The organism is Maribacter sp. PR1, from assembly GCF_028464145.1.
Taxonomy (GTDB): domain Bacteria; phylum Bacteroidota; class Bacteroidia; order Flavobacteriales; family Flavobacteriaceae; genus Maribacter.
The window spans coordinates 461,373-576,715 of the sequence record NZ_JAQPCG010000001.1; the positions used below are offsets into that span (position 1 = coordinate 461,373).

Genomic DNA, 115,343 nt, shown 5'->3' on the forward strand with positions numbered 1-115,343 from the left:
GGTCTCTCGGTCGAATACGAAAACAAAACCGTGTTTGGTGGCTATGGCCACGGCGTCCACTTTTTTACCGTCTTTATCTACAGTCAATAATTGAGGCGCAGGTGAAAGATCATAATCCCAGAGGTCATGATGTACCGTTTGGTAGTGCCAAATTCTTTCCCCTGTTCTGGCATCTACGGCGACCAAGGAGTTGGCAAAAAGATTACTGCCTAAGCGATCTGCACCATAATAATCATAGGTGGGTGAACCGATGGGCAAATAGGCAATCCCGCGTTCGGAATCTACCGAAATCTCACTCCATACATTGGCCCCGCCCACATATTTATAAGCATCCTTAGGCCATGTTTCGTAACCGTATTCCCCGGGATGCGGAATGGTATGAAAAGTCCATTCCAATTTGCCTGTAACCACGTTATAGGCCCTGATATGACCTGGTGGGGAAAAATAGCCTTCCCCCGGTGCGGATCCCAAAATCAAGAGATTATCATAGATTACCCCCGGCATCATGGGTTGTATTCGGGTGATCGATGTTGGTTCACGGTCTAGGCCTTCTCGAAGATCTACATAGCCATTATCGCCAAAATCCAAAATGGATTTTCCTGTTTCGGCATCTATGGCCTGTATGGAATTGTTCAAGGTAAACAATAATCTTTTATCCTTTTTATCCTTGCTTTCATAGTAATTGATACCCCTACGGGTAATACCGGAAAGGTCTGTGTGTATCCAGAGTTCTTCACCCGTTTTGGCATGTATAGCGATTAGGGAGCTGTTTTTTCCCAGCACATACATGGTACTGTCCACAATAATGGGACTAAAAAAATAAAATCGGTCATCCCCAGAAGGATAGCTCCACAGCAGTTCCATTTCACCTACATTGGCCTTTGTAATACCCGGCGACTCAAAGAATTTGGATTGGTCGGGGCTTCCTCCATAATGGGACCATGTTGTATGATGCGAAATATTTGTTTCTTTTTGTTGGCAACCTACAGTTATAATAAAGATTATAATCAAAATTAGCTTACTTGGGGAAATGAGAAAAAATTTAGGCTTGAACATAAGTTTTATAAAGGGAAGATCCTTGCTATATTTAGATTTAATATTTAATTGACCCATATTCAAAATACACTCTACTTTGAAAAGTAACAGGTTACCTTGTAAGTGCAAATCTGAGATTGAATAATTATCGGGTTTGTTTAAATTCACTGTTGAAAATACTTTACTTTTCTTCTTTAATTGAACACCGCATAATTTTAAGAAAATTTCCGATTTATTTTTGTTATCCTTCATTTTGAAATTGCAAATTACAGCTACCTAACTCTAATCCAAAAAATCAATCCCACTGTGGCCTAATACCTGGTGCAAAAGGAAACTTCAAGGATTTAAAATAGTCAAGGCTCTGTGTTGGTTTTTCAACTCCGTCCGGTAAATCTCTATTGGAAAAGGTCTGAAAATAAAGTAAACACGCATCCCGCCACCAATTCGCTTCCTTTAATTGAATATTGAGCAGCATCTGGACCTCGCTGTGTCGCTCTTTGGATACATAGGGTTTCATTTTTTCCCAGGTGGAAATCATTTTCCCCACTTGGTCCACACCTTCTTGGTATTTCAGGGCGATACCATCCCAAAGTGTATCTCCATTCTCTAAGACATAATCCCATGGTAGATGGTGGAACCACAACAAATATTTTTCAGGGGTTGTTTTTGGTTTGTTCCATCGCGATTGTAGTGGTTCGGCATATTGTGCTACAGCGTTGCTGCCTTCGATGGTACGGTCAAAACCAATTCCATTTTCATCGGCATTGTGATAATAGGTGGGGTTCCATTCAGGTCGTCCTAATTCACTGACCCATGGCCCAGGGCCATAATGATGGTTTGTATCAAAAATATGGTGCAGGCCAAGGGGATTCATATAGTTGACAACAGCTTCCCGAGAATCGATCAGAAGTTGTTTCATCGGATTGACGAAGGCGTCCTCGTTGGAATAAGTCAGACGCAACCATTCATCTGCAATGGTTTCAGCATCTAAATAGGGGTTCCAGGCCAAACGTCCAAATCCGTACCAATTGGCTTGTGCAAAGGGGTGTCCGGTCCAGTTCAGGTCCGACCCGATATTGGCTACACCCACCATACCGGTCATTTTCTTGTCATACAGAGAACCATCCATGGCCTTCGCAACCGTAGAACCTTCGCCCTTTCTATACGTATCGGAATCCAGTACTTCCTCAAAAAGTTTTGGTAAAAACACTAAATGGGTACTGAACCCCAAATATTCTTGGGTAATCTGGAATTCGATGATTTGTGATGTTTTGGGCATGGCCCCGAACATGGGATGGAAAGGCTCCCTTGGCTGAAAATCAATGGCTCCGTTCTTGGTTTGCACCAAAACATTGTCCATGAATTGCCCGTCATACGGAATAAATTCGGAATAGGCCTGCTTGGCACGGTCATCGGCATCATGTTCAGAATACACAAAGGCCCGCCAAATTACATTGCCGTCATACGGCTTCAAAGCTTTTGCCATCATATTGGCACCGTCTACATGGTTTCGGTCGTAGTTCTGTGGCCCTGGTTGTCCTTCAGAATTGGCCTTAACCAGAAATCCTCCAAAATCGGGAATGAGCGCATAAATTTCAGTCGCTTTTTTATTCCACCATTGTTGTACATTTTGATTTAACGGGTCTGCAGTATCCAAACCACCAATTTCTATAGGTGCTGAAAAACGAGCAGTAAGATACACTTTGATGCCATATGGTCTGAAGACTTCAGCAAGAGCCTGTACTTTTTCCAAATACATGGTCGTTAAAATTAGGGCATTGGCATTGACATTCGTTAATGACACTGCATTTATACCTATCGAGGCATTTGCCCGGGCATAATCAATGTAGCGTTGGTCTATATATTCTGGGAGTTTTTGCCAGTTCCAAATAGAAGCCCCTGCATAACCGCGTTCTACGGTACGGTCCAAATTATCCCAATGATTGAGCATTCTTAAATCTATTTGGGGAGCATCGACCAGACTTATTTTGTCAAGTTCTTGGTGTTGTCCCATTAATGCAAGCAACCTGAAAACCCCGTACAAAATCCCCATATCCGTATTTGCCGAAATCACTAAAACGTTCTTGCCCTTTTGTTCCATGGTCCTTATAACAAAGCCTTCCCTTCCTACTTGTTCCAAATCTTGGATCAACCTATCTTTTATTGTTGCATGGAGCTGGTCCTTGGTACCGACAATAAGGGTAGCCCTATTGGGGTCCGCATCCATTTGAAATGATGCTTCGCCCAACATATTCCGCAACCCCAGGTGGAGTTCCTCTTGGGCTACGGTCAAGGTTTCAGAATTACCCAAAAAGGCAATGGAGCGAGTATGTGCCCGATATTCGTCCGATAACTTTTGGTCCGTTATTTCCGAATAAGAAAGCCACAAATCATAATCGGCTACGGATTGAGAAAATGCCGTACCCAAAGTAAACAAAAAGCAAAGCAGGGTAGTTTTTTTTAGGGTACTCTTCATAGTGTTTTTGTATTCTTTTTATCGTTCATTATGTTTTATGAAAGGATTAAATCGATTGACTAGGAATAGCCGATCCATAGAATCCCAAACTTTTTAATATGATATTGCTCAAATTTCGGTCAAATGCATTAGGTTAAATAGGAGTCATGTTGCTTGTCATATCAATTTTGAAGCATGAATGTAAATTTCGATGATGTTAATCCCACCTTCATTTATTTTTCATAATCATTTTAGGAATATAATTAGTTTTTGGAAAATATGCTATCACATCTTCTTTATTTCAATATAGAAATTGATGATATGATATTTTAACCCAAGTAAACCATGTAAAAAAATTATATTAGTACTTTATTATATGAACATGATGGGTATTGGAGACATATTTGGTCGGTATAACAGGGGCATACTATATGCTTTATGCCTGGTTCAGCCATTATCCGCACAGGAAAGCACCTATACTTTTGAAGATTTAGAAGAACCCATAACCCAGCGCGCCGTTTCTACCATAGTCCAAGATGAAAAAGGCCTTGTTTGGATGGGTACCTATGGCGTTGGACTTAACAAATACAACGGTATTGATCTAGTCCCCTACAAACAGGAGTTCGACAACCCTAATTCCTTGAACAGTTCCTTGGTGCATACGGCATACATTGATAGTGCAAATCAATTATGGGTAGGTACAGAGGTAGGTTTAAATATCTACCAAAGTAAATTTGATAACTTCAAACAAGTTTCTTTTTACAAAGAGGGAATACTACTAAATACCGTAGTGGTCAACGCTATAATTGAAGTTGCCGATGATAAACTATTAATAGGTTCCATTGCCAATGGGCTATTTGAAGTAGATGTAAATACTTTAAGAGGAAATCCGGTACCAATGGGGAATCACGTTTCCGTGCCAATAATGATCAATTGTATGGTCCGTTACGGTTCGGGAAAAATTTTTATTGGATCCAACAAGGGCCTTTTAGAATACGATAATGGGGAAGTTAGAAAAATCCTATTCGAGGACAAAGCTTTTAATTCGAGTTCAGAAGTTAATGTGGAATCATTGTTAATAGATATTGATGGCTCACTTTGGATGGGTACCCATTCAAAGGGGTTGATGAAAGTGGCAATAACACCAACGAATACTTACTTGCCCCATGTCTATGATATTACCACAGAGCGCATATTGACAATCGTACAAGCACCTGATGGCAATATACTCTGTGGAACTGAAAATGACGGTTTATTTGTGGTATCGAAAGAAGGTAAACTGGTCAAGAACTATCGCCATGATAAATTTGATTTGAACAGTATTAAATCAAATTCGGTCTGGTCACTCTTTGTAGATCGTCAAGAACGTATTTGGATTGGGTATTACAACAAAGGTGTCGGGGTTTACGATCGATATTATGATAAATTCAAGGATATACAGAGCCTTCCGAATGTTCAAAACTCCTTACAATCCTCCTCCGTAACAGGAATTATCAAGGATGCGAAAAATAGGCTCTGGATAGGCATGGACGGTGGTGGTATTGATGTTTATGATTTGGCTACCAAAAAAATTGTGCACTTATTGGAACCCGATAATGCCATCGCTAATGGATTAGGGGCAGATGATGTACAAACCCTGTTTTTGGATAGCCAGGATAACTTATGGGTAGGCACATGGAATTCGGGCATCTTCTTTTTACCAAAAAATAAAAAGGTTTTCCAGCATTTTCACATGAAGAACACCAATGGTGGCCTGAAATCAAACAGAGTCATGAGTTTTTCTGAAGATGTAACCGGGAAAATTTGGATCGGTACATTTTCCAACGGGCTTCATTTTTACGACCACAAAGAACGATCCTTTGGTTTTGTGGACGATACGTTATTTACCGATTTGAAGACCAACCGGGCAGAAATAAGAAAGATACTGGTGGATCACAAAAACGTGATTTGGGTCGCCACTACTAGTGGACTTTTCAAAAGACCTGCAAATTCTAACTCAGCTTTTAGCAAAGTTGCGCTAAAAACCACTTCGGATGAGCAAAACCCCGTTAAAACCAACATAGATGTAATCGTCTCACTTTACGAGGATAAAAACCAAAACGTATGGATCGGTACCGATGGGGCCGGTATTTGGCGTTATACAATTAAGGACGATTCCATTAAATGGTTCAACAAAGAACATGGTCTTGAACAGGAAACCATAGCAACCATAATAGAATCAAATGATGGCAGATTATGGATGGCCGGAAACAAGGGCTTATCATGTTTTGACAAAGAAAGAGACCATATTACCAACTATGATAATTATGATGGTCTACTCACGAATGATTTCAATTTCAATGCAGCCTACAAGGATGCCAATGGTACTTTATATTTTGGTAATTACAAAGGCGTAAATATTGTTGAACCAACCGCCATTCCAATAAACAAGAAAAAACCGGAAGTTTACTTCACCGATTTTAAAATTTACAACAAATCAGTGGATATTCACAAGAAGGATGCGCCACTTCAAAAAGTAATTTCTGAAACGTGTAAATTAACTTTAAACCATCGCCAGGCTGTTTTTACCATTGAATTTATGGGCATAAACTTCACTAGGCCTGAGAAAAACCAATATGCCTATTATTTGGAAGGCTTGGAAGACACATGGAATTATGTAGGCAATACCAGAAGCGCAACCTATACCAATCTTTCTCCCGGGGAATATGTTTTCAAGGTGAAAGCGGCCAATAATGATGGTATATGGAATGATCAGGTGAAAACCTTACAACTAAGCATTTTGGCTCCTTGGTGGAAAACCAATATGGCCATTGCCAGTTATTTGATTATGCTTATTATGTTTTCATCTTGGCTGTATCGACTACTAAGGGAACGTATTCGTGAGAAGCGCCTCGTGCAGCTTGAACGCGCCAAACGGATTCAAGAAGAGGAACTCAATGACCGAAAAATACAGTTCTTCACGAACATTTCGCATGAGTTCCGAACTCCTCTGACACTCATTTTGAATCCGTTGAACGATATAATGACAAATTCATCTTATGAACTTCCCAAGATAGTCCATGAAAAACACAACATTGTTTATAAAAATGCCACTCGGCTAAAAAGACTTATTGATGAGTTGATGGACTTTAGAAAACTTCAATTGAGAAAATTTTCTATCAAAGTTTCTGAAATAGATGCCCATACGTTTGTAAGGGAAATCACGAACCATTTTAAAGAGGAGGCCAAACTAAAGAATATCGCCATGCTTGTAGAATGGGATAAAATGCCCATAAGTCTTTGGAGTGATCCGGGGATGTTGGAAAAAGTGATTTTTAATATACTTTCCAATGCCTTCAAGGTAACACCTGAAAATGGTACTATTACTATAGGCATAACTCAATGCATCAACGACGTTGTTTTTACTTTGATCGATAAAAACCATTCATTACCCGCTGTTGAAATTTATATTGAAGATACGGGTAGTGGAATTGATCAAGAAGAGGTAAAAAAGATATTTGACCGATTTTATCAAGTAAAAAATATGAACAGCCAGTATTATGGCGGTACAGGTATTGGACTTGAGGTGGTAAAGAATTTTGTTGATTTACTAAAAGGTGAAATAACAGTGGAAAGTGAAGAGTCGGTGGGCACAAAATTCAGGATTTTTCTTCCATTGGGGAATGACCACTTCAACACTGATGAAATGTTTGTAAAACCAGATAATGAAAGTTTTTTGCCTGAACAAAATTCAATCCAAGTTGAAGTTTTACCGGAACTTGAAGAGGATTTAAAAAAGACCTTACTCATTGTTGAGGACAATACTGAATTACGCTCCTATTTAAAGTACGAGCTCTCGTTGGAATACAACATATTAGAAGCTTCCAATGGCCTACAAGGATTGGAAATAGCCAGTAAAAAATCACCTGATCTAATCATTACCGATGTGGTCATGCCTGAAATGGACGGAGTCGATTTTAGTCGGGCCCTAAAAAGTAATCTTGGCACAAGCCATATTCCCATTATCATGCTTACCGCTAAGACCATGGGAGACGATAAGATAAGGGGTGTAAATGCCGGTGCAGATGTTTATTTGACGAAACCCTTTGATATGGGACTCTTAAACTCTTATCTAAAAAGGTTAATTGAAAACCGTCAAATTTATATCAATAAAAATTTGAACGACCCCAATAAGTTAAGCCTTTTGGAAAAAACTACGGATATGGACAAATCTTTCATGCAGAAAGTATTGGACCATCTTAACAAAAACATTGAAAAGAGTGATTTGAACGTAGAGCACTTGGCAGACGACATGCACCTGAGTCGAAGCCAATTGTATAGAAAAATAAAGGCCATGACCGGTTTGACCCCTAATGAGTTGATACGCAAGGTGCGATTGGAAAAAGCCAAAAAAATGATTGAAAATGGTAGTGAGTCAATTGCCGAGGTTGGCTTCAAGGTCGGGTTTTCCTCCCCGTCTTATTTTAGTCGTTGTTTTAAATCCGAATTTGGCATTTTACCCACAGAACTCAAAACAAAGTAGTACCTAGAAATGATACTTCAGGAACATACTGGAAGAAAAATTATTTACCATACATACAACATCTGTAAGAGATAAGGCTACAAATGTAATATAGCATCATTTCAATTTCCATTAGTTTTATCCAAAAACAATAACAATGAAAGTCACAACAAAATATGGACTCCTTTTTATTTGGCCAGTAAAGTTTAATAGACTTCGTTTTAAAATTAATCCAATCACTGTCTCATTACTTATTATTTGCAACTTCATAATTTTTGGTTGCTCGGAAACTCCAAAAAAAAGCACTCCAGAGGTCAGATCATTGCAGGACGCTTTTAGCAAAGATTTTTACGTAGGTGTTGCAATAAATGGTCGTATAATAGACCAGACGGATAGCCTTTCGCTTAACGTTGTCAAAAAGGAATTCAATAGTATTACGGCCGAAAATATCATGAAATCTATGAACATTCACCCAAAACGTGACAGCTTTAACTTTGAGATGGCCGATAAATTCGTGTCATTAGGGGAAGAGTATGATATGTTCATCCATGGACATACATTAATTTGGCACAGCCAATTATCCCCATGGTTTAGCACTATCGAGGATAGCTTGGAGTTTGCTACTGCCACGAAAAAACATGTCAAGGATTTAGCCCAACATTTTAGGGGAAAGGTAGACTCCTGGGATGTCGTAAACGAGGCCCTGAATGAAGATGGTACGCTGAGGAATTCCATTTTCCTGAAAAAAATGGGAGAGGAATATTTACCTTCAGCCTTTAAATGGACTGCAGAAGTGGATCCAAACGCAGATCTCTATTATAATGATTACAATATGACCAACCCGGACAAAAGACAGGGTGCCATTAGCATGGTCAAAAAAATTAAAGAGCAAGGTGGAAAAGTGGATGGCATAGGTATGCAGGGCCACTGGCACTTGAACTCCCCTTCCTTGGAAGAAATTGAGCAAAGCATTTTGGATTATTCGGCGCTCGGAGTCAAGGTTGCCATTACGGAATTAGACGTAAGTGTTTTACCTAACCCTTGGGATTTGGAAGGCGCAGAAATCAGCCAAAACTTTGAAAACAACGAGCGTATGAATCCCTACACGAAAGGCCTTCCTGATTCAGTTCAAGTACAGTTGGCAAACAGATATAAGGATATTTTCAACATTTTTTTAAAGCATAGAGACAAAATAAGCAGGGTAACCTTTTGGGGCCTCGGGGATGGTCAATCTTGGTTGAATGGCTTTCCAATCAGGGGCAGGACCAACTACCCTTTGCTTTTTGACAGGGATTTGAGGCCAAAAGCAGCCTATGACAGTATAATGGCCTTAAAAGAAAGATTTGATCAACAACCATTAGCCAACCAATCAAAATAGAATGACCAAAGAATCACATCAATTATCCATAAGGGAAAAAATTGGATATAGCCTTGGGGACCTTTCCGCCAATCTGGTTTTCCAAACCTTAGTAACCTATCTGGCCTATTTCTATACCGACATTTATGGATTGGAAACGGAAGATGCATCGGTCATTATATTTGTGGTAGGTATCGTATCGGCCTTCGCCTTCAATCCGATTGTAGGGGCACTTGCTGATAGAACTAGAAGCAAATGGGGTAAATTCAGACCTTGGATCTTGTTCACATCCGTTCCATTGGGTATAGTCGCTCTTTTAGCATTCAGCACACCAAATTTTGATTATTCCGGAAAGGTAGTATACGCGGCCATTACCTATACCCTGTTGTTATTGTTGTACGCCGCCAATAATCTGCCTTATGCTGCATTGAGTGGTGTAATTACCGGCAGTATGAAAGAACGTAACAGTATTTCCTCATATAGGTTCGTTGCTGTTATGTTCGCACAATTTTTCGTCCAAGTTTTTATGCTTCCCATTATTATGTATGCAGGGGACGGAGACAAGGCGGAAGGCATTGAGACCGTAATGACCTATTTAGCTATAATAGGAACCGTTATGCTTTTGATCACCTTCTTTACTACCAAAGAAAGGGTTGTACCCACACCAGAACAAAAATCAAGTTTGAAGGAGGATTTAGGCGATTTGATTAAGAATAGGCCTTGGATTATCATGCTTGTTTTAACTACACTCGTTTTTATTACCCTTGCCATGAAGGGTGGTTCTTATGTATATTATTTTGAAAACTATGTAGATGCCGCAAGCCTGGCTCAATTTATTCGTCCGCTTTTGGATGGTCTGACTAGTATAGGTGTTGATTTTTTTGGCGATGACCCAACCTCGGCCGGTTTTGGTTTGTTTAACGCCGGAGGGATTATTTTTATGATTGTTGGGATATCACTTTCCAAGGGCCTGGCAGATAGATTTGGAAAGCGGGATGTATTCGGTTCAGCACTTTTTGTATCCACTCTATTTATAGCCATTTTCTATTTCTTCGCCCCTACATCGGTAGAATTAATGTTTCTTTCACAAATCTTACATGGATTCTTTTACGGAATTACCATACCCCTTTTATGGGCTATGATCGCGGATGTAGCCGATTATTCCGAATGGCGAAACAATAGAAGGGCTACCGCCATCATTTTTTCTGCTATGATGATTGGATTGAAATTAGGACTTACCATAGGTAGTTCGCTCGTCACATGGATATTGGGCCTTTATAATTACATACCCAAAAAATTTGCCGCGACCGATGTCGTCGTGCAACCAGACAGTGCAATCGAAGGTACAAGGATGCTCGTTAGTATATATCCCTCCATTGCATTTTTTACAGCCATAGCACTGTTGTTTCTTTACGAAATAAACAAAAAAATGGAAACACAAATTGAAAACGATTTAATTACAAGAAGAGAAAATAAATAGCATGCCAGAAGAAAGTATTGATCATATCGATTTTGATGAATTAAATAAAAAAGCGATTTCACAACCCTTGGTGAACCATATTTATACAGCCGATCCATCTGCACATTACTTTAACGGAAAAATATACATTTATCCTTCCCATGATGTGGATGCTGGCGAGGCGTTCGATGATCTGGGAAGCCATTTTGCAATGGAAGATTACCATGTAATCAGCATGGATACGGTAGATAGTGAAGCGATAGATCATGGAGTGGCCCTTCATGTAAAGGATGTTCCTTGGGCCGAGAAACAAATGTGGGCCCCTGATGCCGCGCATAAGAATGGAAAATATTATCTCTACTTTCCGGCCAAAGCATACGACGGTATATTTCGAATTGGGGTTGCCGTGAGCGATAACCCAACCGGACCTTTTGTTCCGGAAAAAGAAGCTATCAAAGAAAGTTTCTCCATAGATCCGGCAGTTTTTGAGGATGAAGACGGAAGCCATTACATGTACTTTGGAGGTTTATGGGGCGGACAATTGCAACGGTGGCACACTGGTTCGTTCAATGGTGATCAGCCCGAAAATCCCACCGCCCACATTCCTGCAGACCATGAACCGGCACTATTGCCTTGGGTTGCAAAAATGACCGATGACATGTTGCAGTTTGCCGAAAGACCCAAAGAAATTTCAATTGTTGATGAGCATGGCAATTTACTATTGGCAGGAGATAACGAACGTCGTTTCTTTGAAGCAGCATGGTTGCACAAATACAAAGAAACCTACTATTTTTCCTATTCAACCGGTGATACCCACTTTATCTGCTATGCTACAGGAGATTCACCGTATGGGCCTTTTACCTATCGCGGACATATTTTGGAACCTGTTGTGGGTTGGACCTCACACCATTCCGTTTGTGAAATAGAAGGAAAATGGTACTTATTCTACCACGATTCTTCTTTATCAAAAGGAGTGACACATTTAAGGTCGGTTAAAATGACTGAAATTGAACATCAAAGCGATGGAAGTATTAAGACCATAAAACCATATCAAGATTAGCTTCAACAAAATATAAATACAGAATGGATTGTTCAATATCTTGATATTTTATCCGGGATTGAACAGTATTTATTTTGAATGAAAACCTTCTATTCCAAAATATTTCAATATTGTGAAATTCAAACTACATCATTTCCTACTCCTTGGTTACTTTCTATTAGGCGTTAATTGTCATGCCCAGGTTTCCCTTCCTCAAATATTGAGCGACAGTATGGTGCTACAGCGCAACGCACCCATAAAAATCTGGGGTTGGGCAACAGAAGGAGAAAAGATAAAGGTATCCCTCAATGGAAAAAATCGGAATACAACCGCAGTTTCTGATGGGACTTGGGCGGTTGAATTCCCCAAAATGAAAGCCGGTGGCCCCTACGCTATTAAAATTAATGGGATAAACAAAATCGAGTTAAAGAACATTCTAATTGGAGATGTATGGTTATGCGCGGGACAATCGAATATGGTACATCAACTAAATATTCATGATGTCACCTATGCAGATGAAATAGCCAACGCCAACTATCCAAAAATTCGGCATTTTAAGATTCCTACCCAGACAAGTCTTACCGGTCCTACACAAGATTTTAAAGGAGGGGAATGGCAAGTTGCCGTATCGGATGAAATCAGACCCTTCTCTGCCGTGGCCTATTTTTTTGCCAAAAAAATCTATGAACGTTATGGCATACCTATCGGGTTGATAAACGCCAGCGTTGGTGGTACACCCATCGAGGCTTGGACCAGTGCTGAGGGGTTCAAGGATTTTCCAGAAATATTGGAGGTCATCCATAAAAATAAGGATACAGCCTATTTAAATAGCCGAAATATCAGAAATAATATTGCTAGAAAAGCAGATTCAGAACCTTCTGATAAGGGCTTGCAAGGTCCCGTTGAATGGTACAACCCTAATTTTGAGCCCAAAGATTGGCGAAAAATTAATATTCCAGGTTATTGGGAAGATCAGGGCATCCGAAATTTAAATGGAGTAGTATGGTATCGCAGGGAATTTGAGCTTCCTGAATCGATGGCCGGAAAAGTAGCTCGTGTTTTCTTAGGCAGAATCGTGGATGCCGACGAACTGTTTATCAATGGTCAAAAAATTGGTCATACCACCTATCAATATCCCCAACGGAGGTATCCGGTTCCCGAAAATGTTTTAAAAACGGGCAAAAATGTATTCGTTATAAAAGTGACCAATTTTAGCGGAAAGGGCGGGTTTGTTCCTGATAAGCCCTATTATCTTTTTAACGAAACGGACACCGTCGATTTAAAAGGCTATTGGGAGTATAAAGTAGGTGAAGTCTTTCCCTTGCAGGAATCTTCGGCTGTCGCAACCAGACCTATAAATGCCCAGAATGAACCTGCTGCACTTTTTAACGCCATGGTGGCACCTTATACCCAGCTTTCATTAAAAGGAATGCTTTGGTACCAAGGTGAGAGTAATTCCCGTAATCCCGAACAATACAATGACTTACTGCGCACTTTAATTTCAGATTGGCGTAACAAATTCAATGAACCCAATCTACCGTTTATCTATGCACAGCTGCCTAATTTCATGGAAGTAAACTATTTGCCCGAAGAAAGTAATTGGGCCGAACTAAGACAATCACAGTTGGCCGCATTGACTGTTCCCAATACGGCGATAACCGTAAATATAGATTTGGGGGAATGGAACGATATCCACCCAGATAATAAAAAAGATGTGGGCGAACGCATGGCCCTAGCCGCCTTGAAATTAGCCTATGATGAAAAAATCGTTCATTCGGGACCTATATATAAAGGCCATGAGATTTCCAACGGTGAAATTACCGTATCCTTTTCTCATGTTGGAGGTGGTTTGATTGCTAAAGACGGTGAACCACTTAGTGAATTTGCCATTGCGGGTGCCGATAAAAAGTTCGTTTGGGCCCAAGCAAGGATAATGGATGATAAAATCGTTGTATGGAACGACGAAATTAAAGACCCTAAGTACGTCCGATATGCGTGGGCGGATAATCCGGACAATCCAAATCTATATAACAAAGAAGGTTTGCCTGCCTCGCCCTTTCAAGCCAGTCATTAGGGTAATAGAGGTTTTTTAGCAAGTGACTCTCTTTTTGTGAAGACCCGAAGACTGTCATTTTGAAGGCCGATAACAAAAACTTCACTACCCGCTTTCGTCTTCAATCTTAAGATAGACCGTGCTTCTCCAGGAACTGCAAAACCGCTTTGACCGGTAGTTAGGCCATTAAAACTACCCTCACCCGTATTTAGTAGAACGTTGCCATTACCGGCATCATAGTGTCCGGTGAGAACTTCGGTATCGCTAAAATTACCGACCGCCAATACATCGGGTCTATTGTCTCCATTGAGTTCGGTTATCATAAAATCAAAAACGGGTGACCATTGCACCTCTTGTGGCAGAGGTTTGATTTTGAAACTTCCATTCCTCAGATTTTCTATATACACCGAAGCCAGTTCATACGCTTTGAATATACCTTTTTCGTCAATGTCTTTCTTGTCAAAGAGTTCGGAGAAAGTCTTTTTTCCATAATCCTCATAATTTTTGGTCATTTTTCGGATGACAGGAAGTTGCTTCATTAATGTACCCCTAGGCGGTACAATGTACTCTTTATTCTGAACGAAGTAAGTCATTATAGGCTCTATAGAGCCATTATTGTCAAAATCCTTGGCGTATAGCGCCATTGGTTCCTTAACACTAGCATGAAAGGGGTTGTTCAATCCCCAGTTTCCCGCTACAAAATCGGTATCCCCATCGCCGTCAAAATCGGCCGCTTTTATGCAATTCCACCAACCATTGGTATAGGTAAGACCATTGTTGCTAACGTCTAGCTCAAAATATCCTTTTTTATTGAGAAACAGTTGAATAGGGCTCCATTCCCCAACAACCACAAGATCCATCCACCCATCCTTATCGATATCATTTGCAACAGCATCCGTTATCATACCTGGAAAGCGTAGTTCGGGTGAAATTTTATCGGTGGCATCGTTAAAGGTTCCGTTGTTGTTCTCTAGAACATAAGATTTTGGTGAAAAAGGAAAGTTATTGGGATCTAGGCGTCCTCCCACAAACAGGTCCATATCACCATCATTATCAAAATCTAATGGAACCACGGTGTTGGTAGGATATGCTATTCTTGGTAGAGCATCCATACTTCTTTTAAAATTACCAAGACCATCGTTTATATAAAGTTGGTCTTGGTATAACTTTGGACGCGCATAATTTTCAGAACTCCCGTTAGCAATATACAAATCAAGGTCGCCATCGTTGTCCGCATCAAAAAGGCTTGCACCTGAATTCTCCGGAGCTATCTCTTCACTTGAATTTTGAAATTGGCGCGCAGTAAAACCATTAATGGGGTTTTGTACGTAAAGGATTGCTTCCTTATTCCCTGTGCCGCCCACAAAAAAATCTTCCAAACCGTCTCCATTTACATCTCCGGATGTGAGAATTGGCCCGGGTTTACTATAGCCCCGAAAATTCAAGGGCCATTTTTTAAAATCATCAAAAAGATTTTCCTGATGAAAATAGGTAATACCATTTAAGGTGCTTGGTCCTTTAAGAGGAGTATTCTTTGTATTTTTTGGAACATTTTTGGCTCCATTAGGTTGTTTTTCTGGTTGTATCATTTGGTTGATCTCCACATTTATATAATGAGATTCCATTTGGTCTGGCCATAGTATCCTTAGGGAATCTACCCTGGTGTCTCGACCCAAACCAAAATGGAGAGCTGCCTCAAATGAGGACAAATAACCCTTTTGAGGATAAAATTCCCCATATTTCAGCCCAGAACTAGAATACACCCATACTTTCGCACCCAAGTGTTCGGCATTTGGGGCCATGGCAATTCTTAAATAATTCCTTGTTTGTTCTCCTCGGTTGTTGAGTTGGTTTTCAATCAAAAAAGCCTTGTCGTTGATATTGTTGACCACTAGGTCCAGGTCCCCATCCTGATCAAAATCTGCGTAGGCGGCACCATTGGAATACGAAGGCCTTGAAAGCCCAAAATTCTCGGTTTCATCGGTAAATTCATTTGCACCGTTATTCCTAAAGAAAAAGTTGGATTTTTTCACCCCTTTCATGGTATTCAATTGCTCTTTGAGTCTGGCCTCACGGTCGGCAATGGAGCCAAAAGTGTTCATGGAATTGTAGAAATCCACAAAATCCATATCGGTAATATCTTTACGGTATCCGTTTGTTATATAAATATCGCGTAAGCCATCATTGTCAAAATCTGCAATCAGGGGGGACCAGCTCCAATCGGTTTCGGCCACCCCGGCAAAATAACCTATGTCGCTGAATCCTGTTGCACCCGTATTTATCTGAAGTACGTTTCTAACATATTGCGGTTGGTATCCGACATTTAAAGAGGTATTGAAGCGATCAGATGGAATGTCCGAAAACATTGTTTTTTTTCGCAGATTATCATCAGGAAGCATATCAAGGACCAAAACATCCTGTTCGCCGTCGTTATTGATATCGGCTACATCCATTCCCATACTGTTATGACTTTGATGCTTAAAAAAGGAATTGATTTTATTGGTAAATGTACCATCACCATTATTTACATAAAGGATATCGTTGGATAAGAAGTCGTTCGCCACATATATATCTGGAAGACCATCTTGATCAATATCGGTGACCGTGACCCCCAAAGACCATCCTTCTATGGTAATACCAGCTTCTTGGGAGATATCTTCAAAAATGGGAATACCATTTTCATCTGGACCGTTATTTCGAAACAAGCGATCCGTACTTTTTCCACGGCCATCCTTTTTTTGCCCAAAGGGATTGTTCTTTGGGTACTCTTCCTTGGAGTTATTGGCCAAGAACATATCAAGATCACCATCTTGATCATAGTCCAGCCAAACGGCCTGAACGGAATAGGATGTATCGGCCAAATTCATCTCTTTTGCCAGATTCCTAAATTTTACCTTCTCTTGGGTCTCGGTTTCATTAATGAAGAAATAATTTTCGGTATTGCCTAATGAAAGATCATGAGCGGTCGTAATATGAATGTCAGCCTTTCCATCATTATTAATATCCACTATGGAAACACCAGTACACCAGGCATTGGTTTTAATTCCGGAAGATTCCGTTACATCCTCGAATTGAAGGTCACCCAGATTAAGATAAATTCGACTAGTTACCATATTGCCCGTAAAAAAAATATCAGGAAGACCATCTGAATTGAAATCACCTATACCCACACCGCCCCCATTGTACAGATACTCGTAGTCGAGAATATTCAATGTTTCGTTTTCGGTAATCGTATTGCTGAAAGTAAGTCCGGAATGTTCACTGGAAACCATGTCAAACATGGTTGGAGCGGTTTCCTTGGTATCGCAGGCCACTAAGAATAAAAATGATATTATACCGATAATCTTTCGCATGCAGTAAAATACTAAATTATATGTTCAATGATAAAAAGAGAGGTGCCAAAACCCTTATAGGGCATTGGCACCAATACAAACTAACTCAATCTAACTCAAATCTTTATAACTTCTAATAACCAGGATTTTGATCGGCCTCTGATAAATTGGCATTATTATCAATCTCACCTTGTGGTATTGGAAGTAGTTCCAATTTTGGAGTAAAATGGGAAATGGGATCGGTAGCCAATTTACCTTCTTTTCTCCATCTTAATATATCCCTGTTCCTAATTTGTTCAGAACTTAATTCAACCCTTTTTTCATGGATTATGGCTTCCATAACCTCTGTAGGATTACTTACTGGAAAATTAGCTGTAGGGTAAGGAGGCATATCAACACTGGGCCTACTTCTCACCTGGTTCAATAGTGCTATGGCTCTTGAGGAGTTGCCTAATTCCAATTCACATTCCGCCAAATTGATAAGTACTTCCGCATAGCGAATCACTCTCATATTAATTCCGCCAGTAAGGAATCCTCCAGGATCTGTTTTGTACATAAGTGAATATTTTCTCCAGCTTATTTTAGTAGTAACACCCTCAAAAGTAGTTTCTTCGCCTTGAACATCGGTCAGAACGCTTTCACCATTATTAAAAGTGTCTCCTAAGGTATAAAAACTCTTTGCGAAACGAGGATCGTCTTTGGCATCGCCCTTGGTTGTGCGTTCAAACTCATTTAATAGTCCTTCTGAAGGTATTAAGTTTCTCCATCCTACAGCAGAATATTCTTGTGTTCTTACACTTTGCTCATTTCCTACACCGTCACCGGTACCATCCCAGTTAAATCCTCCAACATTGGCGTAACCAATTTCTGCAATGGACTCGCTATTATATTCGTTTTCTTCTTGAAAATTATCGTCGTACTCATCAACTAAAGCGTATTCTCCCGAATCCACAATGGCGTCAAAAGCATTTTTAGCACCTGCGTAATCCCCTGTAAACATTAAGGCACGTCCCAACATAGCTTGGGCCGAACCTTTTGAAAAACGTCCTTGTTGCTCTGTGTTGGATGCTAAGGGCAAACCGGCCGCCGCATCCCTAAGATCCTGAATAGCCTGCGCCAATACGTCTTCTTGGGAGGATTTTGGAGCGCTATCTTCAAAAGTAGATGCGTAAGTAGTATAAATAGGAGCTCCTCCCCACAAACTACCTAATTCGAAATAAGCCCATCCTCTTGTGAATTTTGCCTCTGCTATCAATGCAGTTCGCAAACTCTCACTGATGTCCTCTACCTCTGGTCCTTGCTCTATAACAATATTAGACCTTAAAATAACGGCATATAGTCCAGTCCATACATCTCTGGCAACTGAATTACCAGGATCATTTGTACCAATCAACAATTGGTTTCTAGGGGTTTCCAGCTGACCTCCTCCCGCTTTGTTATCATCTCCCCTTAAATCATGGAGAAAGAAATATTCTCTGGCATACAATTGAAGGCTCTGCAAAGATGCATAGATAGAATAGACGCCATTTCTTAATTCATTTCCGTTTTTGTAAAAGGTAGCAACTACCACTTCGTTCGGGTTAGTTACGTCCAAATCTTCCCTCCCGCATGACAGGGTAAAGAGAAATGCCGCAACCACAGCAATAATGAGTTTAAAATTTTTCATGTTTTTCATTTTACTTTCTTTTTTAACAATTTTTAGAATCCTAGTTCCAATCCTATCAGGATTGTTCGAGGTCTTGGATATTGACCATAATCTACACCCTGTATGTTGAGGTTGTTATTTCTGGCACCGATTTCAGGATCGTACCCTTGATATTTTGTGAAGGTAAGCAAGTTGTTTCCTGAAAGATAAATATTAAAATTACTGAGTCCTGCCAAACCTTTGTCCAACCAATCCTGTGGAAACCTATAACCAATTTTTAAGTTCTGCAATCTTAAGAAGGAAGCATCTTCAACGAAGCGATCAGAAGTTCGAGTATTCTGATTTGGATCTCCATTTACCATTCTTGGAATGTTGGTATTCGTGTTTGATGGAGTCCAGGCGTCAAGAACTTGTGTTCCGTGATTGAACAACCTCAAACCACCTTCTGTATAAACCCGAGTAGCATTATAGACATCGTTACCTTGGTTACCATACCAATACATGTTAAGATAAAAGTTTTTATACGAGGAATCAAAATTTAAACCATAGCTAAAATCAGGAATAAAGGTTCCAAGTACATCACGGTCTTCAGCAGTAATATCACCACTGTCATCCAAATCCTCAAAAATAAGATCTCCTGGGGCTGCATTGCTTTGGTAAGGCGTTGATGCGTCACCATCCAATGCATTGTACTGATCAATTTCAGCCTGGCTTTGAAAAATACCCTCAACTTTCCATCCGTAGAAAGATTGAATAGGATCCCCAACAGCCGTACGGGTTATGTCAAATCCTCCAGCATCTGCATTCTGACCTCCAAAAATACTACCAGAATCGGTAGCTAGAGCCACTACTTCGTTCCTGAATAGTCCAACATTTGCTGAAACGTTCCATTGAAAATCCGTTCCTGGTTTTGAGTAGTAAGAGGTGCTAAAGTCTAATCCCCAGTTTTCCATTCCCCCGACATTTGCAATGGTATTTCCAGCAAATCCAAGGGAAGCCGGAATAGGTACATTCAAAATCAGGTTGTCCGTTGTCCTTTTATACCACTCTGCAGATAATTGCACTCTGTTTTGATATAGTCCCAAATCCAGACCAATATTGGTCATGGTGGTAACCTCCCATTCCAATTCTGGGTTCGCCAAACGGTTAAAGAAGGCTCCTTGCACTTCTTCATTGTTTATTATCGCGTTGGTGTTGGTTGATATACCAGCCTGACTTTCATAATCGCCTATGCCTTCAAAACCAACTTGTCCCCAACTACCCCTAATTTTTAATTCGGATAAGTTTTCAACGCCTTCCATAAACGGCTCTTGTGCTATATTCCAACCAGCAGAAATACCAGGGAAAGTTTTCCACTTAAAACCATCAGAAAACTTAGACGAACCGTCCCTTCTTAAGGAGGCACTTAAAAGATAGCGTCCTCCAAAATCATAATTCAATCTTCCCAAAAAGGAATAAATCACGTTTGATCCTTCCGTTCCGGAAACTGTCTGGGCCTGGGTTCCTTGGAGAACACTCAAATCGTTGCTTAGACGGCGTCCATTTCCAGTTATAGTGTAGATATCAAAATCTTGACGTTCAGCTACCGCAATTGCATCTATGTTATGATTACCCCAGGTCTTTGCAAAGTTCAACTGATTGGAAAAGTAATTTCCCGTGGAGGTATTCTGTTGGTCGATAGTAATATTTTCCGTTCTACCTGCAAAACCATCAAAATAAATAGGTTGTAATTGCAAGTTTCTAAAATTGTTCCAGTCGATACCTGCTGTGAAACGATAATCCAAACCATCAAAAAGTTTAATATTCGCATAAGCCGTACCAAATATCCTGACATTGGAATTCGTGTTCCTATCTATAACTGCTGGCCTCAAAGGATTTTCAGGATCGGTACCATCGGCACCATCAGGAGCCCTAAGTCCTCCTTGCAATGTAGGATCCCTTAGTGGAATATAAGGTATACCCCTGATTATGTTCTGGATTTGAGTACGACCTCCCAACTCAGCTTCATTAAGTCTTTCTCCATTGGAAATGGTCAATGACTCCCCAACGGTCAACCACTTATTGACATCGTGATCTGAGTTCACCCTGAAATTGTATCTGGAAAATCCGGTTCCTAACATGATTCCGTCCTGCTTGAAGTAACCAAAAGAAGCATACACCCTAGACGTTTCCGAACCTCCACGCACACTTAGGTGATGCTGTGTGGTAATCCCTGTCGTAAAAACAGCATCCTGATAATCCGAATCCGTTTCTGCATAGGTTTGGGTTGCACCAGGATAAATAGGTGTGTTCAGCTCGCTCCAACGGGAAGGGTAAGTAGCACCGGCATTGTCCAATAATTCCCTACCAAACTCAAGATATTGCTCCCTATTCAATAAATCCAATTTATTGGAAGCCGTTGCAAATCCACTGAATGTTCTGTAATTAAGTTCTACCCCATTTGTTGGCCGCCCCTTTTTTGTAGAAACCAATATAACCCCATTGGCAGCTCTAGAACCGTAAATAGCAGAAGAACTGGCATCCTTTAAAACAGAAATTGAAGCTATATCATTATTGTCAAAATCACCTAAACCCCCTACAGGATAACCGTCCACAACATATAGGGGACTTGACGCAAAACTAATGGAACCAATTCCTCGAATACGTACAATCGGATCTACTCCGGGACCACCGGAATTGTTAATTTGTATTCCAGGTACACGTCCTTGTAGTGCCTCAGCAAAACTAACTACTGGCAAGGCTACAATATCTTTTGAAGAAACCGTGGAAACCGCTCCGGTTACCGACTCTTTTTTCTGCGTACCATATCCAATTAGGACCACTTCATCCAAGGCTTCTGCGTCTTCGACAAGAACCAAATTGATAGTGGACCTACCATCCACTTGAATATTTTGTGATTGAAACCCAATGTAACTAAAAGCCAAAGTTCCATTAAAAGGAACATTAGAAATAGCATAGTTACCATCAAAATCGGTTTGAGTTCCATTACTTGTACCTGCTACCAATATGGATGCACCGGGTAAAGGTGTTCCTGTATCGTCGGTTACTGTACCCGTAACGGTTAAAGTTTGGGCAAATGCAAATTGCACACCTAATAAGAGCGTTGCTATAAATGCCGTTTTAAGTTTGTTCATAATCATTATTAGTTTAAGTTAGCTTTAATCCCGTGCTAAAATTTGTTGTTGGAAATTGACTAAAAAATCCTTTTGTCAAATGTATTGGAATAGCCAAATAAACTATAAAACATATGATGCACTTACTAAAAATAATGTTGCAACCCCAATAGAAATAATGTTAAATTATTGGTTATATGATATATATGACTTAAAATAACAGCGAGTATTCGAATATTAATAATTAAATATTTTCATATTCTCAATCGTGTCAAAAAAATAATTTCTAGTAACAAGGATTCTGATTATAAAAAATTACAAAGGTTTCCAGGAAAAAGAATAACATTAATTTCCCATACACGTTTTAATATTCTTTCTTAAATATTCAAAGAATAACAGTATAAATATTATGCTTCCCTGTTTTAATTATTCTTAATAATGGTTTCCAAGAAAGGCAACAAGGTTTACATCTATTTTAAATGGACTCCAATCTTCTGTTTGCTAGGAATGGGCAAATGTACTTCCCCTATATTTTTAGGATAGGCAGATAAATGATTTTGTTTAGAAAAAAATTTGATTTGAAAATAAAAAATATGTGTATATTCAACACTTAAATTGAATCGTACTTCTTTATCTCCCACTTGACCATTATGAAAAGACTCTTTTATTTCGTCATCTTCTTCATTCCCTTCATGCTTTTAGGGCAAGAACCATCTAACTTGAAACTATGGTATGATGAACCATCCGGGGAAACATGGGAAAATGCCATACCTATTGGAAATGGCCGTATAGGCACCATGGTTTATGGCAATGTACCAAAAGAGATATTTCAGCTGAACGAACATACGGTGTGGAGTGGGAGCCCAAATAGAAACGATAACCCAAATGCCTTGGAAGCACTGCCAGAGGTTCGAAAATTCATTTTCGACGGAGAATATAAAGCCGCCGAGCAATTGGCGAACGAAAAAATAATGTCTAAAAAGTCCCAAGGACAAATGTTTCAGCCTGTTGGGAATCTAGAACTCCATTTTCCTGGTCATGAAAAATTCGAGAACTACTATAGAGATTTGGACATCAGTACTGCAACGAGTAAAACCACTTATAAAGTACATGGTATAAACTATACTCGAGAAGCCTTTGTCTCTTTGGCCGACAGGGTCTTGGTCATCAAACTTTCAGCAGACCAACCAGGCAAGATTTCTTTTACCTCGAACTTTACTTCACCTCATCTTGAACCACAAATAGAGCCCCAAGGAGACGATCAACTTTCACTTTGGGGTAAAACGAGCGACCATGAGGGCGTGGAAGGAAAAGTAGAATTTAATGCCTTGATGCGCTTAAAAACCGATAACGGATCAATTACTAAAAGCGATTCCTCCATCACTGTTAATAAGGCCGATTCGGCTATTCTGATGGTTTCCATTGCCACTAATTTTAATTTGTATAATGATTTGAGCGGTGATGAAAAGGAACGGGCAATAGTTTATTTGGACTATGCTTTTCAGAAAGATTATGAGCAATTAAAGTCGGACCATATTAAAAAATACCAAACTCTGTTCAATCGGGTCGTTTTGGATTTAGGTACTACGGACGCTTCAAAATTACCTACGGATGAGCGGTTGGCTAATTTCAGGAATACGAACGACCCTTCTTTTGTTGCCCTATACTTTCAATACGGTCGGTATCTTTTAATTTCCTCCTCACAACCGGGCGGACAGCCAGCCAACCTTCAGGGCATATGGAACCGAAGTATGAAACCGGCTTGGGACAGTAAGTATACCATCAACATTAATGCGGAAATGAACTATTGGCCTACGGAACGTACCAATCTCTCCGAACTGCATGAACCGTTTCTTAAAATGGTGCAAGAACTATCGGAAACGGGAAAAGAAACCGCCAAAGTTATGTACGGTGCTAAGGGATGGATGGCACACCACAATACGGACATTTGGCGAGCGACAGGACCCATTGATGGTGCTTTTTGGGGCATTTGGAACGGTGGTGGGGCATGGACGAGCCAGCACCTTTGGGAGCACTATCTATATACCGGGGATACCTCATTTTTAAAATCGATTTATCCCGCCTTAAAGGGTGCAGCAGAGTTTTACGCCGATTTTTTAGTACAACATCCCAACTATCCCTATTTGGTCATCGCTCCAGGGAATTCTCCCGAAAACGCCCCGGAAGCTCATCAAGGGTCATCGATTACGGCGGGCTCCACCATGGACAACCAATTGGTTTTCGATGTTTTTAGTACCGCGATTCAAGCTTCAAAAATCTTAGGTGTAGACTCTGATTTTTCAGATTCCCTTGTCAACATAAGAACTAAATTGCCTCCCATGCAAATTGGCAAATACAATCAATTGCAGGAATGGTTGGATGATGTGGATTCTCCGGAGGATAAACACAGACATATTTCCCATCTATATGGACTTTTTCCCTCCAATCAGATTTCACCGTACAGGACCCCCAAATTATTCGCTGCCTCCAGAAATACATTACTGCAACGTGGAGATGTATCTACGGGTTGGAGCATGGGCTGGAAAGTGAACTGGTGGGCCAAAATGCAGGATGGCAATCACGCCTATAAATTGATTAAAGACCAGTTGACCCCAGTTGGCATTAATCAAGGTGGCGGTGGTACGTATAACAACCTTTTTGATGCGCACCCTCCGTTTCAAATAGATGGAAATTTTGGCTGTACCTCCGGTATCTCGGAAATGTTGTTGCAAAGTTCGGACGGCACCGTTCATTTGCTTCCTGCGGTCCCGGATGCCCTTGCTTACGGTTATGTTGGCGGATTAAAAGCTAGGGGCGATTTTGAATTGGTCAGTTTAGAATGGAAAGATAAAAATTTGGTGGTCGCTTCGATTAAATCGAATTTAGGAGGAAACCTTCGACTTAGAGTACCAAATGCCATAGAATTGATTGGAACAGGAACATTAAAAAAAGCGGAAGGCGAAAATCCGAACCCTTTCTTTTATGTAGCCGAAACGGCAACACCAATCATTTCCAAGGAGGCCACCTTGGAAAACCTAAAATTGGAAAATACGTTGCTGTACGATTTGGAAACTGAAAAAGGAAGGACATACACCTTTATAATGAAGAAGTAAGCATGAACCGATTTTACTCCTATACTATTTTGCTCGTTTTACTGATGCTTCAGTGTTCTATTTATGCCCAAGATCAAAAAGCACAGAACCCCATTTTATTCGCGGATGTACCGGATGCATCCATGGTGCGTGTAGGAAACACGTACTATATGAGCAGTACCACCATGCATTTGAGTCCGGGGGTTCCTATCATGAAATCCAGAGACTTGGTCAATTGGGAATTGGTGAACTATGCCTATGACCGACTCGGTGAAGTGGACGACCTCAATTTAGAAAACGGGAAAAATGCCTATGGCAGGGGTTCGTGGGCCAGTTGTATACGATACCATAATGGAATATTTTACGTATTCACGTTTGCTGCTACTACTGGAAAAACCTATGTTTTTTCTACTGAGGATATAGAAAATGGTCCTTGGAAAGAAACGGCCTTTGAACCTTCGTATCATGACCTGACGGTCCATTTTGATGATGATGGCAAGGTGTATATGATTTGGGGCGCCGGAAAATTGATGATTGCCGAACTTGAAAACGATTTGTCCGGGGTAAAAAAAGGAACGGAAAGGGTATTAATTGAAAATGCCAGTGCCCCGGCAGGTGACAATATCATGTTGGGTGCGGAGGGTTCACAACTATTTAAAATCAACGGAAAGTACTATCTCTTCAACATTACTTGGCCAAGAGGCGGCATGCGCACCGTATTAATTCATCGGGCTGACGATATCAACGGTCCTTGGGAAGGTAGACTTGCGCTACAGGACAAAGGAGTTGCCCAAGGTGGACTGATAGACACTCCGGAGGGCAAATGGTTTTCTTACCTGTTTCGGGATTATGGCTCCATGGGGCGGATACCCTATTTAGTTCCCGTCAAATGGGAAGATGGCTGGCCTATATTGGGCTTAGATGGAAAAGTACCTGAAAAATTAGACTTACCTCCAAGCGAAGGATTGATTCCGAATATTGTGGCATCGGATGAATTCAAACGTAAAAAAAATGACCCTAAACTTCCATTGGTTTGGCAGTGGAACCATAATCCTGTGGACAGTTTGTGGTCACTTTCGGACCGTAAAGGTTTTTTACGATTGACCACAGGGCGAACGGACGAAACCTTGGTGGATACCAGAAATACGCTTACGCAACGAACGATTGGCCCAGTTTGTCAGGGCGTTACTTCCATAGACGTTTCCAGCATGAAGGATGGTGACAACGCCGGATTGGCGCTTCTTCAAAAAAACTACGGCTGGGTCGGTGTGACCCGTGAGATGGGCAAAAAGAAGATTGTCATGGTCTTGGGAAACGATAAAGGTGAAAAAATAGTAGAGGAACTTCCTCTCGACCAGAAAAAGCTGTATTTAAAAGCAAGCTGCGATTTTACGGACAAAAAGGACGTGGCTTGGTTTTACTATAGTTTGGATAACAAAAATTGGAAAAGAATAGGGTCGGAATTAAAAATGTCATATACCCTTCCCCACTTTATGGGATACCGTTTTGGACTCTTCAATTACGCTACCAATGAAGCTGAAGGGTTTGTAGACTTCGATTATTTTAGGATAAAAAACGAGTTAGATTGAAAATTCAATGCAAAACCAATTCAATAAGAAAATGAAAAATAAAATACGAATTTTAACATTGATTACCATAGTAGTAGGCACTCTGGCAATCGCCCAGGACAACAAAACTTTAGTTGAGGATTTCAAACCTTCTACAAAAAACCAACCGGGAAAGGAATATCCACAGGTAAACTCCCAAGGTTATGCCCGTTTTAAAATAGAGGCACCTGCTGCGGATAGCGTAAGGGTCAGTTTAGGCCTAGGTGGCAGAGGGGGCACCAAATTGAAAAAAGGCGAAGACAGTTTTTGGGTGGGCACTACCGAAGGACCTATGGATGAAGGTTTTCATTACTACCATGTGAACGTGGATGGTGGAACGTTCAACGACCCGGGAGCCAAGAACTATTACGGTTCTGTACGCTGGGAAAGCGGTATAGAAATTCCTGCCCATGACCAAGAGTTCTATGCGTTAAAAGATGTTCCTCATGGTAAGGTGGAACAAATCTTATTTCCATCACCCAGTACGAACACATCAAGAAGAGCATTTGTCTATACACCTCCCGGATATGCCGAAAATTCAAACAAAAAATATCCGGTATTATACCTGCAACATGGTTGGGGCGAGGATGAAACCGCATGGAGCAACCAAGGTCATGCCAATTTGATTATGGACAATCTTATTGCCGAGGGTAAAATCGAACCTTTTATCATTGTAATGACCTACGGAATGACGAACGAAATCAAGTTCGGGGGACTTCGGAATTTTGACATCACCCCGTTTCAAACCGTAATGGTGGATGAACTGATTCCTTATGTGGATAAAAATTTCCGTACCGTAGCCGATGCATCGCATAGGGCAATGGCGGGACTTTCCATGGGTGGTATGGAAACGAAGATGATTACCTTGAACAAGCCTGATGTATTCGAATATTACGGCTTATTAAGTGGTGGTACTTACGCTCCCGAGGATGTCGACAAAGAAGATGTGAAACTTATATTTTTAAGCTGTGGCAGTAAGGAACGTCCAGAGCGCATAAAGGAAGCTTCAGAAAAATTAAAAGAGGCCGGTTATCCAGTGGCATCCTATATTTCTGAAGGCACGGCCCACGAATTCCAGACATGGCGTCGCAGTTTGAAAGAAATGGCCCCTTTGTTGTTTACCAAGTAAAATGCTTAATTCCGAGAACACATGAAAAAATGCATTTTTACACTGGCGCTCATCACATTATTTGGATTTGGATACAGTTTTGCCCAATCCAAAATCAGTGATGGGTATCAACCATCGGTGACCAACCAACCCGGAAAAGAGTTTCCGCAGGTCAATTCCGAAGGAAAAGTGCGCACCCAGCTTTTGGCTCCCAATGCCACCGATGTCCGTTTGGATATCGGAGGGGTTAAGTATGAGATGGTCAAAAATGAAGACGGTCTATGGACCGGGGAATCCGAACCGCAAGATGAAGGCTTTCATTATTATCAACTGAATGTGGATGGGGCATCCGTTCCTGATCCCGGCACCAAATATTATTACGGCGCAGGCAGATGGGGAAGCGGTATTGAAATACCTGCAAGCGATAAAGAAATTTATGGCCTTAAAGACGTACCTCACGGCCTGGTTTCGGAAAAAATCTATTTCTCGGAAATTACTCAGTCATGGAGACGTTGTTTTGTTTATACTCCACCAGGGTATCTAACTGAAACTGACAAACACTATCCTGTGCTCTACTTACAACATGGTAGTTTTGAGGACGAAACGGGATGGGCCTCCCAAGGGCATACCAATCTGATTTTGGATAATCTGTTAGCCGAAAATAAAGCGGAACCGATGATTATCGTCATGGATAACGGCTATGCTTACGGACCGGAGGAATTGGAAAAAAGTCAGTCCGGTGGCAGACCCTCCTCCGCTTTTGAGGAAGTAATGATGACCGAAATCATTCCCATGATCGATGCTGAATTCAGGACCAAAACGGACCGTACACAAAGGGCTATTGCCGGACTTTCCATGGGAGCTAACCAAACTATGCGCATTTGCATGAACAACTTGGATACTTTCGCTTCTTACGGAGGTTTCAGCGGTACTTCCAACTACCCCAGTAGTGATGCCATTGATACTTCTACTTTCTTGAATGGGGTATTTGATGATGGTGCGTCGCTTGATGAAAAAATGCATGTTTTCTTTTTGAGCATGGGTACTAAAGAACCAAACCCTTTTCCCGGGTCTATTGGCGCCTTCAAGAACATGTTGGACAAACAAGGTATTGACTACACCTTTTACGAATCGCCCAAGACAGCCCACGAATGGTTGACTTGGCGTAGAAGCCTTTATGAATTTGCCCAGCTAATTTTTAAAAATTGAAGCAGGCGATGAAACTTTAATACACTACTATGAATTTTAAGAATTTTTATTTACAAATTTTCACCTCGGCTCTGCTGTTAACTGCAGCCCTTGGCTTTGGTCAGCAAGCGAATGTCAACTTGGACTATAACCCCCAGAAAGATAAGGAAGGGTTGATTCCTTTTAGCGCAGCGGTAAATTCTCCTGAAGTTCATGATGACCGCACCGTTACTTTTCGGGTAAAAGCTCCCGATGCCCAAAATGTGGTATTGAACCCAGGTGCCATCAACACTGCTTTGGGCAAGGGAAGAGAGCCTATCCCTTTTACCAAAGGTGATGATGGGGTATGGTCTTTGACCATTGGCCCACTTCCGGTAGATATGTATTCGTATCATTTTAGGATTGATGGTGCGCAAATAGCCGACCCCAACAATACCCAGGCAGCTTTTACGGCCATGCCACCATACAGTACTTTGGTTGTTCATGGTGACGAACCTTCGTATTATGACGCCAAGAACGTACCTCATGGAAATGTTACCCGTCATGTCTACCATTCCGATGTGACCAAAGGCGAACGCGAACTATATGTCTATACCCCTCCAGGCTATGATTCCAGTAAAGAATATCCAGTACTCTATCTTGTAGGAGGAAGTGGCGAACTACCATCCAATTGGATTTATGATGGAAGGGCAAATTTTATTATGGACAATCTTTTGGCAGAAGGTAAGGCAAAACCAATGATTATTGCCATACCCAACAATCAGGTCATTCATCGGAATCATCCTGAGCATGCTGAACTGACTTTTGATATTTTTGAAAAGGAGTTACGAAACCATGTGATTCCAATAGTAGATAAAAATTACAGTACGGTAGAATCTCCTCAAGGAAGGGCCATTTCCGGATTGTCCATGGGAGGTCGTCACAGCATGTTCATCGGTTTTAGGTCGCTCGATCTTTTTGCAAACTTTGGAATTCTTAGCGCTGGCGATACCGATGCAGAAAATTCGTTGGCAGCTTTTTTAAATGATCCAAAAGTCAATGACAAGGTCGATTATCTTTTTGTAGGTCAAGGAACCAAGGAAGCGGAAGGCTTTTTCAACGCAAGGGTGAAAGGACTCGTAGATGCACTAAACAACCACAACATAGAACACGAATACTATGATGGAGGAAATGGTGGACATGACTGGTCTACTTGGCGTCATCTCTTATATTATAGATTTCTACCTAATCTTTGGGAAGACCTAAACGACTAAATCGAATCGTCAGTTATGAAAAATAGTAGCCTATCACTCTTTCTAATATTACTAATTGCTTTTGCTTCCTGCAAAAAAGAACAAGAGACAATACCGGGTCAAGTCAAAATTGCAGATGGTATTGTTCAGGGAGTCGTAGAAGATAGCCTAACCATTTTCAAAGGAATTCCTTTTGCCGCACCTCCAGTAGGCGATTTACGATGGATAGCCCCACAACCTGTAAAACCTTGGGAAGGCGTTAAGCAAACAACCGAATTTGGCCCTGCTCCCATTCAAGGGAACGACCAAAATGGAAAAAGTGAGGACTGCCTGTATTTGAATATTTGGACCCCAGCAACTTCACCCGACGAAAAAATTCCGGTCTTGGTATGGATTTATGGCGGTGGTTTTAGCTTTGGCGCTACCTCAGAACCTGTATATGATGGGGCGGCCCTTGCCAAAAAAGGAGTGGTCTTGGTCAGTATTGCCTATCGCGTGGGGCAAATGGGCTTTTTGGCACATCCTGAACTCAGTGCTGAAAATCCAGATAAGGTTTCCGGCAATTATGGTATTCTAGATCAAATAGCAGGTTTACAGTGGGTCAAGGAAAACATCGCCGCCTTTGGAGGCGACCCCAATAAAGTGACCATTTTCGGGGAATCTGCTGGAGGTATTTCGGTGAGTATGTTGTGTGCCTCCCCTTTGGCAAAAGGATTGTTTCAAGGTGCCATTTCCCAGAGCGGTGGTTCTTTTGGTCCATCCAGACCTATAACATTCGCTGGGGAAAACATGAAAACTTTAGCCACTGCGGAACAAGAAGGTTTGGCTTATGCCGAAAAAGTAGGGGCAAATTCGATACAAGACCTGAGAAACACTCCAGTAGACAAACTCCCCATGGGCATGGGCATGGGAGGCGCTTGGCCCATTATTGACGGACATGTGATTCCCGATGATCAATTTAAACTTTACGAACAAGGAAAATTTAACGATGTGCCGGTACTAATCGGGTACAATTCCGATGAAGGTGCCAGCTTCTCCCGTGAAAAAACGCCCGAGGAATTTATAACAAACGTTGAAAACAGATATGGGCAGTTTTCCAAAGATTTGTTAGAGGCTTATCCCGTTGGTGAAAATTCGGTTCCCAAAACCGCCAGGGATTTGGCACGTGATGCCGCATTTGGCTGGCATACTTGGAGCTGGGCAAGGCTTCAATCAAAGAACGGAAATTCCAAAGTGTACTATTACTATTTTGACCAGCATCCGGAGTATCCTGGAGATTCACCAAAATTCGGGTATGGCTCCCCGCACGGTCAAGAAGTCGCCTATGTTTTTCAGAACTTAGACGAAAATAATCCAGATTTGTCCACATCTGACAAGGATATTTCCGAAGCTATGGGCTCCTATTGGACCAACTTTACAAAATACGGTAATCCAAACGGGGATAATCTTCCAAACTGGCCCGTATTTAGCGAGCATAACCCTAAGGTGATGTACTTTGAACAAGAACCACATGTAGGTCCTGTTCCTAGTGAGGCTTCCTTAAATGTGCTCGACAATTATTTTAGATGGCGAAGGAGTGACGAAGGAGAAAATTGGGTAAATCAGTAAACATGAAAAAACTACTATACTTCTTTATTTTTTTAAGCACTATCCTAGTAGGTGCCCAGAATAGTGATATGTCAAGGGATAGTATCGGCAAATATACCCAACAAGACTTTTCAAATATGAAGGAGCAATTGGGTATTACGATTCCAAATCGTCCAGGACCGTCGGGAAATCCCGCTGACCCCAATGCAGCCAATAGTGACGAAAATAAAGTTGTTGCATATGATCTTCCTGACCCTTTAACTACTTCAAAAGGAACTCAAGTATCAACAGAAGAGGCTTGGTGGAAGATTAGAAAACCAGAAATAGTAGCACAGTTTGAAACAGAGATGTACGGTCATGTCCCCGAAAACATTCCCGATATAAGCTGGACCGTCGTGTCGGAAAAAGACACTACCGCCGGTCCGTATCCGGTAACGGAAACGCTACTTATCGGCAAGGTTGACAATTCCAATCATCCCGATATCGAAGTCAATATAGAGTTGTTGATAGGCCTTCCCAAAGACACAGAAAACGCAGTACCTCTAGTCACCCGTTTTGGTTTTATCAGCTGGCCTTTTGGCCCACCTCCCAAAGAATCTAGCAGTTATTTGCTATCCTCGTACGAACCGTTATGGAAACAACAACTCATCTCACAGCACTGGGGCTATGCCATTTTGGTACCCACAAGTGTACAGGCTGATCATGGGGCCGGACTCACCTCGGGCATCATCGGCTTGACAAACAAAGGAAAACATAGAAGTCCGCAAGATTGGGGCGTGCTCCGTGCTTGGGCCTGGGGCGCAGAAAGAGCCATGGACTACTATGAAACTAATCCTAAAATCGATTCCTCAAAAATCGGTATTGAAGGAACATCGCGCTATGGTAAGGCGGCCTTGGTGACCATAGCCTTTGATCCACGGTTTTCTTTGGGCTTTATTGGTAGCTCTGGAGCTGGAGGAGCTTCCCTATTACGAAGGAATTTTGGTGAGATGGTAGAAAATTTAGCTTCTAGCGGCGAGTACCACTGGTTCGCAGGTAATTTTATTAAATATGGGAGCACGCTCACGGTAAATGACTTACCTGTTGACGCCCATGAACTCATCGCCCTATGTGCACCTAGGCCTGTTTTTATAAGTGTGGGTTCGCCCTTTATCGAAGGAAATTGGGTAGATGGAAAAGGCATGTTCCTGGCAGGACTTCATGCTTCCCCCGTATATACTTTGCTCAGCAAAAAAGGTATGGAAAGTGAAGAATATCCGGTAATTGGTCAAGCTTTAACTTCTGGCGAAGTTGCTTTTAGACAACATGCGGGCGGGCATAGCACGGGACCTAACTGGAGTACATGGATTGCTTGGGCACATAAATACTGGACCGATAAATAAGAATTAATACAACTTTTTGAATACTTTAAAAATGAGAAAAAGAAATACACTTTTAGCAATGGCCGTTTTATCGCTGTTTGCAATGGTAAGCTTTACCATTTCGGAATACAGTACGTATCCACCTAAAAAAAACGTCCCCATATTTACTAAAGTCATCTATGAGGGTAACGATCAGGTCTACAAAGATTATCCATTGGAAGAAGGGGAATTTTATAATCCCATTTTACAGGGTTGTTACCCAGATCCTGCCATTACTAGAAAGGGAGACGACTATTATATGGTTTGCTCCTCTTTTGCCATGTTTCCCGGCGTGCCCATTTTCCACTCAAAAGATTTAGTTAATTGGACTGATTTAGGAGGTGTTTTAGATGATATTACCGAGTTCAACCCCCATGATACCGGTATTAGTCAAGGTGTTTATGCCCCTGGTATAACATACAACCCTCATAATGATACATTTTATATGATTGTTACGGCTTTTTCTGGGGGACTAGGAAATATCATCGTAAAAACAAAAGATCCTATGAAAGGATGGGGCAGCCCAAAAAAGCTAGATTTTGGCGGAATTGACCCCTCCATTTTCTTTGATGATGACGGTAAGGCTTATGTTGTACATAATGATGCCCCAGATGAAGGAAAAGAGTTATACAATGGGCACAGGGTCATCAAAATATGGGAATATGATATTGAGAACGATCAAGTAATAGCCGGTACAGACGAAATCATTGTAGATGGTGGCGTAGATATTACCGAAAAACCCATTTGGATCGAGGCACCACATATCTATAAAAAAGACGGAAGTTATTACTTAATGTGCGCCGAAGGTGGTACGGGCGACTGGCATAGTGAAGTGATATTTAAAAGTGACGGTCCAAAAGGACCCTATATTCCCGCTCCAAGTAACCCAATTTTGACCCAACGTTACTTTCCAAAAGACAGAGAAAATATGGTGGACTGGGCCGGTCATGCCGATTTGGTTAAAGGTCCGGATGACCGATATTACGGCGTATTCCTTGCCATTAGGCCCAATGAAGAAAATCGCGTTAATACGGGTCGGGAGACCTTCATTCTACCCGTAGATTGGTCCGGTGAATATCCTGTCTTCGAAAATGGCTTAGTCCCTATGGAGCCAAAGCTTAAAATGCCGCAAGGGATAACCAATAAAACCGGTCAAGATGGTTTTATACCCAATGGAAACTTCACCTTTGAAGAAGATTTTTCTTCAGATAAGCTGGATTATAGATGGATTGGTTTAAGGGGTACACGGGAAGCGTTCATCAAACAAACAAAGAAAGGCTTGGAAATCACCCCGTTTAGTACCAACATCAAGGAACGGAAACCTACCTCAACGTTATTTCATCGGCAACAGCATAAGACCTTTTCCTTTACAACTACTTTGGAATATGAGCCGAAATCGGAAAAAGACATGGCCGGAGTTACGGCCTATCAGAATGAAAATTCCAATTATGTATTCGGTATCACAAAAAAAGGAAAGGAAAACTATTTAGTTCTTCAGAAAAACAGTAAACCAAATTGGCGTGGCGAAACAGTTTCTGAAATCATCGCAACGGAACCGATTGATTTGGATGGCCCAATTGACTTGAAAATATCAGCCGAAGGGGATGAATATCAATTCAGTTATGCGGTAAACGGTTCGGATTTCAAAACGGTTGGCGGAACAGTTTCTGGAGATATTCTCTCTACTGATATTGCCGGAGGTTTTACCGGTGCCCTGTTAGGATTGTATGCAACATCGGGTAACGACATAGTACTGGATTAGCACAATTAAATTTTTGAAAAGTACTTACCAAGTAACTTAAAATTGAACCATGAAAAAAATAGTTGGGCTACTGGTTTTAACCCTTTGCTTTTTTGCTTACAAAAAAGCATTTTCTCAAGACACGAATTTTCACATTTATCTCTGCTTTGGTCAATCGAACATGCAGGGAGCGACCCGGGCAGAAGCTAGGGATACTATTCCGGTTCCCGGGTTTCAGATGATGAGCCCGATGGACTGTCCCGATTTAAATCGGACCATGGGAGAATGGTATCCGGCCGTGCCCCCATTGGCGAGCTGCAATGCCGGACTCTCCCCTTCTGATTACTTTGGCCGTAAAATGGCAGAAAATGTACCTGTGGATGTAAAAATAGGCGTCATCAATGTAGCCGTTGGGGGTTGTAAGATTGAACTGTACGACAAGGATAATTATGAGAGTTACGTTGAAACCGCTCCAGATTGGATGCTCAACTGGATCAACGAATATGGAGGTAATCCTTATGGGCGATTAGTAGAACTGGCAAAAAAAGCCCAGAAAGATGGGGTAATAAAAGGAATTCTTTTGCATCAAGGGGAATCGAACACGGGAGATACCCTATGGCCTAAAAAAGTTAAAGGAGTATACGAGGATTTGTTGAAGGACCTCAACCTGGAAGGTGATAAAGTTCCGCTCTTGGCAGGTGAACTTCTAAGCGAGGACCAAAACGGAGCCTGCGCCAGCATGAATGAAATCATCAATACCTTGCCTGAGGTTATCCCCAATTCGTATGTAATTCCATCTGATGGTTGTGAAGGTATTCCAGATAGGTTACATTTTTCCGCCTCGGGATATCGTAAACTAGGGAAGCGTTATGCCGATCAGATGCTGAAGATTTTGGGCAACGGTCCAAAGAATCTTGAATTGAAGGCTACTAGTCCGGATGCTAAAATACAGTTGACGGTCAAAACAGAGAACGGAAGACCCAACTATAGTCTTACTTACGATAATAAAGCTTTTCTTGTGAATGCACCATTAGGGCTTGATACTAATCTAGGGAATTTTACAAGGAACCTCATTTTAAAGGATAGTTTGGTACAAACAACCATAAGTGATTCGTATTCCTTGGACAACATAAAGAAAAGTTCAGTTACCTATCAGGCCAACCAGGCGGTCTTTACATTTATGAAAGATGGTGTAAATGCCTTTGATTTAATCTTCAACATCAGTAATAACGATGTGGCTTTTCGGTATAAAATATATCCCCAGGAAGCCCATATTAGTGGTATCGTAAAAGCTGAGGCTACCGGTTTCAGATTTCCGGAAAACACAACAAGTTTCTTATCGAACATGATGACTCCTATGACGGGTTTTGCCCGCACGGCACCCAGTTACGAAAGTGGTTATGGAGCGGATATCCCTGTTGAGAAAACAAGATCCAGGGAAGGATTTGTATTCCCAGGACTTTTCCATACGGAAAGTGACTTGTGGGTATTGGTCAGCGAAACGGGGGTCCATAGTCAATATCCAGCATCCCACTTGAGTAATTTTAAAGAAGGGGTTTTTACGGTAGATTTTCCCAGCGAAAGACAAAATAACGGATTTGGAAGTTCCGGAGCGCAAATGGGCCTGCCCGGCTTTACCCCCTGGAGAACGATTACGGTGGGAGAAATCTTAAAGCCGATTGTAGAAACCACAATTCCCTTTGATGTGATAAAACCTTTGTACAAACCTAGCAAGGATTATCAATACGGGCGGGGAACTTGGAGCTGGATTATCTGGCAAGATGCCAGCATGAACTATGAAGATCAGGTTAAATATATTGACTTGGCTTCCGAAATAGGCTATGAGTACATCTTAATCGATGCATGGTGGGACAAAAACATAGGTTATGATAAAATGAAAACATTGATTTCTTATGCTAAAAGTAAAGGCGTAGACGTATTTCTATGGTACAATTCTAACGGTACCGTAAACGATGCGTTTCAAACCCCCAAAAACAAAATGAACACATCCATAGCCCGTAAAAAGGAGATGAAATGGTTGAAAGAAGTTGGGGTCAAAGGTATTAAGGCCGATTTTTTCGGAGGCGATAAACAAGAAACCATGCGTTTATATGTGGATATCTTATCCGATGCCAATGACTACGGACTGATGGTAGTTTTTCACGGGGCTACTTTACCTCGCGGATGGGAACGGATGTTCCCCAACTTTGCAGGAAGTGAAGCAGTTTTGGCTTCGGAAATGTTAGTATTTTCAGAAGATGTTCGCCAAAAGGAAGCGTTTTATGCGACGCTTCATCCTTTTATGAGAAACAGCGTGGGTAGTATGGAATTTGGCGGAACGGTACTCAACAAATTTTTTAACAAAGGAAATGAAAAAGGTCAAAAACGATTGACAAGTGATGTATTCCAATTGGCAACCGCTGTGCTCTATCAAAATCCAGTTCAGTTCTTCGCGTTGACTCCTAACAACTTGACGGATACCCCAAATTGGGCCTTGGATTTCATGAAAAGTGTTCCCACCACATGGGATGAAACTCTTTATTTGGATGGCTATCCTGGAAAATATGTGATACTGGCTAGAAGACACGGGCAGAAATGGTATATCGTGGGCTTAAATGCTCAAGAAGATACGGTGCAACTAAATCTCACCCTGCCCATGTTTGAAAAAGGTGATGAGCTCACCGTATTCCAAGATGATGCACAATTGAATGGTAGGATGGAAAGCATCAAACTAAAAAGGAACAAACAAGTCGATATCGAAATTCCAAGTAAGGGCGGAATCATATTTAAAAACCAATAAGACGCCGAACTTAAAACCATAATTTGAAACATATAGAACCATGATAAAAAAACTCATACTATTAATTATAACGGTCCTCTCCTACTCCTTTATGAACGGACAGGATATTGAAAAGCATGCCCCAAAAGGATTTGATGAAGCCAATAGTTCCATTGAAAAAGGAAAGATTGATAGTATTACGTATTCTTCCAAAACGGTGGGTACAGACCGTAAAGCATTAATTTATACGCCCCCAGGATTTTCTAAATCAAAACGCTACCCGGTGTTGTACTTGTTGCACGGTATTGGAGGTGACGAAAAGGAGTGGTTTAAAAATGGAGCTCCGGCAGTAATTTTGGACAATCTCTATGCAGAAGGAAAACTGGAACCGATGGTAGTGGTCATGCCAAACGGTCGGGCCATGAAAGACGACCGTGCCGTTGGTAATATTTTTTCGGAGGACAAAGTGGCCGCTTTTGCCACTTTTGAAAAAGACCTGTTGAGCGATTTGATTCCGTATGTCGAGAAAAAATTCAAGGTCTACAAAGATAAGGAGCACCGTGCCATTGCAGGTCTCTCCATGGGCGGTGGGCAAACTTTAAATTTTGGACTGGGTAATTTGGATACTTTTTCTTGGATAGGTGGCTTTTCTTCGGCTCCAAATACCAGAATACCTGAAGAATTACTGCCAAATCCAGAAAAGGCCAAGGATTTGGAGGTCTTGTGGATAAGTTGTGGCGATGCCGATGGTCTCATGCCCTTTAGCAAAAGAACAAGTGATTACTTGAACAAGTACGACGTGCCCCATATCTTTTATGTGGAGCCGGGCGGGCATGATTTTGAGGTTTGGAAAAATGACCTATACATGTTCTCACAACTGTTGTTCAAGCGGGTTGATGAATCCCTTTTCAACAAGTATAGCGTACTGGGATTGCCAGCAAGCACCAATATTAGAAATTCACCCTATCCGCAAATATTACCGGATAAGCGTGTTATTTTCAAGACCAAGGCACCCGATGCAATACAGTTACAAATTGACCTTGGTAAAAAATATGACATGGTGAAGGACGACGAAGGGTTTTGGACCGTTACCACGGACTCCATCACAGAAGGGTTTCATTACTATTCCCTTTTAATCAATGGTGTTGCGGTTGCAGACCCTGCTAGCGAATCGTTTTACGGAATGGGCCGTATGGCAAGTGGTATTGAGATTCCCTTTAAAGGAGATGATTACTACAACTTAAAGGATGTTCCGCATGGGGATATCCGCATTAACAAGTATTATTCCCAAGCTTCCCATTCTTGGCGAGAAATGTATGTCTATACACCTCCGGGGTACGATGGGTCAACCGACAAATATCCGGTGCTCTACCTTTTACATGGTGGTGGGGAAGACCAACGAGGTTGGGCCAATCAGGGCAAGACGAATTTAATTTTAGACAATTTGATTGCCGAAAATCAAGCCAAACCGATGATTATTGCCATGTTAGACGGGAATGTTTCCTCAGGCGGTCTTGCCGGGTTCAATGAAAATTCGTTGAAGGCCTTTGAAAATGAACTCAAACTAGGTGCAATACCTTTTGTTGAAAATAAATACCGCGTAAAGACAGATGCCGATAGTAGAGCCTTGGCCGGACTCTCCATGGGCGGATTACAAACGCTTTATGCAGGTATTCAGAATACGGACATGTTCTCTTATTTAGGGGTTTTCAGTTCAGGATGGTTCGCCAATAACGATGAACTTTCCGGTCCACAATATGCTTTTATGAGAGAGCATACCGAAAAAATAAATAGCAATTTGGACCGCTTCTTTATTTCCATGGGAGGTGAAGAGGATATCGCCTATCAAAACTGTCAGGTAATGATGAAAAAATTTGACGAAATGGGCATTGAATACGAATACAGCGAATATCCGGGAGGACATACATGGCCCGTATGGCGACATGACCTTTATAAATTTGCGCAACTTTTATTTAAAGAATAGTGACCACTATTTATGGTGTTAATAAATTCAATAGGAACAACCTTTAAGAAAATCAAATAGCAGAATTAAACTAATTTTAAAATCATTAAAACGACACACTATGTTACACAAATTTAGATCCGCATTTTTCGGCATGTTATCGCTCATTGCCATATCGGCCTACACACAAGACGGAACCATCTACCCACTTGAGGCCCCTTCGGAGCCCAATGCCATTCCACTCAAAACCGGCGGGGTGGATGACCAACCCGCATCAGAATCCTGGTTTAAACAGTGGGGCGACCCTATGGCAAGAAATATCACAAAAGCGACTTTGACCCCTTTTCTTCCAGAGCCTGGAAAAGCTAACGGAGCAGCGGTCATTGTGGCTCCCGGTGGTGGCTTCAGATGGCTTTCCCTTGGCAACGAGGGGTGGGAAGTCGCAGATGCACTTGCAAAACAAGGATATGCTGCGTTTGTTCTTAAATACCGCCTGCATCCTACGGCAGACTCACTTGATGATTTTACGGCTTGGATGAACCGTCCCCGTCCTCCTGCGCCTGCACCTGCAGAAACTTCTGATAATGAAAAGGAAGAAACACCTGCACCCCCAAGAGAATGGGACTTGTCAAACCAACTCGAGGATGCGGAGGCTGCATACGCCATGATTGTTAAACGTGCCAAGGAGTGGGGCGTTGATACCGATAGAATTGGAATGATCGGCTTTTCAGCAGGGGCCGGACTTACTATGCATTCAACGCTACATTCAAAAATAATGAAATTAGCCTTTATAGGCCCAATTTATGGTGGCATGGGACCTGTTGAAGTACCCGAGAATGCCCCACCAATGTTCAATGTAATTGCCAGCGATGACTTTCTTTTTAGAGGTCAGTTTGGGGTTATAGATTCATGGTACAAAGCGGGTATTCCCGTAGAATTCCATCTCTATCAAAACGGTGGACATGGTTTTGGTCTAGGAAATCCGAACCGTACGAGCAATCGTTGGTTTGATGCCTTTATGCATTGGTTGGACGTCAATGGTTTTCAATCGAAAATGACAGCAGAAAAATAGGGTGATTAGATATTTAATAACCATATAACTAGATGGACTATCGTTCTAATCAAAATAAAAAAGCCGACTCCTAAAAGTCGGCTTTCCCTTTGTACAGGCGGAGAGACTCCCCTCGGCTTCGCTCGGGATAAACTTCTCGCCTCTCCTTAATTATGTAACCAAACCAATAGTATGAAGTAAAAAAACCTCCCGATTTCTCAAGAGGTTTCCCTTTGTACAGGCTGAGAGACTCCCCTCGGCTTCGCTCGGGATAAACTTCTCGCCTCTCCTTAATTATGTAACCAAACCAATAGTATGAAGTAAAAAACCTCCCGATTTCTCAAGAGGTTTCCCTTTGTACAGGCGGAGAGACTCGAACTCTCACACCTTGCGGCACTAGATCCTAAGTCTAGCGTGTCTACCAATTCCACCACGCCTGCATTTCCGTTAAAAACGGGATGCAAATATAAAGCAAAAATTCAATTCTCTAAATTTTCATGTGTTTATATTTATTGTTTTTCATAGGTCACATATAACATCTATATCTACTCTTCCGCTGTGCACTTAAAAATTTACAATGAATGTTTCAATCATTAAATTCGAGCTTTTTGTATTTTTAAGTAGTTTATCCAAAAATTTTAAATGAAAAACGTAAAAGAATACATCGCCAATCACAAAGACCGCTTTCTTACAGAACTCATTGAACTCCTAAAAATACCCTCCATTAGTGCCGATTCGGCATTCTCCCAAGATGTACTGGACACCGCAGATGCCGTAAAACTGGCCCTGGAAAATGCTGGATGTGACATAGTGGAAATACACGAGACCGATGGTTACCCTATCGTATATGGTGAAAAGATTATTGATAAAAATCTCCCTACCGTTCTGGTTTATGGGCATTATGACGTTCAACCCCCAGACCCCATGGATTTATGGAACTCTCCACCATTTGAACCGGTGATTAGGAAAACGGAGCTGCATCCTGAAGGTGCAATTTTTGCTAGAGGAGCCTGTGATGATAAGGGTCAAATGTATATGCATGTAAAGGCGTTGGAGTTCATGGTCAAAACCGACCAATTACCCTGCAATATCAAATTTATGATTGAAGGCGAAGAAGAGGTTGGCAGTAATAATTTGGCCACATATGTTTCGGAAAACAAGGAAAAACTGAAAAATGACGTCATATTAATTTCCGATACGGGAATGATTGCCAATGATGTACCCTCCATCACCACGGGACTTCGAGGTTTAAGTTATGTGGAAGTCGAGGTAACCGGACCCAATCGGGACCTTCATTCCGGATTGTACGGCGGTGCCGTGGCCAACCCTATAAATATTCTGGCCAAGATGATTGCCAGCCTGCATGATGAAAACAACCATATCACCATTCCGGGATTTTATGACAAGGTAGAACAGCTTTCAGATGCGGAACGTGCCGAAATGGCAAAAGCACCTTTTTCCTTGGAAGCATATCAAAAATCAATGGACATTGAATCCGTAAACGGTGAAAAAGGCTATACGACCAATGAAAGAAACTCCATAAGACCCACTTTGGATGTCAACGGTATTTGGGGAGGTTATATTGGTGAAGGTGCAAAAACAGTTATTGCCAGCAAGGCCTATGCAAAAATTTCCATGCGTCTGGTACCCCATCAGGATTGGAGGGAAATTACGGAACTGTTCAAAAATCATTTTGAATCCATAGCCCCAAAAGGTGTCAGGGTGAAAGTAAAACCGCACCACGGTGGCCAAGGCTACGTTACGCCAATAGATACCGATGGCTATCAAGCAGCTTCCAAGGCCTATGAATCCACCTTTGGAAAAAAACCAATTCCACAACGCAGTGGTGGCAGCATCCCTATAGTGTCCCTATTTGAAAAGGAATTGGATAGCAAAACAATTCTTATGGGATTTGGGTTGGATAGTGATGCCATTCATTCACCAAACGAACATTTCGGTGTTTGGAATTATTTAAAAGGAATTGAAACCATACCCTATTTCTTCGAATACTTTGCACAAAGTAAAGGGTAGTAAAATTTTTAAATACTGGATTATGAAAACTTCATTGAACAGTTCAAAATCATTACCCATCCTATCCGTCCTATTTTTTATATTCAGTACTCATGTAGGGTTAGGCCAGGAAATGTCATACACACTACTTGAGGATTCAAAACCTCAGCCTAACGTTCCTAAAGGAACCGTTACCAAACATGTTTTTAAAAGTGACCTGTTCGAAGGAACCATCAGGGAATATTATGTTTACGTGCCGCAGCAGTATAGGAAAGACCAACCGGCGGCCTTAATGATATTTCAGGATGGACATGCCTATGTAAAAGAAGATGGCGACTTTAAGACACCTACAGTTTTCGACAACCTCATCCATAAAAAAGAAATGCCCGTTACCATCGGTATTTTTATCAATCCGGGACATCAATCCTCGGAACTACCTGAAAATCCTTTTAAAGCTAGTAACCGAAGTTGGGAATATGATGAATTAAGTGATCTTTACTCCCGATTTTTAATCGAGGAAATTATTCCTGAGGTAGCAAAGAACTATAATTTGACCTCCGACCCTAAAATGCGTGCTATTTGCGGACTTTCCTCGGGTGGTATCTGTGCATTTACGGCAGCTTGGGAGCGCCCCGATTATTTTTATAGGGTGCTGAGCCATATTGGAAGTTTTACGAATATTCGGGGTGGTCATAACTATCCGTCGATGATCAGAAGGCATACAAAGAGAAATATTAAAGTGTATTTGCAGGATGGTTCCGGGGATTTGAACAATCAATATGGCAATTGGTGGTTGGCCAATCAACAATTGGCTTCTTCTCTGGAATTCAGGGATTATGACTACATTTTTGTAGAAGGAACGGGTGGCCACAACGGAAAACATGGAGGAGCTATATTCTCAGAGGCCTTAAAATGGTTGTGGAAGGACTGAAAAATTAAACCTAAACCTTCTTCACATATTTTGTGATGATAACGATTTGCTGACCATCTACCTTGCCCTCGATATATTCCGCATTTTCATGGTCCAAGGAAATCCTGCGCACCGCTGTCCCTTGTTTGGCAACCATACTAGAACCTTTGACCTTTAAATCTTTGATTAACACCACGGAATCGCCATTCTCCAAAATAGCGCCATTAGCATCCCTGTGTATTATTTTGTCAGCTTCAGCTACACCTTCTCCGGTTGCTTTGGCCCATTCCAAAGTTTCACCCTCCAAATACATCATATCCAAAAGGTCTTGTGGCCACCCTTCAGACTTTAAGCGGGAGAGCATTCTCCACGCCAACACCTTTACAGCATCGTGCTCGCTCCACATACTATCGTTTAAGCAACGCCAATGATTTGAATCCGTGGCATCAGGGTTTTCAATCTGTTCCATACAAGTATTACAGGCCAATACGCTTCCATCAAAACCTCCAGTCGAGACTGGTGGTACTTCATACACGTAAAGATTGTCAGTAGCACCACATAACTCGCAGACATTACCACTCCTATTTTGTAAATCTTCTAATAACCCCATTCGTATTAAATTTTAAATCAGGCAAACATACCGCTTTAGGATAATTATTTCTTGAATTGAAACAAAAATTAAACTCTACATTTGTAGAAATAAAATATTTACTCTATGTTTGTAGAACAAATTCTAAATGTGTAGAAATGCAGTTGTCAAAATCCGAAGAGGAGCTTATGAATATTGTCTGGAAATTAAAAAAAGCCTTTATGAAAGATTTATTGGATGCTTACCCAGAACCAAAACCTGCCACAACCACGGTTGCCACACTTTTAAAACGCATGACCGATAAGGGTTTCGTAGCGTACAACAGTTTTGGACGAAGCAGAGAGTATTATCCGTTAGTGAAGAAAAAAGACTATTTCTCCAAACATGTAAACGGGCTCATTAAAAATTTCTTTAATGATAGCGCCAGTCAATTTGCCTCTTTTTTTACCCAAGAAACCAACTTGAGCAAAACAGAATTGGAAGAATTGAAAAAATTAATAGATAACGAAATCAAAAAGAAGTAATTATGTTCATCTTCCTTGTAAAATTTACCGCCTGCTTGGCTATATTGCTTTTGTTTTACAAAGTGATATTGGAAAGGGAAAGTATGCACCACTTTAAAAGATTCTACCTTTTGGGGGCTTTGGTTGCCTCATTTATTATCCCAAATATCGTGTTCACGGAATATGTGGAAATAGCCCAGAATACCGTTACCCAACAAACTCAAATTGGTCATTTTGTTACGGAACCAGAAATTGAGCAACCTGTAGTACAAAAAAGTCCCATTAATTGGGAAGCAATACTATGGTTCGTTTACGGTATAGGGGTATTGGGATTTGGTTTTCGGTTTATAAAACACCTTGTACAAATCTGGTTACGTATTCGTAAAAACCCCAAATTCAAAAATAATTTTATAACCAGGGTATTATTGGCACAACAACTGCCTCCACATACATTTTTCTGCTATATCTTTTTAAATAAAAAGGAATTTGAGACCCGAAATATTCCTAGTGAAGTAATGTTGCATGAAGAAACCCACGCCAAACAGCGTCATAGCCTTGACATTTTACTAATTGAATTGGCACAGGTTATACTGTGGTTCAATCCCTTGATATACTTGCTTAAATCCTCCATAAAATTGAACCATGAATTTTTGGCGGATAGTGAGGTTGTCAATACAAGCAATAATCATACGCAATATCAAAATACGCTCCTATCGTATTTATCAAACGATAGTTTTAACAAACATCAGTCGATTGGCATTGCAAATGCCATTAATTATTCATCAATCAAAAAACGATTTACAGTCATGAAAACAAAAACATCAAAAAAATCAATTGTATTAAGAAGCTTTTTGCTCCTGCCTTTAATCGCCCTATTGTTATTTGGGTTCACAGAGACACGCCAAATTGAAAAAGAAAATCATTTTGACCAATTAATAAATATGGAGCTACTTGAAAATGGCAATGTCCTATTGAATAGTAAAGCCTATAATTTTAATGAAATTCCTGAACTTTTGAACAATGAGTATCTTAAGGAAATTGAAGCCGAAAGGACAAAAGTTAATATTGGTGTCAAGGAACAAATTTATTACAATGTCATTGAAAATTTAATTGATCAAATTAAAAAAACAAAAATCCATTGGATTGATGTTACTGCAAAAGAAGTAATAATGGAGAACAATCAATATGAAGAAAATGTCCCAATTATTACGGAAGCTATTTTTTTGAAGGCTGAGAGAATAACTTTAGTCGATAGTAATTTTATGGAAAGTGTTTCCCAGTCAGATATAGCAACCTATAACCAATTAGCAAAAAAATATAATGCCGTCTCTATTGAAAAGCGAGTAATCCCCTTGAAAGATTTAAAGGTTTTGGAGACTATTTATCGGAACATGAGCGATAACCAAAAAGAAAATTCACTACCATTTCCCGATTGTCTGCCCCAAAATCAAAAAACGGTCGAGCTAATAGAAATCAATATCAACAACAAAGGTCAATTACTGGTTCAGGATCAGTTAGTTAAATTGGAGAATTTAGAATCATACTTATCCAAAATCAATAGGCACCTTTCTTTTGGCGAAAGGAAAAAGACCATACGTTCGGTAATCAAGGTGGATACCAAAACTCCAAAAGACGTGGTTCAAAAAGTAGATAAAATTTTGACCGATTACGGTACTGCTACAATTAACATCGTTGGACCGAAAGATTCCTCAATTAGCAAACAGCAAAGTGCTACGCGTGCCGAAATGAAAGAATACAATGGCTTGGCCAAGAAGTACAATGAAATGGACCGTAGTGAGATGTACATTAAGAAAAGTGAAGTATCCAGATTAAAAGTACTTTACAGTAAAATGTCCAAAAAACAAAGAGCAGATGCGGAACCCTTTCCAGATTTTCCACCACTACCCCCAGCCCCAGATGCGCCAAAACCACCTAAAAATGTTTCAGATACCGATTATGCTTCCAACCAAATAGGAACGATAATTGACGAGCAAGATCCCTATGATGAGGTTGGTGGAGCTCTTAGCGTTTCTTCTCTAAAACAACCAAAACCACCTTTACCACCAACATCTATAAAAAAAGTAAATCCAAACCAGCCCCCTACTCCACCAAAGCCCAAATCCCCAATAGAGCATATCAATGAAATGGCCAAAAAAGGTGCAACTTTTTCACACAATGGTAAGGAAATATCTGCCGAAAAGGCAATAGAAATCATAAAAAACAACAATAAAATAAACATAGACTCCAGAGGTACGGACGGGAATGGACCCATCGTGAAACTATCAACAGCACCCATTCAAATAGAAAAATAGGAATAAACCAAAATAGAATAATGTTAAAAGCCCCTTAATCGGGGCTTTTTATGTAACAATCTTTTACAAATAGCGTTCTAACAGGTAAGCCTATTTTAATTTACGGCTTACCCTGAGCAAAGTCGAAGGGTCAATCAAAAAACAAATCAACATGCTACAAGACTTTTTTATCCTGTGTTCGGGAGCAGATTCAGAAATATTAAAGACTTGCTCCAAGGGCGAGCAAAATAAATATGCCGGTATCGGCGCTACCGTTTTCTTTACTGCAGTCATGGCCTTTATAGCTAGTAGTTATGCCTTATACACTGTTTTTGACAGTGTCTATGCAGCTGTATTTTTTGGCCTTATTTGGGGATTACTCATTTTTAACCTGGACCGCTTTATCGTCTCCACCATTAAAAAAAGAAATAAATTTAGTCAGGAGTTTTTGCAGGCAACACCACGAATTCTTTTGGCCATTATTATTGCCGTAGTTATATCCAAACCCTTGGAAATGAAAATTTTCGAAAAGGAAATTAATCAGGTTTTATTGGAGCAAAAGAATGAACTCACTTTGGCCAACAAAGAACAACTGGCATTACAGTACACGCCTAAAGTAGAAAAACTGAATCAGGATATTGCATTGTTAAAATCTGAAATTACTACACAGGAAGCTGAGACGAACGCCCTTTATGACACCTATATTAACGAGGCCGAAGGTACTGCTGGGACGGGACTCCTGGGTAAAGGACCTGTGTATAAGGAGAAACGTGAAAAGCACGATGCCGCACTTGCCGAATTACAGGAATTAAAAGGGAATAATGGTGAAAAGATTGCCGACATAGAAAGGCAAATTACTGCATTGGACACGGAGTATGCGGAAGTTGTAAAAGACACACAGCCCATTATTGATGGTTTTGATGGACTCATGGCTCGGATTACGGCTTTGGGTGAGCTACCGTGGTTTCCGTCCTTCTTTATCTTTCTTTTATTTTTAGCTATAGAAACATCACCAATCATTGCTAAATTATTGACTCCCAAAGGTGAATATGACGTAAAATTGGAAGAAGAGGAAAGTATCCTAAGTTCATGGGTAGCTCAAAAAGTAGCACAAAGACAATTAATCGTTGCAACGGACGGAGATATCAATCAAAAAATCTATGAAGATTTAAAAGGGGAAGAGGAACTTTATGGTTATAAAAAGCAGAGGGCCGAAGAACTCTTGCGCTTACAAGCAGATAAATTCCATGAGGTCCAAGTGAAAAATCTTTAATTCGGTAATTTAAACTCAGGATTATAAATTAATCCAAGAATGTTACCCCAGGGATCCTTAACGGAGGCAACCACAATCTCACCACCAACATTGGACGGCACCTCGTGCGTAGTTGCACCAAATTCAATCAGCCTATCGAATTCATCCTGTATTTTTTCGACTCCCCATAACGCCATAACACTTTCTTTTTTATCTGTTGTTGGTTGTACTTCAGGCTGAAGGCCCAACTCGTACCCTTTTATATTGAAACCAACATATTATGGTTCATCGAAATAAGGCTCAGTTTCAAAAGCCTTTGTATACCATTCTTTGGCGCTTGAAATATCTCCTACCTTATAAATAGCCGTTCTAAGTCCTAACATTTTATCCCATTTAAATTTCTCATAAAGCTAGTATAATATACTTATCTAAAATGTATTAGAAGGAAATCTTGTTGAAATGACGGAGAACTACCTTAACCCAATTTGAGCTCTTTATTGAGTAAAAGAGATACTCTTTATATCATATCAGCATTATACTATACTTGACCTACACTATCTTTAACGCGATTATGGGTACATTGAAAGAAAGAAAACAACGAAGGAGAAGAGCATATAATTTGGTTATTGTAGTTTCGTTAATCATCGTAATCATTGCTGCGATATGGGTTAATTACAATTAAGGATTCTCCTAGCCTTCCAAAACCTTATTCAATGCCGTTCTCCAATATTTTATGAAAGACTACAAATGGAACCGAAAAAGAATACTGAGACTGGTAGGGAAAATTATTCTTACCCTTCTTTTGCTGTTTGCTGTTTTGGTTTTAGTCATTAGAACTCCTTGGGCCCAGAATTTAATTGTCTCCAAAATAACGGAATATGTCTCAAATACTACAAATACAAAATTTGAGGTTGAAAAAGTATTTATTACGTTCTCCGGAAACATAGAAACAAGGGGTGTTTATATGGAGGATAAACAAGGAGACACTCTTTTATATGCGAAGGAATTACAATTAGACCTACCTATTTATCCTTTTCTGGTTAAAAATGAACTATCTATCGATGATGTGAATGCCAAAGGTTTCGTAGCAAATATTAAGAGAGCCGAAGACCCTGACCAATTTAATTTCAGCTTTTTATTGGATGCATTTGCAACATCTCCCAGTGATACAACTACAACAGAGCCGATGCGTATATCTCTTGGTGATTTTTATTTGGAGGACTGGAAATTTCGGTATACCGATGCATACTTGGGAACGGATATCAAATTAAACCTCGGGAGACTGAATACCGATTTTTTAGAATTCAACTTGGAGAAAATGATTTTTGAAGTTGATGAATTCAAGCTTGAAAATACCCAAATTAAATATGGCCAAAATCACGTTTCACCCACTTCCAATGATACCACAACAACTACACTACCGTTGATAAAAGTTTCAGATTTCAAACTGAACAAAGTCCATGTTTCTTATGATTCGAAGCCAGACGCCCTACAAACTTCTTTTAAGCTTGGAAACATAGCCCTATCGGATATCGATGTAGATGTTTCCAAGAGTAGTTATAATACTCACGATTTGTTAATTGCCGAATCCAATATTGATGTTTCACTCCATAAAGTAACTGATACTACAAAAATTAAAGATAATTCGTTTGAGTGGCCCAAAATTGTTCTTGCTTCCCAAAATATAGATTTGGAATCCAATTCAATAACATTTTCCCAAAACAATGAAAAAAGAACGGATTCCGTTTTTAACCCAAGTGCCTTTGCGTTAAATCAATTAAACTTTCATGCAGAAAATTTTAGGTATCGGCCTAAAAATTTTCATCTGTTACTCAAGGATGCCTCATTTCAAGAAACCAGCGGAATCCAATTGAAACAATTCGCTTTTGAAGCTGGCTTAACGGATAATGACGCCTTTATCAAAGATTTTATCGTCGGGCTGAACAATAGTAAGGCCAATGCCAATATGGAAATTGCCTTTACCTCTATCCAAGAAGCGCTCAACAGTACCCAAAATAGCTCCATAGATTTAGGGCTTACCGATTTAAATATTGAACCCTCGGATATTCAACAATTGGTTCCTCAATTAAGTAACAACATCTATTTAGACTCCTTGTCCCTTCATCCCATTACGGGAACGTTAAAGGCAAATGGCACCTTGAAAAAAGTGGATGAGTTGGATACCAAATTGAATTGGGGGGACAATACCATGGTGTCAATTAACGGAACTCTTTCAAATCTAACGCAAACCGATGCTTTCGCTTATGATTTGAATAATATTGATATAAAATCCACAAATAGTGATATTACCAAGTTTATATCGGTCAAAGATTTGAGCATTCAAGTTCCTAAAACAATAGCATTGAACGGTTCTTTGAAAGGAACTTTGGAAACTTTTGAAACTAAATCAGAATTACAGATTCCAGAAGGAAGGATAAACCTGAATGCATCAGCGAGTATAGGGGATACAAAACAATTTAGGGGATTGGTAAAAACGGACAGCTTACCCATAGGCAAATTTTTAAAAAATCCTCAATTGGGAACTATTTCCTTTGAAATAAACGGGTTTGTATCTGGAACTGAACTATTCAATCTCGATGCCAAAATAGACGGAAAGGTTCCGGAATTTGAACTTAACAATTACGTCTATAAAAATATTAACCTTTCCGGAACCGTTGAAAATGGACAAGGCACCTTAAACTTAATTGTTGAAGACGAAAACCTGAATTTTAAAACGGACACCAGTATCGATTTAACTTCCGAAACAAATTCAATAAAATTCAACGCTAACCTCATTGGTGCGGATTTACGAGAATTGGGCTTTACGCAAAATGATATCAAAATTGCAGGCGAACTACAAGGAGACTATAACGGTAAAACCAATAATTACACTATTGAGACCCATATAAAAAATGCCATTGCCGTAACGGACAACAGGCAATATCAAATAACGCCTGTTAACATTAATGCGCATATTGAAGATTCCATAACAGATGTCACAATAAAAAGTGGTTTTATAAACGGAGGACTATATTCCAACGCTTCACCCAACAGAATCAATAAGGCGCTGAAGCAGCAACTGGAAAATTACTTTAGTTCGGACAGTACAGTTGCTCAAAACGTGGACGATGTTAAGGCTAAGCTAGATCTAGCCATTGTACCCACGCCCATTATTTCCAAAGTTTTTTTTGATGGTATCCAGGACTTGGATTCCCTAAATATCGACGCCAACTTTGATGCCCGATCTAAAAATTTGTCGGGTAAGATTTTCATCCCAAGATTTTCCTATAATAAAAGTGTGGTAGACAGCCTCAATGTTAATCTACAGGGAGACTCCGTAAACCTTCAATTCTCTGCAGGAGTAGCAGAATTTCAATATCAGCCTATACACTTAAAGAAAACCTTTCTGGAAGGAGAACTTAAAAACAAGGAGTTGATTCTCGATTTTAGTTCCATCAACGATACTACGGAAATCATGCATATTTCATCCGAACTGGTCTTTAAAAAAGATACATTGACCCTACACGTATCGCCCGATAATCTTGTCCTGAACAAAAAGCAATGGGAAGTTCCCGAGGACAATAAAATTACGCTTGCGGAATCCTATTCCAATTTCAAGAATCTTATCTTTTCCAGAAACAAACAAAAACTTCAGGTGTCTACCGAAGTGCCCGCCATGAAGGCGGACCATATTGGTATTCTCTTCGAGAACTTTCAATTACAGACATTTTTAAGTCTTTTTAATCCAGATGAGGCATTGGCCAAAGGCGTGGTTCAAGGTAACTTCGTAATTCTAAACCCCTATGATGCTTCAGGACTGGTATCCAAAATGGATATTAATGATTTCTATTTGATGCAGAATCCGTTGGGCACCCTCAATCTCAACGCTTCTTCCAAATCTTTTTCCGATTATGATTTTGATTTAGTACTTAAAGACGGGGGAGCCGATTTAAGATTAATGGGAGATTACACGGCAAGACAGGACGATGCAGATTTAAACTTCGAATTGGATATCCAAAAATTGGAAACAAGAATTCTAGAAGGGTTTCTTAAGGATGTGCTTTCAGACCCTTCCGGAAATATTTCGGGGAGTTTACTGGTCAACGGAACTCTGAGTGAACCGGCATATTCGGGAAGATTGAATTTCAACAATGTTGGCCTTACACTATCAGACTATAAAACAAGCCTAAATATTAATGAACAATCACTCGATTTAAACGAAGAAGAAATTACATTGAATTCGTTCAAAGTAAAAGATTCAAGTAGCGGAACATTTACATTGGATGGTAAAGTGATAACGGACAATCTATTTAATCCCAAGTTCGACCTTTCTGTAAAAGCTGAGAAATTCATAATACTGGATTCCAAAAAAGGGGACAACGAACTGGTTTATGGTAAAGCAGTTGTAGATACCGATTTTGAGGTTTCCGGGAATTTGGAACTTCCGGTAATCAATGGTACCCTTAGTATTGGAGATGCCACCAACCTTACTTATCTCGTTCCCCAGACTCAATATGAAATACAAGAGCGGGAAGGGGTCGTTATTTTTGTGAATCGGGAAAACCCAGACGCTATTTTGACCAAGAATACCGGTGAAACCGCTAATTCGGTTTTTGCCGGAATGGATATAAACACAACATTGAAAATTTCGGACCAGGCAATTTTTACCATTGTCCTTGATGAAAAAACACAGGACAAATTACAGGCATCTGGAAATGCGACCTTAAACCTCAACATTAACCCAAATCAGGACATACAACTGTCGGGAAGGCTTGAGCTAAATTCAGGATTCTATAGAACAAGCCTTTACAATCTAGTTAGCCGAGAGTTTAAGATTAATGAAGGAAGTAGTGTGGTTTGGTCTGGTGATCCGTATAATGCGAAATTGGATGTTACTGCAATTTATGAATTGGAGACATCTGCAGCGCCTTTAATGTCATCCATAAGCTTTGGACAGGACACAGGTGTTTCTGGACAATATCAAAGGTCTTCTACCTTTCTGGTGTATTTAAACGTTGGTGGAGAGATTACCAGTCCAGAACTATCCTTTGCCCTGGATATGCCGGAAAATGCACAGGGCAACTATGGAGGTGCCGTATATGGACGAATCCAGCAACTGAACGAACAGGAATCGGAATTGAACAAACAGGTATTCTCACTTTTGGCTTTAAATCGATTTTATCCAACTACGGGTAGCGATGGTAGTAATGGAGGTGCCATTGCCTTGGCAAGAAACAATGTAAACAAAGTTCTATCCAGCGAACTCAATTCCATTTCCAATAAAATATTGGGGAATAGTGGTTTTGAATTGGATTTTGACCTCGATAGCTTTCAGGACTATCAGGGAAATGACTATCAAAACCGAACCCAATTGAATATCAATGCCAAGAAAAAACTCTTTGATGACCGTTTGATCGTAACCGCAGGTAGTGCTGTAGATGTGGAAGGAAGTGCGTCCAATGCGGATACGGCAACTCCGGTCATAGGAAATGTATCTTTAGAGTACCTTTTAACCGAAGAGGGTATGTATCGCCTAAAAGGATTTAGAAGACAGGAGTATCAAAATATTATTGATGGTCAATTAATTGTAACCGGTTTGGCTTTTATTTTCAATAGGGAGTTCAATAAATTTAGTCAGCTTTTCAAGCCGGTTAAGGTAGAAACTGAAGAAGAAAAGAACACAGAAGAAATCAAAAAGCAATAGTTGAAAATAACTCACATAAAATATCCGTTCGTTTTATTCCTTATAATAGGTATATTGCAAGCCTGTAGTATAAAAAAGTATATTCCAGAAGGTGAAAAACTATATACTGGAGCAGAACTAAAACTAGATACCACAGGCAAGGTAAATGGGTTGAAGGAAATTGAAAAGGAACTTACCGCGTTAATTCAACCGAACCCAAATACGACGTTCTTGGGCATGAAGCCTGCCCTGTTTTACCATTATAAAGCTCAAAGAGAGCGTCCAGGTTTTATTTATAAGTTTCTCAATAAGTCGTTTGGTGAAGAACCTGTTTATTTCTCAAAAATAAATCCCGAACAGGTCGAGGAACTGCTGTTGAACCGATTGGACAACAACGGTTTTTTCTATAGTAAATCGAATTCTGAAGCTGTATTGGAAGGCAAGTATGCCTCTATCAATTATTCGGTTACGGTTCAAAGCCCTTATACCCTCGAAAATTATCAATTGGACAATGACTCCTTACCTATCTACCAGGAGTTGCAAAAAATTATGAAGGAAACGCCACTCTCCAAGAATGACCGTTTTGACTTAAATTTATTAAAGGCGGAGCGAGAACGTTTGGATCATGGTTTAAAACAAAGAGGGTATTATAATAGCCAAGCCAACCTTTTTATTTTTGAGGCGGATACGAATCAATACAAAAACAGAAAATTTGATTTATTTCTTAGACTAAAAAAAGAAGTTCCAAAAAAAGCTTCTATCCCCTATACCATCGATTCCATTACAGTGTATCCAAATTATTCAATCGAAGGCGACACCATACCAATATCTGAGCAAAATAGAACTGCGGTAAATGGCACTGATTTTATCCAGAACGAATATTATTTTAGACCAAAACTCTTAGAGACCTACCTTCTATTTAACGAAGGCGATTTGTATGATGCAAACACCTCTAAAATAACTGGTGACCGACTTTCATCGTTGGGAAGCTATAAATATGTAAATATTCAATATACGGAACTTGATACTACCATGACCAATGGCGATGGGGGCTCACTGGCAGCTGATATTTATCTCGCACCATTGACAAAACGTTCACTAAGAGCGGAGGTTCAGGCAGTGACAAAATCCAATGGTTTTACTGGGCCTGGTATTCAGTTGACCTATAGTAATAGAAATCTGTTCAAGGGAGGCGAAACATTTAGTTTGTCCACTAATTTCTCGTATGAATCACAACTCACCTCAGGAAACAATTCCAATTTAAGCAGTATTGCTTGGGGATTAAAAGGAGATCTAATAATTCCTCGATCCATTCCCTTCTCCCCTAAAAACTTCAGGTACTCGGTTCCAAAAACAAAAATTTCGGCAGGAGTGGATTTCTTAAGGCGTAGCCAGTTATTTACCTTAAGCTCCATTAATGGATCTTTTGGCTACACTTGGAAGGAAAATAGGTATGTATATCATCAGTTAGATCCAATCAGTATAAATTATGCTAGGTTGACCAATGTCACAGAAGAATTTCAAACTATTTTAGATGATAACCCATTTTTAAGACGCAGTTTTGAACAACGCTTTATAGCAGGCCTTTTGTATGGGTTTACTTATGATGAAGTATCGGACTTGGACAAGGATTATCCTATTTTCTTTTCCACCAACATGGATATAGCCGGTAATCTATTCAGTTTGATCGATGGAGGTTCAGGTACTATCATAGGTTCGGAATACGCCCAATATGCAAAGGTCGATGCAGATTTTAGATTCTACCTGAGATGGGGAAAGGAACAAACGCTGGTCTCAAGGGTTTATGCGGGATGGGGTGTACCTTATGGCAATAGTGAAACCCTACCCTTTGTTAAGCAATTCTTTTCTGGTGGTCCTTACAGTGTTAGAGCCTTCGACATCCGTTCATTGGGGCCTGGCAATTTCAACGCAGAGCTGGAAGATTCCACGACCGATTATTTTGACCGATCCGGTAATCTAAAATTGGAAGCCAATTTAGAATACCGCTTTCCTATTTATTCTTATTTAAAAGGTGCCTTTTTCATAGATGCAGGTAACGTTTGGCTTACGGGAAATTATGATGATTTAGAGACGGACCAACAAGACAGTAATTTCTCCAACAACTTATTTACAGATGGAAAGTTTGAATCCGATTGGCTTAAAGAAGTTGCTGCCGGATTTGGATTCGGTGCCAGAGTTGATATTCAAAATTTTGTTATTCGGTTAGACTTAGCTTCACCTTTTCGAGTTCCCTATCAACCGGAGAATGACCGTTGGAATATTCCCTTCTTTGGTAATAATGGAAATAAAATGACTTTAAACTTTGCCATTGGATATCCTTTTTAGGGAGAATAATTTTGAAAAAATCGGAAGATTCATTCGCGTTCCTTTTTGAAAACATTAGAAACTTCAACGAGACTTGATGTCCAATGTGGGATGTCCAAACCCAAAACCTTTTTAATTTTACTTTTGTCCATTACACTATACGCAGGGCGTTCCGCAGGTAATGGATACTCTTTAGACCGAATAGGTCGCAGGTTTACAGAAATATCGTTTATTTCAAAAATAGCAGATGCGAAATCATACCAACTAGCAACACCCTCATTGCTATAATGATATATGCCATAGTCCTTCACCCCTTTGGATATCATCTTTATAAGAACCGCGGCCAAATCATGTGCTGAAGTAGGAGTTCCCACCTGATCAAACACCACCGATAATTGATTTCTTTCAGCTCCATATTTCAGCATGGATTTGAAAAAATTATGCCCGTAGGCAGAATACAACCAAGAAGTACGGATTATAAAGTAGCGCTCCATATTCCTAACGATCTGTTGTTCCCCCTTAAATTTGGAATGACCATAAATACTCACTGGATTGGCCCTATCGGTCTCCAGATAGGGTACATTCTGTTGTCCATCAAAAACAAAATCCGTGGAAATATGAAGCAGTACAGTTTCTGTCTTATGGCAAGCTTGGGCTAAATTTTTTACTCCCTCCTCATTGATAAGAAGCGCCAAGTCCGAATCATCCCCGGCTTTGTCCACGTGTGTATATGCAGCACAATTGATACAATAATCAAAATTTTTTTGATTCAAAAAATCCCAAACCGATTCGTAATTTGTTATATCCAAATCATCTGAATCTGTAAATTTGAATTGAATGGAATCATTAACTGTATGAACAATACTTTTGATAGCAGTTCCCAATTGACCAGATCCACCCGTAATTAAAACCTTTTTAATTGCTTGCATTAAATTATGTTATTGGATTATGAAATCCTTGGATTTGCTTAAAAATACTTTTTTGGAAATAATATGTTCTTCTTCTGGCAGTATCAATCTATTCTTAAATTCAAAATGTTGAACGTTTTTTCATGCGACCACGCCATATCAAAAAACCAAGATACTTATTTTAGTTCTTCTTATATTCGCAATACAACCTGTTATTTGATTTCACAATACACTTTACCGATAGTAAAATAAAATCTAATAGGTAAGGGAAGCCTTGCTACTCTGCTACAATTCCCATTTTCCTCAATAGAAAGGAGGCATTCATGTTTTGGCAAATTCCTTTCTTAAAGGTATAATCAAAATGAAGTTCATCATTTATTATCTCAGCATCAAAATAGTAGTTGTTTACCTGTGGTAATACTTTGGAAACTTCACAGAGGCTCAAGTCATGTGTGGCTATGATACCTGTCGATTTTGAACTTACCAAACGTTCCACGAATTGCCTTGATCCTTTTGCCTTATCGGTACTGTTGGTGCCTTTTAGAATTTCGTCCAATACAATGAAATAACTATCTCTTTGTATTTCATCTACAACAAACTTCAATCGCTGCAATTCAGAAAAGAAATAGGATTCATCATCGGTTAATGAATCCGTAGTACGCATACTGGTTATTAGCTTTATGGGAGTGTACTCCATGGACTTGGCACAAACGGGCAAACCCATATTGGCCATTACAATCTGTAGGGAGACTGTCCTTAAAAACGTACTTTTCCCGGCCATGTTCGCCCCTGTGATAATAAAGAAGTCTTCTCTATTTATTTCATAATCGTTGAGAACACTTTTTTCGGGATTCAATAATGGATGACCTGCTTCTTCTGCCCGGATAACCACTTTATTTTTCGTTAGCGTAGGAAAGGCATATTCCGGATGGTTAAACACAAAGTTTCCCAAGCTATTTTGAGCATCAAAAAAAGTGATTACATCAAACCAGTTCTTAACGGATTTGCCATGAGCAGCCATCCACTTTTCAACCTTGTAACAGGTATATAGTCCCCGAAGAAACAGTCCGTTTCCAAATATGAGAAATAATATATTATTGTTTTGGTCCAAGTCCCCCAATAGTTTAGAGAATTCCTTTAGGACCAAGGAAGTTTTTTTCCCTTCACTAAGTATTTCCGATTTTTTATCCTTGAATACCTTTGAAGTAAATTCCTGCGATTCTATTAAACCGAGCAATTGATTGTATTGTTCAAAAATAGATTGCAATTTACCTGTTCCCGCTACCAAGGCTGTTGCTTTCTTGGTAAAAAAACCAGTAATGACAAGTCCGAACAACAACCAATACAGCAATACGGAAGCTCTAATAAAATCCGCATAAAACAGCCCTAAAAATAATAGACTCAAACCTGAGAACACCCAGGGAATTATACCCATAACCTTAGGGACAAAAGGTTTGTAATTGTTTATCCAATTAATTACAGCGGATGTGGTGGTTTCCGTATGCGCCAAAGATGCCGTTGCCGAGAAATCCTGTCGCCAATGCGGCATATTTCCCAACTCTTTTAGACTTTCTTGTTTATCAGGTATGTCAACAATGGAATTCTCCTTTACTATTTTGGCCAGCAATGAACTGCCTTCTTTTAAGCTTGTTCTATTGAGATATTGATAAAAAGAACCTACCCCAAATAGATCTATATCCTGACTATAAAAATGGTTGCCGTCCTTAAATTCATCTCCTGTTGGCAGGTCTTTAAACTTTCGATGTAGCACTTGAATCTCTACCTCATTTAGAGCTATCAATTTCCTTAACTTATCGCGTTTATATTGTAAATCTGTGTGTCTGGAGACTAGAAAAAGAAAGATTACAATGACCACAACCACCAGACCAACTACTATTCTGGTATTTTCAAAAAAAAGGTACACACCCAAAGCGGCGAGTAAAAAAATAACCAACCGGATCATACTGGAGGTTAGCAATTGTGCTTTTACCTTATTTAATCCTTCTTTATAGGTATTTATTTCTTTTTGGTAAAAAGATAAAAGTTCATTCATGCTTTCGCTAACTCCAGATTTTAAACAAAGTTAGGGTTTCAATCCTTATTCATTGAAACTAGCATGGAAATTTGGCCTAGATGATAAATATAGATTTCAGAGATATGGTTAAGGTATTCAAATTCAGTTGGTATTTATAGCAAAAGACATTTCGCAAAATAGATGCCTTCATTGTAAAACAAAGTCTTAGCTGTTTAAGGATTCTTAGAGATTAAACTGAAAACTTAATCCACCCGCTTTTGATTATCGAAGACATTACCCTCAAAAGTGGTATAGTTTATTTTCAATAAGTTGACCAATCTCAGTTCTTTTTTCAAATCCTCAATGATTCCCATTTTTACCGCAACATCGGCTTTAATGGATACTGTGGCAACTTTTCTAAGATGTTCTGGCATTTGGTACAAAGCCTGCAAGGCATAATCACCTACTTCCTCAATAGCCACAAAACGATTATTCATTTGAATTCTAGTTCCACTCCCCATCATGGATAGATGTGTATTTGTAGAATTTCCTACAAAAATTTCGATAATACGGTCTCTCTTGTCCAGTTTTTCTGTTTCCGTTGCCTTTGGAAGTGTATTTTCCACCATTAAATTTTGTTCCTTAATGGTCGTTACCGTCATAAAAAAGAAAAGCAAGATGAATACTATATCAGGTAATGATGCAGTGGATATAGCGGGCAAATTTCTATTGACCGACCTGAAGCTGTTGAATTTTATCATAATCTAATTGTTTATGGTTTCCGGTTCCAATATTTTTTGGGGATACATTTCCCTAATTACCTCAATACGTTCCTTTAAGAGTTGTTTTCTTTCCTCGTTGGTTTCCTCTAGGTAATATTCAACCTCCATGTCCTTAAATGGAACTTTGAACAACCGTAAACTTTCTCTATCCCTTAATTGGTTATAGGCACCAAGTACTTCATTCTGAACCGTTACGTAGATTGGATAACTTGTATTTCTCTGTGTTTTTATGGAGACTATGGCCTTGCCAGGGTGTTCAGAAAGTTCATTCGTACCAATGCCCCGACAATAATCACAGTTGGATTCTCCATTATCAATAAATTCCATCACTTTTTGTCTAAGGCTTTCAACGGATATGACCTCTCCGTTTGCCATAATATCATCAGTATTATTTAAACTGATTTCAAAAAGGTTTCTTTGCTTTATGTCGGCAATATGATCATCGTTTTTCTGTGGCAACATACGATCTAGACCTACATCTGTCTCTATCGATGCTGTGACCAAGAAAAAAATCAATAATAAAAATGCAATGTCCGCCATGGAACCGGCATTTACCTCTTGGGTTGTTCTGTGCTTTGCCATAAATAGAGAGTTTGTATTTTAACTACCCTATCAATTACCGTAAATAACCTCTGGAATGAAACTTAGAATGAGTGAAAGGTACCTTTGTGTGAGTGAATGCGCTATAATTCTTAAAATTACAGGTCAGGAAATCAACTTTTAGATAGCATCATACTCCGCCCTTAATTTCTTGGTGAACTTAGACACGATTAAATCATAAGAATGGTCTATCAATTCCAAGACGAGTTTTGGCGGCAAGCTTTCTATAAAAATAGTGTTCCAGTGTGCCTTGCTCATATGATAACCGGGAATAATCAATCCGTCATATTCCTCGCGTAAGGCAACCGAACGTTCTTCATCACATTTTAAGTTAACCTGAGAAGGTGTTCGTTCAAGACCTGATAAGGCGAACATTTTCCCCATCACCTTGAAGACTAGTGTTTTTTCATCAAAAGGAAAATCCTCGGTCACTCCTTTTTTAGACAGGCAATAATCCCGAAAGACCTCGATGTTCATCACACTATTTTAAACACCTTGGGAGTCGTAGACAATTACCTTTTCCCAAAGATGTTCAGATTCCTCTATAAAAAGCTTATGAGGAGCCTCATCTTGGTAGGCCTGCTGTGCCTCAGCGGACTCAAAAGAAACCATAAGGGAGAACGTGAAAGATCCGTCCACAACATCGCGACTTGCTTTTGGTGGTTTGCCAATGAATTTCGTCTTCGCATACCCTGAGTTGTCCAAAAATTTGGTAAGAGATTTTACAAAGGCTGTACGGTCAGCTTGGCTATCCGGATTTTTAAGCCAAAAAAATACGGTATGGTTAAATGTAGGATCAAATTCTTTCATTGTTTCTTCTGTTTGGCCAAAAGCCATTACTGTAAGCATCAAAAATAGTAAAGTTGTACCTGTTTTCATTTCATTATTCTATTTATCCAATAATTCCTTTTGTTTTTCAGTAATCTTAAGTGCGGAGTAATCGAGTTTCCAACCAATGGTCTCTACTAATTTTTCTATTAGCAAAACGGACTGGAGCGCTTCCTTTTTAGCAGTATCCATAAGACCACTTTCCGGTATCTTTTCACGGATATGTTTCTTCGCTTCCAAATTAAGACTTGTGAGGTCATCTGGCGTAAAAAGGTTGAACAATCCGTTTTTGATATCATAAAATTCCAGTTCTGGCTCAACAGAAAGTATTTCGGGCTGTGGGAAATTGGAAAGTATTATTTTCTTTTTGCCCTCATCTGCATGCATTAGAATTTTACTGAGGTCATAACCAATCTGTGCCTTGGCCTTTATAACAATGAGCGCCCTTTTTTTACTAATTAGCAAGTTCATGAAGCGCTCCCTCGTATTTTCATATTTATAAACCTCCGCGAAATCCCCCTCAACGGATATCAATTTGCAAACACTTCGTATCTTCTCCATCAATACCGTAGATTGATGGGTAGTAATCTCCTTACTTTGCCTTTTCCTAAATAGGGAAAATAGCCAATACATGCTAATACCACCTAAGATTAGGCCCAAAAAAACATCGAGAATATTATCCATTATTATTACCTATTTCTCCTAAATGTGTGTATTTGAAACCCTTGTCAAATTTAAGCCCATAACCAAAAACCCTGTCCATGGAAGAATGGGTAAACAAAATAACACCAATCATTTCAATAACCGGAAAAGATAAATACATCCCAAAAAAATACAATAAAATAGCGATACCCTTATGATGGAGAATATTGTATCCAATGGCTCCAAGACGAGGATTGAACAAGTAACCCAACATTCCGATATCCGGTGTCAAGATCAATACCAAAAAAAGCCACCAAGGGTAGCCCAAGAGACCATACATAAATATACCTAAGGCAAACATGGCCAATTCTTCTAACTTTAAAATATTCTTCATGTTTGATTTATTTTATACAAAACAGGCCTACTGGGGCTTGCATCATTAACAAATGGAGCCATTTGTATGTTTAGAAAATAGGCTCCGTCCTCAACCTCATTGGGAACAAAAACGAACTCGGTAATCGTGGCATTTTTCCTAATTTCTCCATTAAAGTTCCAAAAAGCATTATGGGCCAATAGTGCCCCACCATCTTTTTCTTTATCTACAGAAGGCAAATCTACCAGCAAGTGATCAATACCCAATTCAATCAAGTATTTCACAGCCTCTTCTTTTAAATATGGAGGATTGGTATTGGAATACTGTTTCGACAATTTCTCCTTGGTATTGGGCAAAGTTCTTATTACAAGTGCCCTTGAATCCCGGGATTTTATTGCATTTGATAATTGATGTTTGGAGATGACAAAATCCTCCCCAAGCTTACCCGGAGCAATTGTGATTACCTCGGCTAAAAAAAAGTACTTTTTGAGACTTTCGTTGACCGAATGAAATTCTCTGGTGATATGCCCTACACATTCCGTATGGGTCCCATGTGCATGAGGGTTGAACCAAATATCATTAAAATTGGTTGAAGCTCCAGCTTTAACACTTCCGGTAAATCCATGCTCCGTATGCGGTTCAATTCTTGGATGATCTATATACCACGCGTTTACACTGGAAACATCCCCTGTCATTGGAACGGAAATATCAAAGGGTTTTTCCAGGTCTATTTCATATTCTCTTTTATTATGGGTTATTGTGGTCTTCAAAATAAATGTATTATGCTCCAAATTAATTATGACAAGTTAACCATAAACAAATCAGCTGCAATTCCATCCGCTAAAAATTTACCTTTTGTTGTGGTGGAAAGAATATCACTATCTAGATTCAACAGTCCTTGATTTCTAAATTTTTCTGATTGCAAAATCAGGTATTCTTTATATTTTCCTCCAAATTCGTTTTGAATCCGATTTAAGGATACTCCCCAAACGGTTCTTAATCCCGTCATTATATATTCATTGTATTTGTCCCTAGTGGTCAAAACTTCGGTTTCCATGGGTAGTTCCCTATTTTCGATTGCCTTTACATATTTAGGGTTGTTATTAATATTCCACCCACGTCTTTGCCCATCGAATGAATGTGCCGAAGGACCTATGCCCATATATTTCTTTTGCTGCCAATAGGCAGAATTATTTTTGGAGAAATACCCAGGTTTTCCAAAATTGGAGATTTCATAACAATCAAATCCTGCCTCTAACAGTATTTTGTACAAGGCGATAAAATGTTCTTGTGTTTCTTCATCCGTTGCCGGCGTGATTAATTCCTGTTCTACAAACTTCGCCAATGCGGTTTTGGGCTCTACGGTCAAGGCATAGCTGGAGATGTGCGGAACATTAAAACGCAGTGCTTTTTCAATATTTTTTTTCCAACGTGCTACGCTCATATTGGGCATACCATAAATAAGGTCGATAGAAATATTATCAAAATATTTTGAAGCTATTTGCAAGCAGTTTTCTGCTTCTTCCACATTGTGTGCGCGGTTCATCAATTTCAGATCTTCTTCAAAAAAGGACTGGATTCCTATGCTTAATCTATTAATTGGACTTTCGGCCAATTCCACAATCTTGTCTTTGGACAAATCATCAGGATTGGCTTCCAAAGTAATCTCAGGATTATTGATTACGTCATAATACAGATATACTGCCCTGAGTATTCGATTGATTTCAGCAAGCTCCAATACGGTAGGTGTTCCACCTCCAAAATAAATGGTTTCCACCTTTTCGCCCCTAAATTCATCTTTTCTAAGCTTTAATTCTTGGACCAATGCATTTACCATGGCTTCCTTTTTCCCCATTGTTGTAGAAAAATGAAAATCACAATAGTGGCAAGCTTGTTTACAGAAAGGAATGTGAATATAGATTCCGGACATTTTTTAATTTTGAGTAATCACTTTTTAACCCGTTTCTCATTCTGTTTAACAAAGGCATCCCATCCGCTATAACTCTTGCCTACCTCTACCCTTCCTTCATTATAAAAATGACAAACAGCCGCGGCCAGACCATCTGTACTATCCAAATTCTTTGGCAATGATTTTAGGGACAGGACACTCTGAAGCATTTTCGCCACTTGTTCTTTACTGGCATTTCCATTGCCGGTAATGGCCATTTTTATTTTTTTTGGAAGATATTCCGTAATAGGTATCTGTCTTGAAAGTCCAGCTGCCATGGCCACTCCTTGGGCCCTTCCCAGTTTTAACATGGATTGCACATTTTTACCAAAAAAAGGTGCCTCAATGGCTATTTCATCGGGATGGTACGTATCAATGAGTTCAATCGTACGTTCAAAAATAAGTTTCAATTTGGTATACGGGTCTTTATACTTCTGCAATAGCAATTCGTTCATTTGGATGAATTCCATCTTTTTCCCTACCACCTTGATAAGGCCAAACCCCATAATGGTGGTTCCCGGATCAATTCCCAATATTATTTTCTCTACTGCCAATTATTTGGTATTTAGTTGAACCGGTATCTTAAATTTGGTCCGTACCGGTATGCCCCTTTTTAAAGCCGGGGCGATAGGAGGTATACTTTTTAGGCTCTGGGTAATAATGCCGTCAAACTCTGGCATTTGTTTAAGAATAGAGGCATCCTTAATAATATCCACAACACTGATTTTACCTTCCGCATCAATGACAAAGATAACATCTACCACAGCGTTTCGCTCGGAATCCACGGTAAATTCGAATTCGTTTAAGGTAGCTTCAAAATGATGGGTGATTTTCCGCTCAAAACATTGTCGTTGTATAGGTTTGGTCGCCGTTTCATCACAATCCAGAAATAGTGGGTAAGAATCTATAGAATTCCAATCCATCTCCCTAAGTTCCGCATTAATGAGTTCTTGGGTTCTGTTCTCTTTGGATTCAAAGAAATTACAAGAGCCTAGAGCCAATAAAAACAAAAAGACCAAAAAGCGTTGCACTGTACCCATTCTATGGGAAAATTACAATTTTTTATGCAGTTTGGTCCTTCGAAAAAAGTATTTATTACTAAGCTAATCGAATACTACTGAAGCTTAAAATTTACTGGTATAGAATAAGCAACGGATACCACCTCCCCATTGTTTTTGCCTGGGGTCATAGTTGGCAAACGTTTTAGGATTCGCTCCACTTCATCTTCCAAGAGTTTATCCGGCCCCCTTAATTCGATATTTTCTATACTTCCATTTTTAGAAATTGTAAATAAAGTACTTACATGTCCTTCTATGCCCTTTTGTTGGGCTTCTTCTGGATATCTGAAATACTTACTGATGTGCCTCATAATTTTCTCATTGAAACAGGCTCGCTTATCCTCAGCATCCTCACAACCTGAAAAAACCGGAATTTCATCGACTTCAGCAAAGGACACAATATCCGATTGTCCCTCATCCTTTGATTTAATTCCCTTTGCCGATGTACCGTCCAGCTTAAAAACTACGGGAATCGAATAAGGCACATTCACAGCCTTCCCTTCAAATTTTCCAGGTTCCATTTGGGGAAGTCGCGAAATGATTCGTTCCACCTCAGCTTCCAAAAGAGGATGTGGACCACGTTTTTTGATATCGACAATGTTGCCATCAGAAGCTATTGTAAATATGACGCTGACCCTTCCTTCAAGGCCTTGCTTCAAGGCTTCCTTTGGATAATTAAAGTTTTTACTAATGTGTAATTGGATTTTTTCGTTAAAACATGCTCGCTTATCCTCGGCATTCTCACAGCCAGGAAAAATGGGTACTTGTTCTATTGTACTATAGGGTACTGTCTTACCTTTCAATGAAGTGGAATTCAAATTTTCTTTGGAATCAGGTTCGCTTTCACAAGAAGTATAAAACAACATTCCTAAAACAAGCGGTACCAACACCAAATACTTCAATTGCCGAACTCTTTTTGATTTTGATTTTTGTAACATGACTATTCGTTTTTTGATTAATGATGATTTAAAAAATGGATTGACGAAGGAGATATGCTGTACCTCAAACATTTGGGACAACAACATCTCATAATGAGTACTTCTTTCACTTTTGGAAACATGGGCATCTGCAATAAACTCGTGGAGTTCCGTAATTCTTTGCTGGTAGACATAGACCAAGGGGTTAAACCAGGAAACAATGCGCATGACCTCAAAAAACAACAGGTCCAGGGTATGCCATTGCCTAATATGTACCAACTCATGGGAAACTACACTATCATATTCCCGTCCCACTATTTTTTCACCCAAAAAAATGGATTTAAAAAAGGAAAAGGCGATATGGCTCTTGGGTACTAAAATTTGTGTAAAGTCTTTAAAATAACTGACCCTACCTACAGAACGCAATTTGTATAAGCGCCATAATTTAAAACCAAACCATATAGCGGCCAAAAGTACTCCAGCCCAAAAAATACCCTCTTGCCAAGAAATGGTAAAATGACCATCGGCCTCAGGGTTTATGGTAACTTCAGATTGACCCATGTTCCAAAGAAACTCCGAGTATCCGGAAAAAGCCTGGGTTTCTGTTTTAAAGGCCTCTATTTTTATCCAAGGAAGAATGAGCGACAACACATGAGTACCCAATAAATAAACCCGGTTCCACTGAAAGAAGGTCTCACGTTTTAGAAAAAAATCGTAAATGAAGAGGAACACCAATTGAAAGGCGATACACTCCAAAATATATTGTATCATTTTTTATCCTTTTTAATTTCATTTAGGATGGACTCCAATTCGGAAAGACTCATATCGTTTTTCTTCATAAAGAAGGAGACCATACTTTTAAAAGAGCCCTGAAAATATCCTTCCACCAGTTTATTGATACTCTGGTTGCTGTAGTCCGATTTTCTTACAATCGGAAAATATAGGTAGCCCTTTCCTTCTTTCTCATGGTCCACAAACCCTTTACTTTCCAAAATTCTAACTATGGTAGAAACCGTATTGTAAGCGGGTTTAGGCTCGGGTAACTCATCTATAACCCCGGCCACATTGGACTTCTCCAGGTGCCACAAAACATGCATTACTTCTTCTTCTGCCTTAGTGAGCTGTTTCATTTTCAACTATCTTTTTAGTTTAACACTAAACAAATATAACTAAATATTTAGTTTAAACTAATTTCTTAGTTATAAATTGAATAAAAAATCCGTCAGGTTGTTTGCTGACGGATTTTATGCTAGAAGTTTACGGTAACTTTTCCCCTTAAATAAAAAGGTGTCCCCGGTGTAAAATGTATTTCCTCAACTGAAGCAGCCTCATTTAATAAACGACTTTCGGTGGCGAATTGCGTTTCGTTCCATGCTGTATCAAAAAGATTTTCCACGATTAACCCAAAGGTCCAGTTGTTTAAGCTATAATTTAACGTAGCATCGGTCACAAAATAACCTTCCGCCACAATCGAATTATCTTCATTTGCCGGTCTATCATCGATATATCTGTAATTAATGCTTCCGGATAGTCCTTGGCCCTCTCCTACAGTGATACCACCGGCCATAGTAAAATCTGGCGCAAGTGGAATATAATCTTCACCCCCAATTGCTTCGGTACTTCGGGCATGCGTATAATTCGCATCCGAATAGATATAAAGCCAATCCAAAGGCTGATACCGTGCACCTACTTCAATTCCCATTCTTTCGGTTTTACCACTGGGTTCCACAACACCGGCATCACCCACATAAACAAATTCCTGTTCCAGAAACAAGGTCCATAAAGTGGCGTTTAGCACCAACTTCTCCATTGGTTTTAAAATGGTTCCCAAATCAACGCCATAGGCAGCTGGCAGAATCTCCTCTCCTCCATTGGCGACCACGACCCGAGTATCATTGGAATGAAACCCTATTCCGGTTTTCAGAAAAAATTGTGTGCTTTCCGTTGGGCTGTAAATCGTATTGAACTTAGGGCTAAAAGCTACCTTTTCCTCACTACGGCTATTGTACTTTGTACTCAATTTATCTATGTAATCAAATCGAAAGTAATCCAAACGAACTGCTGGTTCAAAGGTAAATTCGCCCGATTTGAAAGATGCACCGGCAAACGCATAACTATTTAGCTCATCCACATCTCCAAAGGCAAATCGTTCCAACAGAACTTGCCGATTAAGTGTATGGGACAATTGATTGTCGTCCACATTATCATACCTAAAACCTATTCCCGCATTATAGCTAAAATCAAGCCCTCCCAAGGAAGCAAGATTGTTTTGAAATACACTTTTAGCCCCAGCCATAAAACGATCTTCAAATTGCCCGATTTGGTCTCCGTTTATTGCATCATCCAAAAAAAAGGTGAAATTGGAAAAAAGCTCAAAATCATAATGCGAAGCATACGCCATTGTATTCAAAGATTTTCCTGTTCCTATATTCTTGCTATGGTTTATGACAAAGTTTGTACGGCTGGTCTGACCTCCTTCCGTATCGTCAATAGCACCAAAACGACCGATTAAACCTTGATCTACGGCCCTTTGCGGAATTTGTCCCGAGGCATCCCATTTACTGGAAAAGTGGGACGCCGTAAAAATCAATTCCTGTTCACCTGGTATTGCATAGCGATATCTTCCCAAAAGATTGATCCTGTTAAAATTTTGAGGAGAGTCGAATGGACCATCGGTTAAGTACAACTCCGATGCCAAAAAGGCATTTTTATGCCGAGTATCCAGCACATTGAACATTCCCATGAATCTACGGGTCCCAAATTGCCCTGCCTCAGTAGAAACGAAACTCTTGTCCAAACTTTTTCTCAACTTTAGGTTGACATATCCCGAGGTATTAAAATTACCTTGATCGGCGTAAAAGGGTCCTTTACCAAAGTTGATATTTTCTATAGTTTCTGGTATTACAAAATGTAAATCGGCATAACCTTGTCCATGGGCGTGTGAAACCATGTTCACGGGCATACCATCTACATTAATTGCAACGTCTGTTCCATGATCCACATCAAATCCACGTAAAAAAATCTGTTCCGCCTTTCCTCCCCCGGCGTGTTGACCTATGATCAAACCCGGAACTTTCCTAAGAATTTCTTGTGAAGATTTTACAGGATTTGTCTTTACATCTACATCCACCAGTTTGCTCAAAGCGTCCACTTTGGAGACAAGAACCACTTGATCTAAGGATATGGAAGATTCTTCTAGGGTAATGGTTATCGGGTTTTGTAAATCTGATTGACTTATCACTCTAATCTTGGTGGCATATCCCAAAATAGAGAAATAAATGGTATCCTTTACAGCGGTTCCGTCGAGTACAAAATGCCCCGTAGCATCGGTATGACTATGTTGACCACTGGATTTGTTAAATATACCGGCATCCTCCAATGAAGAACCGGTTTCATTAACCAATTTTCCTTTTAAATTTTGTGCAGCAATAGTCCCCATGAAAAGCATGGCTATCGCTACTATAATATTTTTCATATTAAAGTATTTGATTATTGTTCAGCGTATTATTTTTAAAAAGAAAGTATAGCAGGGCACGTCCAGAATGGAAATCTGAAATCATTTTTTATTGGCCCATGTATACGCTAAACGCACTTGGGAGGGGGAGTATTTATATTAGGGTACCAAAAAAAGCTCATAAGATGGTAGTTCCATCTTGTTTTTTCATCAATTGGAAAACTATACATGTTTTTCACTACAAGCTCTTCTGAAATATGTTTATCTATTTTGAAATCTGGAGTACTTTTAGGTTCCTCTTTGTCTTTTTTATTGGCTTCTAACAATTCCTTTAATTCCTTTAGAGCATTATGCGAATGACCTGCCATTCCTTTTAAAGAACCATAATTCACGATTTCATGCCCAAATGCATAACTATGACTATGGGTTTTGGGCGCTAATATATGGGATACCTCATGAAAAGTTTCTAGCACCAATCCATTGAAAATACCTAGTAAATAAAACATACACATGAAGACCCCTCCTGTTCTAATGACGCTTTTATTGGTATATGTTCTATTTATTTTCAAAGGAAGGATGTTTGTTTTCAAAATACCTACGAAACATAAGACCCAAAGGTTTTATTTTAAATTTTGTTTGTAACAATTGTCGGGTAAATTTGTCTTACTATAAAATACCAGCCGTGGATATAGTATTGTTGATCATTGGATTTGTTTTCATGCTGATAGGTATCTTGGGTAGCTTTCTACCGGTACTACCTGGACCCCCATTGAGCTGGATAGGCCTTTTATTGCTATACCTTACAAAGGCGATTCCAAATAATTGGTGGGTTTTGGGTGTTACACTAGCCATTGCTTTAATCGTTTTTGCATTAGATTATGTGATACCGGCCATGGGCACCAAAAAATTTGGTGGAACAAGAGCTGGAGTTATTGGGACTACGATCGGACTGTTGATTGCTTTGGTGTTTCCAGTTCTCGGGCCATTAGGAATTATAATTTGGCCTTTTATTGGCGCTTTGGCCGGAGAATTATTAAACAAGGCCGATAAAAAGACGGCTACTCGAGCAGCTTTTGGTTCTTTTCTAGGTTTTTTAACAGGTACTTTTCTGAAGTTTGTGGTCGCTATCGTATACTTAGGATTATTCATCGCCACAGCCTGGGAATACAAATCGGCGCTGTTTCCCTATTTCGACTAATCCAACCAAGTCGTTTTTTCTGAAATTGGGGTTCTCGTTGTTACCGGCAATTCCCCATCAAAATAACCCATGTAGAAAAAACCTAGGCACCTTTCACCTTCGTTCAAGTCCAAAAACTCGCCCATATATTTAATGAGACCCGGGGAACTCCAGTATGCGCCAATACCCATTTCGGTGCAGCACAGCCACATATTTTGTGCCGCCATTGCAACTGCGGCAGTCTCTTCCCATTCAGGAAGACTTTCTTTCGGGTCCCTTTGCATACATATGGCAATTACCACTGCAGCTTTCTTAGGGTTTTCTTGCAGCTTCTTTATTTTCATTTGCTTGGGCCTAGGGTCCGATTCTTCATATTTTTTAGACAAGAATTCACCTAATCTAGTCTTCGCTTCACCTTGAATCACCTTAAATCGCCAAGGTTCGGTGTGTTTATGATTGGGAGCCCAGTTAGCAGCCTCCAAAATCCTTTCAATATCCTGTTTTAATATGGGTTGATCGTTATATTGAGGTGGAAAAACCGAACGCCTTTTTCGTATTAGGTCAAAAATCATATTATCATTTTAGAAGTGTAAAATTAAAAGGTTTCTTTCATGAATCAAATAATAGGTCCATACAGTTTTGAAGCACCGGATTCCTATTTTCTTTCTTCCATATTACCGATAACAAAGCCCTTTGTTTAATGTCCTTAAGCTCAATAAACTTCACACGCATTTGAAAACCATACTGTAAAGCTGTTGGTATGATGGCAATACCTAAATTATTCTCCACTAATTTAAAAATAGTCTGTGCATGGACGGATTTGTGGGATACTTTAGGCACAAACCCAGCATCGGAACATATACTCATAATGGTTTCATAGTAATATGGACTATAATCCTGACTGAACAAAATGAAATTATCCTCCACAAATCGCTCCATTCCTTCATATTCCCTGGTGAGCATGGGATAACTTTCCGGAAGAACCAAAGAAAAAGTGTCCTTGAAAACGGTCTTTTTATTCAATGCTGCCGGTACCTTCGCCAAACGAACAAACCCCATGTCCAATTCGTCCTTTAGCACTGCATCCACTTGGCTCAAATTGGAAAGCTCCTCCAAGGAAGTCTTAATTCTGGGGAGTTTCTCCTTTAATTTCAATAACAAAGAAGGAATAACATCCTGCATGGCCGAACCAAGGAATCCAATTCTTACTTCACCAGTGTCTCCTCCTCCTATTAATTGCAACTGTCGTTTGGTCTCCTTCAAGTGTTTAAAAATATCCTCAGCTTGGTGTTTCAAGTAATGCCCGGCCGGTGTCAACGAAACTTTCTTTTTATCTCGTATAAAAAGTTCCGCCTGCAAAATGGCCTCCATTTGTTTTATTTGCCTTGATAAACCGGGTTGTGATATAAAAAGCTTCTCCGCGGCCCTTCTAAAATGAAGTTCTTCTGCTACGGCCAAAAAATAGGTAAGATGTCGTAATTCTATATGAGAACTCATGGTTATCGATTATTCACAAAAATAGTATTGGTAATTATCAAACATAACAAATATCTTTATAAGAGGAAAATCCAAAATAGTAGTTTGTGGAATCGAATTCATTTAAATTAGGAGAGGGTTGGCTAACAGCCGGAATTGCATTGAACATCTGCAAGGGAAAAACTGGTATAGTATTGGACCAAGCAAGTCGGGACAAGGTTGAAAATAGTTGGCGTATTGTACAAAAAATAGTGGATAAGGGAAATCCTGTATATGGTATAAACACTGGTTTTGGGCCCCTTTGTACTACCAAAATTTCCAAAGCGGAGACCAAAATATTACAAACCAATATCCTAAAAAGTCATAGCGTAGGTGTAGGCAAACCTATTTCCATGGAATTGGTAAAAATCATGTTGATTTTAAAAGCCCATTCCTTGGCCAAGGGTTATTCGGGAATTGCTATCGCTACTTTGGAGCGTATTATCTGGCACATTGAACATGACGCTTTACCTATTGTTCCTTGTCAAGGTTCCGTTGGAGCGTCAGGAGACTTAGCCCCATTATCCCATTTATTTTTGCCCCTTATTGGATTGGGGAAAGTTGTATATAAAAATAGAGTCATAGAAACAAAGGAATTGTTTCAAGTCACCGGTCTTTCTAAATTGGATTTAGGTCCAAAAGAAGGTTTGGCCTTGATAAACGGAACACAGTTTATAGCCGCGCACTCCGTAAAGGTGATAGAAAAACTTCACTCCATACTTGCACAAGCGGATATCATTGGCGCCATGATGATAGAGGGTCTTCAAGGTTCCGTAAAACCATTTTATAAGGAACTTCATGGATTAAGGCCTTTTAAAGGTAATATTCATGTTGCCCGAAGGATAAAAAGACTATTAAAGGGTTCGGAGATCATGGAGGATCATATCGATTGTGATCGTGTACAAGATCCCTATTCACTACGTTGTATGCCACAGGTGCATGGTGCATCCCGTAACACATGGCTACATTTGAAAGAATTGGTGGAAACGGAGTTAAATTCCGTTACCGATAATCCTGTAATCATTGATGAGGAACTAACTATTAGCGGTGGTAATTTTCATGGCCAACCTCTGGCTATGGCATTGGATTATGCCTGTTTGGCCGCTTCAGAAATAGGGAATATTTCGGATAGGCGCATCTATTTAGCTTTGGAAGGCAATAGCCCGGGAGTCCCCAAACTGCTAATGAAAGATACGGGTATCAATTCCGGTTATATGATTCTACAATATACCAGTGCCGCCTTGGCCAGTGAGAATAAAGGCCTGTGTTTTCCATCCAGCGCGGATAGTATTCCAACCTCCTTAGGACAAGAAGACCATGTAAGTATGGGGTCTATAGGGGGAAGAAAGGCTTTACGGGTCATTAAGAACGTTGAAAAGATATTGGCCATTGAATTATTGACAGCAGCCCAGGCTTTTGAATTTCGTAAGCCCATGAAATCAGGTATATTTCTAGATGAAATTCATAAAACAGTTAGAAAAAAGGTATCGTTTGCAGATAAGGATCGGGTATTTTCGGATGACATAGAAAAAGGGATTGAAATAATTAGAAATAAAACGATTATTTCAGTAATAGATACTATTGAAAAGAAAAAGAACATATCACTCAAAACCAAATATTCAGAACAATTTGAACACTATTAGAGTATGAACGAACTAAAACTAATTGGACCGCTCAGACAACTTCTCACTATGGAGGCGCTACCTTTGAAAGGCTCACTTTCGGATAGCCAGCTTCAAATTGTAGAGCAGGCAGGTATATTGATTTCTGAGGGAAAGATTTTAGCCACGGGACCTTTTGAACGCTTAAAAAATGATTATTCCAAAGCTGAATTATACGAACTAAAAGGAGACCATGTATGTCTTCCTGGTTTTATAGACGCCCATACCCATATTTGTTTTGGGGGAAACCGGGCAAACGATTATGCTTTACGGAATTCGGGAAAAACGTATTTGGAAATTGCCAAGTCGGGAGGCGGTATTTGGGATACGGTGACGCAAACAAGAAAGGCAGGTAAAGCGGAATTAATCAAGAAAACAACAAAACTGGCCAATCGCCATCTCAAAACCGGAGTAACCACTTTGGAAGTAAAAAGTGGATATGGTCTTTCGGTGGACGAGGAAATCAAAATGCTGGAGGTAATTAAGGAGGCGAACAATACAATTCCATCGGATTTAATAGCTACCTGTCTAGCCGCTCATATGTTTCCAAAAGATTATGTAGGAACCAAACAGGAGTATTTGGAGGAACTATCGACTTGCCTTTTACCAAAGATAAAAGAAGAAAGCCTAGCGAATAGAATTGATGCCTTTATTGAGGAAAGTGCCTTTACAGCAGAAGATATTGCTCCCTATTTTAGTAGTGCAAAAAAACTCGGTTTTGATATTACCGTACATGCAGACCAATTTACAACGGGTGGCAGTAAGGTTGCCGTTGACTTTGGAGCAATTAGTGCCGATCATTTGGAAGCAAGTACGAATGAAGAGATTAAATTGCTGGCCCAAAGCAACACCATTGCAACGGCCTTACCCGGGGCATCGCTTGGACTTGGTTGTGGTTTTACTCCAGCCAGAAAATTATTGGATGCCGGAGCTACTCTGGCTATCGCCAGTGATCATAACCCCGGCTCTGCCCCTATGGGTGACTTGTTGACCCAAGCTGCCATTTTAGGAGCTTTTGAAAAACTATCCAATGCAGAAGTTTTGGCCGGAATTACGATAAGAGCAGCTGCGGCACTCAATCTAAAGGACAGGGGCAAACTAGCCAAAGGTATGTTGGCGGATTTTAGCCTTTTTCATACGAACAACTACCAAGAAATTCTCTACAACCAAGGAAATTTAAAACCCTGTATGGTTTGGAAGGAAGGAAATTTAGTTTTTAATAAACACAAGACTTGATGGATTTTAAGACAGAAATTTTAACCGGTATACCAAACAAATTACCTAGTAAGAAAAAACGTTCGAACACACGTAGCCATGCACCAAAAAGAAAGGATATGCTATCCTTGGAAGAAAAGAAATTGGCCATACGAAATGCCCTTCGTTATTTCCCTAAGGAATGGCACCTAGAATTAGCCAAGGAATTTGCTAAGGAACTCGAAGAATTTGGTCGTATATATATGTATCGTTTTATACCGAACTATACCATGTATGCCCGACCAATTTCCGAATATCCAGCAAAAAGTGCACAAGCAGCAGCGATAATGCTGATGATTCAGAACAATTTGAATCCAGATGTGGCGCAACACCCGGAAGAATTAATCACATATGGTGGAAACGGTGCCGTTTTCCAAAACTGGGCGCAATACTTGCTGACTATGCAGTTTTTAGCTACTATGACAGATGAGCAAACACTTCATATCTATTCGGGTCATCCCATGGGACTGTTCCCCTCCTCAAAAAATGCACCAAGAGTTGTCGTAACTAATGGAATGATGATTCCAAATCATTCCAAACCGGACGACTGGGAAATATACAATGCGCTGGGGGTAACCCAATATGGTCAAATGACGGCTGGTTCTTACATGTATATTGGCCCGCAAGGCATTGTACATGGTACTACAATTACAGTAATGAATGCGTTTAGAAAAGTATTAAAGGAAGGTGAGTCTTCTAAAGGTAAAATATTCCTGACCGCTGGTCTAGGTGGTATGAGTGGTGCTCAACCTAAAGCAGGGAATATTGCCGAATGTATTACCATTTGTGCAGAAGTAAACTCCAGTGCCGCCCAAAAGAGATTTGAACAAGGCTGGGTAGACGAGCTACTGGAGGATATCGATCAATTGGTGGAACGAATTAAATTGGCAGTCAAAAACCAAGAAGTTGTTTCCATTGCTTATATCGGCAATGTGGTTCATGTTTGGGAGCGACTATACGAAGAGAATATTTTTGTCCATTTGGGATCTGACCAAACCTCATTACACAATCCTTGGGCCGGAGGCTATTATCCTGTGGACCTTGGTTTTGAAGAATCCAACGAACTTATGAGTTCCAACCCGAAACTTTTTAAGGAAAAAGTCCAAAATTCCCTGAGAAGACACGCCGAAGCCATCAACAAACATACGGCAATGGGTTGTTACTTTTTTGATTATGGCAATGCCTTTCTATTGGAAGCATCAAGAGCTGGTGCGGACGTGATGGCGGAAAACAGAATTGATTTCAAATATCCTTCCTATGTACAGGATATTTTAGGGCCTATGTGTTTTGATTATGGGTTTGGCCCTTTCCGATGGGTTTGTACTTCGGGCAAACCGGAAGATTTACGCAAAACGGACCAAATTGCCTTGAAGGTGATGCGAGAAATAAAAACAGGCGCACCCAGAGAAATTCAACAACAGATGCAGGACAATATTAAATGGATAGAGGAGGCTGAAAAAAATAAATTAGTGGTGGGTTCGCAAGCCAGAATACTCTATGCCGATGCCGAGGGAAGGGCTTCCATAGCGGAAGAGTTTAATTGGTCCGTAAAATCTGGTGAAATTTCGGCTCCTATCGTTTTGGGTCGAGATCACCATGATGTAAGTGGAACGGATAGTCCTTATCGGGAAACCAGTAATATTTACGATGGCAGCAAATTTACGGCAGACATGTCCATTCACAATGTAATTGGTGACAGTTTTAGAGGAGCAACTTGGGTATCTATTCACAATGGCGGTGGCGTAGGATGGGGGGAAGTCATCAATGGAGGTTTTGGTATGGTTTTGGACGGCTCCGAAACTACCTCAAGAAAACTAAAGAGTATGCTTTTCTTTGATGTAAACAACGGTATCGCGAGAAGAAGTTGGGCCAGGAATAAAGAAGCTATTTTTGCCCTTAAAAGGGAGATGAAAAGGACTCCAGAATTAAAAATAAATTTACCTAACTTCGTAGAGAATTCCTTAATCAACAGTCTTTTTGGTAAGTAAACCTTTAATTTTAAAAGGTTTAGTAAAATATTATTCACCCTTGAAGAATTAACGTAAAGAAAAATCAATGGTTAATGAATTATCAATTCTGTGAATAATTCTTCAGCCTAGAATCATTTTTTTTATAGTTGAGCAATAAGAAATTATGAGTGATTATTCAGAAACATTAAATAGTTTGTATTCGGGAAGAAAGTCCGAAAAAGAATTGTACCTGCATGAAAAAATTTCTTGTACAACCCCAACAAGTTTGGATATTGAAACAATATCCAGAGCGTTTGCTATTTTAGGGTATTCCTGTGAAGAAGGAGTTAAAAGAAACCAAGGTCGCATTGGAACTGCAAAAGGCCCAGATGCTATACGACAACAATTGGGGCGCCTTCCGAACCACTTAAAAAATGATTGCAAAATATATGATGTAGGAAGTGTTTACTGTACCGGTGGGGATTTGGAGAAAACACAAGAACACCTAACGGAAACTCTAACCGAAATCATGGACAAAAATCATTTCCCTATAGTTCTTGGTGGTGGTCATGATATGGCTTATGGCACATATACAGGTCTTAAAAAACATCTCAATAAAACAAAATCTATAGGTATCATAAATTTTGATGCACATTTCGACTTAAGAAATAACGAAGTTGAAGACAATCAAGTTCCCAGTAATTCTGGCACCCCATTTTTCCAAATAGCCCAAGACTGTACAATAGATGATTCCCCATTTAAATATTTATGTTTAGGCATTAGAAAGGATGCTAACGACCGAACCTTGTTTGAGACAGCGAAGAATTTGGGTGTACAATATATTATGAGGGACACCTTTAGAATTCAATTTCATAATGAAATAAATGCTTGGATAAACGCATTTACAAATAGTGTTGATCACGTCTACGTAACCATAGACCTCGATGGTTTTTCATCTGCTTATGCTCCTGGGGTAAGTGCCCCTTCGCCTATGGGTTTTACTCCAGATGTTGTCTTGGAGTCCTTAAAAACCATAATGGGTTCCGGCAAACTCAAGGCCTTGGATATTGCAGAATTAAATCCAGATTTCGATGTTGACAATCAGACTGCTAAACTTGCCGCTTCCCTTGTACATTACGTTATCCACAATCTTCCTTAAGAGACCTCACAGAAAACAAAAAAAGCCTCCCAAATGGAAAGCCTTTCATTGGTTATCATTAGTTTAAAAACTAATCAATACCATGGTCCCAAAATTTCTTTTGAGACACAACACAACAGGACAAAGATAAGAAAGGTAATTCAATATTTCACTTTGCCCTTGAAATAATCAATGACAAAGTGTTTCATTTCTTCTAGCACTGGTAATTTGCCTACTTCTTATTTAATCGTTTAATTACTTTTTTATTAGATATATATCGGATACGAGGATAGTTATCGAAAATAATCACGGCTAAACGAGACTTCGTAGCTACGTAGACTTCTACTTGTAAATTGTTCGTCCAAATCCACCTAAACCTACCTGATGAATTTCAAGTTCAGTCTTCTAACCATTGTCTTTATTTCTATTATCTCCTGTCAAAAAGATGGCGTTACTACGATTCATGAAGACCTTCAGGTTGTGCTAGATGAAGCGATGGAAAACAACCCAACCGGATTACACGAAAAAGTTTCATCTCCCAATCTAGACCTAACCAACTGGATTCAAAATAGACAGCAGTCGACCGGACTTTTGGAAAGTTCTGAAAATTCTGACTTCACTTCCCTGTACGATAATGCCTTGGCAGCTATTTTTTTTATAAACGAGGGGCAAAAAGAAAACGCCGAAAAAATATTCGACTATTACCTATCGATAAGTGAAACAGAACTTCAACAAAATGGAGGTTTTTACCAGTTCAGGAAATCCGATGGAACACATCCGGAAAGGATTTGGATGGGAGACAATGCCTGGATATTAATTGCATTGAACCATTATTCGGATAAATATCAATCATCTCAATATGATAACCTAGCACAACAATTAGAAAATTGGTTGCGTTCCCTACAGGTTGAAGGAGGGGGCTTACTGGGCGGTATTAATTCGGATGGCTCTGAAATACCCTTAGTTACCGAAGGGGTTATAACTGCTTTCCATGCCGTAAGGGGATATGATGAATTTCATAAAAATATTTTATTCTTCTTAGGTCAGAATAGATGGGACGCGGACTTGGGTTTATTAATGGCATGGCCAGAAAATCCTGAGTACACTTATGCCCTTGACGTACTTTCTTTGAGTAAAGGTATTTTTAAGGATTTATCGGATGATGTACTTTTTCAAGCCAACCGATTTCTAAACGAACAAACAGCAACAATTACCGGAGAAACTATATCCGGATATTGTTTCGATGAAGATAAGGATGTTGTTTGGTTAGAGGGTACAGCTCAAATGGCCGTTGCTTTTAATGGAATACAAAGGTTCGACCTTTCAAAAAAAATCATTGACAATTTAGAAAAAACAATCATAAATAGTACTATAACACAGAATTCGAAAGGTCTTCCATACACAGCAAATTACGGAACCTCCTATGGAGAAAGTATGTTATGGGATCATACCGACATTACCCCTGCCCTTTCCGCTACCATTTGGTATAGTTTTGCCAAAACTGGCTTTAACCCTTTTCAACTGGACCAAAAAAGCATGATTCCCGAAGAGGATAAATTTTGGTTACAAAATCAAACGGCCAAGTTTTAAAATACCTTTAACGCTATCATTACAAGCTTTAAGCTATCTTAAGCATAAAAAATGAAAGATTCTATTTACGTTTGGGTATTGATTACAACCTTGGCACTAGTAACGGTAACTATTATGTCGGTCATGAACTTCCCCTTTAATTGGGTATTTTATGGTACCATTTTAGGACAAACACTTATAATTTTTATGGTGTATAAGGTATTGACCGAAAACTATAGCACAAACAAGACCTTCGAAGATTTTTATGAAGACGCACCTATTGGCGATAGGCTTAATTAGACATTAGAACATTATCTCGATTATTCGTTTCGGTAAAATTAGAGGCCATACCCAATTCTGGAATTACCAACAAAGGTATTTGCGTATGAAAGGCAACCCTTTTTACAACAGGCTCCCTGATTAATTGTTCCATATAACTGTGTTGATAGTTCAACATGGCCAAAAGATGAATATCCATTTCTTTGGAGAATAGTTCCAATGTTTTTGAAATGGAGTTCAATTCCGAAACGGTATGGACATAGTGCTCTACATCGCCCAAATACTTGCGTAACATATCCAAATTAAATTGCTGAAGTTCCGTTAAGGTTTTTATTTGGTATTGAACATGAACAATCCGTACCGTAGCATCAAATAGTTTTGCCAACTCGATCAGTGGTCTCAGTTCCGACTTAGTATAAAATCGTGTAAAGTCAGTAGCAAAGGCAATCTCCGTCGGTTTTTTAAAATCAAAATTTTGGGGTATGGCCAATACAGGACAATCCTTTACGGATTTTATGACCCGTACTGCATTACTTCCCATAAACACCTCTTCCATTCCGGTTGCGCCCGTTGTTCCCATGATAACTAAATCAATGTTGTGGGTGGATATACTTTCTAAAACCTCATCTACCAACAGACTAAATGATGATATAGTTTTAAAATGATGCTTTTCATTGTTGAATTCCTTTTTAACTCGAATTAAAAGGTCATCCAATCCTTTTTTAGAATACTTTGCAGCGCTATTGGCCATCATATTTTCCTCAAAAGAGGCAGCCATGAATCGACTTCCGGCAATAGCAGGGGTATAGGTATTCAATAAATGAAAATTACATTCCTGACCCCAAAACATGGATATCGCATACCGCAAGGCATTACATGAATTCTCTGAAAAGTCTGTGGGTATTAAAATATTTTTCATCCAATTTCATCTTTTTAACGATGATAAAATTAGATGGCTTAGCCAAAGCAAACTATGACATATGTCAGCTTTTAAAATTAGTGCAGTTAAAAACCTTCAACCAAGTTATTCAAGGCTTTTTCATCGATGATACCAATTCTTTTTCCAGAAGTCTTTAGATATCCTTTTTTCTTGAATTCGGATATAATTCGGATACAGGATTCAATCGCTGTGCCTACAACATTGGAAATATCCTCCCTAGAGAGTACCAATTTCAAATAACCCTCTTCGTCCTCCCCAAAATTAGTCTTCAAGTAGATAAAGGCCTCGGCAATACGTTGTTTTACGTTTTTTTGGCTCATGTTCACGATAACATCATCCGCTTCTTTTAAATCGTGGGCCATATGCCTTAAAACCTCTAATGTAAAATTGGGATTGGTATGTAATGTAGAAACAATCCCATCTTTTGGGATAAAACATACTTCCATATCACTTACGGCGACCGCGCTTAAGTTTACACTTTCTTCCGCTACTACGGAGCGTTGACCAATTACTTCACCTTTACTGGCCAATTTCACAATTTGATCCTTCCCGTTGGCACTTAATTTGGATAGTTTGGAAATACCATCACGAACACAAAATACACCGTCCAGTTTTTCACCTTCCCTAAAAATAGATTCGCCTTTTTTAATGGTTTTTGTAGTTTTTGAATCGGATACCCGCTTTAGTTCTTCCTTGGACATAGCCCGCAAGGAGTTGAACTGACGGACAATACAATTTTCACATCTGCTTTCCATTTCATTCTGATTTACCTGACTTCGCAAATTTAACACCTTAAAAGTAGGTAAAAACTGATAATTATCATATTTTAAAAGCGATTGAAACTAAACCTTTGCCCTAGGTATTAGCAAATGGATTATGGAAAAGCAAAACTGTTATCACTGTGGTGACGATTGCGGTTCCGATTGTATTGAATATGACCAAAAATGCTTCTGTTGTAACGGCTGCAAAACGGTATATGAGATTTTTTCGGAAAACAATCTTTCCTATTATTATGATCTTCAATCTTCCGCAGGGTCTACTCCTGCAAAAATTGAGGGGAAATATGACTTTCTAGAAACGGAGAGTATTGTTGAACGGTTGACGGAGTTCAATGATGGCAATATTCAAATTGTAAACCTCTATATACCCTTAATTCATTGCAGTTCCTGTATTTGGATCCTTGAAAACATGAACAAACTGAACCTGTTCATTAGTTCTTCCCAAGTAAATTTTTCTGAAAAAACAGTCCGTATCACTTACAACTGTCGAAAAACAACTTTAAAGGAGGTCGTACTTTTACTTGCCAAAATTGGATATGAACCCTATATATCGTTAGAGGATTTTGATGGTAAGAAGAAACAGATAGACCGCAGCCTAATCTACAAACTTGGAGTGGCGGGCTTTGCATTTGGCAACGTAATGTTCTTATCCTTTCCAGAATATTTTGATTTGAATTCAAGTGAAGCTGCAGGCGGTGAGTTTTGGCTCAACCAATACCAAAGCGTATTTAGATGGTTAATGTTTGCCTTTTCCTTACCGGTCGTTTTCTATGCAGGATCAGACTATTTCATATCCGCCTATAAAGGATTACGCTCTAAAATTTTAAATATTGATGTCCCCATAGCCTTAGGTGTTCTTGTACTTTTTTTAAGGAGTACCTTGGAAATAATTTTTGATTGGGGAAGTGGTTTTTTCGACTCGCTTACCGGGCTGGTCTTTTTCTTATTGCTGGGCAAGTTCTTCCAACAAAAAACCTACTCCTTCCTTTCTTTTGAAAGGGATTATAAGTCTTATTTCCCCATAGCCGTAACTCGAATCAACAAAGACGGAAAAGAAGAGAGCACCCAAGTTCATGAAATTAAACAAGGAGATAGACTACTCATTAGAAATGAGGAACTTATTCCTGTTGATGGTGTTCTTTTTAAAGGAAGGGCACAAATCGACTATAGTTTCGTTACCGGAGAATCTGTACCGGTCGAAATTGAATTTGGAGACAAAGTCTTTGCCGGTGGCCGACAAATGAACGGTTCAATAGAGGTGGAAGCCTTAAAATCTGTTTCGCAAAGTTACCTCACCCAACTCTGGAGCAACTCGGTCTTTAAAACGGATAAATCAACCCGATTCCAAACGATTACGGACAGTATTGGCAAAAGATTTACTGTAGGAGTTCTTACAGTAGCGTTTCTTGCAACGTTTTTTTGGCTATTCCAAGACCCTAGCCGAGCAATGAATGTCTTTACGGCCGTACTCATTATTGCATGCCCTTGTGCCATTGCGTTGGCCTCACCCTTCACTTTGGGAAACATGCTACGTATTTTTGGACAGAAGAAATTTTACCTTAGGGATACTAATGCCTTAGAGCAATTAGCAAGGGTAGATACCGCAATTTTTGACAAAACAGGTACCATTACCACGGCAAAAAGAAGTACGGCCACGTATGAAGGTATGCCATTGACCCAAGAAGAAGAATCACTTCTTAAAAATACACTTCGCGCTTCGAATCACCCTTTAAGCAGAACATTATATGATATACTGTCAGATTACAATATAATTACATTGGACGATTATGAAGAACATTTAGGTAAAGGTCTGGAAGGAAGTAAAGGGGACAAATATATCAAAATAGGTTCTTCAGAATTTGTGGGTAACATGGAGGTATCCGATAGTCTGAATACAGCGGTTCACGTTGCCAGTAATAACAGCTACAAAGGCAAGTATGTTTTTCACAATGAATATAGGGAAGGGGTTTCAAAAGTATTCGAAGAAATGTCAGATGCTCTACAGCTCGCTATTTTATCAGGAGACAACGAAGGAGAAAAAGCAAACCTGGAAAAATTGTTGCCAAAACTTACTCCTTTGTATTTCAATCAAAAACCGGAAGACAAACTAGCTTTTATCACTTCACTTCAAGACCAAGGCAAAAAAGTATTGATGGTCGGGGACGGATTAAATGACGCAGGGGCATTGGCTCAAGCAGAAGTAGGTATTGCCATCTCGGAAAACATCAACGTTTTTTCACCAGCCTGCGATGGTATCATGGATGCATCAAAATTCAAACAGCTATACCAATATATTGTGGCTTCCAAAAAAGCTATGAAAATTATAAAACTTAGTTTTTTATTGTCACTACTCTATAACGTGGTGGGCCTTTATTTTGCTGTCACGGGTCAATTAGAACCTGTAATCGCCGCCATTTTAATGCCCTTAAGTTCTATAAGTGTTGTTGTATTTACCACGGTAATGACCAATCTTTTAGGAAGAAAATTGGATTGACCATAAAAAGGATAGCATAAAATTTTTAAAACTGATAAATGTCATATTTAAAAGGAATCATCAACGGTAATTTTACCCCGAAATTCAGGTAGGTATGAGTGTAATTTATGTGTTATTGGCCATTAGTATAACGGTCGCAATTGTGTTTTTTATCGCATTTATCCTTTCGGTAAAAAACGGTCAATATGATGACTCTTATACGCCATCTGTAAGAATGCTTTTTGAAGATGAGCTTGTTAAACAGAAAAAGGATTTACAGCAATCTAATTTGGATACATCAATAGAATCAAATAACTAATCAACTATGGAAGTACAGCAGTTTTATTACGATAACAAAATCGTAAAAAAGTTTATTTACGCCACAATGCTCTGGGGCATTGTTGGTATGTCCGTTGGCCTTTTATTGGCTTTTATGTTCCTGTTCCCGAATGTTACGGACGGAATTTCATGGCTAAGTTTTGGTCGTTTAAGACCATTGCACACGAACGCGGTCATCTTCGCCTTTGTAGGTAATGCAATTTTTGCCGGTGTTTATTACTCAACACAGCGGCTTTTGAAAGCAAGAATGTTCAGTGACATTCTTAGTAACATAAACTTTTGGGGCTGGCAATTGATTATCGTTGCCGCGGCAATTACACTTCCTTTAGGCTTTTCTACCTCAAAGGAATATGCCGAACTGGAATGGCCCATAGATATTGCCATTGCCATTATATGGGTTGCTTTCGGTGTTAACCTTATTGGTACAATGATCAAAAGAAGACAGCGCCATTTATATGTTGCCATTTGGTTCTATTTGGCCACATTTGTAACGGTAGCTGTTCTTCACATTTTCAATAGTTTGGAATTACCCGTGAGTGCATTAAAAAGTTATTCGGTGTATGCTGGTGTACAGGATGCTTTGGTACAGTGGTGGTACGGACACAATGCCGTGGCCTTTTTCTTAACCACTCCATTTTTGGGGCTTATGTATTATTTTGTGCCTAAAGCAGCGAACAGACCCGTTTATTCCTATAAACTGTCTATTGTTCACTTTTGGTCCTTGATATTTATTTATATCTGGGCAGGACCTCATCACTTGTTATATTCTGCCTTACCAGATTGGGCACAAAACCTTGGAGTCGCTTTTTCAGTGATGCTCATTGCGCCATCCTGGGGTGGTATGATCAACGGTCTATTGACCTTAAGAGGTGCTTGGGACAAGGTTCGTACGGATCCTACTTTAAAGTTTATGGTAGTAGCTATTACAGGCTACGGTATGGCAACTTTTGAGGGCCCTATGCTATCCTTGAAAAATGTAAATGCCATTGCGCATTTCAGCGACTGGATTATAGCACACGTACATGTTGGAGCTTTGGCTTGGAACGGATTCCTAACCTTTGGTATGATTTATTGGTTGGTACCTAAAATGTTTAAGACCCGATTGGCATCTACGGGATTGGCCAACTTCCATTTCTGGATTGGAACTTTAGGAATTATATTATACGCTCTTCCAATGTATGTTGCCGGGTTTACACAAGCTTTGATGTGGAAGGACTTTAATCCAGATGGAACGTTAGTGTACGGTAACTTCTTGGAAACGGTAAACGAAATAATGCCTATGTATTGGATGAGGGCCATTGGCGGTAGTCTTTACATTGTTGGTGCTCTTGTCATGGTCTATAATGTTGTAGTTACCATAAAATCAGGTCAAAAAGTTGAGGATGAATTGGCAGAAGCAGCAGCACTTACAAGGGTTTCTAAAAGTAGAACTGCTGGTGAAACATTCCACACCTGGTTGGAACGTAAACCGATACAATTAACAATTTTGGCTACGGTAGCCATCCTTATTGGAGGTATCATCCAAATTGTACCCACGATTCTGGTAAAATCAAATATACCAACCATCACCAGTGTAAAACCATACACGCCATTGGAACTTGAAGGTAGAGACCTTTATATTCGAGAGGGTTGTGTGGGCTGTCACTCTCAAATGGTCAGACCTTTTAGAAGTGAGGTTGAGCGATATGGGGAATACGCCAAAGCTGGGGAGTTCGTTTATGACCATCCATTCTTATGGGGAAGTAAAAGAACAGGTCCGGACTTATTAAGGGTCGGTGGCAAATACACGGACAACTGGCACTTAAACCATATGTACGATCCACAGACCACTTCCTCTGGTTCTATTATGCCATCCTATTCTTGGTTAATAAGAAACAAGCACGATCGCAGCGGGATTAGGGAAAAGATGGAGGCCATGGTCACCTTGGGAGTTCCTTACACCGAGGAAGACATTGCCAATGCTGAGGCCAACATGAACGAGCAAGCTACACAAATAGAGAAAAACCTATATAGCGATCCGGATTTTGCTTCCACATATGAGGCGGATAAAAAATATGCCGCTGAAAATGGAGAAGAATTCGTAGAGATGCGAGATAGAGAAATTGTATCCTTGATTGCCTACCTACAGCGATTGGGAACAGATATTAAGATAAAAGAAACAAACGAACTAATCTCAGAAAACAAATAACCATGCTCAAATTTGTAAAAGGATATATGGAAAACATTGAGGGGGTAGCCACCTACCCAATGTTATCATTATTGATTTTCTTCGTCTTTTTTGTATTACTGTTTTGGTGGGTCTTCACCGCATCCAAGGATTACATTAAAGAAGTAAGTGAGATTCCATTAGAGAATAACAACCAACAAAATATTGAATTATGAAGAATCTAGGACCTTGGTGGATTAGACTTCCACTACTCTTTTTTGCGACTTTTGGATTGATGGAGTTTTTCATTGACTCGGGAGACAAACCGGCATTTATTGAATATCCAATCGCGTCTTTATTCTTGGGGTTTATTTTACTACTCCTTATTGGAATAGAGTTAATCTTGGCCTCCATTGAAAATGTAATGTACCAAACGCTATCAGATGAGGCAAAAGAACGCTACTTGGCCTCAAAGGAAAAAGGAACGGAATGGACTTGGGGAAAAAAGACCTACAAAAATTTATTGGGGTCTAAGCCTATTGAAGCTGAAGGGGAAATCATCTTGGACCATAATTATGACGGTATTCGAGAACTGGACAATAAATTACCACCGTGGTGGGTCTATATGTTCTATGCGACCATCATTTTTGGTTTGGTTTATTTAGTCAGATTCCACGTTTTCAACGATTATGATCAAGATACCGAATACTTAACGGAAGTCACCCTTGCGGAAGCCGAAATAGCGGAGTACAAAAAGAATGCTAAAGATTTGGTGGATGTGAACACTGTTGAACTATTAACCGATGCCTCTGATATTGCCGCTGGCAAGGCTGTTTTTGAATCTAACTGTGTTGCCTGTCATATGGCAGATGGTGGAGGAGGAATTGGTCCAAATCTTACGGACCAGAACTGGATATTGGGCGGTGATATTAAAACGGTCTTCAATACCATTTCAGAAGGAGGACGAGACGGTAAAGGGATGATTGCTTGGAAACAAAGCCTTAAACCCGTAGAAATGGCTCAGGTAGCAAGTTATGTCTTGAATTTTCAAGGAACCACCCCTGCAAATCCAAAAGCACCGGAAGGGGATATTATCATAAGTCCACATATGAATGTTGAAGGTGCCCCAGCCGTAGACTCTGTAAAAATAGAGGTTGAAGTGGACAGTTTGGAGTTTATTAAATCCATTGACGAGGAAGGTACTGTAATAAAGTAACGGTATCAAAATTGAAAAACCACATGTCAATAATAGAATTGGCATGTGGCGTTCAATTGAAATAATTCATAAAATAATAACAAGTAAGCAATTTAACAACCCCGACCAAAAACAACTATCCCTAATAATGAATAAGGCAAACTAATTTGTAATGGCACAGGATCAAGAAAACTTTAGGGATTCCATAGGAACTATAAACGAGGAAGGAAAAAGGGCTTGGGTCTTTCCCAAGAAACCAAGTGGGAAATTTTATGAATATCGGAAATATGTTAGTTACTTTCTATTGGCATTTCTATTCGCCGCACCATTTGTAAAGATTAATGGCAACCAATTTTTAATGTTCAATGTGTTGGAACGTCGTTTCAATATATTTGGATTTCCTTTTTGGCCTCAAGATTTTCATCTGTTCGTTATCTCCATGATAATTGGGGTGATATTCATTGCACTATTCACAGTTGCCTTTGGCCGTATTTTCTGTGGTTGGATGTGTCCGCAGACTATTTTCATGGAGATGGTCTTTAGAAGAATCGAATATTGGATAGATGGGGACCGTGGTGCCCAGATGAAATTGGACAGGCAGCCATGGAACGCAGAAAAAATAAGAAAACGAGTACTTAAGTGGATTATATTCTTCATCATATCGTTCCTTATAGCTAATGTTTTCCTGGCTTATCTCATTGGAAGTGACCGATTGATAAGATATGTCACGGAAGGACCTTTTCAACATTTAAGCACGATTGTCTCCCTTCTTATATTCACCGGGGTTTTCTACTTTGTTTTTGCTTGGTTCAGGGAGCAGGTATGTATCATAGCATGTCCCTATGGTAGAATGCAAGGGGTTTTGCTAGACAATAAGTCCATCATCGTGGCCTACGACCATAAACGAGGTGAAGCAGAGAACGGAAGAAAGAAATGGAGAAAAAATGAGGACAGAAAGGAACTTGGTTATGGTGACTGCATCGATTGCTCACAGTGTGTAAACGTTTGCCCTACCGGAATCGACATTAGAAACGGAACACAATTAGAATGCGTTAATTGTACTGCCTGTATTGATGAATGTGATACCATTATGGAAAAGGTTAACCTTCCCAAAGGTTTGATCAGGTATGCCAGTGAGAATGAAATAACAAAGAAGGAAAAGTTCAGATTCACCCCAAGGTTAAAAGGCTATTCCGCAGTGCTCGTAATTTTAATTGGCGTATTGGTGGGTATGATGTTCTTAAGAAATAATTTGGAAGCTAACATCTTAAGATTGCCAGGACAACTTTATGAGCATAAGGAAGGTAATATCATTAGTAATGTATACACTTACAAATTGATAAACAAAACCACCAAGGATGTAGAAGACGTAAGTTTCAAACTTATGTCGCACAAAGGTACTGTGAAATTGGTCCGAAATGAAAACTTTGAAGTGCCTGCCCAAGACTTGGCAGAAGGAACACTTTTTATCGAAATCAACAATGCGGCCATAAAAAGTGACAAAGAAAAATTGAAAATTGGAGTATATAGTGGAGATAAGCTCATAGAGACCACCATGTGCTCTTTTATGGCGCCTAGAAGCTATAATTGACTAGTAAAATTAAAACAAAGGATATGAAAATTAATTGGGGAACCGGAATTGTATTAGCATTTATTGGCTTCATAAGCTTCATCATGTTCTTTGTCATAAAAATGAATTCCGATAGAAGGGCCAACCACGATTTGGTTACAGAGGATTATTACAGACAGGAGCTTGCCTATCAAAAAGAGATAGATGCCCAAAACAATGCAACAAACGACATTGTTAATCTAGAATTGAAGAAGCAGGCAAATGGCCTTCAAATTGTTTTTCCAAAAAATTTGGACCCAAATAAAATTCAAGGAACAGTGTCCCTATACAGACCATCTAATAAGCAATTGGATTTTGACTTACCCATAAGTTTGTCCAATAACCATTTGCTCATACCTGACAAGCGCTTGTTGGATGGTCGCTGGGACATTAAAGTTAATTGGGTATATAATGGCAAGGAATATTTACACAAGGAAAATATTACATATTAAATCATGTTACTCTCCGCACTAATATTAGGATTTATGGGAAGTCTGCATTGCGTTGGCATGTGTGGACCCATTGCCTTTATGTTACCCGTGGATCATTCTAATAATCTCAAAAAGGCAGCGCAAGTAAGCCTTTATCATTTGGGTAGATTATTGGCTTATGGCATAATAGGTCTCGTATTTGGCATTTTGGGAAAAGGACTTTATGTCTTTGGAATGCAGCAAAAACTATCTGTCGCTATTGGTATTTTTATGATTATCCTGGTTCTTATTCCAGCTAAAGTTCTGAATAGATTCCATATCAGTCGCCCTGTGTATAAAGTTTTTTCCAAAATTAAGAGTAGGTTGGGTAAGGAGTTTAAAAAGAAAACATCGGACACATTCCTTACCATTGGCTTTCTAAACGGCTTCCTTCCATGTGGATTGGTATATATGGCCCTATTTGGTGCAATAGCTATGGGCAATATTGTACAAGGAAGTGCCTATATGGTTTTGTTCGGCTTGGGTACCGTTCCGTTAATGACAAGTGCAGTTTACTTTAGTGGTTTGTTAAAAGGAGGAATTAAAAAGCGTGTTCAAAAATTGATACCTGTATTTATAGTAATTATGGGAGCACTTTTTATCCTCCGAGGACTTGGTTTGGGGATTCCTTACGTTTCACCGAAACCAGTTACAGAAATAGCCTCTTCCCAAATGGAATGTCACCCTTGAACAATACATGAAAAAACTTCCCAATGATATCGTCCTAAGGCCTAGATTTCAACTGGAAACACTAGGAAATAGAGCGTTATTATTGAGAAAATTTGTAGAGGCTAAAAAGGACCCATTTCTTATTAAATGTCTAGACAACCACATATTCATAAAATACAATAAACAGGCCACCCATTTTGGATCTCCGCAACTTCATTTGGAGATAGATGCCATCGACGACAAGAACTCAAAAATCTATGGTTTCTTTGGGCCAAACCCAACATTATGGACATTTTTTATGTTTCTCCATTTCATTGTGGCTACCTTGTTTATAATTCTTGGAATTTGGGCCTATGTCAGTGCTTCATTGAATAAAACATACGGATTACAAATAGGATTGATGGCTTTTTTAATTTTCATATGGATCGCCTTATATATTTTTGGTCAAATGGGCAAAAGGAAAGGAAAGCCTCAAATACAGGAACTTTATGCCTTCATGATGGAAACTTTGGCATAGATGGAGAACTTAAAATCATCTAAAATGGATAGCAAACCAACCTTGGATAACAGAAAAGATGTTTCGTTCCTCGTTAGATCCTTTTACCGCAAAATCCGTAAGGATGATACTTTGGGTCCAATCTTTAACGGAATTATCAAGGATTGGGATGCGCATTTAGAACTATTGACCGACTTTTGGGAATCCCAATTGTTCTTGAAAAGAAAATATTCAGGTGACCCGATTAAGGCCCATCAGAGAACCGATGATTTCATGGGAAATACCATGACCATGGAACACTTTGGCATATGGTTAAACCTTTGGTTCGCCACCATAGATGAGCTTTTTTCAGGAGAAAATGCTTGGATAGCAAAAAATAGGGCAAGAAAGATGAACACCATGTTGTTCATGAAAATATTTGAACATCGCAATCCTAGGTAAACTATTTTGGAAGGGGCGATAAGATTTTAAATGAAAACTTTTAGACATTTCGGTGCAAGCTGCAGATCATTTAAATCTCGATTATCACCTAAAATTCCTTATTTTTAAAATCATTGAGATTTAAAAACCAATTTAATACAGACCATGAGCAACAATAACTCCCGGAGGTCCTTTATAAAAAAGGCTACCTTAACTTCAGCTGCCGTAACCTCAAGCCCATACATATTCGCTTCCTCGTTCGAGGAAAAACTAATGCTTACAAGAAGTTATACCTCACAAAATTTTAGCGCCAATGACAAAATTAACCTAGCCTTGATTGGTACGGGAATCCAAGGCATTTATGATACCCAAACCGCACTACGGGTCGATGGAATAGAATTAGTAGCCGCATGTGATCTGTATACAGGTCGTCTGGCCCGAGCTAAAGAACTTTGGGGAGATTCTATTTTTACTACTCGGGACTATAGGGATATTTTAAACAGAAGGGATGTAGATGCCGTTATAATAGCAACACCGGACCATTGGCATCAAAAGATTACAGTTGATGCGTTGAAGGCCGGGAAGCATGTTTATTGTGAAAAACCTATGGTGCAGAATCCTGAGGAGGGTGAGGCCATTATCAAAACTCAAAAAGAAACGGGTAAAATCTGTCAAATTGGAAGTCAAGGAATGTCTTCCTTGGGGAACGAAAAGGCGAAACAGTTATATGAAGAAGGGGCCATTGGTGATATCGTGATGTTGGATATGTATAATGATAGATATTCCGCAGAAGGTGCCTGGCAGTACCCTATTCCACCGGATGCAAATCCAGAAACGGTGGACTTTGACACCTTTCTTGGCAACGCACCGAAGCGACCATTTGAGCCCAAGCGTTTTTTTCGTTGGAGGAACTATCAGGATTACGGTACCGGTGTTGCCGGTGACTTGTTCGTACATGCATTTTCTACGTTAAATCATGTTATAAGTTCAAAAGGTCCCAACAGAGCTTTGGCAACAGGTGGGTTAAGATATTGGAAAGACGGACGTGATGTTCCAGATGTATCCATAACCCTATATGACTACCCCAAAACTGATACCCATGCTGCCTTCAATGCAGCCTTTAGAATCAACTTCATTGCGGGTAGTGGAGGTGGCGGTGGATTTAAGCTAATTGGTACGGAGGGTGAAATGGAGGTCGGCCAGAATTCAGTTTCGGTAAAGCGCTCTAAACTGAATATGATTCCCCAAGGTTATTCCATGGTTTCCTTTACCGAAGAGATGCAAGAAAAAATCCGCAAAGGGTATATCAAGGAAAACCTAGAACCAAGGTCTTCGGCGCTTAGTACTGGAACCACTACCTGGGAAGCCGAAAGGGATTATAAAGGCGGACATTACGACCATTTTAATAACTTTTTTACGGCAATACGAGACAAGGGCTCTGTAATAGAAAATCCCACTTTTGGATTAAGAGCGGCGGGGGCAGCGCTTTTGGCCAATGAAAGCTACTATAAAAAGCAACCCGTAAATTGGGACCCGGTAAAAATGCTTTTAACATAAGAAAGGGTGTTTTCACACCCTTTATCAACTAACTAAAAACTGTGATTATATTAACCTCAACTAAATCTTAAAGGTTATCACAGGTAAGTTTGCATGGTTAGCAATATCTTCGCCTATACTTCCCATGAAAAAGTGGGACAGGCCTTTTCTTCCGTGGGTGGGAACACCTATCATATCGGCGTTGCTCTCCATCCCAAAATTCAATACTCCTCTTTCAACATTGTAGTCATTGTAAATGGCGATAAGAAGTTCGAAACCAACCAAATCACAAAAGGATTTTATTCGTTTTTGAATTTCCGCCGTACTTAAAAAATCATCTCCAGGAGTATTAATATACACAAGTTTAAGTTCTGCAGAAAAACCATCCGCTATGGCCTTGGCCCTTTGAAGGGCATGTATATTTTCATTCCTTAAATCACAGGCAAAAACCATTTGTTTGGGATTAAAATCTTTCATTTTGGACTTAATCACCAGTACGGGAATATCTGAATTTCTAACTACCTTTTCCGTATTGGAGCCTACGAACATTTCTTTGAGACCATCTGCACCTTGACTTCCCATTACAATTAAATCTGCATCGTTTTCTTCGGCTACGCTACTTATTTCACCAAAAACCTTATAGTGTTTGATGATAGGCTCAACCTTAACGCCTTCTAAATAGGGTTTGTCCAAGAACTCATTCAATCTTTTCTCTGCCAGTTTTATCAAGAAAACAGTTTGTTCCGGATGAAAACCTTCGGTGGAGGTCAACATGGCCTGATTTAACTCCAGCATGTGTAGCACATAAAGAGTGGCATCATTTTTTTTGGCTATAGCAGCAGCAACTTCAAAGGCATATTCGGATATTTCTGAAAAATCTATCGGAACTATAATACTTTTCATAACAGGTATGTATTAGGTTAAACAATTAGATTGTCATTGAAAACAATCTGGTTTCGGGAGTCTTTTCATGTAATTTTAGGTCAAAAGCCATACAAATATTCCTAACGAATGGTCTTCCCTTTTCGGTAATTTTTAATTCATAGGCGGTCATTTCCAAAAGACCGTCCTCCCTCATTTCCTTCAATCTATCCATAACATTCGGAAGTGTTTTGAATTGTGCGGATTCACTGAACCAAATAGTTTCCAATTGACACATTAAGTTAAGAATATGTTTTCTGATGACCATATCCTCATCACTTAAAATATGCCCTCTAAAAATGGGGATAATATTGTTTTCTACTAAATGTTGATACTCCTCCAAACCCTTAACATTTTGAGCGAAACCATACCAGCTATCACTTATGCTGGAAGCACCCAAACCGACCATTAATTGAGTTTTTGAAGCTGTATAACCCATAAAATTCCTATGTAGGTTTTGATCACGCATGGAATGATAAAGACTATCTGTTTTTAATGCAAAATGATCCATTCCTATTTCTACATATCCTGCTTTGGCCAGCTCCAGTTTTCCTGCTTCGTACTGCTCTCGTTTTTCTTCTGCCGATGGCAAGTCTGAATCTTTATAACCTCGCTGTCCATTACCCTTGAGCCAGGGAACATGAGCGTAGCTATAGAATGCCAACCGGTCCGGCATTAAGGCTTTTGTTTTTTCTATAGTTTCCAGGACATGATTCAAAGTTTGATGTGGTAACCCAAATATAATATCATGACCAATGGATGTATATCCTATCTCTCGGGCCCAATCCGTTACATTTTTAACATTCTCGAAGGACTGTACTCTATTTATGGCCTTTTGTACGGTTTCATTATAATCCTGAACGCCAAAACTCACTCTTCTAAAACCAACATTGTACAAAGCCTGTAAATGTTCCCTAGTGGTATTATTGGGATGACCTTCAAAACTAAATTCATATGCTTCAGCCTTATCCGCCTTTCTAAAAAGGCCGTTGATAAGCATTGTCAAATTCTCCGGACTAAAAAATGTTGGTGTACCACCGCCCAGATGTAACTCTTTAATAATGGGCCTTTCATCAAAAAGTTCAAGATATAGAGACCATTCTTTTAATAGTGTTTTAATGTATGGAACCTCAACGTCATGCCTTTTGGTTATTCGCTTGTGGCATCCACAAAACGTACACATATTTTCACAAAATGGTAAATGAATATATAGACTAATACCTTCCTTAGAATTGGATTCAGAGAAACTCTGTCGTACCGTAGCTTCCCATTTTTTTCCAGAAAAAGAATTTATATCCCAAAATGGTACCGTGGGATAACTGGTATATCTAGGACCCGGTATATTGTATTTTTGAATAAGACTGCACATAATTGGTTCTATGAATACACAAAATTAATTCTAGCTTGTCTTTTAAAACATGATAATTATCAGTTTGCCATATTGCAGACTTGCTGCCTTTTAGGAAACATGACCAAATCGTTAAGTTTATAGACAATAGTTGTTCATTCACCCAAACGATAGGCTATGTTATAACTACAATCCTTATTTTTGGGTCCTAAAATTTTAAACAATGACTTTACTTTTAATGGCCGCCGGAAGCGGTAGTAGGTACGGAAAGCTTAAACAATTTGATGATTTAGGTCCAGAAGGAGAGTTTTTAATGGAATTTGCTATCTACGATGCCATTCAGAATAACTTTGAACAAATAGTGGTTATCACAAAAAAAGAGAATGTTTCCTTTTTGGAAGAACACCTTAGACAAAGATTGCCTGACCACATTAAATTAGATGTTCTTGCCCAAGAAATAAGCGATTTACCGAAAGGAGTGGATTATAAGGGTGACCGTAAAAAACCATGGGGTACAGCCCATGCCGTTTGGACGGCTAGAAACGTAGTTAACGGACCATTTGTCGTTTTAAACGCCGATGATTACTATGGGCAATCTGTTTATAAAAAAGCAGCGGATTTTATAAAATCCAACAACGAAGCCTATGCGCTTTTAGGGTATACCCTAAAAAATACACTTTCTGAACACGGTTCCGTTTCTAGAGGAGTGTGTAAAGTTGATGGCGATAATCTAGTATCTGTCAATGAAAGATTAAAGCTTGTACAGCATGGCAATAAAATAGTTGACGAAGATACGGGATTGGAATTTACAGGTGAAGAACAAGCCAGTATGAATTTTTGGGTTTGCAGGCCTTCCATATTCGATAAAATAGAATCTGAACTTAAAATCTTCCTGCAAGACGAAGATAAAATAGCGACCAGTGAATTGTATTTACCCTTTATGATTCAAGAAATGCTGCAGGCAAATGAGGTAGAAGTGAAATGTATACCTTCAGGAGGTGAATGGTTTGGTGTTACTTATGCCAGTGATAAGGAAAAAGCTGTGGCCAACCTAAAGGAAAAAACGGAGGAGGGGCTATATAAAACTCCTTTATGGTAATTTAAATGAATAAGAATAAAAGCCGGTTGTGAATTCACAACCGGCTTTTTTATGCTCCTTATTATTCCCATAATCCTTAAACTAAAAAGAGTCTGGCTTTTTGTAACCAGACTCTTTTACGAGAACACTATATGAAAATGAAAAATTATTTACTTTTTAAATACAGGGTAAATATAAAGGTGAAACATCGATGTATGAACAATTTGTTGTAAGATGGAGGATTTATGTGGTGAATCGGGAAGAAATTGTTGTTAAGTATTGAAAGAAGGCCTAGCATAATTAAATTAGGCCACCATTTCCTAATTTTTTATTGTTTTGTAGGCAGACATCTTAACAATCTGCTAACCGAAACATAAGTTCCCCATAACCCTGAACTAGACTAAAACTCCCAAATTTGTATTCAGAGATTTTCCGTACATGAAAATTCAACTGAATGGCTTTTCCGCATTACTTCCTGGTTTCTTAGGACACCTATCTAATACCACTCTCTTTTCAATAACGAACCATAATCATTTCCACATTATATGAAAAAAAGACCTGTTGATATTTTGGTGTTATCAGATGTGCATCTTGGCACCTATGGATGCCATTCAAACGAGCTTTTAAGGTATCTAAAAAGCATTGCCCCCAAGGAAGTAATCCTCAATGGAGACATCATTGATATTTGGCAATTTAGCAAACGTTATTGGCCAAAATCGCACATGAAAATTATAAAATACGTTATGGGATGGATCACCAAAGGTGTCAAAGTACATTATGTAACGGGCAACCATGATGAAATGCTAAGAAAGTTTACCGGTTTCCAGATGGGTTCTTTGAGCATAACCAATAAAGTAGTGTTACCACTACATGGAAAGAAAGCATGGTTCTTTCATGGTGATGTTTTTGACGTTACTATGCAACATTCCAAATGGGTTGCCAAACTGGGAGCTAAAGGATACGACTTCTTGATTCTCTTGAACAGGGGGATTAATTTTTTAAGTAAAAAATTAGGGAGAGGCCCCATATCCATGTCGAAAAAAATAAAAAACGGGGTTAAAACCGCAGTAAAATTTATAAATAATTTTGAAGTTACAGCGGCCGAAATAGCTATTGAAAATGGATATGAGTACGTCGTCTGTGGACATATTCATCAACCTGAAATACGTGAGATTGCAACTGAAAAAGGAAAAGTGACCTACCTTAATTCTGGAGATTGGATCGAGAACTTGACCGCTTTGGAATATAACAGAGGTAAATGGAGACTTTATTCCTATTATGATGATATAGGAATTATTAATCAAGTTCAAGATCAGGTAGAAGAACACCCCATTATGGAAAAAGCCGAGCTTTTTCAGAGCTTAATGGATGAATTCAGTTCAGGAAGTCTTGTTAAAGTGAAATAATATAGGAACACTTATGCGAGTATTGTATGCGATCCAAGGCACTGGGAATGGTCATTTGAGTAGGGCCAGGGATGTGATTCCAGCCCTGTTAAGAGAAGGCGTGGATTTGGATTTACTTGTAAGTGGAACGCAGGCAGACATCCAAATTCCGTATCAAGTAAAGTATCAATGCAAAGGCCTAAGTTTCATCTTTGGGAAAAAGGGAGGGGTAAATATGTGGAAAACCTATTTGAAATCTAATTCCATAAGACTCCAAAAGGAAATTAAAAGTATTCCGATTGACAAGTATGATTTAATTATAAACGACTTTGAACCGGTATCCGCTTGGGCCTGTAAGATTTCAGAAAAAGCATGTTTTAGTTTTAGCCATCAATCTGCAGTACTATCGAGTAAAGCTCCCAAACCAAAAAAAAGTGATGCCATTGGTAGAATGATTTTAAAAAATTATGCCCCTAGCAGTCATCAGTTCGGCCTTCATTTTAAAGCATATGAGCAGGGTATTTTTACACCAATTATCAGAGATGATATCCGCAAGTCAGTTACTAAAAAAGGTGATCATTACACGGTATACCTTCCATCATATAGTGATGGGAAAATTATTCACTTCCTCTCTCAAATACCCAATGTAAAGTGGGATGTTTTCTCTAAACATAATACCAGTGAAATCGTAACGAAAAATCTAAATATCCGACCCATTACCAATGAAGCTTTTGTGGACAGTATGGCCAAAAGTAGAGGTGTACTTTGTGGTGCTGGATTTGAAACTCCCGCCGAGGCATTGTTTATGCAAAAAAAATTATTGGTGGTTCCCATGAAAGGTCAATATGAACAACAGTGTAATGCTGCTGCACTACAGGCTATGAATGTACCCGTTATAAAATCACTAAAAGAAAAACATTTACCCAAAGTAATGAACTGGGTAGAAACTAAAAATAAAGTAGAGGTGGATTACCCCGATATTACCATGGAGATTGTACAAAGCTTATTAAAGGCCCCTTTTGAAGTATAAACCATGTAACCTTTAGTTATGCCCAAAAAAATAAAAGCCTCTGATTTTGGGAAAGAATTCATTTGGGGTATTTCAACAGCTGCATTTCAAATAGAGGGCGCTTACAAAAAACATGGAAAAGGACTCTCTATATGGGATACCTTTACAATGCAAAAAGGAAATATCCATAAAAATCAAACAGCTAAAGTCTCCTGTGATTTTTATCATCGCTATAAAGAGGATATCCTTTTAATGAAGTCCTTGAACATTAAAAATTTTAGGTTTTCGATATCATGGAGTCGAATTTTACCGGATGGGACCGGAAAAGTCAACCAACAAGGTATCAAATTTTATAATAATGTTATTGACTTCTGTTTGGAGTGCAAAATAAAACCTTGGGTTACCTTATATCATTGGGACCTTCCACATGAACTACAAAAGCAAGGCGGATGGACCAATAGAAAAATTCTGGACTGGTTTGAGGAATATGTCAAGATTTGTGCCTCTAATTTTGGAAACCGTGTAAAACATTGGATGATACTGAATGAACCCATGGTCTTTACCGGTGGCGGTTATTTTTTAGGAATTCATGCCCCTGGTAAAAAAAGAATGAAAAATTTTCTTCCAGCTGTACATCACGCGCAACTAGCACAGGCATTGGGTGGTCGTATACTAAAGGAGAATATTCCTGACGTAATCATTGGAACAACCTATTCATGTTCTTACATTGTTCCTAAAAACAATTCCAAAAGGAACAAAAGAGCAGCAAAAAAAGTGGATGCATTATTAAATCGACTTTTTATTGAACCTGTACTTGGTTTGGGGTATCCTACAAAGGATTTACCGATCTTGAAGAAATTGAATCCTTATATACTTCCCGGTGATATTGAAAACAGTCAATTCAAGTTTGACTTTATAGGGATACAAAATTATACCAGAGAAGTGGTTCAGCACAGTTATTTTATACCCTATATAGGTGCAAAAATCATAAAGGCACCGAAGAGGGGTGTTGGTACGACTTTAATGGATTGGGAAGTGTATCCCCCTAGCATTTATGAAATGATTCGCAAATACAATTCCTATAAACATATTCCAAATTTGATTATAACCGAAAATGGAGCAGCTTTTAAGGACAAGTTTAAAAAAGGTAAAATCCAGGATAAAAAACGGACAAAATATTTAGCCACTTATATTGAACAAGTTTTGAAGGCTAAAAAAGAGGGGCTCAATATCGGAGGGTATTTTGTTTGGACCTTAACTGATAATTTTGAATGGGCAGAAGGGTATAACCCGGGCTTTGGTCTGGTCCATGTAGATTTTGATACGCAAAAGCGAACCATAAAGAGTTCCGGAAAGTGGTATAAGACGTTTCTTAAAAATTAATACCCAGTAACTTTCCAGAGTTTAAGCCACAAAAAAAGCCGATGCTCCCATCGGCTTTAGCTAACTAACTCAAAAAACTACATGAATCTTAAATTACACGCACGGCAAAAATAGCGCCCTATTTTTGAGGATATGTTAAGCTAACCTAAGGATTTTGTTATCTTATTTAAATGCTTGATGTCCGGTAATATCCGCTCCGGTAATCAAGAGGTGTATATCATGCGTTCCCTCATAGGTAATTACACTCTCCAAGTTCATCATATGCCGCATAATACTATACTCTCCAGTGATACCCATTCCTCCTAGTACCTGTCTTGCCTCCCTTGCAATTTTTATGGCCATTTCTACATTATTCCTTTTTGCCATGGATATCTGGGCCGTTGTAGCCCTACCTTCATTTTTTAGCTGGCCAAGCCTAAAGGCCAATAATTGGGCTTTGGTAATCTCGGTTATCATTTCGGCCAACTTCTTTTGCTGTAGTTGCGTAGCTGCAATAGGTTTTCCAAATTGTTCGCGTTCCTTAGCGTATCTAAGGGCAGTATCATAACAATCCATGGCAGCTCCGATAGCTCCCCAAGAAATTCCATATCTAGCGGAATCCAAACAACCCAATGGAGCTCCTAACCCACTTTTATTAGGTAGTATGTTTTCCTTAGGGACCTTAACATTGTCAAAAATAAGCTCCCCGGTCGCTGAGGCCCTTAAAGACCATTTATTGTGTGTCTCCGGAGTAGAAAATCCTTCCATACCTCGCTCTACAATCAAACCATGAATTCTACCTTCCTCATTTTTTGCCCAAACCACGGCGATATCCGCAAAGGGAGAATTGGAAATCCACAGTTTTGCTCCATTGAGCAAATAGTGGCCTCCCATATCCTTGTATTTGGTTTCCATTCCTCCGGGATTGGAGCCATGATTGGGTTCGGTGAGACCGAAACAGCCCATCATTTCACCGCTGGCCAATTTGGGTAAATACTTTTTTCTTTGCTCCTCTGTTCCATAGGTATAGATGGGATACATGACTAAAGAGGACTGAACGGAGGCCGTTGAGCGCACTCCGCTATCTCCTCGTTCTATTTCCTGCATTATAAGTCCATAACTAATCTGATCCAAGCCTGCACCACCATATTCCTCCGGAATATAGGGTCCGAAAGCTCCAATTTCGGCCAATCCACTGATAATTTGATTGGGGAATTCTGCTTTTTGGGCATATTCCTCTATGATAGGTGAAATGTCTCTCTTTACCCATTGTCTTGCGGCATCACGCACCAATTTATGTTCCTCGGATAATAAATCGTCCAAATTATAATAGTCTGGGGCTTCAAATAAGTCGGTTCTCATATACACTATTTAATAGTTACGTAAAAATATAACATTAGCTAAATAAAAAGTTACATTTTTAAGTAAAAGTCCTTTGTTAATTTGATATAGTCCTCGGTATACACATGTCTTTCTTCCTCTATAATTAATTCAGTCATAATAACCTGTTCCTTACGTCTTGAAAACTCCAACAGACTTCTTTTAAACGGTGCTGCTTTATTCCCTTTTACTTGGGTAATCCTTTTTGGAAATAATTTAAAGGAACTGGCTAAATCAATGAATCGTCGCTCTTCTTTAAATGGAATGATTACTGAAAAAACACCTTCCTTGGATAATAACTTGGAAACCCCCTCCAATAATTCTGAAAAAGGCAATGAATCATTTTGACGCGCCAAATCCCTAGAAACATCTCCACTAGAAACTGCTTCACTATAAAAAGGAGGGTTACTAATTATTAGTTCGTAATTATCATCGATTTCATCCACAAACTCATCCAAACCCGCATGATAGCAATATAAACGATCTCCCCATGGCGAACCTTCAAAATTATCCACACATTGTTCATAGGCATTTTCATCGATTTCCAGCGCATCAATGGTTAAAGCATCGCTTCTTTGGGCAAGCATTAAAGAGATAATACCTGTTCCTGCACCAATATCCAAAATAGATTCTGGTTCTATTTCCAAGTTAGTCCATGCTCCGAGTAAGACTCCGTCGGTTCCAATTTTCATGGCACAACGTTCTTGGTCAATTTTAAATTCTTTAAAGCAAAAAGTATCCTTCAAGGAATTGTTTATTAAAGTATGTTGGAATTGCCAGGGGCCACATAGTTTAAAGATGCTCATTAAAACTAACCCTTGAAATTTCCTTCTGAAAGTAAAATATAAATAAAAATTATTATGAAGATTAGAAAAACTATCAAATTAATTTTGCCCATCATCATGGGCGCAATGCTCATTACATCTTGTAGTAATGACGATGACGACATTATACCTCCAATCGTTGATGGGGGTGATTCAACAACATATCAACTTAGTTCAGTTTCCAATCCTGATATTTCGGGTACGGCAAAGGTTATAGATAATGAAGATAACTCAATAACCGTTGAATTAAGCTTGGAAAACACGCCAAATGGCGGAATGCATCCCGCACATATTCATTTTAATACCGCCGCCGAAAGTGGTGATATCGCCATAACCTTAGGAACTGTAGATGGTTCCACGGGTATGAGTACGGTAACTTTTTCAACTTTGGACGAAGGAACTTCAATTTCCTACGAGGAATTACTAGACTTTGATGGATACATCAATGTGCACGCAAGTGCCGATGACCTAGCCACCTTGGTCGCACAGGGCGATATTGGCCAAAACGAACTTAATGGAAATACCAAAGTATATGAATTGGGTAGTGTTGCTGTTGACGATATCAGCGGAACGGCAACTTTTTCCGAACGTGTCAATGGAGAAGCGCTCGCAACAATTGTATTGAACAATACTCCTGCTGACGGAATGCACCCTGGACATATCCATATGAATACGGCCGTTGAAAGTGGTGATATTGCCTTTACCTTTAATCCTGTGGATGGAGCTTCTGGAATTAGCAAAACGAATGTTTCCGAATTGGACGATGGAAGTGCTTTTACCTATAATGATGTCCTAACATATGATGGATATATAAACATTCATTTAAGTGCGGATGACCTTGGAACTTTAGTAGCACAAGGCGATATAGGACAAAATGAACTTTCAGGTGAATCTAAGACTTACGAATTAGGATCGAAAGACGTAGATGGTATTGACGGTACGGCCACATTTGAAGAACGAGTTAACGGCGAGGCATTGGCAACAATTATGCTAAACAATACACCAGCAAATGGTACGCACCCTGGACACATTCACATGAATACCGCTGCGGAAAGTGGTGATATTATCTTCACTTTCAATCCTGTTGATGGTGCTACGGGTATATGCATGACCAATGTAGCCGCTTTGGATGATGATACCGCCTTTGGTTATGATCAAGTATTGGAAGTTGACGGATACATCAACATTCATTTGAGCGCAGACAATCTTGGAACCATTGTTGCCCAAGGTGATATAGGACAAAATGAATTGACCGGAGAATCCAAAACCTATGAATTAGGTTCCGTGGCCGTTCCAACCATTTCGGGTACGGCAACTTTCGATGAACGTGTAAACGGTGAAGCTTTGGCCACTATAATGCTGGAGGGTACGCCCGATGGAGGTATGCACCCTGCCCATATTCATGCCAACACTGCTGCCGAGTCCGGAGACATTCTATTTACTTTTAATCCGGTAGATGGTACTTCTGGAATGAGCATGACCAATGTTGCCATGCTAGATGATGATTCCGCTTTTTTATATGATGACGTTTTGATTATGGACGGTTATATAAATGTGCATTTGAGTGCAGATGATTTAGGAACCATTGTAGCACAAGGAGATATTGGTGAAAACGAGTTAACAGGAACTTCTAAAACGTATGCACTTGCTACGGTAGATGTTCCAGGAATCAGTGGAGACGCTACCTTTTTTGAACGCGTTAGCGGTGATGCGCTTGCAGTAATTGAATTGACTGGAACTCCGGCAGGCGGAATTCACCCAGCCCATATTCACGCTAATAGTGCAGCTGAAACTGGACCTATTATTTTCTCGTTCAATCCCGTAGATGGAACGACTGGAATAAGCAAAACTCATGTAGATGTTTTGGATGACGAAACTCCCTTTAGCTATCAAGGCGTACTGGATGTAGATGGGTACATAAATGTACATTTAAGTCCGGACGACTTGGCAACTATAGTATCCCAAGGCGATATTGGAATTAATGAGTAATACTACTAATTGATTATAAAAAAACGGTCATCTAAAATTGATGGCCGTTTTCTTTTTATGGTGGTAAGTAATTCTTATTACGGTTTTACCATACCTGGTTCCCTACGTTCAGACCCTTCCATATCCATAAGCCTATCACCTAATTCTGACCGCATTTGGTCGGCTAATTCTTTCATTTTATTTACCACATCAGGATGTTGGTCAGCCACATTATTCGTCTCGCTCTCATCATTCTCCAAATCATAAAGTTCAATCTCATCCAGTTGGACCATCCTATACGTTCCAGGGACTCCGTCCCTACCAGGTTCCTGACCCTCCATAGTACGATAGGTGTGTGGAAAATACAATTTCCATTTCCCATATCTTACACCAAATAATTCATTGACCCTATAATAATAGAAATATGCTTCTTGTGGGCTTTCATTCGTTTCCCCGGTGAAAAGACCCCAAGCACTTTTACCATCTATTTTGTTTTGGGGTAAAGTTGACCCTGTGACTTCTGCTATCGTAGGCAAAATATCTATGGCCATTACCGGAGTATTTACTACCCTATTCGAAGGAATCTTGTTAGGATATTTTATTAAAAAGGGTTCTCTTTGACCCCCCTCCCAAGCAGTTCCTTTCCCTTCTCGTAAGGGATATGCACTACCCGAATGATTGCCATAGGCGAGCCAGGGGCCATTGTCCGAAGTAAAAATGACCAAAGTATTGTCCGTAAGATTATTATTCTCCAAAGCCTTTAAAATTTCTCCAACGGACCAATCCAATTCCATAATAACATCACCATATAATCCCCTATCCGATTTTCCCTTGAACTTATCAGAAACAAATAGGGGTACATGGGGTTGGGGATGTGGAACATATAAAAAGAATGGGTTTTCTTTGTTCCTCTTAATGAAATCAATACTTCTTTCCGTAATCATGGTCGTAAGATTTGACTGATTTGTAAGGGTATCGATTACTTTCTCATTGTCATATAGTTTCAATGGCCCAAAATTAAAAATCGGTCCTTGCTGAGGGTGTAAGGGCCACATATCGTTGGAGTACGGAATCCCAAAATATTCATCAAAACCGTGATTATTGGGCATAAACTCCGGGGTATCGCCCAAATGCCATTTGCCAAAAATACCGGTAGCGTAACCATTATCCTTCAACATTTCGGCCAGAGTGGTTTCCTTTGGATTAAGCCCAACTTTGCTATTTGGCATTAATGCGTTGTGTATTCCAATACGGTTGGGGTAGCACCCGGTAAGTATACCGGCCCTGGAGGCAGAGCAAACCGCTTGTGCAGCATAGAAATTGGTTAATTTCATTCCATCCTTTGCCATTTGATTTAGATTTGGAGTTTCGATATCATTAGCTCCAAAAACTCCTACATCGTTGTAGCCTTGGTCGTCCGTAAAGATTAAAACGACATTGGGAGGTTGAGTTTTTTCTGATTTAGTTTCCACCTTGGTTTCTTTGCAGGACAGCATTAAAAGCAGGGTTGAAAAGACGATTCCATTAAAATTTAAATGTTTCATTGACACTTTTTAAAAACACAGCGTTAAAATCCTTGTAAGATGCCATGAATATAGTTAATTTCCGAACGAATATTTAGAAGAATCAATACCATAATGAAATTTTACAATCAAGAAACCAACAAGCAAAACCCTTTCCGTTTTGTCTTTTTTTTACCCATCCTTATCCTTTGTTCTTTAATAAGCTGTGAACCGGAAAAGAAAGAAAAGGTACAGGATAATGTGGCGGAAGTTATTTCCTCCATGTCCGATTCACTTCCAGCTGTTTCTCTACCGGAAGGTGCAGACCCTGAGCATGAAGATTGGAAAGGAGCGGATTTGGAACCCAAGGCCCCAGTGCTCCCTTTATACCCGGATGAAGAGGCCAAAAAGTTTTTATTGCCGAAAGGCTACCATATTGAACCCATTCTCACCGAACCACAAATACAGCAACCAGGAGCGATTTCATTCGACGGAAACGGTCGCATGTTCGTACTGGAACTGCGCACCTATATGCTTACCGCAGATTCTGACGGGACCTTGGAACCTACTAGTAGAATTTCGAGATGGGAGGACAAAGATAATGATGGAATTTATGAAACGGGAACGGTCTTCGTTGATAGTCTTATTTTTCCACGTTTTGTACTTCCTTACGGCAAGGATGCTGTTTTAACCATGAATTCGGATGAGGACAATGTATATAAATTCACGGACACCAACGGGGACGGCGAGGCGGACAAAAAGGAGCTTTTTACAACTAACTATGGACGATCTGGTAATGTGGAACACCAACAGGCGTTTATGTATTATAATATGGACAATTGGCTCTACAGCACCTATAACGCCTTTAGGGTACGGGAGACACCAACAGGGGTCATCCGGGAAAATACGGGGTATAACCGCGCACAATGGGGCGTAACCCATGATGATGATGGAAAAGTTTGGTTTTTGGGAGGCGCAAGTGGCCTTCCCTCCCAATTTCAACAACCTGTACATTACGGTAATTTCGATTATAAGGACAATGACAACTATGCCGAAGGTTTTGAAGAACCTTGGGGCGCCCCGGTTTTGATAGGTGACCTGCAAGAAGGCATGGACCGCGTACGAGAAAATAACGGAGGCCCCAAACGGGTTACCGGTGCAGCTGGAAACGATATTTATCGTGGGGATCGGTTACCAAAAAACCTATACGGACAGTTATTCTATGGGGAACCTGTTGCCCGGATCGTACGTCAGGTAAATCCTGTGGTCAATGAAGGTATAACGACCTTACATAATGCATTTCAAGATCAACAGTCGGAGTTTTTGAGATCGACGGACCCCTTGTTCCGCCCGGTAGATATGACGACCGCACCCGATGGCACCATGTATATTACCGATATGTACCACGGTATCATACAAGAAGGCCAGTGGGCTCAAAAAGGCACGTATCTACGTACCAAAATTGAGCAGTACCAATTAGATAAGGTAATAGGTCTCGGCCGAATCTGGCGCATTACCCATGATAGCAAGGAACGGGACAAGACCAAGCCGAACATGCTTAATGAAACACCGGCTCAACTTGTAAAGCATTTGGAACACCCAAATGGTTGGTGGCGAGACAAGGCACAACAGTTGATCGTATTGTCACAGGATAGAAGTATCGTTCCGGAACTTGAAGCCATGGTTAATAACAGCGATAATACATTAGCCCGATTCCATGCCTTGTGGTGCCTAGAGGGTCTGGGTTCGTTGAAAGAGAATATGGTTAAAAAATTAATGGACGACTCCAACCCCAGAATGCGTATTCAGGCTATGCGTGCAGGAGAAACATTATATAAGTCGGGTAAAAAATCACTTGGAGAGGACTATTTAAAATTACTTGAGGATAAAAATGTAGATGTGGCCTTACAGGCCGTTTTGTCAGCACAGATCCTAGAAATACCTTCCTTCGACGTCGCCTTAAAAAAATTACTCAAGTCGAATTCCGCTAAAGGAATACAGACCATTGGCAAACAAATTTTAGAGCCAAAAGAAGTAAAAAATTGGTGGGAAGTTGGCAATAATCAACTTACCGATGCCCAAAAGAGCAACTTGGAAAAAGGAAAGGTTATCTTCAACGAACTCTGTGTACAATGTCACGGAAACGATGGCACAGGAACACCGGTTGGAGATGGTTTGGTCATGGCACCGGCCTTAAGCGGTTCTGCCCGAGTACAATCACACCCGGAATATGTCATTAAAACCGTGATGCATGGACTCGAAGGTCCATTGGATGGGAAAACTTATCCAGCAGGTATTATGGTAGGTAACAAAGAACAATCCGATGATTGGATTGCGTCCATTGTATCCTATATCCGCACCAATTTATCCAATGAAGCCACTTTGGTATCCGCCGAGGACGTCAAAAACGTCAGGACAAAAACAGCGGAGCGTAACGCACCTTATGTTTATGATGAATTGATGACATCGGTTCCACAACTCCTAACACCAAGGGAAGATTGGAATATAACTGCAAGTCATTCCGTGCCTACACGAATTGGTGGCAGGGCCTCCCCTACCAGTGCATTTAATTTTGAGGGATGGAGTACTGGAGGTAATCAGGAAGAGGGCATGTGGTTTCAAATAGAGCTTCCAGATGCAATGAGCATCTCCGAAATTCATTTCAATGCAACCCCGATATCCAGGGGATGGCGTCCTGGCTCACCACCTCCGTTACATACTTTTCCACGTGGCTACATACTCGAAAGCTCTATGGATGGAAGTTCATGGAAGGAAATTGAAAAAGGCAATGGAGAACAGGCAGATGTTTCCCTCATCTTCAATCCTGTTAAGGCTAAATTTATACGAATGAGATTAACGGAAAACTTTGGCCCTCATGAAGACCATGAAATACCTTGGTCGATGCGACAAATGAAAATATATGGATCATCAAACAAACCTGTATTATAAAAAACCTGTATTATGAATAACAAAAAAAACACAGTTTCAAGAAGAAACTTCATATCAAGCTCAGCTGCTTTGGCTATTGGGACAACACTCGTAGGTCCAAATATTTTTGGTAGAAATAGGTTGTTGAATTCACCCGTCCCGAATTCTAAAATAAAAGGGGTGCAAATCGGAGTAATTACGTATTCCTTTAGAAGTATGCCCGATCAAAGTGCAGAAGCTACGCTGCAATATGTACTGGATTCTGGAATTAATGCTGTTGAGCTAATGGGAGATCCTGCAGAAACTTTTGCAGGTAAACCAGAGAGTCCAGTAAACTGGCGTACTTTTTATGGACTGATGGGAAAAAAGAGAAACAACGAACTAAATCCAGAAGAAGAAAAAAGCTTTTTGGAAATGCAAAATACCATGGATGCCTATAATAAGGAAGTTGCCACTTGGCGTTCTACTGTATCTATGGATAAGTTCAAGGAACTAAGAAAAATGTATAATGATGCAGGTGTAACCATTTACGCTTTTAAACCCAATGCCTTTGGCAAAGACAATACCGATGAAGAAATCAACTACGGTTTTAAAGCTGCCAAGGCATTAGGAGCCTCCCATGTGACCTTAGAACACCCAAGTGATGACGAACATACGGAAAAATTAGGGGAAATGGCCTCGAAACATGGCATCTATGTTGCCTATCACGGACACACCCAACAAACACCAACTTTTTGGGACACGGCTCTGGAACAATCCAAATACAACGCACTTAACCTTGATTTAGGTCATTTTGTAGCCGCGGGTAATGAAGCTCCGCTTGAAATTATTAAGAAAAAACACAATCATATTAAAAGTATGCACGTAAAGGATAGACAAACGCCGGAACATGGTCAAAGCAATGTCGTTTGGGGCGAGGGAGACACTCCCCTAATAGAGGCACTTCAATTAATGCGCGATAAAGGGTATTCCTTCCCGGCCACTATTGAATTGGAATATGATATCCCTGAAGGTTCTAATGCCATTACGGAGGTAAAAAAATGCTTGGCATTCGCCAAAAACGCATTGGAAAGTTAAGAAAGATAAAGGGCTACCAAGCCTTCCGGAGTAGAAACCGATATGGACTTCGCCTGCCGGTCTACTTTTTTAATAATTTCATCATTAATGGGGATCAACAATTGTTTGTCCCCTTTTTTTATTTCAAATAGTGCTTGGGAAGTAGAATCGTTTACACTTTCAATTACCCCTATATTCCCATGGACCTCATCCATAACTTTAAAACCAATGACTTCGTGATAATAAAATTGGTTTCCGGTAAGTTTGGGCAGCAGGGTCAATGGTAAATAAAGGTCCAACCTCATAATTCGATCGGCATCGGACTCGCTCTTCACTTCCTCAAAATCTATCCTAAGTAGGTTGGATTTATGGAGCCTACAACGTTTAATAAAAAATGGAATCAGGTTGTTTCCCAAAGAAACAAAGACTGATTCCATTTTTTCGTAAATCTCCGGGTCGTCCGTATCCAATTTCACAAGGACTTCACCCTTAAAGCTATATTTTGAAACGATTTTGCCTAGGTAGAAACAATCTTCCTTTCGCATCGTTATAACGACTACTCGCCGTCTTTTGGAGCTTCTTCTTCCTTCATTTCAGGAGCGGCAGGAGCCTCTTCTGGAACTTCGGGAGCTTCTTCTACAGCTTCAACCTCTTCTTCTGCATCCTCTCCTTCTGGAGTTTCAGGAAGTTCGGCCGCTGCAGCTTCGGCAGCTCGTTTTTCATTAACTTCTTTTTCAGCAGCCAAAGCTTTTGCCCGGGCTTCTTCCTTCTCTTTATCCAATCCACCAATTTTTGCATCAATGGCAGCCTCTTTTTCAGAAATCCAAGCATTGAATTTTTCCTCTACCTGCTCCTCTGTCAATGCTCCTTTTGCAACACCACCTAACAAATGGTGCTTTAAAAGCACACCCTTATAAGAAAGTATGGCTTTCGCCGTATCGGTAGGTTGTGCACCATTTTGCAACCATTTTACGGAAGAATCTACATCTAGCTCAATAGTGGCAGGGTTGGTATTTGGATTGTAAATACCTAATTTTTCCAAGAATTTACCATCTCTCTTCGCTCTAACATCCGCAGCAACTACCCAATAGAATGGTTTTCCTTTTTTACCGTGTCTTTGTAATCTAATTTTAACTGGCATATCACATTAATTTGTAGGGTGCCCGACCCTTGGTTATTAATTCTACTTTTTTATCCTTGAAAAAGGGCTGCAAATGTAGTTTAATTTGTTCGATTTAACAATCATCACAACAACAAAATACAAATGCTTCGTGTTAAAAGCATTAAGATACATGCCCCATCGACGTTAAACCTTTGCAAAACCCCCATAAACACTTGTGTTTCCGCTATATTCTCTTATCTTTTATGTAGTTGTTATTGAAAGACAATAACCATTACAAATTTAAATGATAAGAAAGATTATGAAGTATTCAGAAAAAATTTCAAATAGATTAAACGATTTACTGACAAGAACATATGATGCCGAGAAAGGCTATAAATTGGCACAGGATAAAGTTGACAACCCAGCCGTAAAAAAATTCTTGGCGGACAAAGTACAGCAACGCTATAATTTTGGCCATGAACTGAAAAATGAAATTCAAGCATTTGGGGAGTTGCCAGAAAAAGGTGGGAGTATCAAGGGAGACCTTCACAGAACTTGGATGAATTTCACCACTACTTTCACTAGCGATGATACTGAAAGAATATTGGAAGAAGTTGAACGAGGAGAAAAAGCAAGTCTGGAAGAGTACAATGAAATTTTAAAAGATGAAGAAATGGTACTCGCACCATCCACTGAGGAGATGCTAACAAAGCATAGAAATCAAATCAAGGATGCTCTGGAAAATGCCAAAATTTATGAAGAGGCTGTCTCCTAAAACAAATCTTGAACCAATCAATAAATGTTTAAAAGCGGATGATAAAACGTCCGCTTTTTTTATTGGTTAATAACTCTTAGCAACTCCCTTTTTCCCTAACACCTCTTTTCTGTAATTTTATCGATACTTTTTTAAGCTGTCCATGCCCTTCGCCTCCGCTCAGGCCGACAGCCCAAACAGACAGGAAATAGCACATGTATTTAATATTCGACACCGAAACAACAGGATTGCCCAAACGCTGGGATGCCCCCATAACCGATACTAAGAATTGGCCAAGATGTATACAGATTGCCTGGCAGTTGCACGATGGAATGGGTAACCTCTTGGACCAGCAGGATTATTTGGTAAAACCCGAAGGTTTCAATATCCCTTACGATGCTGAAAAAATACATGGAATTTCTACCGCCTTGGCGGAAAGGGACGGTGTCCCTTTGAAAGAGGTGTTAAGCAAGTTCAACGAGGCCATGGCCAAAACCAAGTTTATTGTGGGGCAAAACGTTGGTTTCGATGTTAATATTATGGGTGCCGAGTTTCATCGAATGACCGTTGAAAATCCCTTAAAGGAACTTCCTGTTTTGGATACCTGTACGGAACACACCGCTGAACTATGCCAAATACCTGGAGGACGAGGGGGTAAATTCAAACTTCCCACCCTTACAGAATTGCATGAATTTTTATTTAATGAACCGTTTGCCGAAGCCCATAATGCAACAGCTGACGTTGAGGCCACGACTCGCTGTTTTTTGGAACTCGTCCGAAAAAGGCAATACACCGCTGAACAGTTAGATGTACAGCCCGATTATTTTGAGAATTTTTCCGAGGCTAATCCCAAAGTAATACAGCTTATAGGTATAGAGCACATCAATCTCGCCAAAGCCTCAAAAAAAATTGCGGACGCCCTTTGGGAGAAAGACACCGGTGGCGTTTCCCAAGAGGAAATAAAGGAAAATCTGGCCACTTTGGAGACCGCACCTTTTGCGCATCTTCACAATCACACCCAATTTTCCATTTTACAATCGACCATTAGCGTTCCCGACCTAATCAAGACAGCCGCAAATGAAAAAATGCCAGCTGTGGCCATGACCGACCATGCCAACATGATGGGTGCCTTTCATTTCGTAAATGGTATCATAAATCATAATAGTGGGGTCAAGGCCAGAAATGAGGAAAACCAAAAACGGTATGAGGCAACGCTCAACGGTACATTGGAAGACGGTCAAGAACCCTTGGAAAACCTTCCTGAGTCCGAACTGGAAATTACACCGATAGTAGGCTGTGAATTTCAGGTTTGCGAGGACCATACCAACAAATCACAAAAGGACAACGGGTACCAAATAGTGATGTTGGCCAAAAGCAAGAATGGGTATCTCAATTTGGCGAAAATGTCATCTATCGCATTCGTGGACGGTAAATACTATGTTCCTAGAATCGATAAAAAAGTTGTTGAACAATATAAAGAGGACATCATTGTTTTAACAGGAAACTTGTACGGTGAGGTCCCCAGTAAGGTTTTAAATGTCGGCGAGAAACAGGCAGAGGAAGCGTTAATTTGGTGGAAAGATACTTTTGGTGAGGACCTGTATATCGAAATTATGCGTCACGGTCAGGAAGATGAAGACCGCGTAAATCAGGTTTTGATCCAGTTTGCGGAAAAACACGATGTAAAGTTGGTGGCCACTAATAACACCTACTACGCCAAAAAGGAAAACGCACATGCCCACGATATTTTGTTGTGTGTAAAGGATGGTGAAAAACAATCTACACCTATAGGTAGAGGTCGTGGATATCGTTATGGATTGCCAAATCAAGAATACTACTTCAAATCATCGGATGAAATGAAGGAACTGTTCAAAGATATTCCGGAGGCCATCATCAACATTCAAGAGGTAATCGATAAAGTCGAAACTTTCACACTGGCAAGAGATGTGTTATTACCTGCTTTTGACATCCCAGAGAAATTTCAGGTCGAAGAGGACAAACTCGATGGAGGAAAACGGGGGGAGAACAAGTATTTACGACATATTACCTACGAAGGTGCCAAAAAAAGATATGGGGAAATTACCCCAGAAATTGACGAACGGCTGGATTTTGAGTTGCAGGTCATCGAAAAAACAGGATATCCTGGGTACTTTCTAATAGTAGAGGATTTTATTAGGGCCGCTCGGGAAATGGACGTTTCGGTGGGTCCGGGACGTGGTTCTGCGGCAGGTTCAGCAGTAGCCTATTGTTTATGGATTACCAATCTAGACCCTATTCAATATGATTTACTTTTTGAGCGTTTCCTTAATCCGGATCGGATATCCATGCCAGATATTGATATCGATTTTGACGACGAGGGCAGGAGCCGTGTTATGGACTACGTGATTAAAAAGTATGGTTCCAACCAAGTTGCCCAAATTATTACCTATGGTACCATGGCCGCTAAATCTTCGATAAGGGATACGGCAAGGGCTTTAGATTTACCTTTGGGCGATGCGGACCGTATGGCCAAATTGATTCCCAACATGTCGAAGTTGAAAAAAATCATGGGAGTCGATGAGAAAGTGCTTAAAAGCAAATTCAACAGTGATGACCTCGTTAAAATAAACGAACTACTGGCCATATCCAAAGGCGAAGGTCTGGAATCCGAAACCCTCAATCAGGCCTATGTTCTGGAAGGCTCGGTTAGGAACACTGGTATACATGCTTGTGGAGTTATTATTACACCGGATGACATTACAAAATTTGTACCTGTGGCCCTCGCCAAGGATTCCGATATGTATTGTACACAGTTCGACAACTCAGTAGTGGAAAGTGCTGGTTTGTTGAAGATGGATTTCCTAGGCCTTAAAACGTTGACCCTGATCAAGGATACAGTAAAAATCGTTAAGGCAAAACATGGCGTTGACCTGGATCCTGAAAACTTCCCTCTGGACGACGAAAAGACCTATGAACTTTTCCAACGTGGGGAGACGATTGGGGTGTTCCAATACGAATCGCCCGGCATGCAAAAGCACATGCGCGCACTAAAACCTACGGTTTTTGCTGACCTTATCGCTATGAACGCCCTGTACCGGCCAGGTCCAATGGAATACATTCCAAGCTTTATAGCGAGAAAACATGGAACGGAGGAAATTGTATACGACCTGGATGCGTGTGAAGAATACCTCGCGGAAACGTATGGTATTACCGTGTACCAAGAGCAGGTGATGCTCCTTTCCCAAAAATTGGCGGATTTCACCAAGGGTGAGGCCGATGTGCTTCGTAAAGCGATGGGGAAAAAGCAAA

Annotated in this window: 84 protein-coding genes and 1 tRNA gene (2 of these 85 cut by a window edge); 50 read left to right on the forward strand and 35 right to left on the reverse strand. The window is 39.8% G+C overall.

Translation table 11 applies throughout. From position 1 onward, the window contains the following. Window positions 1–1,011, reverse strand: the 5' portion of a protein-coding gene (locus tag PP182_RS02020; protein ID WP_272649658.1) for an outer membrane protein assembly factor BamB family protein. The gene continues 1,197 nt to the left of window position 1, outside the view; only the first 1,011 of its 2,208 coding nucleotides appear in the window; the start codon lies at window positions 1,009–1,011; its stop codon lies off the left edge, out of view. A gap of 319 nt (window positions 1,012–1,330) precedes the next feature. After that, a complete protein-coding gene (locus PP182_RS02025; protein WP_272649659.1) occupies window positions 1,331–3,511 on the reverse strand; it encodes an alpha-glucuronidase family glycosyl hydrolase in 2,181 nt (726 codons plus the stop codon). Window positions 3,512–3,872: 361 nt separating this feature from the next. Between PP182_RS02025 and PP182_RS02030 the strand changes: the two genes are divergently transcribed. The 5 genes from PP182_RS02030 (at window position 3,873) to PP182_RS02050 (ending at window position 13,920) form a co-directional block, all read left to right on the forward strand. Then, a complete protein-coding gene (locus PP182_RS02030) occupies window positions 3,873–8,012 on the forward strand; it encodes a two-component regulator propeller domain-containing protein (protein WP_272649660.1) in 4,140 nt (1,379 codons plus the stop codon). A gap of 136 nt (window positions 8,013–8,148) precedes the next feature. Then, a complete protein-coding gene (locus PP182_RS02035; RefSeq protein WP_272649661.1) occupies window positions 8,149–9,369 on the forward strand; it encodes an endo-1,4-beta-xylanase in 1,221 nt (406 codons plus the stop codon). 1 nt (window position 9,370) lies between these two features. Then, window positions 9,371–10,828, forward strand: a complete 1,458-nt coding sequence (locus PP182_RS02040) for an MFS transporter (RefSeq protein WP_272649662.1) — start codon at window positions 9,371–9,373, stop codon at window positions 10,826–10,828. Between the two features lies 1 nt (window position 10,829). Next, a complete protein-coding gene (locus PP182_RS02045) occupies window positions 10,830–11,867 on the forward strand; it encodes a glycoside hydrolase family 43 protein (RefSeq protein WP_272649663.1) in 1,038 nt (345 codons plus the stop codon). A gap of 112 nt (window positions 11,868–11,979) precedes the next feature. Next, window positions 11,980–13,920, forward strand: a complete 1,941-nt coding sequence (locus PP182_RS02050; RefSeq protein ID WP_272649664.1) for a sialate O-acetylesterase — start codon at window positions 11,980–11,982, stop codon at window positions 13,918–13,920. Here PP182_RS02050 and PP182_RS02055 read toward each other — a convergent pair. The 3 genes from PP182_RS02055 to PP182_RS02065 form a co-directional block, all read right to left on the reverse strand. Beyond that, window positions 13,917–17,252 carry a VCBS repeat-containing protein gene (locus tag PP182_RS02055; protein ID WP_272649665.1) on the reverse strand — a complete coding sequence of 1,112 codons (3,336 nt, stop codon included), beginning with the start codon at window positions 17,250–17,252 and terminating at the stop codon, window positions 13,917–13,919. The two genes, PP182_RS02050 and PP182_RS02055, sit on opposite strands and share 4 nt — an antisense overlap. A gap of 112 nt (window positions 17,253–17,364) precedes the next feature. Continuing rightward, window positions 17,365–18,897: a RagB/SusD family nutrient uptake outer membrane protein gene (locus PP182_RS02060; RefSeq protein ID WP_272649666.1), complete on the reverse strand. Its 1,533-nt coding sequence runs from the start codon at window positions 18,895–18,897 to the stop codon at window positions 17,365–17,367. 32 nt (window positions 18,898–18,929) lie between these two features. Further along, window positions 18,930–22,010 (reverse strand): SusC/RagA family TonB-linked outer membrane protein, encoded by a 3,081-nt coding sequence (locus tag PP182_RS02065; RefSeq protein ID WP_272649667.1) that lies wholly within the window; start codon window positions 22,008–22,010, stop codon window positions 18,930–18,932. 629 nt (window positions 22,011–22,639) lie between these two features. On the opposite strand from PP182_RS02065, the gene PP182_RS02070 reads away from it, so the two are divergent. The 11 genes from PP182_RS02070 to PP182_RS02120 all read left to right on the forward strand — a co-directional run bounded on the left by PP182_RS02070 (window position 22,640) and on the right by PP182_RS02120 (window position 40,758). Next, window positions 22,640–25,102, forward strand: a complete 2,463-nt coding sequence (locus PP182_RS02070; protein ID WP_272649668.1) for a glycoside hydrolase family 95 protein — start codon at window positions 22,640–22,642, stop codon at window positions 25,100–25,102. A gap of 2 nt (window positions 25,103–25,104) precedes the next feature. Further along, window positions 25,105–26,670, forward strand: a complete 1,566-nt coding sequence (locus PP182_RS02075) for a glycoside hydrolase family 43 protein (RefSeq protein WP_272649669.1) — start codon at window positions 25,105–25,107, stop codon at window positions 26,668–26,670. Between the two features lie 31 nt (window positions 26,671–26,701). Continuing rightward, the gene (locus tag PP182_RS02080; protein ID WP_272649670.1) at window positions 26,702–27,817 is read left to right on the forward strand and encodes an alpha/beta hydrolase; all 1,116 of its coding nucleotides are present in this window, start codon (window positions 26,702–26,704) and stop codon (window positions 27,815–27,817) included. A gap of 21 nt (window positions 27,818–27,838) precedes the next feature. Continuing rightward, entirely contained in the window at window positions 27,839–29,005 is a 1,167-nt protein-coding gene (locus PP182_RS02085) for an alpha/beta hydrolase-fold protein (protein WP_272649671.1), read from the forward strand. 29 nt (window positions 29,006–29,034) lie between these two features. After that, window positions 29,035–30,237, forward strand: a complete 1,203-nt coding sequence (locus PP182_RS02090) for an esterase (protein WP_272649672.1) — start codon at window positions 29,035–29,037, stop codon at window positions 30,235–30,237. A gap of 15 nt (window positions 30,238–30,252) precedes the next feature. Next, window positions 30,253–31,824, forward strand: a complete 1,572-nt coding sequence (locus PP182_RS02095; protein WP_272649673.1) for a carboxylesterase/lipase family protein — start codon at window positions 30,253–30,255, stop codon at window positions 31,822–31,824. Window positions 31,825–31,826: 2 nt separating this feature from the next. After that, window positions 31,827–33,185, forward strand: coding sequence for a glucuronyl esterase domain-containing protein (locus PP182_RS02100; RefSeq protein WP_272649674.1), 1,359 nt, complete (start codon window positions 31,827–31,829; stop codon window positions 33,183–33,185). A 31-nt stretch (window positions 33,186–33,216) separates the two neighbouring features. After that, window positions 33,217–34,965, forward strand: coding sequence for a glycoside hydrolase family 43 protein (locus PP182_RS02105; protein ID WP_272649675.1), 1,749 nt, complete (start codon window positions 33,217–33,219; stop codon window positions 34,963–34,965). A gap of 49 nt (window positions 34,966–35,014) precedes the next feature. Continuing rightward, entirely contained in the window at window positions 35,015–37,744 is a 2,730-nt protein-coding gene (locus PP182_RS02110; protein ID WP_272649676.1) for a glycoside hydrolase family 97 catalytic domain-containing protein, read from the forward strand. A 40-nt stretch (window positions 37,745–37,784) separates the two neighbouring features. Further along, window positions 37,785–39,707 (forward strand): alpha/beta hydrolase-fold protein, encoded by a 1,923-nt coding sequence (locus PP182_RS02115; protein ID WP_272649677.1) that lies wholly within the window; start codon window positions 37,785–37,787, stop codon window positions 39,705–39,707. Between the two features lie 100 nt (window positions 39,708–39,807). Next, window positions 39,808–40,758: an alpha/beta hydrolase gene (locus PP182_RS02120; RefSeq protein ID WP_272649678.1), complete on the forward strand. Its 951-nt coding sequence runs from the start codon at window positions 39,808–39,810 to the stop codon at window positions 40,756–40,758. A gap of 337 nt (window positions 40,759–41,095) precedes the next feature. On the opposite strand, the gene PP182_RS02125 is transcribed toward PP182_RS02120, so the two are convergent. Further along, window positions 41,096–41,177: transfer RNA gene (locus PP182_RS02125), tRNA-Leu, on the reverse strand. A gap of 202 nt (window positions 41,178–41,379) precedes the next feature. Here PP182_RS02125 and PP182_RS02130 point away from each other — a divergent pair. Together PP182_RS02130 and PP182_RS02135 are read left to right on the forward strand one after the other, a co-directional pair. Continuing rightward, complete coding sequence (locus PP182_RS02130) at window positions 41,380–42,768, forward strand: dipeptidase (RefSeq protein WP_272649679.1); 1,389 nt, start codon at window positions 41,380–41,382, stop codon at window positions 42,766–42,768. A gap of 22 nt (window positions 42,769–42,790) precedes the next feature. Further along, window positions 42,791–43,678, forward strand: coding sequence for an alpha/beta hydrolase (locus PP182_RS02135; protein ID WP_272649680.1), 888 nt, complete (start codon window positions 42,791–42,793; stop codon window positions 43,676–43,678). Window positions 43,679–43,688: 10 nt separating this feature from the next. Here PP182_RS02135 and PP182_RS02140 read toward each other — a convergent pair whose 3' ends face one another. Then, window positions 43,689–44,267 carry a PhnA domain-containing protein gene (locus PP182_RS02140; RefSeq protein ID WP_272649681.1) on the reverse strand — a complete coding sequence of 193 codons (579 nt, stop codon included), beginning with the start codon at window positions 44,265–44,267 and terminating at the stop codon, window positions 43,689–43,691. Window positions 44,268–44,404: 137 nt separating this feature from the next. Between PP182_RS02140 and PP182_RS02145 the strand changes: the two genes are divergently transcribed. The 3 genes from PP182_RS02145 (at window position 44,405) to PP182_RS02155 (ending at window position 48,313) form a co-directional block, all read left to right on the forward strand. Next, window positions 44,405–44,770 carry a BlaI/MecI/CopY family transcriptional regulator gene (locus tag PP182_RS02145; protein WP_272649682.1) on the forward strand — a complete coding sequence of 122 codons (366 nt, stop codon included), beginning with the start codon at window positions 44,405–44,407 and terminating at the stop codon, window positions 44,768–44,770. 2 nt (window positions 44,771–44,772) lie between these two features. Beyond that, window positions 44,773–47,061, forward strand: coding sequence for a M56 family metallopeptidase (locus tag PP182_RS02150; RefSeq protein WP_272649683.1), 2,289 nt, complete (start codon window positions 44,773–44,775; stop codon window positions 47,059–47,061). A gap of 151 nt (window positions 47,062–47,212) precedes the next feature. Continuing rightward, window positions 47,213–48,313 carry a DUF4407 domain-containing protein gene (locus tag PP182_RS02155; protein ID WP_272649684.1) on the forward strand — a complete coding sequence of 367 codons (1,101 nt, stop codon included), beginning with the start codon at window positions 47,213–47,215 and terminating at the stop codon, window positions 48,311–48,313. Here PP182_RS02155 and PP182_RS02160 read toward each other — a convergent pair. After that, window positions 48,310–48,489 carry a VOC family protein gene (locus PP182_RS02160; protein ID WP_272649685.1) on the reverse strand — a complete coding sequence of 60 codons (180 nt, stop codon included), beginning with the start codon at window positions 48,487–48,489 and terminating at the stop codon, window positions 48,310–48,312. The two genes, PP182_RS02155 and PP182_RS02160, sit on opposite strands and share 4 nt — an antisense overlap. A 536-nt stretch (window positions 48,490–49,025) precedes the next feature. On the opposite strand from PP182_RS02160, the gene PP182_RS02165 reads away from it, so the two are divergent. Continuing rightward, window positions 49,026–53,996: a translocation/assembly module TamB domain-containing protein gene (locus PP182_RS02165; protein WP_272649686.1), complete on the forward strand. Its 4,971-nt coding sequence runs from the start codon at window positions 49,026–49,028 to the stop codon at window positions 53,994–53,996. After that, window positions 53,997–56,321: a translocation and assembly module lipoprotein TamL gene (gene tamL / locus PP182_RS02170; RefSeq protein WP_272649687.1), complete on the forward strand. Its 2,325-nt coding sequence runs from the start codon at window positions 53,997–53,999 to the stop codon at window positions 56,319–56,321. A gap of 29 nt (window positions 56,322–56,350) precedes the next feature. On the opposite strand, the gene rfbD is transcribed toward tamL, so the two are convergent. From rfbD to PP182_RS02250, 16 genes are all read right to left on the reverse strand, one after another. Continuing rightward, window positions 56,351–57,229 (reverse strand): dTDP-4-dehydrorhamnose reductase, encoded by an 879-nt coding sequence (rfbD, locus tag PP182_RS02175; RefSeq protein WP_272649688.1) that lies wholly within the window; start codon window positions 57,227–57,229, stop codon window positions 56,351–56,353. A 256-nt stretch (window positions 57,230–57,485) separates the two neighbouring features. Further along, complete coding sequence (locus tag PP182_RS02180) at window positions 57,486–59,261, reverse strand: MutS-related protein (protein ID WP_272649689.1); 1,776 nt, start codon at window positions 59,259–59,261, stop codon at window positions 57,486–57,488. Between the two features lie 224 nt (window positions 59,262–59,485). After that, window positions 59,486–59,983, reverse strand: coding sequence for an ExbD/TolR family protein (locus PP182_RS02185; RefSeq protein ID WP_272649690.1), 498 nt, complete (start codon window positions 59,981–59,983; stop codon window positions 59,486–59,488). A 3-nt stretch (window positions 59,984–59,986) separates the two neighbouring features. Continuing rightward, complete coding sequence (locus PP182_RS02190) at window positions 59,987–60,586, reverse strand: ExbD/TolR family protein (protein WP_272649691.1); 600 nt, start codon at window positions 60,584–60,586, stop codon at window positions 59,987–59,989. 138 nt (window positions 60,587–60,724) lie between these two features. Continuing rightward, the gene (locus PP182_RS02195; protein WP_272649692.1) at window positions 60,725–61,081 is read right to left on the reverse strand and encodes an MmcQ/YjbR family DNA-binding protein; all 357 of its coding nucleotides are present in this window, start codon (window positions 61,079–61,081) and stop codon (window positions 60,725–60,727) included. A gap of 9 nt (window positions 61,082–61,090) precedes the next feature. Beyond that, the gene (locus PP182_RS02200; RefSeq protein ID WP_272649693.1) at window positions 61,091–61,483 is read right to left on the reverse strand and encodes a Dabb family protein; all 393 of its coding nucleotides are present in this window, start codon (window positions 61,481–61,483) and stop codon (window positions 61,091–61,093) included. 9 nt (window positions 61,484–61,492) lie between these two features. Further along, window positions 61,493–62,116, reverse strand: coding sequence for a DUF4230 domain-containing protein (locus tag PP182_RS02205; protein WP_272649694.1), 624 nt, complete (start codon window positions 62,114–62,116; stop codon window positions 61,493–61,495). After that, complete coding sequence (locus PP182_RS02210) at window positions 62,109–62,468, reverse strand: DUF4260 domain-containing protein (RefSeq protein WP_272649695.1); 360 nt, start codon at window positions 62,466–62,468, stop codon at window positions 62,109–62,111. Before PP182_RS02210 ends, PP182_RS02205 begins: the two co-directional genes overlap by 8 nt. Next, complete coding sequence (locus PP182_RS02215) at window positions 62,465–63,217, reverse strand: cyclase family protein (RefSeq protein ID WP_272649696.1); 753 nt, start codon at window positions 63,215–63,217, stop codon at window positions 62,465–62,467. The genes PP182_RS02210 and PP182_RS02215 overlap by 4 nt, the downstream gene beginning before the upstream one ends. A gap of 26 nt (window positions 63,218–63,243) precedes the next feature. Continuing rightward, complete coding sequence (gene hemW / locus PP182_RS02220) at window positions 63,244–64,377, reverse strand: radical SAM family heme chaperone HemW (RefSeq protein WP_272649697.1); 1,134 nt, start codon at window positions 64,375–64,377, stop codon at window positions 63,244–63,246. A gap of 17 nt (window positions 64,378–64,394) precedes the next feature. After that, window positions 64,395–64,949, reverse strand: a complete 555-nt coding sequence (gene ruvC / locus PP182_RS02225; RefSeq protein WP_272649698.1) for a crossover junction endodeoxyribonuclease RuvC — start codon at window positions 64,947–64,949, stop codon at window positions 64,395–64,397. Continuing rightward, window positions 64,950–65,435 (reverse strand): hypothetical protein, encoded by a 486-nt coding sequence (locus PP182_RS02230; protein WP_272649699.1) that lies wholly within the window; start codon window positions 65,433–65,435, stop codon window positions 64,950–64,952. Window positions 65,436–65,509: 74 nt separating this feature from the next. Beyond that, window positions 65,510–67,141: a M56 family metallopeptidase gene (locus PP182_RS02235; protein WP_272649700.1), complete on the reverse strand. Its 1,632-nt coding sequence runs from the start codon at window positions 67,139–67,141 to the stop codon at window positions 65,510–65,512. Beyond that, on the reverse strand, window positions 67,138–67,500 hold the full coding sequence (locus tag PP182_RS02240; RefSeq protein ID WP_272649701.1) for a BlaI/MecI/CopY family transcriptional regulator: 363 nt from the start codon (window positions 67,498–67,500) through the stop codon (window positions 67,138–67,140). Before PP182_RS02240 ends, PP182_RS02235 begins: the two co-directional genes overlap by 4 nt. A gap of 119 nt (window positions 67,501–67,619) precedes the next feature. After that, a complete protein-coding gene (locus PP182_RS02245) occupies window positions 67,620–69,845 on the reverse strand; it encodes a TonB-dependent receptor (RefSeq protein ID WP_272649702.1) in 2,226 nt (741 codons plus the stop codon). A gap of 107 nt (window positions 69,846–69,952) precedes the next feature. Then, entirely contained in the window at window positions 69,953–70,393 is a 441-nt protein-coding gene (locus PP182_RS02250; RefSeq protein WP_272649703.1) for a hypothetical protein, read from the reverse strand. A 113-nt stretch (window positions 70,394–70,506) separates the two neighbouring features. Between PP182_RS02250 and PP182_RS02255 the strand changes: the two genes are divergently transcribed. Then, window positions 70,507–71,022, forward strand: a complete 516-nt coding sequence (locus PP182_RS02255; protein ID WP_272649704.1) for a DUF456 domain-containing protein — start codon at window positions 70,507–70,509, stop codon at window positions 71,020–71,022. Here PP182_RS02255 and PP182_RS02260 read toward each other — a convergent pair. Beyond that, window positions 71,019–71,573: a nitroreductase family protein gene (locus tag PP182_RS02260; protein ID WP_272649705.1), complete on the reverse strand. Its 555-nt coding sequence runs from the start codon at window positions 71,571–71,573 to the stop codon at window positions 71,019–71,021. The genes PP182_RS02255 and PP182_RS02260 overlap by 4 nt on opposite strands. 37 nt (window positions 71,574–71,610) lie before the next feature. Further along, window positions 71,611–72,498 (reverse strand): LysR family transcriptional regulator, encoded by an 888-nt coding sequence (locus tag PP182_RS02265; protein WP_272649706.1) that lies wholly within the window; start codon window positions 72,496–72,498, stop codon window positions 71,611–71,613. Between the two features lie 86 nt (window positions 72,499–72,584). Between PP182_RS02265 and hutH the strand changes: the two genes are divergently transcribed. The 6 genes from hutH to PP182_RS02295 all read left to right on the forward strand — a co-directional run bounded on the left by hutH (window position 72,585) and on the right by PP182_RS02295 (window position 80,387). Beyond that, entirely contained in the window at window positions 72,585–74,159 is a 1,575-nt protein-coding gene (hutH, locus tag PP182_RS02270) for a histidine ammonia-lyase (protein ID WP_272649707.1), read from the forward strand. 3 nt (window positions 74,160–74,162) lie between these two features. Next, window positions 74,163–75,413, forward strand: coding sequence for an imidazolonepropionase (gene hutI / locus PP182_RS02275; protein WP_272649708.1), 1,251 nt, complete (start codon window positions 74,163–74,165; stop codon window positions 75,411–75,413). After that, window positions 75,413–77,419, forward strand: a complete 2,007-nt coding sequence (locus tag PP182_RS02280) for a urocanate hydratase (protein WP_272649709.1) — start codon at window positions 75,413–75,415, stop codon at window positions 77,417–77,419. Before hutI ends, PP182_RS02280 begins: the two co-directional genes overlap by 1 nt. 145 nt (window positions 77,420–77,564) lie before the next feature. Further along, complete coding sequence (gene hutG, locus PP182_RS02285; protein WP_272649710.1) at window positions 77,565–78,539, forward strand: formimidoylglutamase; 975 nt, start codon at window positions 77,565–77,567, stop codon at window positions 78,537–78,539. A gap of 363 nt (window positions 78,540–78,902) precedes the next feature. After that, the gene (locus PP182_RS02290; protein ID WP_272649711.1) at window positions 78,903–80,108 is read left to right on the forward strand and encodes a hypothetical protein; all 1,206 of its coding nucleotides are present in this window, start codon (window positions 78,903–78,905) and stop codon (window positions 80,106–80,108) included. Between the two features lie 51 nt (window positions 80,109–80,159). Further along, window positions 80,160–80,387 (forward strand): hypothetical protein, encoded by a 228-nt coding sequence (locus PP182_RS02295; RefSeq protein WP_272649712.1) that lies wholly within the window; start codon window positions 80,160–80,162, stop codon window positions 80,385–80,387. Here the strand turns inward: PP182_RS02295 and PP182_RS02300 are convergent. Both PP182_RS02300 and PP182_RS02305 read right to left on the reverse strand, forming a co-directional pair. Beyond that, window positions 80,380–81,285: a universal stress protein gene (locus tag PP182_RS02300; protein ID WP_272649713.1), complete on the reverse strand. Its 906-nt coding sequence runs from the start codon at window positions 81,283–81,285 to the stop codon at window positions 80,380–80,382. The two genes, PP182_RS02295 and PP182_RS02300, sit on opposite strands and share 8 nt — an antisense overlap. Window positions 81,286–81,371: 86 nt before the next feature. After that, the gene (locus tag PP182_RS02305) at window positions 81,372–82,061 is read right to left on the reverse strand and encodes a Crp/Fnr family transcriptional regulator (RefSeq protein WP_272649714.1); all 690 of its coding nucleotides are present in this window, start codon (window positions 82,059–82,061) and stop codon (window positions 81,372–81,374) included. A 121-nt stretch (window positions 82,062–82,182) separates the two neighbouring features. Between PP182_RS02305 and PP182_RS02310 the strand changes: the two genes are divergently transcribed. From PP182_RS02310 to PP182_RS02360, 11 genes are all read left to right on the forward strand, one after another. Then, complete coding sequence (locus PP182_RS02310; protein WP_272649715.1) at window positions 82,183–84,579, forward strand: heavy metal translocating P-type ATPase; 2,397 nt, start codon at window positions 82,183–82,185, stop codon at window positions 84,577–84,579. Window positions 84,580–84,673: 94 nt separating this feature from the next. After that, a complete protein-coding gene (ccoS, locus tag PP182_RS02315) occupies window positions 84,674–84,877 on the forward strand; it encodes a cbb3-type cytochrome oxidase assembly protein CcoS (protein ID WP_272649716.1) in 204 nt (67 codons plus the stop codon). Between the two features lie 6 nt (window positions 84,878–84,883). Further along, entirely contained in the window at window positions 84,884–87,085 is a 2,202-nt protein-coding gene (ccoN, locus tag PP182_RS02320) for a cytochrome-c oxidase, cbb3-type subunit I (RefSeq protein ID WP_272649717.1), read from the forward strand. Window positions 87,086–87,087: 2 nt separating this feature from the next. Beyond that, window positions 87,088–87,279 carry a CcoQ/FixQ family Cbb3-type cytochrome c oxidase assembly chaperone gene (locus tag PP182_RS02325; RefSeq protein ID WP_272649718.1) on the forward strand — a complete coding sequence of 64 codons (192 nt, stop codon included), beginning with the start codon at window positions 87,088–87,090 and terminating at the stop codon, window positions 87,277–87,279. Next, window positions 87,276–88,259, forward strand: coding sequence for a cbb3-type cytochrome c oxidase N-terminal domain-containing protein (locus PP182_RS02330; RefSeq protein WP_272649719.1), 984 nt, complete (start codon window positions 87,276–87,278; stop codon window positions 88,257–88,259). The genes PP182_RS02325 and PP182_RS02330 overlap by 4 nt, the downstream gene beginning before the upstream one ends. 151 nt (window positions 88,260–88,410) lie before the next feature. Further along, window positions 88,411–89,829, forward strand: a complete 1,419-nt coding sequence (gene ccoG, locus PP182_RS02335; RefSeq protein ID WP_272649720.1) for a cytochrome c oxidase accessory protein CcoG — start codon at window positions 88,411–88,413, stop codon at window positions 89,827–89,829. Between the two features lie 23 nt (window positions 89,830–89,852). Then, complete coding sequence (locus tag PP182_RS02340; RefSeq protein ID WP_272649721.1) at window positions 89,853–90,299, forward strand: FixH family protein; 447 nt, start codon at window positions 89,853–89,855, stop codon at window positions 90,297–90,299. 3 nt (window positions 90,300–90,302) lie between these two features. Then, complete coding sequence (locus tag PP182_RS02345) at window positions 90,303–91,007, forward strand: sulfite exporter TauE/SafE family protein (protein WP_272649722.1); 705 nt, start codon at window positions 90,303–90,305, stop codon at window positions 91,005–91,007. A 7-nt stretch (window positions 91,008–91,014) separates the two neighbouring features. Then, complete coding sequence (locus PP182_RS02350) at window positions 91,015–91,503, forward strand: GTP-binding protein (protein ID WP_272649723.1); 489 nt, start codon at window positions 91,015–91,017, stop codon at window positions 91,501–91,503. Window positions 91,504–91,527: 24 nt separating this feature from the next. Next, window positions 91,528–91,923, forward strand: a complete 396-nt coding sequence (locus PP182_RS02355) for a group III truncated hemoglobin (protein ID WP_272649724.1) — start codon at window positions 91,528–91,530, stop codon at window positions 91,921–91,923. A gap of 144 nt (window positions 91,924–92,067) precedes the next feature. Further along, complete coding sequence (locus PP182_RS02360; RefSeq protein WP_272649725.1) at window positions 92,068–93,459, forward strand: Gfo/Idh/MocA family protein; 1,392 nt, start codon at window positions 92,068–92,070, stop codon at window positions 93,457–93,459. Window positions 93,460–93,519: 60 nt separating this feature from the next. Here PP182_RS02360 and PP182_RS02365 read toward each other — a convergent pair whose 3' ends face one another. Then, on the reverse strand, window positions 93,520–94,341 hold the full coding sequence (locus PP182_RS02365; RefSeq protein ID WP_272649726.1) for a universal stress protein: 822 nt from the start codon (window positions 94,339–94,341) through the stop codon (window positions 93,520–93,522). A gap of 25 nt (window positions 94,342–94,366) precedes the next feature. Beyond that, window positions 94,367–95,728 carry an oxygen-independent coproporphyrinogen III oxidase gene (gene hemN, locus PP182_RS02370; protein WP_272649727.1) on the reverse strand — a complete coding sequence of 454 codons (1,362 nt, stop codon included), beginning with the start codon at window positions 95,726–95,728 and terminating at the stop codon, window positions 94,367–94,369. Window positions 95,729–95,930: 202 nt separating this feature from the next. Between hemN and PP182_RS02375 the strand changes: the two genes are divergently transcribed. The 4 genes from PP182_RS02375 to PP182_RS02390 all read left to right on the forward strand — a co-directional run bounded on the left by PP182_RS02375 (window position 95,931) and on the right by PP182_RS02390 (window position 100,562). Further along, window positions 95,931–96,806 carry a nucleotidyltransferase family protein gene (locus PP182_RS02375; RefSeq protein ID WP_272649728.1) on the forward strand — a complete coding sequence of 292 codons (876 nt, stop codon included), beginning with the start codon at window positions 95,931–95,933 and terminating at the stop codon, window positions 96,804–96,806. Between the two features lie 524 nt (window positions 96,807–97,330). Then, complete coding sequence (locus PP182_RS02380) at window positions 97,331–98,191, forward strand: UDP-2,3-diacylglucosamine diphosphatase (RefSeq protein ID WP_272649729.1); 861 nt, start codon at window positions 97,331–97,333, stop codon at window positions 98,189–98,191. Window positions 98,192–98,204: 13 nt separating this feature from the next. Continuing rightward, entirely contained in the window at window positions 98,205–99,200 is a 996-nt protein-coding gene (locus tag PP182_RS02385; protein ID WP_272649730.1) for a glycosyltransferase family protein, read from the forward strand. Window positions 99,201–99,218: 18 nt separating this feature from the next. Beyond that, on the forward strand, window positions 99,219–100,562 hold the full coding sequence (locus tag PP182_RS02390) for a GH1 family beta-glucosidase (RefSeq protein WP_272649731.1): 1,344 nt from the start codon (window positions 99,219–99,221) through the stop codon (window positions 100,560–100,562). Between the two features lie 162 nt (window positions 100,563–100,724). On the opposite strand, the gene PP182_RS02395 is transcribed toward PP182_RS02390, so the two are convergent. Beyond that, window positions 100,725–101,903 carry an acyl-CoA dehydrogenase family protein gene (locus PP182_RS02395; protein ID WP_272649732.1) on the reverse strand — a complete coding sequence of 393 codons (1,179 nt, stop codon included), beginning with the start codon at window positions 101,901–101,903 and terminating at the stop codon, window positions 100,725–100,727. A gap of 50 nt (window positions 101,904–101,953) precedes the next feature. Next, a complete protein-coding gene (locus PP182_RS02400) occupies window positions 101,954–102,667 on the reverse strand; it encodes a tRNA1(Val) (adenine(37)-N6)-methyltransferase (RefSeq protein ID WP_272649733.1) in 714 nt (237 codons plus the stop codon). Window positions 102,668–102,781: 114 nt separating this feature from the next. Between PP182_RS02400 and PP182_RS02405 the strand changes: the two genes are divergently transcribed. After that, window positions 102,782–104,734 carry a CHRD domain-containing protein gene (locus tag PP182_RS02405; RefSeq protein WP_272649734.1) on the forward strand — a complete coding sequence of 651 codons (1,953 nt, stop codon included), beginning with the start codon at window positions 102,782–102,784 and terminating at the stop codon, window positions 104,732–104,734. A 77-nt stretch (window positions 104,735–104,811) separates the two neighbouring features. Here PP182_RS02405 and PP182_RS02410 read toward each other — a convergent pair whose 3' ends face one another. Further along, a complete protein-coding gene (locus PP182_RS02410; protein WP_272649735.1) occupies window positions 104,812–106,257 on the reverse strand; it encodes a sulfatase family protein in 1,446 nt (481 codons plus the stop codon). A 93-nt stretch (window positions 106,258–106,350) separates the two neighbouring features. Here PP182_RS02410 and PP182_RS02415 point away from each other — a divergent pair, with 93 nt between their 5' ends. After that, the gene (locus tag PP182_RS02415; protein ID WP_272649736.1) at window positions 106,351–109,164 is read left to right on the forward strand and encodes a DUF7133 domain-containing protein; all 2,814 of its coding nucleotides are present in this window, start codon (window positions 106,351–106,353) and stop codon (window positions 109,162–109,164) included. A gap of 12 nt (window positions 109,165–109,176) precedes the next feature. Continuing rightward, window positions 109,177–110,220 carry a sugar phosphate isomerase/epimerase family protein gene (locus PP182_RS02420; protein ID WP_272649737.1) on the forward strand — a complete coding sequence of 348 codons (1,044 nt, stop codon included), beginning with the start codon at window positions 109,177–109,179 and terminating at the stop codon, window positions 110,218–110,220. Here PP182_RS02420 and rimM read toward each other — a convergent pair. Then, on the reverse strand, window positions 110,217–110,744 hold the full coding sequence (gene rimM / locus PP182_RS02425; RefSeq protein ID WP_272649738.1) for a ribosome maturation factor RimM: 528 nt from the start codon (window positions 110,742–110,744) through the stop codon (window positions 110,217–110,219). The two genes, PP182_RS02420 and rimM, sit on opposite strands and share 4 nt — an antisense overlap. A gap of 11 nt (window positions 110,745–110,755) precedes the next feature. Then, on the reverse strand, window positions 110,756–111,340 hold the full coding sequence (locus PP182_RS02430; protein ID WP_272649739.1) for a 30S ribosomal protein S16: 585 nt from the start codon (window positions 111,338–111,340) through the stop codon (window positions 110,756–110,758). 280 nt (window positions 111,341–111,620) lie between these two features. Between PP182_RS02430 and PP182_RS02435 the strand changes: the two genes are divergently transcribed. Both PP182_RS02435 and dnaE read left to right on the forward strand, forming a co-directional pair. Beyond that, entirely contained in the window at window positions 111,621–112,076 is a 456-nt protein-coding gene (locus PP182_RS02435) for a ferritin-like domain-containing protein (protein WP_272649740.1), read from the forward strand. A gap of 194 nt (window positions 112,077–112,270) precedes the next feature. Continuing rightward, on the forward strand, window positions 112,271–115,343 hold the 5' portion of the coding sequence (gene dnaE, locus PP182_RS02440) for a DNA polymerase III subunit alpha (protein ID WP_272649741.1). Its footprint extends 1,364 nt past the window's final position; only the first 3,073 of its 4,437 coding nucleotides appear in the window; its start codon is at window positions 112,271–112,273; its stop codon lies off the right edge, out of view.

Excerpts from the sequence above, each read along its gene's own strand:
- PP182_RS02025 (WP_272649659.1), bottom strand. The coding sequence starts at position 3,511 with ATGAAGAGTACCCTAAAAAAAACTACCCTGCTTTGCTTTTTGTTTACT.
- PP182_RS02030 (WP_272649660.1), top strand. The coding sequence starts at position 3,873 with ATGATGGGTATTGGAGACATATTTGGTCGGTATAACAGGGGCATACTA.
- PP182_RS02035 (WP_272649661.1), top strand. The coding sequence starts at position 8,149 with ATGAAAGTCACAACAAAATATGGACTCCTTTTTATTTGGCCAGTAAAG.
- PP182_RS02040 (WP_272649662.1), top strand. The coding sequence starts at position 9,371 with ATGACCAAAGAATCACATCAATTATCCATAAGGGAAAAAATTGGATAT.
- PP182_RS02045 (WP_272649663.1), top strand. The coding sequence starts at position 10,830 with ATGCCAGAAGAAAGTATTGATCATATCGATTTTGATGAATTAAATAAA.
- PP182_RS02055 (WP_272649665.1), bottom strand. The coding sequence starts at position 17,252 with ATGCGAAAGATTATCGGTATAATATCATTTTTATTCTTAGTGGCCTGC.
- PP182_RS02060 (WP_272649666.1), bottom strand. The coding sequence starts at position 18,897 with ATGAAAAATTTTAAACTCATTATTGCTGTGGTTGCGGCATTTCTCTTT.
- PP182_RS02065 (WP_272649667.1), bottom strand. The coding sequence starts at position 22,010 with ATGAACAAACTTAAAACGGCATTTATAGCAACGCTCTTATTAGGTGTG.
- PP182_RS02070 (WP_272649668.1), top strand. The coding sequence starts at position 22,640 with ATGAAAAGACTCTTTTATTTCGTCATCTTCTTCATTCCCTTCATGCTT.
- PP182_RS02075 (WP_272649669.1), top strand. The coding sequence starts at position 25,105 with ATGAACCGATTTTACTCCTATACTATTTTGCTCGTTTTACTGATGCTT.
- PP182_RS02080 (WP_272649670.1), top strand. The coding sequence starts at position 26,702 with ATGAAAAATAAAATACGAATTTTAACATTGATTACCATAGTAGTAGGC.
- PP182_RS02085 (WP_272649671.1), top strand. The coding sequence starts at position 27,839 with ATGAAAAAATGCATTTTTACACTGGCGCTCATCACATTATTTGGATTT.
- PP182_RS02090 (WP_272649672.1), top strand. The coding sequence starts at position 29,035 with ATGAATTTTAAGAATTTTTATTTACAAATTTTCACCTCGGCTCTGCTG.
- PP182_RS02095 (WP_272649673.1), top strand. The coding sequence starts at position 30,253 with ATGAAAAATAGTAGCCTATCACTCTTTCTAATATTACTAATTGCTTTT.
- PP182_RS02100 (WP_272649674.1), top strand. The coding sequence starts at position 31,827 with ATGAAAAAACTACTATACTTCTTTATTTTTTTAAGCACTATCCTAGTA.
- PP182_RS02105 (WP_272649675.1), top strand. The coding sequence starts at position 33,217 with ATGAGAAAAAGAAATACACTTTTAGCAATGGCCGTTTTATCGCTGTTT.
- PP182_RS02110 (WP_272649676.1), top strand. The coding sequence starts at position 35,015 with ATGAAAAAAATAGTTGGGCTACTGGTTTTAACCCTTTGCTTTTTTGCT.
- PP182_RS02115 (WP_272649677.1), top strand. The coding sequence starts at position 37,785 with ATGATAAAAAAACTCATACTATTAATTATAACGGTCCTCTCCTACTCC.
- PP182_RS02120 (WP_272649678.1), top strand. The coding sequence starts at position 39,808 with ATGTTACACAAATTTAGATCCGCATTTTTCGGCATGTTATCGCTCATT.
- PP182_RS02130 (WP_272649679.1), top strand. The coding sequence starts at position 41,380 with ATGAAAAACGTAAAAGAATACATCGCCAATCACAAAGACCGCTTTCTT.
- PP182_RS02135 (WP_272649680.1), top strand. The coding sequence starts at position 42,791 with ATGAAAACTTCATTGAACAGTTCAAAATCATTACCCATCCTATCCGTC.
- PP182_RS02140 (WP_272649681.1), bottom strand. The coding sequence starts at position 44,267 with ATGGGGTTATTAGAAGATTTACAAAATAGGAGTGGTAATGTCTGCGAG.
- PP182_RS02145 (WP_272649682.1), top strand. The coding sequence starts at position 44,405 with ATGCAGTTGTCAAAATCCGAAGAGGAGCTTATGAATATTGTCTGGAAA.
- PP182_RS02150 (WP_272649683.1), top strand. The coding sequence starts at position 44,773 with ATGTTCATCTTCCTTGTAAAATTTACCGCCTGCTTGGCTATATTGCTT.
- PP182_RS02155 (WP_272649684.1), top strand. The coding sequence starts at position 47,213 with ATGCTACAAGACTTTTTTATCCTGTGTTCGGGAGCAGATTCAGAAATA.
- PP182_RS02160 (WP_272649685.1), bottom strand. The coding sequence starts at position 48,489 with ATGGCGTTATGGGGAGTCGAAAAAATACAGGATGAATTCGATAGGCTG.
- PP182_RS02165 (WP_272649686.1), top strand. The coding sequence starts at position 49,026 with ATGAAAGACTACAAATGGAACCGAAAAAGAATACTGAGACTGGTAGGG.
- rfbD (WP_272649688.1), bottom strand. The coding sequence starts at position 57,229 with ATGCAAGCAATTAAAAAGGTTTTAATTACGGGTGGATCTGGTCAATTG.
- PP182_RS02180 (WP_272649689.1), bottom strand. The coding sequence starts at position 59,261 with ATGAATGAACTTTTATCTTTTTACCAAAAAGAAATAAATACCTATAAA.
- PP182_RS02185 (WP_272649690.1), bottom strand. The coding sequence starts at position 59,983 with ATGATAAAATTCAACAGCTTCAGGTCGGTCAATAGAAATTTGCCCGCT.
- PP182_RS02190 (WP_272649691.1), bottom strand. The coding sequence starts at position 60,586 with ATGGCAAAGCACAGAACAACCCAAGAGGTAAATGCCGGTTCCATGGCG.
- PP182_RS02195 (WP_272649692.1), bottom strand. The coding sequence starts at position 61,081 with ATGAACATCGAGGTCTTTCGGGATTATTGCCTGTCTAAAAAAGGAGTG.
- PP182_RS02200 (WP_272649693.1), bottom strand. The coding sequence starts at position 61,483 with ATGAAAACAGGTACAACTTTACTATTTTTGATGCTTACAGTAATGGCT.
- PP182_RS02205 (WP_272649694.1), bottom strand. The coding sequence starts at position 62,116 with ATGGATAATATTCTCGATGTTTTTTTGGGCCTAATCTTAGGTGGTATT.
- PP182_RS02210 (WP_272649695.1), bottom strand. The coding sequence starts at position 62,468 with ATGAAGAATATTTTAAAGTTAGAAGAATTGGCCATGTTTGCCTTAGGT.
- hemW (WP_272649697.1), bottom strand. The coding sequence starts at position 64,377 with ATGTCCGGAATCTATATTCACATTCCTTTCTGTAAACAAGCTTGCCAC.
- PP182_RS02230 (WP_272649699.1), bottom strand. The coding sequence starts at position 65,435 with ATGGGTACAGTGCAACGCTTTTTGGTCTTTTTGTTTTTATTGGCTCTA.
- PP182_RS02235 (WP_272649700.1), bottom strand. The coding sequence starts at position 67,141 with ATGATACAATATATTTTGGAGTGTATCGCCTTTCAATTGGTGTTCCTC.
- PP182_RS02240 (WP_272649701.1), bottom strand. The coding sequence starts at position 67,500 with ATGAAACAGCTCACTAAGGCAGAAGAAGAAGTAATGCATGTTTTGTGG.
- PP182_RS02245 (WP_272649702.1), bottom strand. The coding sequence starts at position 69,845 with ATGAAAAATATTATAGTAGCGATAGCCATGCTTTTCATGGGGACTATT.
- PP182_RS02260 (WP_272649705.1), bottom strand. The coding sequence starts at position 71,573 with ATGATTTTTGACCTAATACGAAAAAGGCGTTCGGTTTTTCCACCTCAA.
- PP182_RS02265 (WP_272649706.1), bottom strand. The coding sequence starts at position 72,498 with ATGAGTTCTCATATAGAATTACGACATCTTACCTATTTTTTGGCCGTA.
- hutI (WP_272649708.1), top strand. The coding sequence starts at position 74,163 with ATGAACGAACTAAAACTAATTGGACCGCTCAGACAACTTCTCACTATG.
- PP182_RS02280 (WP_272649709.1), top strand. The coding sequence starts at position 75,413 with ATGGATTTTAAGACAGAAATTTTAACCGGTATACCAAACAAATTACCT.
- hutG (WP_272649710.1), top strand. The coding sequence starts at position 77,565 with ATGAGTGATTATTCAGAAACATTAAATAGTTTGTATTCGGGAAGAAAG.
- PP182_RS02290 (WP_272649711.1), top strand. The coding sequence starts at position 78,903 with ATGAATTTCAAGTTCAGTCTTCTAACCATTGTCTTTATTTCTATTATC.
- PP182_RS02295 (WP_272649712.1), top strand. The coding sequence starts at position 80,160 with ATGAAAGATTCTATTTACGTTTGGGTATTGATTACAACCTTGGCACTA.
- PP182_RS02300 (WP_272649713.1), bottom strand. The coding sequence starts at position 81,285 with ATGAAAAATATTTTAATACCCACAGACTTTTCAGAGAATTCATGTAAT.
- PP182_RS02305 (WP_272649714.1), bottom strand. The coding sequence starts at position 82,061 with ATGGAAAGCAGATGTGAAAATTGTATTGTCCGTCAGTTCAACTCCTTG.
- PP182_RS02310 (WP_272649715.1), top strand. The coding sequence starts at position 82,183 with ATGGAAAAGCAAAACTGTTATCACTGTGGTGACGATTGCGGTTCCGAT.
- ccoS (WP_272649716.1), top strand. The coding sequence starts at position 84,674 with ATGAGTGTAATTTATGTGTTATTGGCCATTAGTATAACGGTCGCAATT.
- ccoN (WP_272649717.1), top strand. The coding sequence starts at position 84,884 with ATGGAAGTACAGCAGTTTTATTACGATAACAAAATCGTAAAAAAGTTT.
- PP182_RS02325 (WP_272649718.1), top strand. The coding sequence starts at position 87,088 with ATGCTCAAATTTGTAAAAGGATATATGGAAAACATTGAGGGGGTAGCC.
- PP182_RS02330 (WP_272649719.1), top strand. The coding sequence starts at position 87,276 with ATGAAGAATCTAGGACCTTGGTGGATTAGACTTCCACTACTCTTTTTT.
- ccoG (WP_272649720.1), top strand. The coding sequence starts at position 88,411 with ATGGCACAGGATCAAGAAAACTTTAGGGATTCCATAGGAACTATAAAC.
- PP182_RS02340 (WP_272649721.1), top strand. The coding sequence starts at position 89,853 with ATGAAAATTAATTGGGGAACCGGAATTGTATTAGCATTTATTGGCTTC.
- PP182_RS02345 (WP_272649722.1), top strand. The coding sequence starts at position 90,303 with ATGTTACTCTCCGCACTAATATTAGGATTTATGGGAAGTCTGCATTGC.
- PP182_RS02350 (WP_272649723.1), top strand. The coding sequence starts at position 91,015 with ATGAAAAAACTTCCCAATGATATCGTCCTAAGGCCTAGATTTCAACTG.
- PP182_RS02355 (WP_272649724.1), top strand. The coding sequence starts at position 91,528 with ATGGATAGCAAACCAACCTTGGATAACAGAAAAGATGTTTCGTTCCTC.
- PP182_RS02360 (WP_272649725.1), top strand. The coding sequence starts at position 92,068 with ATGAGCAACAATAACTCCCGGAGGTCCTTTATAAAAAAGGCTACCTTA.
- PP182_RS02365 (WP_272649726.1), bottom strand. The coding sequence starts at position 94,341 with ATGAAAAGTATTATAGTTCCGATAGATTTTTCAGAAATATCCGAATAT.
- hemN (WP_272649727.1), bottom strand. The coding sequence starts at position 95,728 with ATGTGCAGTCTTATTCAAAAATACAATATACCGGGTCCTAGATATACC.
- PP182_RS02375 (WP_272649728.1), top strand. The coding sequence starts at position 95,931 with ATGACTTTACTTTTAATGGCCGCCGGAAGCGGTAGTAGGTACGGAAAG.
- PP182_RS02380 (WP_272649729.1), top strand. The coding sequence starts at position 97,331 with ATGAAAAAAAGACCTGTTGATATTTTGGTGTTATCAGATGTGCATCTT.
- PP182_RS02385 (WP_272649730.1), top strand. The coding sequence starts at position 98,205 with ATGCGAGTATTGTATGCGATCCAAGGCACTGGGAATGGTCATTTGAGT.
- PP182_RS02390 (WP_272649731.1), top strand. The coding sequence starts at position 99,219 with ATGCCCAAAAAAATAAAAGCCTCTGATTTTGGGAAAGAATTCATTTGG.
- PP182_RS02395 (WP_272649732.1), bottom strand. The coding sequence starts at position 101,903 with ATGAGAACCGACTTATTTGAAGCCCCAGACTATTATAATTTGGACGAT.
- PP182_RS02405 (WP_272649734.1), top strand. The coding sequence starts at position 102,782 with ATGAAGATTAGAAAAACTATCAAATTAATTTTGCCCATCATCATGGGC.
- PP182_RS02410 (WP_272649735.1), bottom strand. The coding sequence starts at position 106,257 with ATGAAACATTTAAATTTTAATGGAATCGTCTTTTCAACCCTGCTTTTA.
- PP182_RS02415 (WP_272649736.1), top strand. The coding sequence starts at position 106,351 with ATGAAATTTTACAATCAAGAAACCAACAAGCAAAACCCTTTCCGTTTT.
- PP182_RS02420 (WP_272649737.1), top strand. The coding sequence starts at position 109,177 with ATGAATAACAAAAAAAACACAGTTTCAAGAAGAAACTTCATATCAAGC.
- rimM (WP_272649738.1), bottom strand. The coding sequence starts at position 110,744 with ATGCGAAAGGAAGATTGTTTCTACCTAGGCAAAATCGTTTCAAAATAT.
- PP182_RS02430 (WP_272649739.1), bottom strand. The coding sequence starts at position 111,340 with ATGCCAGTTAAAATTAGATTACAAAGACACGGTAAAAAAGGAAAACCA.
- PP182_RS02435 (WP_272649740.1), top strand. The coding sequence starts at position 111,621 with ATGAAGTATTCAGAAAAAATTTCAAATAGATTAAACGATTTACTGACA.